At 60.7% G+C, this 113,022-nt stretch carries 103 protein-coding genes, 1 other RNA gene and 2 pseudogenes (2 of these 106 running past the window's edge); 67 read left to right on the top strand and 39 right to left on the bottom strand.

Annotated elements, in window-relative coordinates:
• Together AC0T4W_RS17290 and AC0T4W_RS17285 are read left to right on the top strand one after the other, a co-directional pair.
• Positions 1–81 carry the 3' portion of an SDR family oxidoreductase gene (locus AC0T4W_RS17290; protein ID WP_160013216.1) on the top strand. 765 nt of this gene lie to the left of the window's left edge, so the window shows 81 of its 846 coding nt (coding positions 766–846); its start codon lies off the left edge, out of view; the stop codon is at positions 79–81.
• Positions 81–824: a substrate-binding periplasmic protein gene (locus tag AC0T4W_RS17285; protein ID WP_476321059.1), complete on the top strand. Its 744-nt coding sequence runs from the start codon at positions 81–83 to the stop codon at positions 822–824. The genes AC0T4W_RS17290 and AC0T4W_RS17285 overlap by 1 nt, the downstream gene beginning before the upstream one ends.
• A 7-nt stretch (positions 825–831) precedes the next feature.
• Here the strand turns inward: AC0T4W_RS17285 and AC0T4W_RS17280 are convergent, their stop codons facing one another.
• The 3 genes from AC0T4W_RS17280 to AC0T4W_RS17270 form a co-directional block, all read right to left on the bottom strand.
• The gene (locus tag AC0T4W_RS17280) at positions 832–1,266 is read right to left on the bottom strand and encodes a VOC family protein (RefSeq protein WP_476321057.1); all 435 of its coding nucleotides are present in this window, start codon (positions 1,264–1,266) and stop codon (positions 832–834) included.
• Positions 1,267–1,296: 30 nt separating this feature from the next.
• On the bottom strand, positions 1,297–1,803 hold the full coding sequence (locus AC0T4W_RS17275) for a YciC family protein (RefSeq protein ID WP_476321056.1): 507 nt from the start codon (positions 1,801–1,803) through the stop codon (positions 1,297–1,299).
• Positions 1,804–1,894: 91 nt separating this feature from the next.
• A complete protein-coding gene (locus AC0T4W_RS17270) occupies positions 1,895–2,488 on the bottom strand; it encodes a cysteine hydrolase family protein (protein WP_476321054.1) in 594 nt (197 codons plus the stop codon).
• A gap of 90 nt (positions 2,489–2,578) precedes the next feature.
• On the opposite strand from AC0T4W_RS17270, the gene AC0T4W_RS17265 reads away from it, so the two are divergent.
• The 3 genes from AC0T4W_RS17265 (at position 2,579) to AC0T4W_RS17255 (ending at position 3,968) form a co-directional block, all read left to right on the top strand.
• Positions 2,579–3,058, top strand: coding sequence for an NYN domain-containing protein (locus AC0T4W_RS17265; RefSeq protein WP_476321052.1), 480 nt, complete (start codon positions 2,579–2,581; stop codon positions 3,056–3,058).
• 3 nt (positions 3,059–3,061) lie between these two features.
• On the top strand, positions 3,062–3,688 hold the full coding sequence (locus tag AC0T4W_RS17260) for a 3'-5' exonuclease (RefSeq protein WP_476321050.1): 627 nt from the start codon (positions 3,062–3,064) through the stop codon (positions 3,686–3,688).
• A 103-nt stretch (positions 3,689–3,791) separates the two neighbouring features.
• Positions 3,792–3,968, top strand: coding sequence for a DUF6435 family protein (locus AC0T4W_RS17255; protein WP_476321048.1), 177 nt, complete (start codon positions 3,792–3,794; stop codon positions 3,966–3,968).
• A 61-nt stretch (positions 3,969–4,029) separates the two neighbouring features.
• On the opposite strand, the gene AC0T4W_RS17250 is transcribed toward AC0T4W_RS17255, so the two are convergent.
• The gene (locus tag AC0T4W_RS17250) at positions 4,030–4,995 is read right to left on the bottom strand and encodes a hypothetical protein (RefSeq protein WP_476321046.1); all 966 of its coding nucleotides are present in this window, start codon (positions 4,993–4,995) and stop codon (positions 4,030–4,032) included.
• 119 nt (positions 4,996–5,114) lie between these two features.
• Entirely contained in the window at positions 5,115–6,020 is a 906-nt protein-coding gene (locus tag AC0T4W_RS17245; RefSeq protein WP_476323753.1) for a GlxA family transcriptional regulator, read from the bottom strand.
• Between the two features lie 240 nt (positions 6,021–6,260).
• Here AC0T4W_RS17245 and AC0T4W_RS17240 point away from each other — a divergent pair, with 240 nt between their 5' ends.
• Positions 6,261–7,397 carry an acyl-CoA dehydrogenase family protein gene (locus AC0T4W_RS17240; protein ID WP_476321044.1) on the top strand — a complete coding sequence of 379 codons (1,137 nt, stop codon included), beginning with the start codon at positions 6,261–6,263 and terminating at the stop codon, positions 7,395–7,397.
• A 126-nt stretch (positions 7,398–7,523) separates the two neighbouring features.
• Here AC0T4W_RS17240 and AC0T4W_RS17235 read toward each other — a convergent pair whose 3' ends face one another.
• A complete protein-coding gene (locus AC0T4W_RS17235) occupies positions 7,524–8,561 on the bottom strand; it encodes an NADP(H)-dependent aldo-keto reductase (protein ID WP_476321042.1) in 1,038 nt (345 codons plus the stop codon).
• A 250-nt stretch (positions 8,562–8,811) separates the two neighbouring features.
• Here AC0T4W_RS17235 and rplM point away from each other — a divergent pair, with 250 nt between their 5' ends.
• The 7 genes from rplM (at position 8,812) to AC0T4W_RS17200 (ending at position 13,621) form a co-directional block, all read left to right on the top strand.
• Positions 8,812–9,240, top strand: coding sequence for a 50S ribosomal protein L13 (rplM, locus tag AC0T4W_RS17230; protein ID WP_476321040.1), 429 nt, complete (start codon positions 8,812–8,814; stop codon positions 9,238–9,240).
• 14 nt (positions 9,241–9,254) lie between these two features.
• Positions 9,255–9,647, top strand: a complete 393-nt coding sequence (rpsI, locus tag AC0T4W_RS17225; protein WP_476321038.1) for a 30S ribosomal protein S9 — start codon at positions 9,255–9,257, stop codon at positions 9,645–9,647.
• A gap of 254 nt (positions 9,648–9,901) precedes the next feature.
• On the top strand, positions 9,902–10,495 hold the full coding sequence (petA, locus tag AC0T4W_RS17220) for a ubiquinol-cytochrome c reductase iron-sulfur subunit (protein WP_476321036.1): 594 nt from the start codon (positions 9,902–9,904) through the stop codon (positions 10,493–10,495).
• Positions 10,495–11,706, top strand: a complete 1,212-nt coding sequence (locus AC0T4W_RS17215; RefSeq protein WP_476321034.1) for a cytochrome b — start codon at positions 10,495–10,497, stop codon at positions 11,704–11,706. Before petA ends, AC0T4W_RS17215 begins: the two co-directional genes overlap by 1 nt.
• Positions 11,706–12,485, top strand: a complete 780-nt coding sequence (locus tag AC0T4W_RS17210) for a cytochrome c1 (RefSeq protein WP_476321032.1) — start codon at positions 11,706–11,708, stop codon at positions 12,483–12,485. The genes AC0T4W_RS17215 and AC0T4W_RS17210 overlap by 1 nt, the downstream gene beginning before the upstream one ends.
• Before the next feature lie 89 nt (positions 12,486–12,574).
• On the top strand, positions 12,575–13,192 hold the full coding sequence (locus AC0T4W_RS17205; RefSeq protein WP_476321030.1) for a glutathione S-transferase N-terminal domain-containing protein: 618 nt from the start codon (positions 12,575–12,577) through the stop codon (positions 13,190–13,192).
• Positions 13,193–13,207: 15 nt separating this feature from the next.
• A complete protein-coding gene (locus AC0T4W_RS17200) occupies positions 13,208–13,621 on the top strand; it encodes a ClpXP protease specificity-enhancing factor (protein WP_476321028.1) in 414 nt (137 codons plus the stop codon).
• A 66-nt stretch (positions 13,622–13,687) separates the two neighbouring features.
• Here the strand turns inward: AC0T4W_RS17200 and AC0T4W_RS17195 are convergent, their stop codons facing one another.
• The 4 genes from AC0T4W_RS17195 to AC0T4W_RS17180 are packed head-to-tail and all read right to left on the bottom strand — an operon-like array spanning position 13,688 to position 17,024.
• Complete coding sequence (locus AC0T4W_RS17195) at positions 13,688–14,221, bottom strand: BON domain-containing protein (protein ID WP_476321026.1); 534 nt, start codon at positions 14,219–14,221, stop codon at positions 13,688–13,690.
• A complete protein-coding gene (locus AC0T4W_RS17190) occupies positions 14,218–14,811 on the bottom strand; it encodes a phosphoheptose isomerase (protein WP_476321024.1) in 594 nt (197 codons plus the stop codon). Before AC0T4W_RS17190 ends, AC0T4W_RS17195 begins: the two co-directional genes overlap by 4 nt.
• A 30-nt stretch (positions 14,812–14,841) precedes the next feature.
• Positions 14,842–15,216 carry a YraN family protein gene (locus tag AC0T4W_RS17185; protein ID WP_422580793.1) on the bottom strand — a complete coding sequence of 125 codons (375 nt, stop codon included), beginning with the start codon at positions 15,214–15,216 and terminating at the stop codon, positions 14,842–14,844.
• Positions 15,213–17,024: a penicillin-binding protein activator gene (locus AC0T4W_RS17180; protein ID WP_476323750.1), complete on the bottom strand. Its 1,812-nt coding sequence runs from the start codon at positions 17,022–17,024 to the stop codon at positions 15,213–15,215. The genes AC0T4W_RS17185 and AC0T4W_RS17180 overlap by 4 nt, the downstream gene beginning before the upstream one ends.
• A gap of 168 nt (positions 17,025–17,192) precedes the next feature.
• Between AC0T4W_RS17180 and rsmI the strand changes: the two genes are divergently transcribed.
• The 18 genes and pseudogenes from rsmI (at position 17,193) to lpxC (ending at position 36,836) form a co-directional block, all read left to right on the top strand.
• Positions 17,193–18,035 carry a 16S rRNA (cytidine(1402)-2'-O)-methyltransferase gene (rsmI, locus tag AC0T4W_RS17175; RefSeq protein WP_476323747.1) on the top strand — a complete coding sequence of 281 codons (843 nt, stop codon included), beginning with the start codon at positions 17,193–17,195 and terminating at the stop codon, positions 18,033–18,035.
• Between the two features lie 41 nt (positions 18,036–18,076).
• Positions 18,077–18,435, top strand: an RNA gene (rnpB, locus tag AC0T4W_RS17170) — RNase P RNA component class A.
• A 317-nt stretch (positions 18,436–18,752) separates the two neighbouring features.
• Entirely contained in the window at positions 18,753–19,208 is a 456-nt protein-coding gene (gene mraZ, locus AC0T4W_RS17165) for a division/cell wall cluster transcriptional repressor MraZ (RefSeq protein ID WP_090249128.1), read from the top strand.
• Between the two features lie 2 nt (positions 19,209–19,210).
• The gene (gene rsmH / locus AC0T4W_RS17160) at positions 19,211–20,152 is read left to right on the top strand and encodes a 16S rRNA (cytosine(1402)-N(4))-methyltransferase RsmH (RefSeq protein ID WP_476321021.1); all 942 of its coding nucleotides are present in this window, start codon (positions 19,211–19,213) and stop codon (positions 20,150–20,152) included.
• On the top strand, positions 20,149–20,442 hold the full coding sequence (gene ftsL / locus AC0T4W_RS17155) for a cell division protein FtsL (protein ID WP_476321019.1): 294 nt from the start codon (positions 20,149–20,151) through the stop codon (positions 20,440–20,442). Before rsmH ends, ftsL begins: the two co-directional genes overlap by 4 nt.
• Complete coding sequence (locus AC0T4W_RS17150; RefSeq protein ID WP_476321017.1) at positions 20,439–22,178, top strand: peptidoglycan D,D-transpeptidase FtsI family protein; 1,740 nt, start codon at positions 20,439–20,441, stop codon at positions 22,176–22,178. The genes ftsL and AC0T4W_RS17150 overlap by 4 nt, the downstream gene beginning before the upstream one ends.
• Positions 22,178–23,656 carry a UDP-N-acetylmuramoyl-L-alanyl-D-glutamate--2,6-diaminopimelate ligase gene (locus AC0T4W_RS17145; protein WP_476321015.1) on the top strand — a complete coding sequence of 493 codons (1,479 nt, stop codon included), beginning with the start codon at positions 22,178–22,180 and terminating at the stop codon, positions 23,654–23,656. Before AC0T4W_RS17150 ends, AC0T4W_RS17145 begins: the two co-directional genes overlap by 1 nt.
• Positions 23,649–25,031 (top strand): UDP-N-acetylmuramoyl-tripeptide--D-alanyl-D-alanine ligase, encoded by a 1,383-nt coding sequence (locus tag AC0T4W_RS17140; RefSeq protein ID WP_476321013.1) that lies wholly within the window; start codon positions 23,649–23,651, stop codon positions 25,029–25,031. The genes AC0T4W_RS17145 and AC0T4W_RS17140 overlap by 8 nt, the downstream gene beginning before the upstream one ends.
• Positions 25,031–26,113, top strand: a complete 1,083-nt coding sequence (gene mraY / locus AC0T4W_RS17135) for a phospho-N-acetylmuramoyl-pentapeptide-transferase (protein WP_476321011.1) — start codon at positions 25,031–25,033, stop codon at positions 26,111–26,113. The genes AC0T4W_RS17140 and mraY overlap by 1 nt, the downstream gene beginning before the upstream one ends.
• A 21-nt stretch (positions 26,114–26,134) precedes the next feature.
• Positions 26,135–27,481, top strand: coding sequence for a UDP-N-acetylmuramoyl-L-alanine--D-glutamate ligase (gene murD, locus AC0T4W_RS17130; RefSeq protein ID WP_476321009.1), 1,347 nt, complete (start codon positions 26,135–26,137; stop codon positions 27,479–27,481).
• Complete coding sequence (gene ftsW / locus AC0T4W_RS17125) at positions 27,481–28,704, top strand: putative lipid II flippase FtsW (protein WP_476323744.1); 1,224 nt, start codon at positions 27,481–27,483, stop codon at positions 28,702–28,704. Before murD ends, ftsW begins: the two co-directional genes overlap by 1 nt.
• A 252-nt stretch (positions 28,705–28,956) precedes the next feature.
• Positions 28,957–30,030 (top strand): undecaprenyldiphospho-muramoylpentapeptide beta-N-acetylglucosaminyltransferase, encoded by a 1,074-nt coding sequence (murG, locus tag AC0T4W_RS17120; protein WP_476321007.1) that lies wholly within the window; start codon positions 28,957–28,959, stop codon positions 30,028–30,030.
• 34 nt (positions 30,031–30,064) lie between these two features.
• Positions 30,065–31,486: a UDP-N-acetylmuramate--L-alanine ligase gene (gene murC / locus AC0T4W_RS17115; RefSeq protein ID WP_476323741.1), complete on the top strand. Its 1,422-nt coding sequence runs from the start codon at positions 30,065–30,067 to the stop codon at positions 31,484–31,486.
• A complete protein-coding gene (locus AC0T4W_RS17110) occupies positions 31,483–32,433 on the top strand; it encodes a D-alanine--D-alanine ligase (RefSeq protein ID WP_476321005.1) in 951 nt (316 codons plus the stop codon). The genes murC and AC0T4W_RS17110 overlap by 4 nt, the downstream gene beginning before the upstream one ends.
• 3 nt (positions 32,434–32,436) lie before the next feature.
• The gene (locus AC0T4W_RS17105; RefSeq protein WP_476321003.1) at positions 32,437–33,312 is read left to right on the top strand and encodes a cell division protein FtsQ/DivIB; all 876 of its coding nucleotides are present in this window, start codon (positions 32,437–32,439) and stop codon (positions 33,310–33,312) included.
• Positions 33,313–33,332: 20 nt separating this feature from the next.
• On the top strand, positions 33,333–34,580 hold the full coding sequence (ftsA, locus tag AC0T4W_RS17100; RefSeq protein WP_476321001.1) for a cell division protein FtsA: 1,248 nt from the start codon (positions 33,333–33,335) through the stop codon (positions 34,578–34,580).
• Between the two features lie 43 nt (positions 34,581–34,623).
• Entirely contained in the window at positions 34,624–35,811 is a 1,188-nt protein-coding gene (gene ftsZ, locus AC0T4W_RS17095; RefSeq protein ID WP_476320999.1) for a cell division protein FtsZ, read from the top strand.
• A 112-nt stretch (positions 35,812–35,923) separates the two neighbouring features.
• Positions 35,924–36,836 (top strand): annotated as a pseudogene (gene lpxC / locus AC0T4W_RS17090) (UDP-3-O-acyl-N-acetylglucosamine deacetylase).
• 79 nt (positions 36,837–36,915) lie between these two features.
• On the opposite strand, the gene AC0T4W_RS17085 reads toward lpxC, so the two are convergent.
• Positions 36,916–37,371: a DUF721 domain-containing protein gene (locus tag AC0T4W_RS17085; protein WP_476320997.1), complete on the bottom strand. Its 456-nt coding sequence runs from the start codon at positions 37,369–37,371 to the stop codon at positions 36,916–36,918.
• Positions 37,372–37,452: 81 nt separating this feature from the next.
• Here AC0T4W_RS17085 and AC0T4W_RS17080 point away from each other — a divergent pair, with 81 nt between their 5' ends.
• The 6 genes from AC0T4W_RS17080 (at position 37,453) to AC0T4W_RS17055 (ending at position 45,358) form a co-directional block, all read left to right on the top strand.
• A complete protein-coding gene (locus AC0T4W_RS17080; RefSeq protein WP_476320995.1) occupies positions 37,453–38,379 on the top strand; it encodes a M23 family metallopeptidase in 927 nt (308 codons plus the stop codon).
• Positions 38,380–38,496: 117 nt separating this feature from the next.
• The gene (gene secA, locus AC0T4W_RS17075; protein ID WP_476320993.1) at positions 38,497–41,229 is read left to right on the top strand and encodes a preprotein translocase subunit SecA; all 2,733 of its coding nucleotides are present in this window, start codon (positions 38,497–38,499) and stop codon (positions 41,227–41,229) included.
• A 286-nt stretch (positions 41,230–41,515) separates the two neighbouring features.
• A complete protein-coding gene (argJ, locus tag AC0T4W_RS17070; RefSeq protein WP_476320991.1) occupies positions 41,516–42,733 on the top strand; it encodes a bifunctional glutamate N-acetyltransferase/amino-acid acetyltransferase ArgJ in 1,218 nt (405 codons plus the stop codon).
• A 126-nt stretch (positions 42,734–42,859) separates the two neighbouring features.
• Entirely contained in the window at positions 42,860–43,492 is a 633-nt protein-coding gene (locus tag AC0T4W_RS17065) for a glutathione S-transferase family protein (protein ID WP_476320989.1), read from the top strand.
• On the top strand, positions 43,489–44,430 hold the full coding sequence (locus tag AC0T4W_RS17060) for a Nudix family hydrolase (protein WP_476320987.1): 942 nt from the start codon (positions 43,489–43,491) through the stop codon (positions 44,428–44,430). The genes AC0T4W_RS17065 and AC0T4W_RS17060 overlap by 4 nt, the downstream gene beginning before the upstream one ends.
• 34 nt (positions 44,431–44,464) lie before the next feature.
• The gene (locus AC0T4W_RS17055) at positions 44,465–45,358 is read left to right on the top strand and encodes an RluA family pseudouridine synthase (protein WP_476320985.1); all 894 of its coding nucleotides are present in this window, start codon (positions 44,465–44,467) and stop codon (positions 45,356–45,358) included.
• Positions 45,359–45,421: 63 nt separating this feature from the next.
• Here AC0T4W_RS17055 and AC0T4W_RS17050 read toward each other — a convergent pair whose 3' ends face one another.
• The 4 genes and pseudogenes from AC0T4W_RS17050 to AC0T4W_RS17035 form a co-directional block, all read right to left on the bottom strand.
• Positions 45,422–46,006: a cob(I)yrinic acid a,c-diamide adenosyltransferase gene (locus tag AC0T4W_RS17050; protein WP_476320983.1), complete on the bottom strand. Its 585-nt coding sequence runs from the start codon at positions 46,004–46,006 to the stop codon at positions 45,422–45,424.
• A gap of 2 nt (positions 46,007–46,008) precedes the next feature.
• Positions 46,009–48,021 (bottom strand): sensor histidine kinase, encoded by a 2,013-nt coding sequence (locus AC0T4W_RS17045; protein WP_476320981.1) that lies wholly within the window; start codon positions 48,019–48,021, stop codon positions 46,009–46,011.
• Positions 48,022–48,067: 46 nt separating this feature from the next.
• Complete coding sequence (locus tag AC0T4W_RS17040) at positions 48,068–48,976, bottom strand: putative 2-dehydropantoate 2-reductase (RefSeq protein WP_476320979.1); 909 nt, start codon at positions 48,974–48,976, stop codon at positions 48,068–48,070.
• A 110-nt stretch (positions 48,977–49,086) separates the two neighbouring features.
• Positions 49,087–49,963, bottom strand: a pseudogene (locus AC0T4W_RS17035) (GGDEF domain-containing response regulator); the annotation flags it as partial.
• Positions 49,964–50,105: 142 nt separating this feature from the next.
• On the opposite strand from AC0T4W_RS17035, the gene AC0T4W_RS17030 reads away from it, so the two are divergent.
• Positions 50,106–50,585 carry a YajQ family cyclic di-GMP-binding protein gene (locus tag AC0T4W_RS17030; protein ID WP_422579639.1) on the top strand — a complete coding sequence of 160 codons (480 nt, stop codon included), beginning with the start codon at positions 50,106–50,108 and terminating at the stop codon, positions 50,583–50,585.
• Positions 50,586–50,697: 112 nt separating this feature from the next.
• Complete coding sequence (locus AC0T4W_RS17025; protein ID WP_476320977.1) at positions 50,698–51,531, top strand: mechanosensitive ion channel family protein; 834 nt, start codon at positions 50,698–50,700, stop codon at positions 51,529–51,531.
• A 12-nt stretch (positions 51,532–51,543) separates the two neighbouring features.
• Here the strand turns inward: AC0T4W_RS17025 and AC0T4W_RS17020 are convergent, their stop codons facing one another.
• From AC0T4W_RS17020 to AC0T4W_RS17010, 3 genes are read right to left on the bottom strand one after another with little or no spacing between them, the layout of a single operon-like run.
• Positions 51,544–52,269 carry a lipopolysaccharide kinase InaA family protein gene (locus AC0T4W_RS17020; RefSeq protein ID WP_476320975.1) on the bottom strand — a complete coding sequence of 242 codons (726 nt, stop codon included), beginning with the start codon at positions 52,267–52,269 and terminating at the stop codon, positions 51,544–51,546.
• Positions 52,270–52,325: 56 nt separating this feature from the next.
• Positions 52,326–53,870 carry an AmpG family muropeptide MFS transporter gene (locus AC0T4W_RS17015; RefSeq protein WP_476320973.1) on the bottom strand — a complete coding sequence of 515 codons (1,545 nt, stop codon included), beginning with the start codon at positions 53,868–53,870 and terminating at the stop codon, positions 52,326–52,328.
• A gap of 43 nt (positions 53,871–53,913) precedes the next feature.
• Entirely contained in the window at positions 53,914–54,303 is a 390-nt protein-coding gene (locus tag AC0T4W_RS17010) for an MGMT family protein (protein ID WP_476320971.1), read from the bottom strand.
• Position 54,304: 1 nt separating this feature from the next.
• Here AC0T4W_RS17010 and AC0T4W_RS17005 point away from each other — a divergent pair, with 1 nt between their 5' ends.
• A complete protein-coding gene (locus tag AC0T4W_RS17005; RefSeq protein ID WP_476320969.1) occupies positions 54,305–55,303 on the top strand; it encodes a DUF481 domain-containing protein in 999 nt (332 codons plus the stop codon).
• Between the two features lie 109 nt (positions 55,304–55,412).
• Entirely contained in the window at positions 55,413–56,417 is a 1,005-nt protein-coding gene (locus tag AC0T4W_RS17000) for a DUF481 domain-containing protein (RefSeq protein WP_476320967.1), read from the top strand.
• Positions 56,418–56,483: 66 nt separating this feature from the next.
• On the opposite strand, the gene AC0T4W_RS16995 is transcribed toward AC0T4W_RS17000, so the two are convergent.
• Positions 56,484–57,242: an SDR family oxidoreductase gene (locus AC0T4W_RS16995; RefSeq protein ID WP_476320965.1), complete on the bottom strand. Its 759-nt coding sequence runs from the start codon at positions 57,240–57,242 to the stop codon at positions 56,484–56,486.
• A gap of 92 nt (positions 57,243–57,334) precedes the next feature.
• Between AC0T4W_RS16995 and AC0T4W_RS16990 the strand changes: the two genes are divergently transcribed.
• The 5 genes from AC0T4W_RS16990 to AC0T4W_RS16970 all read left to right on the top strand — a co-directional run bounded on the left by AC0T4W_RS16990 (position 57,335) and on the right by AC0T4W_RS16970 (position 61,327).
• Positions 57,335–58,066: a HugZ family pyridoxamine 5'-phosphate oxidase gene (locus AC0T4W_RS16990; protein ID WP_476320963.1), complete on the top strand. Its 732-nt coding sequence runs from the start codon at positions 57,335–57,337 to the stop codon at positions 58,064–58,066.
• A gap of 63 nt (positions 58,067–58,129) precedes the next feature.
• A complete protein-coding gene (locus AC0T4W_RS16985) occupies positions 58,130–58,579 on the top strand; it encodes an FxsA family protein (RefSeq protein ID WP_476320961.1) in 450 nt (149 codons plus the stop codon).
• A 236-nt stretch (positions 58,580–58,815) separates the two neighbouring features.
• Positions 58,816–59,109 (top strand): co-chaperone GroES, encoded by a 294-nt coding sequence (locus AC0T4W_RS16980; RefSeq protein ID WP_325509595.1) that lies wholly within the window; start codon positions 58,816–58,818, stop codon positions 59,107–59,109.
• 59 nt (positions 59,110–59,168) lie between these two features.
• Entirely contained in the window at positions 59,169–60,812 is a 1,644-nt protein-coding gene (gene groL, locus AC0T4W_RS16975; RefSeq protein ID WP_476320958.1) for a chaperonin GroEL, read from the top strand.
• A 290-nt stretch (positions 60,813–61,102) separates the two neighbouring features.
• Positions 61,103–61,327 carry a hypothetical protein gene (locus AC0T4W_RS16970; protein WP_476320956.1) on the top strand — a complete coding sequence of 75 codons (225 nt, stop codon included), beginning with the start codon at positions 61,103–61,105 and terminating at the stop codon, positions 61,325–61,327.
• Between the two features lie 59 nt (positions 61,328–61,386).
• On the opposite strand, the gene AC0T4W_RS16965 is transcribed toward AC0T4W_RS16970, so the two are convergent.
• From AC0T4W_RS16965 to AC0T4W_RS16915, 11 genes are all read right to left on the bottom strand, one after another.
• Positions 61,387–64,434 (bottom strand): multidrug efflux RND transporter permease subunit, encoded by a 3,048-nt coding sequence (locus AC0T4W_RS16965; protein ID WP_476320954.1) that lies wholly within the window; start codon positions 64,432–64,434, stop codon positions 61,387–61,389.
• A 26-nt stretch (positions 64,435–64,460) separates the two neighbouring features.
• On the bottom strand, positions 64,461–65,591 hold the full coding sequence (locus AC0T4W_RS16960; RefSeq protein WP_476320952.1) for an efflux RND transporter periplasmic adaptor subunit: 1,131 nt from the start codon (positions 65,589–65,591) through the stop codon (positions 64,461–64,463).
• A 201-nt stretch (positions 65,592–65,792) separates the two neighbouring features.
• Positions 65,793–67,418, bottom strand: coding sequence for a methyl-accepting chemotaxis protein (locus tag AC0T4W_RS16955; protein ID WP_476320950.1), 1,626 nt, complete (start codon positions 67,416–67,418; stop codon positions 65,793–65,795).
• 350 nt (positions 67,419–67,768) lie between these two features.
• On the bottom strand, positions 67,769–68,878 hold the full coding sequence (locus AC0T4W_RS16950) for a DUF1513 domain-containing protein (RefSeq protein WP_476323738.1): 1,110 nt from the start codon (positions 68,876–68,878) through the stop codon (positions 67,769–67,771).
• Positions 68,879–68,887: 9 nt separating this feature from the next.
• Positions 68,888–69,949, bottom strand: coding sequence for an imelysin family protein (locus tag AC0T4W_RS16945; RefSeq protein WP_476320948.1), 1,062 nt, complete (start codon positions 69,947–69,949; stop codon positions 68,888–68,890).
• 10 nt (positions 69,950–69,959) lie between these two features.
• Positions 69,960–71,375 (bottom strand): di-heme oxidoreductase family protein, encoded by a 1,416-nt coding sequence (locus tag AC0T4W_RS16940; protein WP_476320946.1) that lies wholly within the window; start codon positions 71,373–71,375, stop codon positions 69,960–69,962.
• Between the two features lie 323 nt (positions 71,376–71,698).
• Entirely contained in the window at positions 71,699–73,033 is a 1,335-nt protein-coding gene (locus AC0T4W_RS16935) for an imelysin family protein (RefSeq protein WP_476320944.1), read from the bottom strand.
• Positions 73,034–73,367: 334 nt separating this feature from the next.
• The gene (locus AC0T4W_RS16930) at positions 73,368–75,431 is read right to left on the bottom strand and encodes a putative bifunctional diguanylate cyclase/phosphodiesterase (protein WP_476320942.1); all 2,064 of its coding nucleotides are present in this window, start codon (positions 75,429–75,431) and stop codon (positions 73,368–73,370) included.
• 338 nt (positions 75,432–75,769) lie between these two features.
• Entirely contained in the window at positions 75,770–76,351 is a 582-nt protein-coding gene (locus tag AC0T4W_RS16925) for a superoxide dismutase (protein ID WP_411183243.1), read from the bottom strand.
• Between the two features lie 175 nt (positions 76,352–76,526).
• On the bottom strand, positions 76,527–77,138 hold the full coding sequence (locus AC0T4W_RS16920) for a LysE/ArgO family amino acid transporter (RefSeq protein ID WP_476320939.1): 612 nt from the start codon (positions 77,136–77,138) through the stop codon (positions 76,527–76,529).
• 5 nt (positions 77,139–77,143) lie between these two features.
• On the bottom strand, positions 77,144–77,545 hold the full coding sequence (locus tag AC0T4W_RS16915; RefSeq protein WP_476320937.1) for an ACT domain-containing protein: 402 nt from the start codon (positions 77,543–77,545) through the stop codon (positions 77,144–77,146).
• A 99-nt stretch (positions 77,546–77,644) separates the two neighbouring features.
• Between AC0T4W_RS16915 and AC0T4W_RS16910 the strand changes: the two genes are divergently transcribed.
• On the top strand, positions 77,645–78,541 hold the full coding sequence (locus AC0T4W_RS16910) for a LysR family transcriptional regulator ArgP (RefSeq protein WP_476320935.1): 897 nt from the start codon (positions 77,645–77,647) through the stop codon (positions 78,539–78,541).
• On the opposite strand, the gene AC0T4W_RS16905 is transcribed toward AC0T4W_RS16910, so the two are convergent.
• Both AC0T4W_RS16905 and AC0T4W_RS16900 read right to left on the bottom strand, forming a co-directional pair.
• Entirely contained in the window at positions 78,531–79,586 is a 1,056-nt protein-coding gene (locus AC0T4W_RS16905) for a saccharopine dehydrogenase family protein (protein ID WP_476320933.1), read from the bottom strand. The two genes, AC0T4W_RS16910 and AC0T4W_RS16905, sit on opposite strands and share 11 nt — an antisense overlap.
• 334 nt (positions 79,587–79,920) lie before the next feature.
• Positions 79,921–80,235: a hypothetical protein gene (locus AC0T4W_RS16900; RefSeq protein WP_476320931.1), complete on the bottom strand. Its 315-nt coding sequence runs from the start codon at positions 80,233–80,235 to the stop codon at positions 79,921–79,923.
• 323 nt (positions 80,236–80,558) lie between these two features.
• Between AC0T4W_RS16900 and AC0T4W_RS16895 the strand changes: the two genes are divergently transcribed.
• Complete coding sequence (locus tag AC0T4W_RS16895; protein ID WP_476320929.1) at positions 80,559–81,410, top strand: ATPase; 852 nt, start codon at positions 80,559–80,561, stop codon at positions 81,408–81,410.
• A 55-nt stretch (positions 81,411–81,465) separates the two neighbouring features.
• Here the strand turns inward: AC0T4W_RS16895 and AC0T4W_RS16890 are convergent, their stop codons facing one another.
• Together AC0T4W_RS16890 and AC0T4W_RS16885 are read right to left on the bottom strand one after the other, a co-directional pair.
• Positions 81,466–82,515 carry an alkene reductase gene (locus tag AC0T4W_RS16890; RefSeq protein ID WP_476320927.1) on the bottom strand — a complete coding sequence of 350 codons (1,050 nt, stop codon included), beginning with the start codon at positions 82,513–82,515 and terminating at the stop codon, positions 81,466–81,468.
• A 38-nt stretch (positions 82,516–82,553) separates the two neighbouring features.
• A complete protein-coding gene (locus AC0T4W_RS16885) occupies positions 82,554–82,856 on the bottom strand; it encodes an ArsR/SmtB family transcription factor (protein ID WP_476320925.1) in 303 nt (100 codons plus the stop codon).
• A gap of 127 nt (positions 82,857–82,983) precedes the next feature.
• Between AC0T4W_RS16885 and AC0T4W_RS16880 the strand changes: the two genes are divergently transcribed.
• Both AC0T4W_RS16880 and AC0T4W_RS16875 read left to right on the top strand, forming a co-directional pair.
• Positions 82,984–83,568 (top strand): acyl carrier protein phosphodiesterase, encoded by a 585-nt coding sequence (locus AC0T4W_RS16880; RefSeq protein ID WP_476320923.1) that lies wholly within the window; start codon positions 82,984–82,986, stop codon positions 83,566–83,568.
• A 296-nt stretch (positions 83,569–83,864) separates the two neighbouring features.
• Positions 83,865–85,079, top strand: coding sequence for an IS110 family RNA-guided transposase (locus AC0T4W_RS16875; protein ID WP_476316702.1), 1,215 nt, complete (start codon positions 83,865–83,867; stop codon positions 85,077–85,079).
• 171 nt (positions 85,080–85,250) lie between these two features.
• Here the strand turns inward: AC0T4W_RS16875 and AC0T4W_RS16870 are convergent, their stop codons facing one another.
• Positions 85,251–86,045, bottom strand: coding sequence for a lysophospholipid acyltransferase family protein (locus tag AC0T4W_RS16870; protein WP_476320921.1), 795 nt, complete (start codon positions 86,043–86,045; stop codon positions 85,251–85,253).
• Between the two features lie 207 nt (positions 86,046–86,252).
• Positions 86,253–87,011: an L-ornithine N(alpha)-acyltransferase gene (olsB, locus tag AC0T4W_RS16865; RefSeq protein ID WP_476320919.1), complete on the bottom strand. Its 759-nt coding sequence runs from the start codon at positions 87,009–87,011 to the stop codon at positions 86,253–86,255.
• 291 nt (positions 87,012–87,302) lie between these two features.
• Here olsB and AC0T4W_RS16860 point away from each other — a divergent pair, with 291 nt between their 5' ends.
• The 6 genes from AC0T4W_RS16860 (at position 87,303) to AC0T4W_RS16835 (ending at position 92,800) form a co-directional block, all read left to right on the top strand.
• Positions 87,303–88,190, top strand: coding sequence for an acyl-CoA dehydrogenase middle domain-containing protein (locus AC0T4W_RS16860; RefSeq protein WP_476320917.1), 888 nt, complete (start codon positions 87,303–87,305; stop codon positions 88,188–88,190).
• Between the two features lie 162 nt (positions 88,191–88,352).
• The gene (locus AC0T4W_RS16855; protein ID WP_476320915.1) at positions 88,353–89,138 is read left to right on the top strand and encodes an oxygen-binding di-iron domain-containing protein; all 786 of its coding nucleotides are present in this window, start codon (positions 88,353–88,355) and stop codon (positions 89,136–89,138) included.
• 259 nt (positions 89,139–89,397) lie between these two features.
• Entirely contained in the window at positions 89,398–90,522 is a 1,125-nt protein-coding gene (locus AC0T4W_RS16850) for a serine hydrolase domain-containing protein (protein WP_476320913.1), read from the top strand.
• Positions 90,519–90,857 carry an amidase gene (locus tag AC0T4W_RS16845; RefSeq protein WP_476320911.1) on the top strand — a complete coding sequence of 113 codons (339 nt, stop codon included), beginning with the start codon at positions 90,519–90,521 and terminating at the stop codon, positions 90,855–90,857. The genes AC0T4W_RS16850 and AC0T4W_RS16845 overlap by 4 nt, the downstream gene beginning before the upstream one ends.
• 86 nt (positions 90,858–90,943) lie before the next feature.
• Positions 90,944–92,101 (top strand): phospholipase D-like domain-containing protein, encoded by a 1,158-nt coding sequence (locus AC0T4W_RS16840; RefSeq protein ID WP_476320909.1) that lies wholly within the window; start codon positions 90,944–90,946, stop codon positions 92,099–92,101.
• A gap of 90 nt (positions 92,102–92,191) precedes the next feature.
• Positions 92,192–92,800, top strand: a complete 609-nt coding sequence (locus tag AC0T4W_RS16835; protein WP_476320907.1) for a DUF2846 domain-containing protein — start codon at positions 92,192–92,194, stop codon at positions 92,798–92,800.
• Between the two features lie 189 nt (positions 92,801–92,989).
• On the opposite strand, the gene AC0T4W_RS16830 is transcribed toward AC0T4W_RS16835, so the two are convergent.
• Complete coding sequence (locus AC0T4W_RS16830; protein ID WP_476320905.1) at positions 92,990–94,165, bottom strand: thiolase family protein; 1,176 nt, start codon at positions 94,163–94,165, stop codon at positions 92,990–92,992.
• A 182-nt stretch (positions 94,166–94,347) separates the two neighbouring features.
• Here AC0T4W_RS16830 and AC0T4W_RS16825 point away from each other — a divergent pair, with 182 nt between their 5' ends.
• The 4 genes from AC0T4W_RS16825 (at position 94,348) to AC0T4W_RS16810 (ending at position 102,584) form a co-directional block, all read left to right on the top strand.
• Positions 94,348–96,030, top strand: coding sequence for a fatty acid--CoA ligase (locus AC0T4W_RS16825; protein ID WP_476320903.1), 1,683 nt, complete (start codon positions 94,348–94,350; stop codon positions 96,028–96,030).
• Between the two features lie 361 nt (positions 96,031–96,391).
• Complete coding sequence (locus AC0T4W_RS16820; protein ID WP_476320901.1) at positions 96,392–98,182, top strand: DUF1302 domain-containing protein; 1,791 nt, start codon at positions 96,392–96,394, stop codon at positions 98,180–98,182.
• Between the two features lie 31 nt (positions 98,183–98,213).
• Positions 98,214–99,581, top strand: a complete 1,368-nt coding sequence (locus AC0T4W_RS16815) for a DUF1329 domain-containing protein (RefSeq protein ID WP_476320899.1) — start codon at positions 98,214–98,216, stop codon at positions 99,579–99,581.
• A gap of 279 nt (positions 99,582–99,860) precedes the next feature.
• Complete coding sequence (locus tag AC0T4W_RS16810; protein ID WP_476320897.1) at positions 99,861–102,584, top strand: winged helix-turn-helix domain-containing protein; 2,724 nt, start codon at positions 99,861–99,863, stop codon at positions 102,582–102,584.
• Here the strand turns inward: AC0T4W_RS16810 and AC0T4W_RS16805 are convergent.
• A complete protein-coding gene (locus AC0T4W_RS16805; RefSeq protein ID WP_476323735.1) occupies positions 102,573–103,439 on the bottom strand; it encodes a hypothetical protein in 867 nt (288 codons plus the stop codon). The two genes, AC0T4W_RS16810 and AC0T4W_RS16805, sit on opposite strands and share 12 nt — an antisense overlap.
• 87 nt (positions 103,440–103,526) lie before the next feature.
• On the opposite strand from AC0T4W_RS16805, the gene AC0T4W_RS16800 reads away from it, so the two are divergent.
• On the top strand, positions 103,527–104,201 hold the full coding sequence (locus AC0T4W_RS16800; protein ID WP_476320895.1) for a TetR/AcrR family transcriptional regulator: 675 nt from the start codon (positions 103,527–103,529) through the stop codon (positions 104,199–104,201).
• Positions 104,202–104,285: 84 nt separating this feature from the next.
• A complete protein-coding gene (locus AC0T4W_RS16795; protein WP_476320893.1) occupies positions 104,286–105,227 on the top strand; it encodes an alpha/beta fold hydrolase in 942 nt (313 codons plus the stop codon).
• Positions 105,228–105,329: 102 nt separating this feature from the next.
• Here AC0T4W_RS16795 and AC0T4W_RS16790 read toward each other — a convergent pair whose 3' ends face one another.
• Positions 105,330–106,169: a metal-dependent hydrolase gene (locus tag AC0T4W_RS16790; RefSeq protein WP_476320891.1), complete on the bottom strand. Its 840-nt coding sequence runs from the start codon at positions 106,167–106,169 to the stop codon at positions 105,330–105,332.
• A 397-nt stretch (positions 106,170–106,566) separates the two neighbouring features.
• Here AC0T4W_RS16790 and AC0T4W_RS16785 point away from each other — a divergent pair, with 397 nt between their 5' ends.
• From AC0T4W_RS16785 to AC0T4W_RS16765, 5 genes are all read left to right on the top strand, one after another.
• Entirely contained in the window at positions 106,567–107,586 is a 1,020-nt protein-coding gene (locus AC0T4W_RS16785; RefSeq protein WP_476320889.1) for an AraC family transcriptional regulator, read from the top strand.
• Between the two features lie 2 nt (positions 107,587–107,588).
• Entirely contained in the window at positions 107,589–108,236 is a 648-nt protein-coding gene (locus AC0T4W_RS16780) for an MBL fold metallo-hydrolase (RefSeq protein WP_476320887.1), read from the top strand.
• 110 nt (positions 108,237–108,346) lie between these two features.
• Positions 108,347–109,003 carry a YiaD family glycine zipper/OmpA-like lipoprotein gene (locus AC0T4W_RS16775; protein ID WP_476320885.1) on the top strand — a complete coding sequence of 219 codons (657 nt, stop codon included), beginning with the start codon at positions 108,347–108,349 and terminating at the stop codon, positions 109,001–109,003.
• Positions 109,004–109,174: 171 nt separating this feature from the next.
• A complete protein-coding gene (locus AC0T4W_RS16770) occupies positions 109,175–112,945 on the top strand; it encodes a response regulator (RefSeq protein ID WP_476320883.1) in 3,771 nt (1,256 codons plus the stop codon).
• Between the two features lie 72 nt (positions 112,946–113,017).
• Positions 113,018–113,022, top strand: the start of a protein-coding gene (locus AC0T4W_RS16765) for an EAL domain-containing response regulator (protein ID WP_476320881.1). 2,146 nt of this gene lie beyond the right edge of the window; 5 of the gene's 2,151 nt are visible here — the first part of the coding sequence; it begins with the start codon at positions 113,018–113,020; its stop codon lies beyond the right edge, outside the window.

Here is a 113,022-nt window from a genome sequence, read left to right as displayed (position 1 = left end):
CGGTTCTTCCCTCGGCTGTTCGAGCGGGTGCTGTTGCCGCGCTTATCCGGCTTGAAGCCGCAGCGTGCAGGACGTTCCTGATGCGTCGCGCATGGCTCGCTCTTCTGCTACTACTCGGCGCGCCGCTGCAGGCCGAGGAATCGCCTACGTTGCTGGTGATGACGGATATCTGGCCGCCTTTTCGTATGCAGGAGGGCGATGGCGCCCTGAGCGGGCTGGATATCGATTTGCTTGATCAGCTTAGCCAGCGCACCGGGCTGCGCTTTGAGGTGCAGCGCGCACCCTGGGCGCGCGGTCTGGCAGCGCTGCAGCACGGCAAGGCCGACTTGATGACCGGGCTGGCGAAAACCTCCGAACGGGAAGGCTATATTCACTATTTGCAGCAGCCCTACTACGCCTGTGCGCCGCGCTTTTATGCCGCACCGGCCCAGGCTAAAGCGCTGCAGAGATATAGTCAGCTGGCCGGTTTGGCCATTGGCCATGTACTGGAGTCGGCGTATTTCGAGCCTTTTGATTCGGATCAGCAGCTGCGCAAAACCGCAGTCAACACGGAAAACCAGTTGCTGGAAATGCTGGTGCGCGGTCGCTTGCAAGTGGTGATCGGCACCGATTGCCAGGTCGATTATGAATTGCGCGGCGCACGCTGGAATGGCCGTATCGCCAAGGCGGCGTTTCAGCCCGAGGCGCGTACCGATTTGTATATCGGCTTCTCCCGTCAGCGTGGCTTGCAAGCGGAGTATCAGCAGGTGAGCGAAGCCTTGGCGCAGATGCAGGCCGAAGGCTGGATCGACAAGGCGGCGCGGCGCTATCAGTCCACGCCCTGAGCTTCAATCAGTGCTCGTGCGGCTCGATATACACTTCGTAGACCATTTCCAGATCCCAAAACGCCGCCTCGATCTTGTGTCCGTCGAGGTCGCGGACAAAGCAGCCGTAGTAGGGCTCGCCATATTCTGCACGCGGGCCGGGTGCACCTTCGTCGCTGGCGCCGGCTTCCAGGGCAGCCTGGTAGAAGTCATGCACTGCTGCTTTGTTCGGTGCGACAAAACCGAAGTGGCTGCCGTTGCCGATACTCGCCGGTTGGCCATTGATCGGCGTTTGCACCCAGAACTCCGGGTATTCGCGGCCATAAGCAACTGCGCCAGGGTGGGCGAGTATGCGTTTGCAGCCCAGGGGGGCGAGTACCTGATCATAGAAGGCCGTGGCCTTGTCGAACTGATTAGTGCCGATGGAAATATGCGAAAGGATGCTGGGGTTGGCGTCAGCCATGGGCCTGTCCTCCTTGGGTGTCGCTGGCGGTCACTCGACTTCGGGCTGGGCACTGCGCAGCATAAATAAACGAAACAACACGACGCTCGAGAATAGTTGTAAAAAGCGACTTGCGCAGTCCAGCAGCAGGCTGGCCAGGGCGTTGTCGGCCAGGGTCTCGTTGGCGTGACTCCAGCCGTCGAGCAACCACAGCGGCAGCATGACAATCAGGATGCAGCCGAGCATGGGCCAGAAGTAACCGTTGCTCAGCTGGAAGCTATCGTGCAGCGCCTGCATTGGGCTCAGGCCGCGCAACACCAGCAGGTATTCGGCAAATGCCAGTTTGACCATCAGCCAGATGCCCGGCAGCACAAACAACGATGCGCCGAGTAGAACCGCCAGCGTATTGATACCCGCCAATAAAGCAAAATTTGGCCACAGGCGCAGACTGGCGGCCAGCAAATCACGGGCGCGCGGCTGCATGCTCTGGCTGCGCGCATCAAGAAACAGAATCAGCGCGGCGCTGTACAGCGGGTAGAACAGCAAGCCGGCGAGCAAACGCCAGAGGGTGGCTGAAGAAATACCAGGCGTCGCGTAGCGCGGAAAACATATTCATGGGGTAGGTCGTACTCGAATTCAGGCTCGCACTCTAGCTGATCCTGGTTGCCGCTCCCAATAACGCACCAAGCAGATCCAAGCAGGTAAGCACCTCGGCATATTCATCGCGCAAGTTAGCCATGGCCATGGCGTGTACCTCATCGGCGCTGCGCAGGTGCCCGTAATAGTCAGTCTTGTCGAAGGTGTAGCAGGCATCCGCCACCACTTGGGTGACAAAGCCCAGGTTGCTGGCGCTGCGTGCCGTGGCTTCGACCGAGTTCTCACTGGCCACCCCGACGATGACCACGCGGCGAATAGCGCGGGCATGCAGCCAGCGTTCTAGGCCGCTGTGGGTAAAGGCGTCGGTTACGTTCTTCTCGAACACCTGCTCGTTAGCCCGTGGCGCCAATGCGGGTTGGAATAACGCGCCGCTTTGCCCTGGGGCAAACACCGACTCGGCCTGGCGTGAAATATGGCGGACATGCACCAGCGGCAGGCCCGCATTGCGCCAGTGTTCCAGCAGTTGAGCGATGCAGGCTTCGGCGCCAGGGTTGTTACGCGGCGTGCTGACGCGCTGGATGCCTTGCTGCATATCGATAATCAGCAGGGCTGGGGTCTCTGGCGTATTGGCGTGGCTTGGATGCATTTTGACCGTCCTTGGTTGTGGGCTGGCATACTGCGCGCTGACTTTAACCTGAGGGCTTTCTGCCCGTCAGCCGCTTGATGAGGATTACCGGTGAAGAAGATCGCCGTATTCGCCGATGTACAGAACCTCTATTACACCGTGCGTCAGGCCTATGGTTGTCATTTCAACTATGCCGCGCTGTGGGCCGATATCAGCCAGCATGGGCAGATTGTCGAAGCCTACGCCTATGCCATTGATCGTGGTGATCAGAAGCAGCAGCAGTTTCAGCAGATCCTGCGCAACCTCGGTTTTACCGTGAAGCTCAAGCCGTTTATCCAGCGCAGCGATGGTTCGGCCAAGGGCGATTGGGATGTTGGCATCACCATCGACATCATGGACGCCGCGCCACGGGTTGATGAGGTTGTACTGGCTTCTGGTGACGGCGATTTCGATCTGCTGTTGGACAAGATTCGCGGCAGCTATGGCGTTGAGGCCATCGCCTATGGCGTGCCGGGGTTGACCGCACAATCGCTGGTGCGTGCGGCCAGCCGCTATGTGCCGATTGATGGTGCACTGTTGCTGAGAAGCTGATTGATGCTTGCTGATTCCATCGCCGTACTCGACTTTGAAACCACCGGCATGTCGCCGGCTCAGCAGGCGCGTGCCACCGAAATCGGTGTGGTGATCGTCGAGGGTGGGCAGATTGTCGCGCGCTACCAGAGCCTGATGAACAGCGGCGCCTGGGTGCCGCCGTTTATCGAGCAGCTCACTGGCATCAGCAACGCCATGCTGCGCACTGCGCCGCCTGCCGCGCAGGTGATGCAGGAAGTGGCGGAGTTTGTCGGCGAGCGCCCGCTGCTGGCGCATAACGCCAGTTTCGATCAGAAGTTCTGGGATGCCGAGCTGGCGCTGATCCGCCGTCGCCGCATGCAGCCTTTCGCCTGCTCGCTGCTGTTGTCACGCCGCCTGCTGCCGATGGCGCCCAGCCATAAGCTGGGCAATCTCAACCAGTGGATCGGCCTGCCTGACACCGGTAAGGCGCACCGTGCACTCGCCGATGCGGAGATGGCAGCCAACCTGACCTGCTTTATGGCGGCGCTGCTGCGTGAACGGCACGGCATTGCCGATATTTCCCACGAGCTGCTGTGCAACCTGCAGCGGGTGCCGGCGGCGAAGATGTCGCTGACGTTGCAGAAGATTCGCGATCACGTGTTTGGTTGAAGGGTTTTTATCAGCTTGTTACATCTGCGCGCCGAGTCTTGCGCGTGGCTGAATTAAGCTGGTCGTGCACCTATCCGGGGCTTTGTCGACAGAGGCACACAGCATGTTCGGTTTGTTTAAAAATGATCCCGCCAAGAAACTACGCAAGCAATATAGCGCCAAGTTGGAGGAGGCCATGCAGGCGCAACGCAACGGCGATATCCGCAGCTACTCCATGCTGACGGAAGAAGCGCAGGCGTTGTGGGCGCAGCTGGAGCCCCTGGAACGGACCAAGCCTTAATTTGCCAATGCAAGAATGAAGAAGGCTGCCATTAGGCAGCCTTCTTGCGGTTCAGGTGTGCTCAGTTCTGCGCTAGCTTCTGCTGGTGCTGGGCGAGCATCTTCTGTGCGTGGGCCACTTCCAGAGCTTCCATGGCGTTGATCGGCTTGATCGCCACGGCGCGTTTCAGGTGTTGCAGGGCCTTGGCCTGTTCGTCGTCGCCGTACACGTAAGTCAGGGCGTTGGCGTATTCGTAGTGGCCGATGGGAAGGTTATCCTGGGCCTGGAAGCTACGGCTGAAATACTTCTCCATATTGTCGGCGCTGACGCCGTAAGTCATGCGCCCGACCATCTTGCCAACCTTGCGGATCACCCCCGCTTCATAGCCGCCATATAGAGCCAAGGCGAAGGGTTGCTGAGGGTGTTTGGCCAGCAGCGCCTTGAGTTCGTCGGGTATCTGCGAGGTGTAGCCGCGCTTGAGTACCACCGGCACTGACAGCTCTTCGCCGAGACGTGCTTTGGCGTACACGCGGCCGAACTGTGCCACGGTGTCGGCCTGTATCAGCTCGCCGGCTTGGTCGGTGTAGGTGATCACCTCCTCCAGGAGCTTGTGTTTTTCGGCCTGGTCGGGCACCAGGAACATGGCGTAGACCACTTGGGCGAACATGGCCGGGATTTGTCCGCCAACACCCAGGGCCAGGCCCTGTTGCTTCGCTTCGGCGAAGTCACCACGAAACATCAAGCGCCAGACGTCCTGCAGTTTTGCTGCGTAGAGTTCGGCTTCTTCCGGTTTACCGGTAAAACCGGTGTTGGCCAGTACGGTTTTTTCCAGCGCCTGGGGATGGCTGGTGGCCATGGTCACTACCCAGTCGGCGTCGGGGAAGGGGTAGTCGGCGCCAAAGCCGCGCGTCAGTTGTGGCCAGGCCTGGCGCAGTTTGTCGCCCGAATAATCGTAGGCGCTCTGGTCGTAGGGGAAGGGCTTCCAGTTGTCGGCGGCGACAGCACTGAAGCTGCAGGCGGCAAGTAAGGCAATAAGTGTGCGGCGCATGGCGATGACCTGATTGTTGTAGGTATGCATCGATCATAGAGCGCTGCCGTCCGCGTCCCACCTATCCAAGGATGAGTTGCGCTGTTTTTCAGTGCGCCGGGTGCGCGTCTGTGCCGATCTTAAGCATGGCTGTCTTTGTGCTGGAACTGCCGGCGGTACTGGTTGGGTGACAGTTCCGTGTGCTGACGGAACAGCCGGGCAAAGAAGCTGGCATCGTCGTAACCCACTTCATAGCTTATGGTCTTGATGCTTTTGCGGGTGGCGCTAAGCAGGCCTTTGGCGGTTTCGATGCGCAGGCGCTGCAGGTAGTGCAGCGGTTTGTCGCCGGTGGCGGTCTGGAAGCGGCGCATAAAGTTGCGGATGCTCATGCCGTGCTCGCGGGCGACATCCTCGAAGCGGAACTTGTCGGCGAAGTGGTCTTCCAGCCATTGCTGGATCTGTAGGATTGTCATGTCGTGGTGCAGCTTCTGCCCGCCAAAACCAATGCGGCCGGGGGCGTAGTTGCGTTGCACCTCATAGAGGATGTCGCGGGCCACACCCTGGGCTACGCTGGCGCCGCAGAAGCGCTCGATCAGGTAGATATACAGGTCGCAGGCCGAGGTCACGCCGCCGGCGCAGTACAGGTTGTCGGCATCCGACAGGTGCTTGTCCTGGTTGAGCAATACCTTGGGGAAGCGCTCGGCGAACTCGTTGAAAAAGCGCCAGTAGGTGGTCGCTTCTTTACCGTCAAGCAGGCCGGCCTGAGCCATCCAGAACACCCCGGTTGCTTCGCCGCAAATTGCGCTACCGGCGGCATGGCGCTGTTTCAGCCAGTTGAGCACCTGCGGGTGGCGCTGGCACAGGGCGTCGAAGTCATCCCAGAAGGCCGGCAGGATGATCACGTCGGCATCTTCCAGGGCGCCATCGACCGGGATCAGCACATCGCTGAAGCTGCGCACCGGTTGGCCGTCAGGGCTGACCAGGTGGATTTCGAAGGTCGGAGTCAATCCGCGGCCCTGCTGTTTGCCGTAGCGCAGGCTGGCCATGTGGAAGAAGTCCTTGGCTTGCATCAGGGTCGAGGCGAACACGCCTTCGGTGGCGAGAATGCTGACGCGGTGCAGCGGGGCTGGTGATTGAATAGGCATAGATATTGTTCTTATTAAGGCTAAGTGGTCATGAGCTGGCTGGATCGTCTTATTTTTTGGCGCTTGTGTCCAGTGTGACCAAGCGTTTGCTTGGCTAAAGTCGAGAGCACTTTAAAACAGCCCTATCAAGCAGGTGTTGCCATGATCCCCAGAACGATTTTCAGCTCCGAACACGAACAGTTTCGCGACAGCGTGCGCAAGTTCTTTGAGCAGGAAGCCGTGCCTTTTCATCACCAGTGGGAGAAGGATGGTCATATCGACCGCGCGCTGTGGAACAAGGCGGGGGAGGCGGGGATGCTCTGCTCGCATATCCCGGAAGAGTACGGCGGCATGGCGGCGGACTTCCTCTACAGCACTGTGGTAATCGAGGAAGTGGGGCGCTTGGGTCTGACTGGTATCGGCTTCTCGCTGCACTCGGATATCGTCGCGCCTTACATCCTGCATTACGGCAGCGAGGCGCAGAAACAGCATTACCTGCCCAAGCTTGTGTCTGGCGAGATGGTCACCGCCATCGCCATGACCGAGCCCGGTGCTGGTTCCGACCTGCAGGGTGTAAAAACCACCGCCGTGCTGGATGGCGATGAGTATGTGATCAACGGCTCGAAGACCTTTATCACCAACGGTTTTCTCGCTGACTTGGTGATCGTGGTGGCCAAGACCGATCCGAAAGCCGGGGCCAAGGGCACCAGCCTATTTTTGGTCGAGGCCAATACGCCGGGCTTCTCCAAGGGCAAGCGCCTGGAAAAAGTCGGCATGAAGGCTCAGGACACCTCCGAACTGTTCTTCCAGGATGTACGCGTACCCAAGGAAAACCTGCTGGGCCAGGCCGGCATGGGCTTCGCCTACCTGATGCAAGAGCTGCCTCAGGAGCGCCTGACCGTCGGTGTCGGCGCCTTGTCCTCTGCCGAGGCGGCGCTGCAATGGACGCTGGACTACACCCGCGAGCGCAAGGCGTTCGGCAAGGCGATTGCTGACTTCCAAAACACCCGCTTCAAACTGGCGGAAATGGCAACGGAAATTCAGATCGGTCGGGTGTTTGTCGACCGCTGCCTGGAGCTACACCTGCAGGGCAAGCTGGATGTGCCGACCGCCGCCATGCTCAAGTACTGGGGCACCGACCTGCAGTGCAAGGTGCTGGATGAGTGCGTACAGCTGCACGGCGGTTACGGCTATATGTGGGAATACCCGGTGGCGCGCGCCTGGGCCGATGCGCGGGTGCAGCGCATCTATGCCGGCACCAACGAGATCATGAAAGAGATCATCGCCCGCTCGTTGTGAGTTGAACGCATGACCGGATGATGTAGGAGCGGCCCATGGCCGCGATAGGGCATGCTGGCAAAAGGTATCGCGGGCATGGCCCGCTCCTACGGGCTCCCGGCATCTATTGGTGCCGGGGTTTTCCGTTCAGGGCGCCGGATTCGGCTGGGTTTTGTGAATCGCCTCGATGCCAGCCAGTACTTCATTGGACAGTTTTAATTCGCTGCTGGCCAGGTTGCTGTCCAGTTGCTCCAGGCTGGTCGCACCGATGATATTGCTGGTCACGAAGGGTTGCGCGGTGACGAATGCCAGGGCCATCTGCGCCGGGTCCAGGCCGTGCTCGCGTGCCAAGGCAACATAGCCTGCGCAGGCGGCTGCCGACTCTGGGTTGGTGTAGCGAGAAAAGCGGCTAAACAGGCTGATCCGCGCGCCCTCAGGGCGTGCGCCATTCGCGTATTTACCACTGAGCATGCCAAACGCCAGGGGCGAGTAGGCCAGCAGGCCGCATTGTTCGCGAATAGCGATTTCCGCCAGGCCCACTTCGAAGCTGCGGTTAAGCAGGTTGTAGGGGTTTTGGATCGACACGCTGCGTGGCCAGCCGCGTTGTTCGGCCAGCTGCAGGAACTTCATGGTGCCCCAGGGTGTTTCGTTGGACAAACCGATATGGCGAATCTTGCCGGCCTTGACCTGCTCGTCCAATGCTTCGAGGGTTTCCTCGATTGCGGTGAATTCGCTGTCCTGATGGCAATAGCCGAGCTGGCCGAAGAAGTTGGTCGGGCGCTCCGGCCAGTGCAGCTGGTACAGGTCGATCCAGTCGGTCTGCAGGCGTTTGAGGCTTGCATCCAACGCTGCAACGATATGCGCGCGGTTGTGTTTGAGCTGGCCGTCGCGGATGTAGTTGATGCCGTTGCCAGGGCCGGCGATCTTGCTGGCCAGCACCCAGTCAGCGCGATCACCGCGTTGCTTGAAGTAGTCACCGATGATCTGTTCGGTCTTGCTGTAGGTCTCGGCGCGTGGCGGTACCGGGTACATCTCGGCGGTATCGATGAAATTTACCCCGTAAGCCTTGGCTCGTTCGATCTGAGCGAAACCCTCGTCGGCGCTGTTCTGTTCGCCCCAGGTCATGGTGCCCAGGCACAGGCTGCTGACCTTGATGTCGGTGCGGCCGAGTTGACGGTAATCCATTGCTAGCTCCTTGAAAAAAAGCGGGTTGGCATAATCGTGTTGAAATTCTCCGCGCAATCTGCATAATTGCGCACCTCTTTCTGCAGTGGAAGTGATGCGCCGCCTGCCGAAGAATCTTGCCGTATTACGGACGCGCTGACCCGAGCCCCCGATAGCGCCTGTTTTCGGCTGCCTTTGACTTGTCAAAGTACGCACTATTCAGTAAGATCCGCCGTCTTATTTATCAGGGCGGCCCCTGAGGCTATAAAGAATGAAAACTTTTACTGCTAAACCGGAAACAGTTAAGCGCGACTGGTTTTTCGTCGACGCTGCAGGTCAGACCCTGGGTCGTCTGGCTACCGAAGTTGCAAGCCGTCTGCGTGGCAAGCACAAGCCTGAATACACTCCGCACGTTGATACCGGCGACTACATCGTCATCATCAACGCTGAGCAGATTCGCGTTACCGGTGCCAAGACCACTGACAAGATGTACTACTCCCACTCCGGTTTCCCGGGCGGCATCAAGTCGATCAATTTTGAAAAGCTGATCGCTAAAGCCCCTGAGCGCGTGATCGAGACCGCGGTTAAAGGCATGCTGCCGAAGAACCCGCTGGGTCGCGACATGTATCGTAAGCTGAAAGTGTATGCGGGCGCTGCTCACCCTCACACTGCTCAGCAGCCCCAAGAACTGAAGTTTTAACGGAATAGTTCATTATGTCGGCGACTCAAAATTACGGCACTGGCCGTCGCAAGACTTCAACCGCTCGCGTTTTCCTGCGTGCGGGTACTGGCAAAATCTCCATCAACAACCGCACTCTTGACGGTTTCTTCGGTCGCGAAACTGCCCGCATGGTAGTTCGTCAGCCGCTGGAGCTGGTTGAGATGACCGAGAAGTTCGATATCTTCGTTACCGTTGTCGGTGGCGGCGTAAGTGGCCAGGCTGGCGCAATCCGCCACGGCATCACCCGCGCCCTGATGGACTACGACGAAGCGCTGCGTCCTGCACTGCGTAAAGCTGGCTTCGTGACTCGCGACGCCCGTGAAGTTGAGCGTAAGAAGGTTGGTCTGCGTAAAGCGCGTAAGCGTCCGCAGTACTCCAAGCGTTAATTCGCTATCTGCGTTCCAAAAAACGCCCAGTTCCTTTCGGAGCTGGGCGTTTTTTATGGGTGATGATTTAGTCTGCGGCATCATGCCGCAGCGTTGAATGCCCTGATCCGCAAGGCGTTGCGTCCGTTAAGGCTGGGTAATTACCTTGTCAGTAAAGGGGCTTTTCTTTACCATTCGGCAACTTTTTGTGCGATCTGAAACTTACCGAGTATAGGCCTGCTTAAAAGGCCATAAAGCTGATGGGAGACGACTGAATGAGCAATGACGGCGTGAATGCAGGCCGGCGTCGCTTTCTGGTAGCGGCCACCTCTGTGGTGGGCGCTGCAGGAGCGGTGGGTGCCGCGGTCCCGTTCGTAGGGTCCTGGTTCCCAAGCGCCAAGGCTAAAGCTGCCGGAGCACCTGTAAAGGTGAACGTCAGTAAGATCGAGCCTGGCCAGCAGATGGTTGCCGAGTGGCGGGGGCAGCCGGTGTTTATCGTGCGCCGTACCGAGGAAATTCTCAGTAACCTGGTCAAGCTCGAGCCACAACTGGCCGACTTTGACTCCAAGGCGTCTGAGCAGCCGAGCTATGTCGATCCGAAAACCCGTTCGATCAAGCCGGAATTGCTCTTGCTGGTAGGTCTGTGCACCCACCTCGGTTGTGCACCTTCCTTCCGTCCGGAAGTGGCGCCTGCGGATCTCGGTGCTGAGTGGGTCGGGGGTTATTTCTGCCCATGCCACGGTTCGCGTTACGACCTCGCCGGTCGCGTGTACAAGGCTCAGCCTGCGCCCTTGAACCTGCCGGTGCCGCCGCACACGTATGAGACGGATGATGTGATCATCATCGGTGTGGATCAGGAGAAAGCATGATGAGCAAATTCATGGAATGGGTCGATGCGCGCTTTCCCGCGACCAAGATGTGGGAAGACCATCTCTCCAAGTATTACGCCCCCAAGAACTTCAACTTCTTCTACTTCTTCGGCTCCCTGGCGCTGCTGGTGCTGGTCAATCAGATCGTTACCGGTGTCTGGCTGACCATGAGCTACACGCCTTCGGCTGAGCAGGCGTTTGCCTCGGTCGAATACATCATGCGTGATGTGGAGTACGGCTGGATTCTGCGCTACCTGCACTCTACGGGTGCTTCGGCGTTCTTTGTGGTGGTCTACCTGCATATGTTCCGCGGTCTGCTCTACGGCTCCTACCAGAAGCCGCGTGAGCTGGTGTGGATCTTCGGCATGCTGATCTACCTGATGCTGATGGCAGAAGCCTTTATGGGTTACCTGCTGCCATGGGGCCAGATGTCCTACTGGGGTGCCCAGGTGATCATCTCGCTGTTCGGTGCCATTCCGGTGATCGGTGCGGATCTGACCCAGTGGATTCGTGGTGACTACCTGATTTCCGGGATTACCCTGAACCGCTTCTTCGCTCTGCACGTTGTGGCGCTGCCAATCGTGATTCTCGGTCTGGTGGTGCTACACATCCTGGCGCTGCACGAAGTGGGCTCGAACAACCCGGACGGCGTCGACATCAAGAAGCACAAAGACGAGAACGGTATTCCGCTGGACGGCATCGCCTTCCATCCGTACTACACCGTGAAAGATATCGTCGGTGTCGTGGTGTTCCTGTTTATCTTCTGCTTCGTGATCTTCTTCTTCCCGGAAATGGGTGGTTATTTCCTCGAAAAGCCGAACTTCGAAGCGGCTAACCCGTTCAAGACGCCTGAGCACATTGCTCCAGTTTGGTACTTCACCCCGTTCTACGCGATTCTGCGTGCGGTACCGGATAAGTTGCTGGGTGTAATTGCCATGGGCGCGGCCATCGCGGTGCTATTCGTGCTGCCTTGGTTGGATCGCAGTCCGGTTAAGTCGATGCGCTACAAGGGCTGGATGAGTAAGGTCTGGCTGCTGATCTTCTGCGTGTCCTTCGTGATTCTCGGCGTGTTGGGTGTGTTGTCGCCAACTCCAGGCCGTACGCTGCTGTCGCAGGTCTGTACCTTCCTGTACTTCGCGTATTTCATCCTGATGCCGTTCTATACCAAACTCGAGAAGACCAAACCGGTTCCGGAAAGGGTGACTGGCTGATGAAGAAGCTATTTGCTGCACTCGTTATTGCTGCAATGCCGGCGCTGGCCTTGGGCGCAGGCAGTGGCTATCCACTGGATAAAGTGGATATCGATCTGACCGATAAAGCGGCTCTGCAGGATGGTGCGCGTACGTTCGCCAACTACTGCATGGGTTGCCACTCGGCGCAATACCAGCGCTATGAGCGTGTTGCGGATGATCTGGGCGTTCCCCATGAGGTCATGCTGGAGAACCTGGTGTTCACCGGCGCGAAGATTGGCGAACACATGAATATCGGTATGAAGCCGGATGACGCCAAGGCCTGGTTCGGTGCAGCGCCACCCGACCTGACCCTGGTTGCCCGTGTGCGCGGTAATGACTGGCTGTATACCTACCTGCGTACCTTCTATGACGACCCAACTCGTCCGCTGGGTGCTAACAACAAGGTCTTCCCGAACGTCGGTATGCCGAACGTGCTGGTGGGCCTGCAGGGTAAGCAGGTGATTGGTTGCAAGCAGGTGCAAGTGATTGAAGAGGGCAAGAAGCTGTTTGATCCGCTGACCGGCACGCCCATCACTCACGAGGCTTGTGATCAGTTGACCGTTGAGCCGAAGACCGGCCAGCTGAATACTGAAGAGTTCGATGAGAAGATCCAGAACTTGGTGACCTTCCTCGCTTACTCGGCTAATCCGGTCAAGTTGAAAAGTCAGCGCATCGGTACCTATGTTCTGCTGTATCTTGCCTTCTTCTTCGTATTCGCCTATCTGCTTAAGCGCGAGTACTGGAAGGACGTGCATTAATCCGCTGTAACTCCGCTGTTGACCTGCGCGCCCCTTTGGGCGCGCACGTCTTTGTGCTTCATATAACTTTATAAGCGAGGAGGACCGCCATGGGCGTGACCAATCGGTTGGCCTGTTACTCCGACCCCGCCGACCACTATTCCCACCGCGTACGCATTGTGCTCGCCGAGAAGGGTGTGCTCGCCGAGATCATCAGTGTCGAAAAGGGCCGTTATCCGGCCAAGCTGCTGGAGGTTAACCCCTACGCCAGCCTGCCGACCCTGGTGGATCGCGATTTGGCTCTGTATGAGTCGACTGTGGTGATGGAATACCTGGATGAGCGTTACCCGCATCCGCCGCTGTTGCCGGTCTATCCGGTAGCCCGTGCCAATAGCCGTTTGCTGATTCATCGCATCCAGCGTGACTGGTGCGCGCAGGTGGATCTGATTCTTGATCCGCGCAGCAAAGAACCGGCCCGTGCCCTGGCACGCAAGGAGCTGCGCGAGAGCCTGACGGGCGTGTCGCCACTGTTTGCCGACAAGGCGTATTTTCTCAGTGACGAGTTGAGCCTGGTGGACTGCTGTCTGCTGCCGATTCTTTGGCGTTTGCCGATTCTGGGGATAGAGTTGCCAAAGCCGGCCAAGCCGCTACTGGACTACATGGACCGTCAGTTTGCGCGTGAAGCGTTCCAGGCCAGTCTGTCGCCTGTCGAACGTGACATGCGTTAACCCGAGGAGGTAATGATGAAGTCGAGTCGTCCTTATCTGGTTCGTGCCCTCTATGAGTGGATCGTGGACAACGACTGTACCCCGCACCTGCTGGTCAATGCCGAGTTTGCCGGTGTGCAGGTGCCTGCCGGTTTTGCCAGTGATGGACAGATCGTGCTGAATGTCTCGCCCACTGCCGTGCGTCATCTGCATATGGATAACGAGGCGGTGAGCTTCGAAGGGCGTTTTGCTGGGGTGCCACAAAGTCTGTATATCCCCGCCGCTGCCGTGCTGGCGATCTATGCGCGGGAGAATGGCCAGGGCATGGTGTTTGATGCCGAGTCGTCGATGCTTGACGGTGAAGAGATTGAAGATCCGGATGAGCAAAGCCCGCCGGACGACGAGCCGCCACGCCCCAGTGGTCGGCCCAGTTTGAAAGTGGTTAAGTAAATAAAAAAGGCGATCCGAGGATCGCCTTTTTTATTGCTGTCATTCAGGTGGGTCTGGGTGGCGCTCTCAGTTGGTGTACTGAAACAGCTTCACCACTTTCTGTACGCCAGACACGCTTTGCACCAGGTTGGTGGCATGAGTGGCTTCAGCTTGCGAGACCACGCCGAGCATATAGACGATGCCGTTCTCGGTAATCACTTTGATGCGGGTGCCAGGTACGGCACTGTCGGCGAGCATCTGGGTCTTGATGCGGCTGGTCAGCAGCGAGTCATTGCTGCGCACCAACAGCGAGGTGGGCTTCAACACCTGCAGTTCGTTGTGCACCTTCTTCACGTTGTTGACCTTGCGCGCGGCCTGCTCGGCCATCGCTTTGAGGTCGCTGCGTGGGGTTTGGCCGGCCAGTAGTACTACGCCGTTGTAGCTGGTCACTTCGATGCGCGAGGTCGGGCTGGTCAGGTCAATATGCGCACGGGCCACGCTCGCGCTGACCTCGGACGGGATGAACTGGTCGTCGATCTTGTTGCCGACGCTGCGGTTGCCGCAGCCGGCTAGGGCTAGAGTCAGTGTCAGGGCCGCGAGGATCAGTGGTGAGCGGGTCATTCTTCACTCCCAAACAGTTGGCTGTCGATCAGGTCGCACAGGCAGTGGATGGCCAGCAGATGGACTTCCTGAATCCGTGCAGTGACTTTCGAGGGCACGCGGATTTCCACGTCTTCCGGCAGCAGCAGCGAGGCCATGCCGCCGCCGTCGCGGCCGGTGAGGGCAACCACGGTCATCTCGCGGTCGTGAGCGGCCTGGATAGCCTGGATCACATTGGCCGAGTTGCCGCTGGTAGAAATCGCCAGCAGCACGTCGCCAGGTTGGCCGAGCGCGCGAATTTGCTTGGAAAACACCTCGTTGTAGCTGTAGTCGTTGGCAATCGAGGTGATGGTCGAACTATCAGTGGTCAGGGCGATGGCCGGCAGGCTTGGGCGCTCGCGCTCGAAGCGGTTAAGCATCTCGGAGGAGAAGTGTTGAGCATCGCCGGCTGAGCCGCCGTTGCCGCAGGAAAGAATTTTGCCTTCGCTGAGCAGTGCCTGAACCATGGCCAGGCTGCCTTGCTCGATAAAGGGAATGAGCACTTCCATGGCCTGCTGCTTGGTGTCAATGCTGGCTTGGAACAGGTGGCGAATACGGGCTTGCATGTCCATTAGGGGTCTAACCTTCAGTAGGGCTTCTGTTCAGGTATCAAAGGCGTTTTGAATCCAGTCCAGTTGCGCGGGGGCTTGGCTGTCGGCGGTTATGGCAATCACATCAAAACGGCATGGGTACTTGGCCCAGCGTGATTCTTGTTGCAGGAAGTGCTGAGCGGCGCGGCTGAGTTTCTCACGTTTGCGTGCATCCACGCTCTCTGCTGCGCCGCCCCAGGCGCTATGGCGCCGATAGCGAACCTCCACAAATACTACTGTATCGGCGTCAAGCATGACCAGATCGAGCTCACCGAGGCGGCAGCGCCAGTTCTGTGCCAGCAGGCGTAGGCCGTGTTGTTCGAGATGCTGCCGCGCCAGGGCTTCGGCAGCGTCTCCGCGTTGTTGCGTGCTGATGCGCTCGCTCAATTGATGCGGTCGGGCAGCGGCTGAACCTGGCCATCACGGAACTCGGCCCAGGGCAGTTGCCGCTCAATGCGCTGGCTCGGGTTCAGGCTCAGGTTGCCCGACAGGCCTTGCAGGCGAGTCTCGGGCAGCGCTTTGAGCTGGTTCAGGCGTGGCGCCAGCTGGAAGGCATCGGCGCCCATGGCATACAGGCGACCGAGGCTGCCGCCGGCCTGCGGCCACTGCGTGCTAGCTTGCTGGCGCAGTGGGTCGTTGACGTTTAGCAGCCAGGGGGTTTCGCAGAACATGATGCCGTTGAGGTCGATGTACTGCGCCTGGTTGTGGGTGCCGGTAAACAGGTGTGAGGTGGCATACACCGGCACATCACCGGCGTACTGGAAGGCCAGGGTCGGTTTGATCTGCTGGGCCTGCTGCGGCGTGGCGGCGAGGAAGATAAAGTCGACATCACGGCGGCGCGACGGGGCGGCGGCAATCGAGCTGCCCAGGGTGCTTTTCAGGCGCTTGCTGCGGGCTTCGCTTTCGCGCAGCTGAAACAGGTCGGCAATCTGCCGAGCCAGTTCAACCGGCTGGTCAACGTGTTCGGCGCCAATCAATGTGCCGCCTTGGGCTTGCCAGCTCTGGCGGAACGCGGCGAGTACGCGGTCGCCCCATTCGCCACTGGGCACCAGAGCTACGGCGCGGCGCATGCCGTCTGCCCAGGCACGGCGGGCGACTTCGCGGGCTTCATCCTCGGCGGCGAGGCCGAACTGGAACAGTTGTGCCGGGCCTTCCTGACTGCCTTCGCTGTAGTTCAGGGCGAGGGTAGTGATGGGCAGCTGTTCGCGGCTGTTCAACTGGCTGACCAGGTTCTTTTCCAGTGGGCCGATCACCAGCTGCACGCCGGCGGCTTGGGCCTGGGCGTAGAAGGCGTCCATGGAGCCGATGCGCAAGCTGTCGAAAATCTGAATATTGGGCGGGTTCTGCCCGGCTTGCTGTGCTTGGTAGTGAGCCGCCAGGAAGCCGTCGCGCAGGGCGCGGGCGACGTTGGCTAATTGGCCGTCCTGAGGCAGCAGCAGAGCAATTTCAGTCAGTGGTTGGCTAGAAAGCTTTTTCAGCTCGACCAGCGCCTGCGGCAGTTGTTGCGCGGCAGGGTGCTGTGGGTTGGCTGCGACCCAGGCATCAATCGCGGTCTGCTGCTGCGCCAGGGTGCCGGCGCTCTTGGCGGCGCGCACCAGCTCCAGCCAGCCATCGAGGTCGGCATCGCCGCTGGCTTGCAGTTCACTCGTGGACAGGCTGGAAACCAGGGTCCAGATAGCTTCATGATTATGCGCGGCGCTGGCCCCACTGAGCAGTGGGGCGATATAAGCGCGTTCGCGGGCGGCGGCCAAGGTTTGACCGGTGGCTTGCAGCGCGTTGGCACGCACCAGCTGGCTGCGGACCTGTTGTTCAACGGGCAGCTCGCCGAGGCGTTCCATGCTCGGGTGGCTCAGGGCACGCAGGGCTGCTTTGGGGTTGTTGCGGCTCATGTCCAGCTCGGCGCGCAGGGTGCTGGCGTAGATCTGCTGGGCAGGTTTTAGGCTGCCTAGCTGCACCTGTTCAAGAATGCTGCTGGCGCGGGTCAAGTCCTTCTGTTTATAAGCCAGGTCGGCCGCAGACAGGCGCAATACTGCAGCTTGCTCGGTCGGGCTTTCGGCAGCTTGCTGCAGCAGTTGCTCGATGCTGGCTTGCGGGGTGCGTGGCAGCTCGCCCAGGGTCGAGGAGGGTTGGCTGGCGCAAGCGGCGAGCAGGCCGGCAAGGCAGAGGATAGAAAGGGCGCGCAGTCGGGTGATCAGGCGGGTGGGCATGTAGGGCGTTCCTGATACTTGATCAAATTGAGCGTCGAATTGTACCCAAGCCCGCCGGGCGACGCGATGTCGAAGGTGGGAAACGGGCTACAATGCGCGCTTTGCTGATTTTGAGAGGCCTGTGTTGTGACCACTTCCGCTGCTGCGAATTCGCCTTTGGGCAGTCTTTATGTGGTTGCTACGCCGATTGGCAACCTGGATGACATCAGTGCGCGGGCGCTGAGTATCCTGCGTAGCGTGGCCCTGATTGCCGCCGAAGACACCCGTCATTCCGCCCGACTGATGCAGCACTTTGGCATCGACACGCCGCTGGCGGCCTGTCATGAGCACAATGAGCGCGATCAGGGTGGGCGCTTCCTGGCGCGGTTGCTGGCGGGTGACGATGTGGCGCTGATTTCCGATGCTGGCACGCCGCTGATCTCCGATCCGGGTTATCACCTGGTGCGCCAGGCGCGTGCCGCTGGTATTGCGGTGGTGCCTGTGCCGGGTGCCTGTGCGCTGATCGCCGCGCTGTCGGCTGCGGGTTTGCCGTCGGATCGCTTTATCTTTGAAGGGTTTCTTCCGGCCAAGGCTGCTGGGCGGCGCGCTCGCCTGGAACAGGTAAAGGAAGAGCCGCGTACGCTGATTTTCTATGAGGCGCCGCACCGCATTCTTGAGTGCCTGCAGGATATGCAGGCGGTGTTCGGCGACGAGCGCCCGGCATTGCTGGCGCGTGAGCTGACCAAAACCTTTGAGACGCTCAAAGGTATGCCGCTGGCCGAGTTGGCGGCCTGGGTGGCGGCCGATAGCAATCAGCAGCGTGGCGAGTGCGTGGTGCTGGTCGCCGGTTGGCAGGCGCCGGAGGGCGAGGAGGCGGTGAGTGCCGAAGCCATGCGCGTGTTGAATCTGCTGCTTGCGGAAATGCCACTTAAGCGCGCGGCGGCGCTGGCGGCGGAGATCACTGGGGTGCGCAAGAACTTGCTCTATCAGGTGGCGCTGGAGCAGCAGAAAGACGTTTAAACCTTGTCCTATAGGGCGTAGGTCGTTAACCTTGCCTGCGGAGAGTCGATCGGACAGTCGCTGCCGTGTTTCGTTCTGCGAAATGCGGGGGAGGAAAGTCCGGGCTCCATAGGGCAGAGTGCCAGGTAACGCCTGGGAGGCGTGAGCCTACGGAAAGTGCCACAGAAAATAACCGCCTAAGCGCTTCGGTGCCGGTAAGGGTGAAAAGGTGCGGTAAGAGCGCACCGCGCGACTGGTAACAGTTCGTGGCTAGGCAAACCCCACTCGGAGCAAGACCAAATAGGGTTCCATTGGCGTGGCCCGCGCTGGAACCGGGTAGGTTGCTAAAGGCGTGCAGTGATGTACGTCGTAGAGGAATGACTGTCCTCGACAGAACCCGGCTTACAGATCGACTCTCCACCTTCCTCCACGTATCCGCTTACCCGCTTCACTGTTTCGCCTCCTTTCTAAGACCGAAAAAATCTTACTCTTAACAAACTACTTTAACTTTGTGGCTCAACGCGCTGCATAAGCTCATTTTTATACCCATTTCTTCGCGTCATTTCTCCGTCTTGCCCCTCTCAACGTTCGCTAAATCGCCGTTCTATAAGGGTTTTTCCCGCCAGGCGTGCCTTGACGGTGGGGGCTGCGCGTTCCTATAGTGTGCGCGAGTGGTAGGAAGTGGCACAAAGTGGGTTTCTCAGGCATGGATAGCTAATAAAAAGGGGTAGCGCGATCGTGTTTCGCGGAGCAAACGCCATCAGTCTCGACGCCAAAGGGCGACTCGCGATGCCAAGTCGGTATCGGGACGAGCTTGTGTCGCGTTGCGCCGGCCAGCTTATCGTCACGATTGATGCCATTGACCCCTGCCTCTGTGTCTATCCCTTGTCCGAGTGGGAGCTGATTGAAGCCAAGCTCCGCGAACTCGCCTCTTTCCGTGAAGAAAACCGCCGTTTGCAGCGTTTGCTGATCGGTAACGCTGTTGACCTTGAGCTGGATGCCAGTGGTCGTTTCCTGGTGCCGCCGCGTTTGCGCGAGTACGCCAAGCTGGACAAGCGCGCGATGCTGGTGGGTCAACTCAATAAATTCCAACTGTGGGATGAAGATGCCTGGAATGCTGTGGCCGATGCCGATCTGGCCGCGATCAAGCAGCCGGGTGCTCTGTCCGACGACCTACGTGACCTGATCCTGTGACCATGACCAGCAATTTCCGCCATATCACCGTGCTGCTCGACGAGGCTGTCGAAGGGCTGGCTGTGCGCGCCGATGGTTGCTATCTGGATGGCACCTTCGGGCGCGGCGGGCACAGCCGGCTGATCCTTGAGAAGCTTGGGCCAGACGGTCGCTTGCTAGGGTTTGACAAAGATCCCCTGGCAATTGCGACGGGAAATGCGCTGGCGGCCGAAGACGGCCGCTTTGTCGTTGTGCAGCGCAGCTTTGCCGAGCTGGGCGATGAGCTGGCGCAGCGCGCACTGGGCGGCCAGGTCAGCGGCATTCTGTTGGATCTCGGTGTGTCCTCGCCGCAGCTTGACGACGCCGAGCGCGGCTTCAGCTTTATGAATGATGGCCCGCTGGATATGCGCATGAATCCGGATGCGGGCGTCAGCGCCGCCGACTTTATTGCCAGCGCCGGCGAAGAAGAAATTGCCCGGGTCTTCAAGGAATACGGCGAAGAGCGCTTCGCCAAACGTATGGCCCGTGCCGTGGTGTTGCGCCGCGCCGAGCAGCCGTTTACCCGCACCGCCGATCTGGCTCAGGTGCTGACCGTGGCCAATCCTGCCTGGGAAAAAGGCAAGAATCCGGCAACGCGCGCCTTCCAGGGCCTGCGCATCTATATCAACAACGAACTGGGTGATCTGGAGAGCGGCCTCGACGCGGCCCTGGAAAGCCTCGAAGTGGGCGGTCGCCTGGTGGTGATCAGCTTCCACTCGTTGGAAGACCGCATCGTCAAACTCTTTATGCGCAAGCATGCCAAGGGTGAGATGGACAAGCTGCCGCGCGATCTGCCGATCATCCCGAAAGCCTTCGAGCCGCGCTTGAAGCTGATCGGTAAACCGGTATTCGCCTCCGAGGCCGAGCTTGCGGCTAATCCGCGTTCACGCAGTGCGGTCATGCGCATTGCCGAGAAAGTGCGATGAGCGCGCCGTTCGCCAAGCCATTGCCCGGCGGCAGCCTGCTGATGCTGCTGTTGTTTGTGGCTGTGCTGGTATCTGCGGTGGGGGTTTCCTACAGCGCACACTGGAACCGCCAGCTGCTTAACGACCTGTACGCCGAACTCAGTGTGCGCGACAAGTCGCAGGCTGAGTGGGGCAGACTGATTCTCGAACAAAGCACTTGGACTGCGCATAACCGCATCGAAACCCTGGCCACTGAGCGCCTGGGTATGCGCATTCCGGATGCCGCAGAAGTGCGCATGGTGGCGCCATGATGGGTCTTGAGGGCGCTCTCTATCCTTGGCGCTTCCGTCTGGTGCTGCTGCTGCTGGCACTGATGGTAGGCGCGATTGCTTGGCGCATTGTCGACCTGCAGGTGTTTGACCAAAGCTTCCTGCAGGCCCATGGCGATGCGCGCAGCGTGCGGCATATCCCCATTCCAGCGCATCGCGGGCTGATCACCGACCGCAATGGCGAGCCGCTGGCCGTCAGCACCCCGGTGACTACTCTGTGGGCCAATGGCAAAGAACTGCAAAGCGCTAAGGCCAAGTGGAATGAGCTGGCTGCTGCCCTGGGGCAGGACGCCAAGACATTCTCCGCGCGCCTGGCTGCCGCGCATGAGCGCGAATTTATGTACCTGGTGCGCGGGCTGACGCCTGAGCAGGGCCAGCGCATTCTCGACCTGAAAGTGCCGGGCGTGTATGGCATCGAAGAGTTCCGCCGCTTCTATCCGGCAGGCGAAGTCACCGCCCATGTGGTGGGTTTTACCGATATTGATGACCGTGGCCGTGAGGGCATGGAGCTGGCCTTTGATGATTGGTTGGCCGGGGTGCCTGGCCAGCGGCAAGTGCTCAAAGACAGGCGCGGCCGGTTAATCAAAGATGTTCAGGTTGCACAAAATGCCAAGGCTGGAAAGACCTTGGCATTGTCGATTGACCTGCGCCTGCAATACCTCGCTCATCGTGAGCTGCGCAATGCACTGCTCGAGTTTGGTGCCAAGGCAGGTAGCCTGGTCATGGTCGATGTGCGAACCGGTGAAGTGTTGGCCATGGTCAACCAGCCGACCTACAACCCAAACAATCGCCGTAATCTGCAGCCTGCGGCGATGCGTAACAGAGCAATGATTGATGTGTTTGAGCCAGGCTCGACGATGAAGCCGTTCTCCATGAGCGCTGCATTGGAAAGTGGTCGCTGGAAGTCATCGGACACTGTTGATGTCTACCCAGGCACTCTACAAATTGGCAAATACACCATTCGTGACGTGTCACGTAGTAGTGGCCCGCTCAGTCTTACCGATATTTTGATCAAGTCGAGCAACGTCGGCATGAGCAAAATCGCATTTGATATCGGTGGGCAGTCGATTTACGAAGTCATGCAGCAGGTTGGTTTGGGTCAGGATACTGGGCTCGGATTTCCAGGTGAGCGTGTTGGTAATCTGCCGAACTACCGCGAATGGCGCAAGGCCGAAACGGCCACATTGTCTTATGGCTATGGCTTGTCGGTCACCGCTGTACAGCTTGCCCATGCCTACTCGGTGCTCGCCAACAACGGTCGCAGCACAAATCTTTCACTGGCGCGTGTTGACCGTAAGCCGGACTCCGTTCAAGTGATTCCTGAAAACATTGCGGTGGTCATTCAGGGCATGTTGCAGCAGGTCATTGAAGCACCGGGTGGCGTATATCGCGCCAAGGTTCCGGGCTACCACGTAGCCGGAAAGAGCGGCACTGCGCGCAAGGTTTCAGTGGGTAGCCGTGGCTACCGGGATAATGCGTATCGCTCGCTCTTTGCGGGTTTCGGTCCAGTCAGTGACCCGCGTATTGCGGTAGCCATTGTGATCGATGAGCCGAGCCAGGGGGGGTATTACGGTGGCCTGGTATCTGCCCCGGTGTTCGGCAAGGTCATGGCCGGTGCGCTGCGGCTGATGAACGTCGTCCCGGATAACCTGCCAGAACCCGAGCCAGCCAAGGTTGAAACCGCAGTCGTTGATCCCCTTAAAGGAGGGCGTATCTGATGCCTATGCCCCTTAATCAGTTGCTGCCGCAAGCCGCCAGCTCCACCCTGATTCGTGAATTGACCCTGGACAGCCGCAAGGTGCGTCCGGGCGATCTGTTTCTGGCCGTGCCGGGCACCCAACAGGACGGCCGCGTGCATATCGCTGATGCGGTTGCCCGTGGCGCTGCTGCCGTGGCCTATGAGGCCGAAGGCGCGGCAGCCATGACCGCAAACAGTGCCGAGCTGGTCGCGCTCAAAGGCCTGGCCAACCAGCTGTCGGCAATTGCCGGGCGTTTCTATGGTGAGCCGAGCCGTGGTCTGCACCTGATCGGCATCACGGGCACCAACGGCAAAACCAGCGTCAGCCAGTTGCTGGCCCAGGCGCTGGATCTGCTTGGCGAGCGCTGCGGCATTATCGGCACCCTGGGCAATGGCTTCTACGGCGCGTTGGAGCTGGGCCGCCACACTACGCCTGACCCAATTGGCGTGCAGGCGACTCTGGCGGATATGAAAAACGCCGGTGCCCGTGCGGTGGCCATGGAAGTTTCCTCCCACGGTTTGCATCAGGGCCGCGTGGCGGCGCTGGCGTTTGATGTGGCGGTGCTGACCAACCTGTCCCGCGACCATCTGGATTATCACGGTTCGATGCAGGCCTATGCCGAGGCGAAAGCCGCGCTGTTTGCCTGGCCGGGCCTGCGTTGCCGAGTGCTTAATCTGGACGACGCCTTCGGTCGTGAACTGGCAGCTGCCGAGCACGAGTCGCGCCTGATCAGCTATAGCTTGATCGACGCCGACGCCTACCTGTACTGCCGCGACGCACAGTTCGACGAGCAGGGCGTGCGCGCCAAGCTGGTGACGCCGCGTGGTGAAGGCAGCCTGCGCAGCTCGCTGCTCGGTCGCTTCAACTTGAGCAACCTGCTGGCGGTGGTCGGTACGCTGCTCGGCCTGGATTATCCGCTGGATGAAATTCTCAAGGTGCTGCCACAGCTGCAAGGCCCGATCGGCCGCATGCAGCGCCTGGGCGGCGACACGCCGGGGCGAGCCAAACAGCCGCTGGTAGTGGTGGATTACGCGCACACCCCAGATGCCTTGGAAAAAGTCCTCGAAGCCCTGCGCCCGCACGTCAAAGGCCGCCTGCTATGCCTGTTCGGTTGTGGCGGTGATCGCGACAGCGGCAAGCGTCCGCTGATGGCGGCAGTCGTTGAGCGCCTGGCCGATGCGGTGTTGGTGACCGATGACAATCCGCGCACCGAACCCCCCGCGCAGATTTTCAGCGACATCCGCGCCGGCTTTGTCAGCCCGGAGTCGGTGCAGTTCGTTCATGGCCGTGGCCAGGCGATTGCCCAGCTGATTGCCGCTGCCAGTGCCGATGACGTGCTGGTTCTGGCCGGCAAAGGCCATGAGAATTATCAGGAAATCAACGGCGTACGCCAGCCGTTCTCCGATCTGGTCGAAGCAGCTAACGCTTTGGCCGCATGGGCGGTGGCGCATGCTTAAGGCGCTGCGGTTGAGCGAAGTGGCTGTGCCATTGGCTGCCCGGATGATCGGTACGGACGTAGCGTTCAGTGCCGTTAGCAGCGACAGCCGGGCGATCCAGCCGGGCCAGCTGTTCGTCGCCCTGACCGGCCCGCGCTTTGATGGTCATGACTATCTGGCTGAAGTCGCCGGCAAGGGTGCGGTTGCTGCCCTGGTTGAGCGTGAAGTGCCGAACGCGCCGCTGCCGCAACTGCTGGTTGCCGATACCCGCTTGGCCCTCGGCCAACTGGGCGCGCTGAATCGTCAGGCGTTCAATGCGCCTGTGGTGGCAATTACCGGTTCCAGCGGCAAGACCACCGTTAAGGAAATGCTTGCCAGTATCCTGCGTGAAGGCCTGCAAGGCCCGGTGCTGGCGACTCGCGGCAACCTGAATAACGATCTCGGTGCGCCGCTGACTCTGCTGGAGCTGGCCCCTGAGCATGTCGCTGCCGTGATCGAACTGGGCGCCAACCATGTCGGCGAAATCGCTTACACCGTTGGCCTGACCCAGCCGCAGGTGGCCGTGCTGAATAACGCCGGCACCGCGCATGTCGGTGAGTTCGGCGGCCCGGAAAAGATTGTCGAAGCCAAGGGCGAGATTCTTGAAGGGCTGAGCGACAGCGGCGTGGCCGTGCTCAACCTCGACGACAGCGCCTTTGCCATCTGGCAAAAGCGCGCCAAGGGCCGCACGGTCAGCAGTTTCGCCCTGCGTAATCCGGCGGCTGATGTCTATGCCAGTGGGCTGGCCCGCGACGTCCGTGGCTGCTCAGCCTTTACCCTGCATTGCGCCAGCGGTCAGGCACGTATTCAGCTCAACCTGCTCGGCGAGCATAACGTCGCCAATGCCCTGGCTGCTGCGGCTGCTGCCCTAGCGCTGGGGCTTGCCCCTGCGGCGATCAAAGCCGGGCTGGAAAGCCTGCAAGCGGTCAAAGGCCGCGCCGTGGCGCAGATCGCGCCGAGCGGCTTGCGCGTGATTGACGACAGCTACAACGCCAACCCGACATCCGTTTGCGCCGCCATCGATATCCTGACCGGTTTCCCTGGCCGTCGCGTGCTGGTGCTGGGCGATATCGGCGAGCTGGGCGCCTGGGCCGAGCAGGGCCATCGCCAGGTCGGCAGCTACGCCGTCGGTAAAGTCGATGCGGTGTACGCCGTCGGCCCACTGATGGCTTACGCCATTGAAGAATTCGGCGCAAAAGGCCGGCATTTTGCCGACCAAGCCAGCCTGATTGCGGCCCTGCTCGTAGAAAAGAGCGCCGAGCAGGGCGACACCACCCTTCTAATTAAAGGTTCACGCAGCGCGGCGATGGAAAACGTCGTCGCGGCGCTGTGTGGCACGTCTGGGGAGATTCACTAATGCTGCTGCTGCTGGCGGAATATCTGCAACAGTTCCACAAGGGTTTCGCAGTGTTTCAGTACCTGACCCTGCGCGGCATCTTGGGCGTGCTCACCGCCCTGGCGCTGTCGTTGTGGCTCGGTCCGTGGATGATCCGCACCCTGCAAATCCGCCAGATTGGCCAGTCGGTGCGCAACGACGGCCCGCAATCGCACCTGTCGAAGAAGGGCACGCCGACCATGGGCGGCGCGCTGATTCTCTCGGCGATTACTATCAGTACGTTGCTCTGGGCTGACCTGTCCAACCGCTACGTCTGGGTCGTGCTGGCCGTAACCCTGCTGTTCGGCGCTATCGGCTGGGTTGATGACTACCGCAAGGTGATCGAGAAGAACTCCAAGGGCCTGCCGAGCCGCTGGAAATACTTCTGGCAGTCGGTGTTCGGCCTTGGCGCAGCACTCTTCCTTTATATGACTGCGCAAAGCCCTGTGGAAACCACCCTGATTCTGCCGCTGCTCAAGGATTTCAGTCTGGAGCTGGGCCTGGGCTTCGTGGTGCTGACCTACTTTGTGATTGTTGGTTCGAGCAACGCTGTAAACCTCACCGACGGCCTCGACGGCCTGGCCATTCTGCCTACCGTGATGGTCGGCGGCGCGCTGGGGATCTTCTGCTACCTGTCGGGCAACGTGAAGTTCGCCGAATACCTGTTTATTCCCTACGTGCCGGGGGCGGGCGAGCTGATCATCTTCTGCGCCGCACTGGTCGGCGCGGGCTTGGGTTTTCTCTGGTTTAACACCTACCCGGCGCAAGTGTTTATGGGTGACGTCGGCGCGCTGGCGCTGGGCGCGGCCCTGGGCACCATTGCGGTGATTGTTCGTCAGGAAGTGGTGCTGTTCATCATGGGCGGCATTTTTGTGGTGGAAACCCTCTCGGTGATTATCCAGGTCGCCAGCTTCAAGCTGACCGGCAAGCGCGTGTTCCGCATGGCGCCGATCCATCACCACTTTGAACTCAAAGGCTGGCCCGAGCCGCGGGTGATTGTGCGCTTCTGGATCATCACCGTGATTCTGGTGCTGATCGGCCTTGCCACTCTGAAATTGCGTTGAGGACTGAGGATTGATAACTGCATGAACCTGATTGCTTCTGACCACTTCCGCATCGTTGTCGGCCTCGGCAAGAGCGGCATGTCTCTGGTGCGCTTCCTCGCGCGCCAGGGCCTGCCGTTTGCCGTGGTCGACACCCGTGCCAACCCGCCGGAACTCGCTACCCTGCGTGAACAGTTCCCGCAGGTGGAAGTGCGTTGTGGCGAACTGGATGTGGAGTTTCTTTGCCGCGCCAGCGAACTGCTGGTCAGCCCGGGCCTGGCTGTCGCCACCCCGGCGCTACAGGCCGCCGCTGCGCGTGGGGTCAAATTGTCGGGTGATATCGACCTGTTCGCCCGTTATGCCAAGGCGCCGATCGTGGCGATCACTGGCTCCAACGCCAAAAGCACCGTGACCACCCTGGTTGGCGAGATGGCCGCAGCGGCCGGTAAGAAGGTCGCCGTCGGTGGCAACCTCGGTACGCCGGCGTTGGACCTGCTTGATGATGCCGTTGAGCTGTATGTCATGGAGCTGTCGAGCTTCCAGCTGGAAACCACTGATCAGCTCAACGCTGAAGTGGCGACCTGCCTGAACATCAGCGAAGACCACATGGATCGCTACGCCGACCTGCCGGCTTATCACCTGGCCAAGCACCGCATCTTCCGTGGCGCGCGGCAGGTGGTGGTGAACCGCGACGACGCGCTGTCGCGTCCACTGGTGGCTGATCAACTGCCGTGCTGGTACTTCGGCCTCGGTAAGCCCGACTTCAAGCGCTTCGGTTTGCTCATCGAGCATGGCGAAAAGTTCCTGGCTTATCAGTTCGCTGCGCTGCTGCCAGTGCGTGAGCTGAAGATTCGTGGCGCGCATAACCAGTCCAACGCCCTGGCGGCGCTGGCGCTGGGTCATGCTGTGGGCCTGCCGTTCGAGCCGATGCTTGAAACGCTGAAGCGCTTTGCTGGTTTGCCGCATCGCTGCCAGTGGGTGGGCGAGCATAATGCGGTGAGCTACTACGACGACTCCAAGGCCACCAACGTCGGCGCTGCACTGGCGGCCATCGAAGGCCTGGGTGCGGATATCAGCGGCAAGCTGGTGCTGATTGCCGGCGGTGATGGCAAGGGCGCGGACTTCTCGGCGCTGAAAGCGCCGGTCGGCAGGTTCTGCCGCGCCGTGATTTTGCTCGGTCGCGATGCTGAATTACTGGCTGAGGCCTTGGGCGACGCCGCCCCTTTGATCCGGGTGAAAACCTTGGAAGAGGCTGTACAGCGCGCCACCGAGTTGGCCCAGGCGGGCGATGCCGTGCTGCTGTCGCCAGCCTGCGCCAGCTTGGACATGTTCAAGAATTTCGAAGAGCGCGGGCGTCTGTTCGCCCAGGCAGTGGAGGCTTTGCAATGATGCTTGCCCGCCTGCTCGCCTTGCCTTCGCCGCTGCATACCCGTCGTGGTATCGACCTGGACTTCCCGCTGCTGGCCGGTTGCCTGGCGCTGCTCGGCCTGGGCCTGGTGATGATCGCTTCGGCCTCCTCGGAAGTGGCCGCAGTGCAGTCGGGCAACCCGCTGTATCACATGATTCGTCACCTGATTTACATGACCATCGGCCTCGGCGCTGCGCTGGCGACCCTGCTGGTGCCCATGGCGCTGTGGCAGCGCTACAGCGGCGCGCTGCTGTTGGCGGCGGTAGTGCTGCTGATTCTGGTACTGCTGCCGGGCATTGGCCGTGAGGTCAACGGTGCCAAGCGCTGGATTGGCCTGGGCATCTTCAATCTGCAGCCGTCCGAGCTGGCCAAGCTGTTTAGCGTGATGTTTATCGCCGCCTACCTGGTGCGTCGCCAGACCGAGGTGCGCGAGAAGCTCACCGGCTTTATCAAGCCAATGCTGGTGTTGGGGCCGATTGCCGCGCTGCTGCTGGCCGAGCCGGACTTCGGTGCCACTGTGGTTTTGGTTGGCGCCTCCATCGCCATGCTGTTCCTCGGTGGGGTCAACCTGCTGCGCTTTATTCCGCTGGCGGCCTGCGTGCTGGGCCTTGGCGTGCTGGTGATGACCAGCCAGGCCTATCGCCTGGAGCGTCTGACCAACTTTGTCGACCCCTGGGCTGACCAGTACGGCGCCGGTTACCAGCTGAGCCAGGCGCTGATCGCCTTCGGTCGTGGTGAGTGGTTCGGCGTCGGTTTGGGCAACAGCGTGCAGAAGCAGTTCTACCTGCCGGAAGCCCATACCGACTTCGTATTTGCCGTGCTGGCCGAAGAGCTGGGCATGATCGGTGCACTGATTACCGTTGGCCTGTTCGTCTTCGTCAGCGTGCGCGCCCTGTACATAGGCCTGTGGGCGGAAAAGGCCAAGCAATTCTTCTCGGCGTATGTGGCTTACGGTTTGGCGTTTCTGTGGATCGGCCAGGTGCTGATCAATATCGGCGTGAATGTCGGCCTGCTGCCAACCAAGGGCCTGACCCTGCCGTTCCTCAGCTACGGCGGCAGCTCGCTGGTGATCTGCTGTGTCAGCCTGGCGCTGCTGCTGCGTATCGAGTGGGAGCGTCGCACCCAGCTGGGCAGCGAGGATGTCGACTTCAAGGAATCGGATTTCTTCGAAGGTCAGCCCGCCGAGGAGGTTCAGCATGTGTAGGGCGGGGCATCAGTTATTTCCCGAGCTGCGCCGGAGCCTGGTTTTGCGCGGGGCAAGGCGCGAGGAGCGTGATTTGGTCGTCCAAATGAGTGACGAGCAACGCTGCAGCGCGCAAAACCAGGCCCGGCCCTTCGGGTTGCGCCAGAAATGCGGCCATGCGTTGTTGCTGGTCTTGCCAAGGGAGCGCCATTACCTGCGACCAGCGCCTAGCCTGGCCGCATTTCTGGCGGCAACGCAGCGGGGAAATAACCGATGACCCGCCCAAATGTGCTGATCATGGCCGGCGGCACCGGCGGGCATGTGTTCCCGGCGCTGGCCTGCGCCCAAGAGTTCAAGGCGCGCGGTTACAGCGTGCATTGGTTGGGTACACCGCGCGGCATCGAGAATGAACTGGTGCCGGCGGCTGGGCTGCCGCTGCACCTGATCGACGTCACTGGCCTGCGTGGCAAGGGCAAGCTGTCGCTGCTGAAAGCGCCGTTCCAGCTGCTGAAAGCGCTGTTCCAGGCGCGCAAGGTGATGCGCGAGCTGCAGCCGGTGTGTGTGCTGGGCATGGGTGGCTATGTCACCGGTCCCGGCGGCCTGGCCGCGCGCATGAGTGGCGCGCCGTTGATCATCCACGAGCAGAACGCCGTGGCCGGCACTGCTAACCGCAGCCTGGTGCCGTTTGCCAGCCGGGTCTGCGAGGCCTTCCCGAATACCTTTGGTAACAGCGCCAAACGCCGCACCACCGGCAACCCGGTGCGTGAAGAGCTGTTCCTGGAAACCCCGCGTGATTCGCTGCGCAATCGCCAGCCGCGTCTGCTGGTGCTGGGCGGCAGCCTGGGCGCCGAACCGCTGAACAAATTGCTGCCCGAAGCCCTGGCGCTGGTGGCTGCCGAGCTGCGCCCGGAAGTCTTCCATCAGGCCGGCAAGCAACATGATGCAATTACTGCTGAACGCTATCGCGCAGTTGGCGTCGAAGCACAGGTCGCGCCGTTTATCAAGGACATGGCGCGTGCTTATGCCTGGGCTGATCTGGTGGTGTGCCGGTCTGGCGCTCTGACCGTCAGCGAGCTGGCCGCCGCCGGTCTGCCAGCCTTCCTGCTGCCGCTGCCGCACGCAATCGACGACCACCAGACCCGTAATGCCGATTATCTGGCCAGTGCCGGCGCTGCCGTACTGCTGCCACAACGTTCCACTGACGCCGCCAAGCTGGCCGCGCAGCTGACCGAGGTTTTGATGCACCCCGAACAACTGACTCATATGGCGCAGACGGCTCGTCGTCTGGCTAAACCCGATGCAACCTGCACCGTTGTCGACATCTGCCTGGAGGTGGCTCGTGGCTAAGTCTCCCGCCGCTGCACGCTCGGAAATCCGCCGTATGCGCCGCATTCGTCGCATCCACTTTGTCGGCATCGGTGGTGCCGGTATGTGCGGTATCGCCGAAGTGCTGCTCAACCTCGGTTATGAAGTTTCCGGCTCCGACCTCAAGGCTTCGGCCGTGACTGAGCGCCTGGAAAGCTTCGGCGCGCAGATATTTATCGGCCACCGCGCCGAGAACGCCGAGCAGGCCGACGTGCTGGTGGTATCCAGTGCGGTGAATACCAGCAACCCGGAAGTTGCCACAGCCCTGGAGCGTCGCATCCCCGTGGTGCCGCGCGCCGAAATGCTCGCCGAGCTGATGCGCTACCGCCACGGCATTGCCGTCGCTGGCACCCATGGCAAAACCACCACCACCAGCCTGCTGGCCTCGGTGTTCGCCGCTGGCGGCCTGGACCCGACGTTCGTCATCGGTGGCCGCCTGAATGCCGCCGGCACCAATGCGCAGCTCGGCACCAGCCGTTATCTGATCGCCGAAGCCGATGAGAGTGACGCCAGCTTCCTGCACCTGCAGCCGATGGTCTCGGTGGTCACCAATATCGACATGGACCACATGAGCACCTATGGCGGTGACTTCAACAAGTTGAAGAAAACCTTCATCGAGTTCCTGCACAACTTGCCGTTCTACGGTTTGGCCGTGCTGTGCGTGGATGACCCGATCGTGCGCGAGATTCTGCCGCAGGTGGCCCGTCCAACCGTAACTTACGGCTTTGACGAAGGTGCCGACGTGCGTGCGATCAACGTGCGTCAGCAGGGCATGCAAACCTTCTTTACCGTGCTGCGCCGTGACCGTGAGCCGCTGGACGTGTCGGTGAACATGCCGGGCAACCACAACGTATTGAACTCTCTGGCCACCATCGCCATCGCCAGCGACGAAGGCATCAGCGATGAAGCCATCGTCCAGGGCCTGTCGGGCTTCCAGGGCGTGGGCCGGCGCTTTCAGGTCTACGGCGAGCTGCCGGTGGACGGCGGCAGCGTGATGCTGGTTGACGACTACGGCCACCACCCGCGTGAAGTGGCGGCAGTGATCAAGGCCGTGCGCGGTGGTTGGCCGGAGCGTCGCCTGGTGATGGTTTATCAGCCGCACCGCTTCAGCCGTACCCGTGACCTATATGACGACTTTGTTCAGGTGCTCGGCGATGCCCAGGTGCTGTTGCTGATGGAAGTTTATCCGGCCGGTGAGGCGCCGGTTCCAGGGGCTGACAGCCGCAACCTGTGCCACAGCATCCGTCAGCGCGGCCAGCTCGATCCGATCTATATCGAGCGCGGCGTGGACCTTGCGCCCATCGTCAAACCGCTGCTGCGCGCCGGCGACATTCTTCTCTGCCAAGGTGCCGGCGACATCGGCGGCCTGGCCCCGCAACTGCTGCAAAGCCCGCTGTTTGCTGCGGCGGGCGGCGAGTGGAACGAGGAAGCGCAATGAGTGCCGCACACTTGCAATCACAGTTTCCGGTCAGCGCCTTCGGTCGCGTGGCCGTGCTGTTCGGCGGCAAGAGCGCCGAGCGTGAAGTTTCGCTGAAGTCCGGCAATGCCGTGCTGCAGGCGTTGCTGGCTGCCGGCGTGGATGCGTTCGGCATTGATGCCGGCGATGACCTGCTGCAGCGCCTGACCGCCGAGAAAATCGACCGCGCCTTTATCGTGCTACACGGCCGTGGCGGCGAAGACGGCTCGATGCAGGGCCTGCTCGAATGCGCCGGGATTCCCTACACCGGCAGCGGCATCCTGGCTTCGGCCCTGGCCATGGACAAACTGCGCACCAAGCGCGTGTGGCTGAGCCTCGGCCTGCCAACGCCGGCCCACGCCGCGCTGAGCTGCGAAGACGACTGCCGTGCGGCCGCTGCCGAGCTGGGCTTCCCGTTGTTCGTCAAACCGGCCCATGAGGGGTCGAGCATCGGCATGGCCAAGGTCAACGATGTCGATGCGCTGATCGCCGCCTGGAAGGACGCCAGCCGTTACGACGCGCAGGTGCTGGTCGAGCAGATGATTGCCGGTCCCGAGTTCACCATCGCCATGTTGCGTGGCCAGGTGCTGCCGCCGATTGCCCTGGGCACGCCGCACAGCTTCTACGACTACGACGCCAAGTACCTGGCCAGTGACACCCAGTACCGCATCCCATGCGGCCTTTCGGCGGAGAAGGAGGCCGAGCTCAAAGACCTCACCGCGCGCGCCTGCGAAGCGGTCGGCACCCAGGGCTGGGCCCGTGCCGATGTAATGCAGGACGCCGATGGCGCGTTCTGGCTGCTGGAAGTCAACACCGTGCCGGGCATGACCGATCACAGCCTGGTGCCGATGGCGGCCCGCGCTGCCGGTCTGGATTTTCAACAACTGGTGTTGGCGATTCTTGCCGACAGCCTTGAGGCGCGGGGTTAACTCATGACGGCCACCTTGCGTCACCAGCCAGGCTCGAACCGCACCCCCGTGCGCGGTAAGCCTGTGCCGCGTGGCGCCAGCCGTTTGGTGGCCAAAGAGCCGATCAGCCTGCGCATGAGCCTGCCGAAAGCTCGCCTCACAGGCATGGGCGGCTGGCTCAAGCACCTGACCTGGCCGCTGCTGCTGCTCGCATTGGGTTACGGCACCTATGAATTGTCGTTGCGTGCGTTGCCTTATGCCGACCAGCCGATTGCACGGATCAGCGTTGAGGGCGACCTCAGCTACGTCAACCAGCAGGCCGTGCAAGAGCGCATTGCGCCTTATGCCAGTGCAAGCTTTTTCAGTGTCGACCTGCTCAGCCTGCGCCGTGAACTGGAAATGATGCCGTGGATCGCCAGCGCCCAGGTGCGCCGAGTATGGCCGGACCAACTGGTGGTGCGTCTGGAAGAACAATTGCCGATTGCCCGCTGGGGTGATGAGGCGCTGCTGAACAACCAGGGCGAGGCGTTCGCACCGCTGGAACTGGAGAATTACCCACACCTGCCGCAGCTGTATGGCCCCAAGCGTGCCCAGCAGCAGGTGATGCAGCAATACCAGGTACTCAGCCAGATGCTGCGGCCCATGGGGTTTTCCGTGGCGCGGCTGGAGTTGCGTGAGCGCGGCAGCTGGTTCCTCTCTACCGGGCAGGGCATCGAACTGCTGCTGGGGCGTGACCACCTGGTGGAAAAAATGCGGCGTTTCACGGCCATTTACGACAAGGCCTTGAAAGAGCAACAAACGAATATTGCGCGGATCGATCTGCGTTATGCCAACGGCCTGGCCGTGGCATGGCGTGAGCCGGTCGCGCCCACGGCGGCACCAACCGCTGTCGTGCAGTGAATCAGGAGAAGGCAAGAGCCATGGCAAACGTGCAGAGCGGCAAGATGATCGTCGGCCTCGACATCGGTACCTCCAAGGTGGTGGCGCTGGTCGGGGAAGTGAATGCGGACGGCCAACTGGAAATCGTCGGCATCGGCACCCATCCGTCGCGCGGCCTGAAAAAGGGCGTGGTGGTGAATATCGAGTCCACGGTGCAGTCGATCCAGCGCGCCGTTGAAGAAGCGCAGCTGATGGCCGGCTGCCGTATCCATTCGGCTTTCGTCGGCGTGGCGGGCAACCATATCCGCAGCCTCAACAGCCATGGCATCGTCGCCATTCGTGATCGCGAAGTCAGCCCAGCGGATCTGGAGCGTGTGCTTGATGCCGCCCAGGCCGTGGCCATTCCGGCAGACCAGCGGGTGCTGCACACCCTGCCGCAGGATTACGTGATCGATAACCAGGAAGGCGTGCGTGAGCCACTGGGCATGTCTGGCGTGCGTCTGGAGGCCAAGGTGCACGTGGTCACCTGCGCGGTGAATGCCGCGCAGAACATCGAGAAATGCGTGCGCCGCTGCGGCCTGGAAGTCGACGACATCATCCTTGAGCAGTTGGCCTCGGCTTATGCGGTGCTGACCGACGACGAGAAAGAGCTGGGTGTGTGCCTGGTGGACATCGGCGGAGGCACCACCGACATCTGCATCTTCACTGAAGGCGCGATTCGCCACACAGCGGTGATCCCAATTGCTGGCGATCAGGTGACTAACGACATCGCCATGGCCCTGCGTACGCCGACCCAGTACGCCGAAGAAATCAAGATCCGCTACGCCTGCGCCCTGGCCAAACTGGCCGGTGCTGGCGAAACCATCAAGGTGCCGAGCGTCGGCGATCGTCCGCCGCGCGACCTGTCGCGCCAATCCCTGGCCGAAGTGGTCGAGCCGCGTTATGACGAGTTGTTCACCCTGATCCAGGCTGAACTGCGCCGCAGTGGCTACGAAGACCTGATCCCGGCCGGCATCGTCCTCACCGGCGGTACCGCGAAGATGGAAGGCGCGGTGGAGTTGGCCGAAGAGATTTTCCACATGCCGGTTCGCCTGGGCCTGCCCCAGGGCGTCAAGGGCTTGGCTGATGTGGTACGCAACCCGATTTATTCCACTGGTGTGGGCCTGCTTATGTACGGCCTGCAGAAGCAAACCGATGGCATTTCCATGTCGGCCATCGGCGGTTACAGCGACGAACCCAAACAGCCTGTGCTGGAACGGCTGAAACGCTGGGTCCAGGGCAATTTCTGATTTTGCAGTAGGCGTTACAACTAGAAAGTAAAGGAGAGGGAAAATGTTCGAACTCGTAGACAGCGCTCCAGCTAGTGCGGTTATCAAAGTTATCGGCGTGGGCGGCGGCGGCGGTAATGCTGTCAATCACATGGCGAAAAACAACATTGAAGGCGTTGAGTTCATCTGCGCTAACACCGATGCTCAGGCACTGAAAAACATCGGCGCACGTACCGTGCTGCAACTGGGCACTGCGGTGACCAAGGGCCTCGGTGCAGGTGCCAATCCAGAAGTCGGCCGTCAGGCGGCCATGGAAGATCGCGAGCGTATCGCTGAAGTGCTTGCTGGCACCGATATGGTCTTTATCACCACCGGCATGGGTGGCGGTACCGGTACTGGTGCGGCTCCTGTTATTGCTCAGGTGGCCAAGGAAATGGGCATTCTCACCGTTGCGGTGGTGACCCGTCCGTTCCCGTTTGAAGGCAAGAAGCGCATGCTGATCGCCGAAGAAGGCATCCGCGCGCTGTCGGAAAGTGTCGACTCACTGATCACCATCCCGAACGAAAAACTGCTGACCATCCTCGGTAAAGACGCAAGCCTCTTGTCGGCTTTCGCCAAGGCAGACGATGTACTGGCCGGTGCCGTGCGCGGTATCTCCGACATCATCAAGCGTCCGGGCATGATCAACGTCGACTTCGCTGACGTGAAAACCGTGATGAGCGAAATGGGCATGGCGATGATGGGCACTGGCTGCGCCAGCGGTCCTAACCGTGCACGTGAAGCCACCGAAGCGGCGATCCGTAACCCGCTGCTCGAAGACGTCAACCTGCAAGGCGCGCGCGGCATTCTGGTGAACATCACCGCCGGTCCTGACCTGTCCCTGGGTGAGTACTCCGACGTGGGTAACATCATCGAGCAGTTTGCCTCCGAGCACGCCACCGTCAAGGTCGGCACCGTGATCGATCCGGACATGCGCGACGAGCTGCACGTCACTGTAGTTGCCACCGGTTTGGGTGCCCGTATCGAGAAGCCGGTCAAGGTTATCGACAATACCGTGCAAGTTTCTGCCAGCACTGGCAGCAACGGCGCAGCCCCGGCGCGTGGCGAGCAGAGCGTCAACTACAAGGACTACGAGCGTCCTACCGTTCAGCGTCAAAGCCACGGCGGTGCGGCCACAGCGGCCAAGCTGAACCCGCAGGATGACCTGGACTACCTGGACATCCCGGCGTTCCTGCGTCGTCAGGCCGATTGATGAAATGTATCAGGAGTATTGGGGTGATTGGTGTTCAGCAAAGGCCGGTTCTGCTATCATCGCCGGCCATTGTTGAAAACAATTCGCAACTAGTGCTATAGCGGCCAAAGCCATGATCAGACAACGCACCCTGAAGAACATTATCCGCGCCACTGGCGTCGGCCTGCATTCCGGGGAAAAGGTATACCTGACCCTGAAGCCGGCACCCGTGGACACCGGTATCGTGTTCCGTCGTACCGACTTAGACCCTGTCGTGGAAATTCCCGCGCGTGCAGGCAATGTTGGTGAAACCACCATGTCGACCACCTTGGTCAATGGTGATGTCAAGGTGGATACGGTAGAGCACCTGCTTTCGGCCATGGCTGGCCTGGGCATCGATAACGCCTACGTCGAGCTCTCCGCGTCCGAAGTGCCGATCATGGATGGCAGTGCGGGCCCCTTTGTATTCCTGATTCGAATCTGCTGGTTTGCAAGAGCAGGAAGCCCATAAGAAGTTCATCCGTATTCTTCGCGAAGTCACAGTTGAAGAGGACGACAAGCGCGCCACCTTCGTGCCTTTTGAAGGGTTCAAGGTGAGCTTTGAGATCGATTTTGATCACCCGGTTTTCCGCAATCGCACCCAGTCCGCCAGCGTGGATTTCTCCAGCACCTCGTTTGTGAAGGAAGTCAGCCGCGCTCGCACCTTCGGTTTTATGCGTGACATCGAGTTCCTGCGTTCACAGAACCTGGCGCTCGGCGGCAGCGTAGATAACGCCATCGTGGTAGATGAGTTCAGTGTGTTGAACGAAGACGGCCTGCGTTACGAGGACGAATTTGTTAAGCACAAGATTCTCGATGCGATCGGTGACCTTTACCTGCTGGGTAATAGCCTGATTGGCGAGTTCAAGGGTTTCAAATCGGGGCATGCGCTGAACAATCGCCTGTTGCGCGCCCTGATCGAGCAAACCGATGCGTGGGAAGTTGTCACCTTTGATGACCCCAACACCGCGCCAATCTCTTACATGCGCCCAGTTGCGGCCGTGTAACGCAATACCCTCCTTACTTTGCTTTTCGAGGCCACCTTCGGGGGGCCTCTTTTTATCTGCGAGTAACCGGGTGATGCACTTATTCGCTGGGTTTGCCGTGCTTGGCCAGGCGCTCAAGGGCGGCGCGTAGCTTGGGGTCGCTGATACCATCGGCAGTGGCTTGGATGTTTTCTGCGGCGCTGCTGGACAGGCTGATTGTGCGACCCGGAGCACGCCTTTCGGCAGTCGGAGGTTGCACCTTGAACAGGATCTTCGTTAAGGTCGCGAATTCTTCGAGTGCCTGCAGTTGTTTCAACAAGCGTTTTTGTTGATAGCGCAGGCGCGTGGCCCAGTGGCCATCGGTGATGATCAATAGCAGGCAGCCCTCGCGCCATGACGCCACATGGCAGTGTTCGCGAGCAGCAGGCTGCAGCTGGCTTTCCAGCAGGTGTTGCAGGCGATCAATGCGTTGCGCTTGATTGAACAGCGCCTTCAGGGATTTCGCTTCGCGCAACAGCGCGGCGGGAGCCCGGGCCGGCAAAGGACGAAAAGTCATGGCAGGACGCCTGAAAAAGTGGAGCCGCCATGGTAGCAGAATCGCTGCTGCCGACTGACGCTTCACCACTAGGGGAAGGCCGTGCACATCATTCTACTTAGTCGGCACCACGGTGCCGCCCGTTCGCTCAGTCTGGATCTGCGCTGGTTGTTGCTGGCGTTGCTGCTGGCCCTCGGCGCGGCGCTGGCCAGCGGTGTGGCCGTTGGCGCCTGGTGGGCACCTGCGACGGTTAAGGTGCATGACGACACCCAGCTTAATCAGGTAATTGATCAACAGCGCGCCCAGGTTGGCGAAGTGCGCCGTGACGCGCAGCGTCAGCTGGATGCCTTCGCCGTGCATGTGGCCGAGCTGCAGGCGCGGCTGACTCGTCTGGATGCCTTGGGTGCGCGTCTCACCGAGTTGGCGGATCTGGATGCCAGCGAATTCGATTTCTCCCTTAATGTTGGCCAAGGTGGTGCTGAAGATGCCGTGGGCGATGCCGCCTATGCGCCACCGCCGTTTATGGACGAGCTTGATCGCCTAAGCGTGCGCCTGGACAGTCGTGAGCAGTTGCTGGAAGTGTTGGAGCAGATGATCGGTGACCGTCAGCTGAGTGAGGCCGAGTACCTGTCCGGCATGCCGGTGCGCCATGGCTATATGTCCTCACCCTTCGGCCGCCGCGTGCACCCGCTGACCGGGCGTAACACCCTGCATAAAGGTGTCGATTTTGCCGCCAAGCCGGGCAGCGATGTGGTTGCCGTCGCGGCTGGAGTGGTGAGTTTTGCCGGGGTCAAGTCGGGTTATGGCTATACCGTGGAGATCAGCCATGCTGACGGTTACACCACCCTTTATGCGCACAACCAGAGCAATCAGGTGCAGATCGGTGATCTGGTGCAGCGCGGCCAGACCATTGCCAAGGTCGGTCGTAGCGGCCGCGCCAGTGGTTACCATGTGCACTTCGAAGTTACCAAAGATGGCCGGGTGGTCAACCCAGCCAGCTATATAGCTCGGGTTAACGACGTGGAATAACGCCGCTTTCCTCGTTTGCGTTTCCGGGTAGAATGCCCCCTTCGCACGCAGCCATAAAGGCTGCATGGGTCGCTGTTCAGCCGCCCTCAATCCATACGCCTGGAAGATCCTGTCGATATGTTTGCGCCTTTGTTGAAAAAACTCTTTGGAAGCAAGAACGAGCGTGAAGTCAAACGCATGCTCAAGGCGGTGCAAGCCGTCAATGCCTTCGAGGAGCAGATGCTTGCCCTTTCTGATGAGCAACTGCGTGCCAAAACGGAGGAGTTCAAAGCCCGTCTGGCCAAAGGCGAAACCCTCGACCAGCTGCTTGCCGAAGCCTTTGCGGTAGCCCGCGAAGCCGGCAAGCGGGTGATGGGCATGCGCCACTTCGACGTGCAGTTGATCGGTGGTATGACCCTGCACGAAGGCAAGATCGCCGAGATGCGCACCGGTGAGGGTAAGACCCTGGTGGCGACCTTGGCGGTGTACCTCAATGCGCTGTCCGGCAAGGGCGTGCATGTGGTCACGGTCAACGACTACCTGGCCCGCCGCGACGCCAACTGGATGCGTCCGCTGTATGAATTCCTCGGCATGAGCGTGGGTATCGTTACCCCCTTTATGCCGCCGGAAGAGAAGCGCGAAGCCTACGCCGCCGATATCACCTACGGCACCAACAACGAATTCGGTTTCGATTACCTGCGCGACAACATGGCCTTCAGCCTGGAAGACAAATTCCAGCGCGAGCTGAATTTCGCCGTAATCGACGAAGTCGACTCCATTCTGATCGACGAAGCCCGTACCCCGCTGATCATCTCCGGCCAGGCCGAAGACAGCTCGCGCCTCTACACTGAAATCAACAAGCTGATCCCGCGCCTCAAGCTGCATGTTGAGGAAGAAGAGGGCGTTGTCACCCAGGAAGGCCACTACAAGGTCGACGAGAAGGCTCGCCAGGTTGAGTTGAACGAAGCGGGCCACCAGTTCGTTGAAGAAATGCTCACCGAAGTCGGCCTGCTGGCCGAGGGCGAAAGCCTGTATTCGGCGCATAACCTGGGCCTGCTGACCCACGTTTACTCAGGCCTGCGTGCGCACAAGCTGTTCAACCGCAACGTTGAATACATCGTGCAGAACAATCAGGTGCTGCTGATCGACGAACACACCGGCCGCACCATGCCCGGTCGTCGTCTGTCTGAAGGTCTGCACCAAGCGATTGAGGCCAAAGAAGGCCTGCCGATTCAGGCCGAGAGCCAAACCCTGGCCTCGACCACCTTCCAGAACTACTTCCGCCTGTACAGCAAGCTGTCCGGCATGACCGGTACGGCTGATACCGAAGCGTTCGAGTTCCACCAGATCTACGGTTTGGCGGTGATCGTGATCCCGACCAACCGTGCTCTGGCGCGTAAGGACTTCAACGACCTGGTCTACCTGACTGCGGAAGAGAAGTACGCGGCCATCGTCACGGACATCAAGGAAAGCATGGTCCTGGGGCGTCCGGTATTGGTCGGTACGGCCACCATCGAAACCTCTGAACGCATGTCGGCACTGCTCAACCAGGAAGGCATTGAGCACAAGGTGCTCAACGCCAAGTTCCACGAGAAAGAGGCCGAGATCATTGCCCAGGCCGGTCGTCCGGGTGCGCTGACCATTGCCACCAACATGGCCGGTCGCGGTACCGACATCCTGTTGGGCGGTAACTGGGAAGTTGAAGTTGCCAACCTGGAAAACGCGACACCTGAACAAATTGCGCAGATCAAGGCTGACTGGCAGAAGCGTCATCAGCAGGTGATCGAGTCGGGCGGTCTACATGTGATCGCCTCTGAACGTCACGAATCACGCCGTATCGACAACCAGCTGCGTGGTCGTGCGGGTCGCCAGGGTGACCCAGGTTCCAGCCGTTTCTACCTGTCGCTGGAAGATAGCCTGATGCGTATCTTCGCTTCGGACCGAGTGAAGAACTTTATGAAGGCCCTGGGCATGCAGCCCGGTGAAGCCATCGAGCATCGTATGGTCAGCAACGCCATCGAAAAAGCCCAGCGCAAGGTTGAAGGGCGCAACTTCGACATGCGTAAGCAACTGCTGGAATTCGACGACGTGGCCAACGAGCAGCGCAAAGTGATCTATCACATGCGCAACACGCTGCTGGCCGCCGACAATATCGGCGAAACCATCGCCGAGTTCCGTCAGGAAGTGCTGGATCACACCATCAACCAGCATATCGCGCCGCAGTCGCTGCCTGAGCAGTGGGATATCGCCGGCCTGGAAGAGGCGCTGTACAGCAGCTTCAACCTGCGCCTGCCGATCCAACAGTGGCTCGACGATGACCACAAGCTGTACGAAGAGACCCTGCGTGCGCGCATTCTTGAAGCGCTAATCAGCGCCTACAACGAGAAGGAAAACGAAGCCAGCGCCGAAGCCTTGCGCACTTTCGAGAAGCAGATTCTGCTGCGTGTACTCGACGACCTGTGGAAAGACCACCTGTCGACCATGGATCACCTGCGTCACGGCATTCACCTGCGCGGTTATGCGCAGAAGAACCCCAAGCAGGAATACAAGCGCGAGTCCTTTACCCTGTTCCAGGAGTTGCTGGATTCGATCAAGCGCGACACCATCCGCGTGCTCTCGCATGTGCAGGTGCGCCGTGAAGATCCGGCCGAAGAAGAAGCCCGCCTGCGTCGCGAGGCCGAAGCACTGGCCGAGCGCATGCAGTTCCAGCATGCAGAAGCTTCGGCTCTGCTGCCGCAAGCTACTGAAGAAGAGGGCGATCAGGCGGTTGCCGTGGCGCCAGTGCGCACCGAGCCGAAGATTGGCCGCAATGAGCCGTGCCCGTGTGGCTCCGGCAAGAAGTATAAGCATTGCCACGGTCAGGTTAACTAAGAACCTGTCTTGGACCTGCTGCGCGTCGGCGATACTGCGTTAAAAATGGCCTCGGAATGCTCATTTACAGCTCGTAAACTCCGCTTCCTCGGCCATTTTTGCCTTGTCTCGCTCTAGCTTGCGAGTCCCAAAACAGATTCTAAGCTGACCAGTGACGGCTTAAAGCGGGTTGAGCCGACAGTGAAGTTGGCTATGCTTGGCCCAGCTTGATAACGCCGCGAACGGTCTGACCGCTCGCGGCGTTTTACCATCGCAATCAGTCCTACCACCTCAAGGAGTGTTCTCTATGGCTGTTGGTCTTGGCCCGTTGTCTACCCTGCGCCCGGTTCCAGGTTTCGAGCTGGGCATCGCTTCGGCGGGCATCAAACGCCCAGGACGCAAGGATGTGGTGGTGATGCGCTGTGCCGAAGGCTCCAACGTAGCGGGTGTGTTCACCCTCAATGCGTTCTGCGCCGCACCGGTGATTCTGGCCAAGAAGCGCGTGCAGGGCAGCGTGCGTTACCTGCTGACCAACACCGGTAACGCCAACGCCGGCACCGGCGAGCCGGGCCTGCAGAATGCCATGCGCACCTGCGCCGCCCTGGCTCAGCTGACCAGTGTGGATGAAGGCGCTGTGCTGCCGTTCTCCACCGGGGTGATTGGCGAGCCGCTGCCGGTCGAGAAGATCGAAGGTGCGCTGCAGGCCGCCCTCGACGACTTGTCTGAGAACCATTGGGCTGAAGCGGCCACCGGCATCATGACCACCGACACCCTGCCCAAGGGCGCCAGCCGCCAGTTTGTGCACGATGGCGTTACCGTCACCGTAACCGGCATCAGCAAAGGCGCCGGTATGATTCGCCCGAATATGGCGACCATGCTCGGTTATATCGCCACTGACGCCAAGGTCGCGCGCAGCGTGCTGCAGGACCTGGTTCGTGATGCGGCGAACAAGTCGTTCAACCGCATCACCATCGACGGCGATACCTCGACCAACGACTGCTGCATGCTGATTGCCACGGGCAAGGCCGCCTTGCCGGAAATCACCCAGGCCAGTGGTGATCTGTTCGCCAAGCTCAAGGAAGCGGTGTTCAGCGTCTTCATGGAAGTGGCCCAGGCCATCGTGCGCGATGGTGAAGGCGCGACCAAGTTCGTCACCGTGCAGGTCAACGGCGGCGCGACCCACCAGGAGTGCCTGGATGTCGGTTATGCGGTGGCTCATTCGCCGCTGATCAAGACCGCGCTGTTTGCCTCCGACCCTAACTGGGGGCGCATTCTCGCGGCCGTCGGTTATGCCGGTGTGGCGCAACTGGATGTCAGCCTGATCGACGTGTTCCTCGGTGATGTGTGTATCGCCAGCCGTGGCTGCCGCGCCGCCAGTTACACCGAAGAGCAGGGCGCCGCCGTGATGGCCAAGGAAGAGATCACCATCCGCATCGAGCTGGGCCGTGGTGGCTGCAGCGAGACCATCTGGACCACCGACCTGTCCCATGAGTACGTGAAGATCAACGCCGAGTACCGCACCTGATCTGCCACGCATCTGCTGTTTGACGGCCCGCATTCCCGTTGTTCATGCCCCCATGAACAACGGGAATTTGCTATTGCCCAGGTCGCCTTTTAAGGTCATTCGACCTTCTCGTATTGAGCGCAGCCCATGTCACTTACTCTGGTTATCGGCGACAAAACCTATTCGTCCTGGTCGCTGCGTGCGGCGCTGGCCCTTGAGCTGACCGGCGCGCCTTATGCCGAACAGCTGATTACCCTGAACCGGCCTGATACCCGCGCGCAGATTTTGCAGCACTCGCCGACCGGTAAGGTGCCGCTGCTGATCAGTGATGACGGCGCTATTTGGGACTCCCTGGCGATTGGCGAATACCTGGCCGAATGCTTCCCTGCGGCTCAGCTATGGCCGCAGGCGCGGGACGCCCGCGCACTGGCGCGCAGTGCCTGCGCCGAGATGCACAGCGGTTTTGTCGCGCTGCGCACGCATATGCCCATGGACCTCAAGCGTGACAAGGCGCTGGCTGAAATACCGACTGATGTCGTGGCTGATATTCAGCGCATCTGCGCTTTGTGGGCCGAGTGCCGACAGCGCTTTGGCCTGGGTGGTGGCTTTCTGTTTGGTAAGCCCAGCCTGGCCGATGCTTTCTTTGCCCCGGTGGCGGCGCGCCTGCGCAGTTATCAGGTGGCGCTACCTGCAGAGGCTGCCGCCTATGTCGAGAGTATCTATCAGTGGCCGGCGTTTCAGCGCTGGTATCAAACCGCCCAGGAGGAGCATCTGGCGTGAAACGTATCCATGTAGCCGCTGCAGTTATTCGTGGCGTGGACGGGCAGATCCTCCTCGCCAAACGGCCCGAGGATAAGCACCAGGGCGGCCTTTGGGAGTTTCCCGGTGGCAAGGTCGAGGTCGGCGAAGCGGTCCAGGCAGCACTGGCCCGTGAGCTGGAAGAGGAGCTGGGCATTCGCCCCAGCGCCGCGCGGCCGCTGATTCAGGTGCGTCACGATTACCCGGATAAGCAGGTGCTGCTGGACGTCTGGGAGGTCTCGGCCTTTACCGGCGAGCCACACGGCGCCGAAGGCCAGCCGCTGGCCTGGGTCAGCCCTCGGCAGTTGAGCGATTATGAGTTTCCCGCCGCCAATCGGCCGATTGTCGCGGCGGCGCGTTTACCCGAGCGTTATCTGATCACTCCGGAAGGTTTGAGTGGGCCAGAGCTTTTGCGCGGTATCCAGGCCGCGCTGAAAAACGGTATTCGTTTGCTGCAACTGCGTGCCCCGGCGATGTTTGATGCGCAGTACCGCGACATTGCCGTGGATGCCCTCGGCCTCTGTGCGGGCAAAGCGCAGCTGATGCTCAAAGGCCCGCTGGAATGGCTGGGCGACTTTCCCGCCGCCGGCTGGCACCTGACGGCGCAGCAGTTGCGCGAGTTGAGCGCTGGCGGTCGACCGTTTCCAACGCAGCGCTGGCTGGCGGCCTCCTGTCACAGTTCGCAGGAGCTGGAGCTGGCCACGCAGATGGGCGTGGATTTCATCACCCTGTCCCCCGTGCAAGCCACCCAGACCCATCCCGATGCGCAGCCGCTGGGCTGGGCGCAGGTTGCCGAGCTGCTACAGGGCTTTAATCAGCCGGCCTATCTGCTGGGCGGGGTTACCCCTGCCGATGTCGAGCGCGCCTGGCAGGTTGGCGCTCAGGGCGTGGCGGGGATTCGCGCGTTCTGGCCCGAGTGAATCCATTTATGTGCCTGTCAGACCGAGTTCGTTGATGCCTGTTGAAGCCCGCTCCCCCTCGAATATGCGCCCCAGCACCCTGCACTTGCCCCGTGGTAACTGGGTGACGGTGTTCGAGTGCCTATGCGCGCATTTTCCGGCGATTGCACCGGCGGTGTGGCAAGAGCGGATCGCCCGTGGTCGGGTGCTGGACGCCCAGGGCCAGCCGCTCGGCATGCAGGCTGCGTATCGCGAAGGGCTCAAAGTGCACTATTTTCGCGAAGTACCGGCGGAGAAGCCGATTCCCTTTGTAGAAACCCTGCTGCATATCGATGAGCACTTGCTGGTGGCTGACAAACCACATTTTCTGCCGGTGATGCCCGCCGGTGAATACGTGGAGCAGACCCTGCAGGCACGTCTGGCCAAGCGTTTAGGCAATGCCGACCTGGTGCCGCTGCACCGGATTGATCGGCACACCGCCGGCCTGGTGCTGTTTTCCACCAATCGGCAGAGCCGTGGTCAGTACCAGGCGCTGTTTCGTCTGCGGCAGATGAACAAGTGCTACGAGGCGTTGGCAGCCGCCTTGCCGCAGCTGGAGTTTCCGCTGCTGCGGGCGACGCGGCTGGAGGGGGCTGAGCCGTTCTTTCGTATGCAGGAGGTGGCCGGTGAGGCCAATACCGAAACCCGCATCGAAGTCGCCCAGCGCCTGGGTGAGCACTGGTTGTATCGGCTGTATCCGGTCACCGGCAAGAAGCACCAGCTGCGCGTGCACCTGGCCGCGCTGGGTGCACCGATCCTCAATGATCCGTTCTATCCCGAGGTCACCGATGCTCCCGGTACGCCGGATGACTACAGCAAACCGCTAAAGCTGCTGGCCCGTGGCCTGGCGTTCGATGACCCGATCACGGGTGAGCGGCGCTGTTTCGAAAGTGGCCTGAGTCTGCTGTAGGGCGGACATGGCGAAGCTTTGTCCGCCGATACCTTTCAGGTGGACAAGCTGCGCATGTCCACCCTACGCGGTTGGTGGTTTGGCGGCTGCCTGCCAGAGCACTTCATCAATCCCCTGGCGCTTGGCGATCAGCCGTGCGGCGACGAACAACAGGTCGGACAGGCGGTTGACGTAGGCCAGGCCAACGCCGCGAATCGGCTCTACGGCGTTCAGGTGCTGACAGCGGCGCTCGGCGCTGCGGGCCAGGCTGCGGCACACGTGGGCCTGGGCAATCAGGCGCGAGCCGCCGGGCAGGATGAAATTCTCCAGTGGGCCGACTTCGTCGTTCCAGCGGTCGATAGCCGCCTCCAGCCGCTCGATTTCCGTGGCCTGCAGGGCCTGGTAATCCGGCATCGCCAGTTCGCCACCGAGGTCGAACAGGCGGTGCTGGCAGGGCGCGAGTACCTCGATGATTTCGGCCAAGCCTGGGCATTGGGCTTGCTGTTCGGCAAGCTCGGCTAGCAGCAAACCGAGTTGGCTGTTCAATGTGTCCACCTCGCCCATGGCGTCGACCCGAGGGTGATCCTTGGTCACGCGGCGGCCATCGGCCAGGCCTGTTTCGCCGGCGTCGCCGGTGCGGGTGTAGATTTTCGAGAGTCGGTAACCCATGTTCAGAGACCTGTGTCGGGCGTGGCGGTGGTCATTGGCAGACGCAGGGTGAAGCAGGTGCCCTGGCCGGCTTTGGATTGCACTTCCATCTGCCCTTTGTGGTTGTTGGTGATGATGAAGTAGGACACCGATAGCCCGAGCCCGGTGCCCTGGCCGACTTCCTTGGTGGTAAAGAACGGCTCGAAGATGCGCTTGCGCACTGACTCTGGCATGCCGACGCCATTGTCTTCCACCTGGATTTCCGCCCAAGGCGGCGCCAGGCGCACGCGTAGAGTGATCTGCCCTGGCGTTAAAGTGTCATCGCGCTGGTGGATGGCCTGGGCGGCGTTTTTCAGCAGGTTGAGCAGCACCTGCTCCAGTTCGTTGGCGGTGGCCGGCACAGAAGGCAGGTCGGCGGCAAACTCACGCTGGATGTTCAGGCTTTTGAAATCGAAACTCTCGGTCAGGTCGAAGTCATTGCCGGCGATTTCCAGTGCCTGATCGACCAGCGCCGGCAATTGGCAGGGGGCCAGCTGGCGGTCGCTGCGGCGGCTGAAGTTGAGCATATGGCTGACGATCTTCGCCGCACGGCTGCCGGCCTGCTGGATGCCGTCGAGCAGGCGCGGAATCTCCCTGGCTTGCAGGTAGCGGTCGATGGCTTCTAGGCAGATGCCGGCCTGTTCGGCCTGTTCGTGGTTCTTTGCCAGCTCTGGCGACAGGCGCCGGCGAATGTTCTGCACGTTATGCAGGATGGCCCCCAGCGGGTTGTTGATCTCGTGCGCCATGCCGGCGGCAAGGCCTCCGACCGAGAGCATCTTCTCCGATTGCACCATCATTTCTTCCAGATTCAGGCGCTGGGTGATGTCATCAATACGAATCACCACGCCGCTGCCGCCCATTAGTGGGTAGAAGGTCAGGGCGAAGTGATGCGGCTGCTCGTTACTGCCCCAGGTGACCCGTTCGATCTTTTCCACCTGATGCTGCTCGACGGTGCGTTTGAGCTGCGGCAGGAAGGGCTTGAGCAGTGGAAAGGCGAGGAACACCGGTTGGTTCAGTGCCTCGTCCAGGCGGGTGCCGGAGAGGCTGCTGGCTTCCTTGTTCCACTGGGTGACGTAGAGCTGTTCGTCGAGGGCGATCAGCGCTGAGGGCATGGAGTCGATGATGCTGTTGAGGTACTTCTGAAAGCCGGTGAGCTTTTTCTCGATCTTGCCGCGCACCTGCACTTCCAGCTCCAGCTTGCGGTTGGAGCGGCGGGTTTCCTCCGCAAGGTGCTGCGCTTGGTCGAAGGCTTGCTGGGCGTCGTCGCGGGCGCGTTTTAGCTGCTGCTCGCGGGCTTCGATGCGCATCAGCATGGTATTGAAGGCTTCGGCCAGGCTGCCGATTTCGTCGCGGTTGCCGCGTCGCGCGCGCAGGGCGTAGTTCTCTTCGCGGGTGACCTGGCGTGAGAGCTCTTCCAGGCGGCGGATCGGCCGGGTGATCAGGCGGCGTACCTGGCGCGAGACGATCAGCCAAAACAGTACGCTCAACGCCAGAATCACGAGGCTGGCGGTCAAGGTGCCGGTGTAGAACACCCCTGGCAGCTCGCTGGAGGCTACCAGCAGCAGATGGCCGGAGTTGCCCTTGGCTTGTGGCAATTCGACCAGCTGGTTGATACGAAACTCGTTGTGGCGCCAGGATTCGACCTCTTCGACGCGCTGCGGCAGCTGCAGTTTGCGGCCGCGCTGCAGTTGCGCCAGATTCAGGCCCTCGGCGTCATAGATCACCGCCGCGCGCAGCGGTGTGTAGTCATCCAGGCGTCTGAGCAGGGCTTTTGCCGCTTCGGGGGAACGGAGTGCTTCTGCACTCAACGGTGGGCTGGCAATCAGTCGGCCGAGGGTGTGTAGGGCCTGGGGCGCCACGCTTTCCTGAGAGATCCAGTAGGCCGCGCTGATAAAGGCCAGGTTGGCCACCAGCAGCACGGTGGCGAGCAAAGCCAGCAGGGCGACCAGCAGCTTGCGGCCGACCGGTAGATTTTCGAGGCTTTGGCGCAGGGGCATGGCGGGCTGTCGCGATGGTGGAAGTGCTGGCAGGTTAACGCGGGCCTCAGTGGCTGGGCAATCTGCGTGCGTCGAGGTGGGCCAGCAGCTGGCTGTGCAGCGCCTGTAGATGCGGCAGCAGCAATTGATGGCGTTGTGCGGCGTTGCAGGCATAGCCCAGCAGGTAGGCGATTTCCGTGCGCCGGCCCTGGCTGACATCCTGGTGCATGGAAGAGTAGTTGGCAGCGGTGGCCTGGATCACCCGTTGTACGTCGTCATGCAGGTCCGTGGCGGCTGCGCTGTGGCCACAGCGGTGCAGCAGCTCACTCAGTTCGCTGCACAGGCAGGCGATGTGCGCCGGGTGTTCGCGCAGCCCGCCATTGCGACAGTCGTGCAGTACGGTCAGCGGGTTAATCGCGCAGTTCAGTGCCAGTTTGCGCCACAGCCGGCTGAGGATATCCAGGCTCCAGTCGTGAACAATGCCGGCTTGGTGCAAGTCGTCTAGCCAGGTGGGCGGCTGCAGATCAAGCGGGTCGCCGAACCAGGTGTGGCCGTGGCCGGCAAATACCACCTGAAAATCCGCCTGACGAAACGCGCCTTCGGTGCTGGAGGCAAAGATGCAGCGTGCTTGGGGGGCGGCGCGGGCGACTTCGTCCTGACTGCCGAGGCCATTTTGCAGCAAGAGGATTTCGGCGCCAGGAGCCAGGCGTGGCGCCAGTTGGCTTACCGCTGCAGCGGCGTCATAGGCTTTGCAGGCGAGCAGCAGGCGTTGGATCGGCTGGGGCTGATCGACCGTTTGTGCGGGGATGGCGTACTGCTGCGCCTGGCCCTGTTCAACCAGCGTCAACCCGCCGGCTTGTTGATAGCTGTGCAGGCGCGCCGAGTCGCGCAGGAGTAGTTGCACCGGCAGGCCAGCGCGCGCTAAACGCGTCGCCCACAGGGTGCCGAGGCTGCCGGCGCCGAGGATATGCCACATGCTGGGCGCGGCTTATTGCGGCAAAGACAGGCGCAAGGCGGTCACCAGCCCGGTACTGTGTGATTCGGGCAGTATCCTGGCCGCGTGGTCGGTGATTTGCTCCGGAGTGATGGGCAGGCCTTTGGCGTCCAGGCCGACCAGGCTGATACCGGCCTTGAGGCTGATAAAGCCTTCGCTGGTCTTGAACGCCTTGAGGTTGATGCCTTCATGCAGGCGCTTGAAGCTGCTGGGCGAGCACTCATGCAGGTCGATCAGCAGGGTGATCAGGCCGAAGTGGCTTTCATCCAGGCGCACCAGCACATCCAGCGGCCGCACCAGCTGTTGCAAGCGACGGGCTACGCCGGTGAGCAGTTCGTTGTAGAAAGCATCGCCATACTGCTGGTGCAGTTCTTGCACGTCCTGCAGGCCAATCAGCAGGTAGCACAGGGCGCCACCTCGGGATTCGACCTGGCGCAGGCTGTCGAGCATTTTCTGGTGCAGGTAACGGCTGTTGCCGAGGCCCGTGAGTGGGTCGATCAGATTACGTTGTTCCAGGCTGGCGATGTTTTCGGTGAGCAGGCGATTTTCCTGCAATAGACGCTGCAGGGTGTTGCACAGGCGGTCTGCGGCGTATACGCGGGGCACCAGTTGCTCGTTCATTGCCGCCTTGTTGATGAAGTCATCGACGCCGCTGTCGAAGGCTTCGCCCAGTACGTTTTCGCCTTCCTTGCCGGTGAGCAGAATGACGTAGGTGTAGTGGTGGACCATTTCATCGAACTGGCGCACCTGCACGGTCAGCTCCAGGCCGTTCATTTCCGGCATCAGCCAGTCGGCGAGCAAAACACTGGCGGGGCGCTGTTCGAGCAGGCTGATGGCTTCGGCTGCGCTGCTGGCGAAACGGAGGTCCTGATAGCCCGCCTGGGTCAGGGCACGCCCGATCATGGCGCTGGAGAACTTGGCGTCATCGACGACCAAAATACTCAGATGGGGGGTAGGCATGGGCAGGCTCGCTAGGAGGAAATCACATGGGCCCGATACTTCGCCGGGCAGTGTATGTTGCTACCGCTATATAATGGTCGGGTTTTTTTACCGTCAAGCCAGGCGTGTCCTGTTCGTGATGCAGGGCGCGCCGTCTATCTGGAGTAAGCCCATGCCCTCGTTCGACGTGGTGTCCGAGTTGGACAAACATGAAGTGACCAACGCCATCGACAGCGCTATCAAAGAGCTGGACCGTCGTTATGACCTGCGCGGTAAAGGTAGCTTTGAGCTGAAAGAGCTGACTGTCAACCTGACAGCCGATGCGGATTTTCAGTTGGAACAGATGGTTGAGATTCTCAAGCTCTGTCTGGTCAAACGCAAGATCGATGTGCAGTGCCTGGAGTTCAAAGATGCTTACCCTTCGGGCAAGAGCGTCAAGCAGGAAGTGATCTTGCGCGAAGGCATCGAAAAAGACCTGGCGAAGAAGATTGTTGCGCACGTTAAAGATAGCAAGCTCAAAGTGCAGGCCGCGATTCAGGGTGAGCAAGTGCGCATCACTGGCAAGAAGCGCGATGACTTGCAGGAAGCGATTGCCGCCCTGCGTGCCAAGGACTTTGGCATGCCATTGCAGTTCAACAACTTCCGCGATTGATTGGTGAGTGTTGAACCTTGCCGCTGTACGGGCGTCGCAACGGTGTGGGTACAGTAAAACCGCCACGGCTTGCCGTGGCGGTTTGTTTTCAAAGGCTTACAAGGATTAACAAATGGATATGAGCGTCGAACAACTGGTGAAAATGTCCGAGGCCTGGTTGCCTGTGGTGCTGGAGTACAGCGGCAAGCTGACGCTGGCCTTGATCACGATGCTGATCGGTTGGTGGCTGGTCAGCAAACTCACCAGCAGCATTGGCCGTTTGCTCAATATGCGTCAGGTCGACCGCGCGCTGAGCAGTTTTATCTGCAGTCTGGTTGGCATCGTACTGAAGGTGTTGCTGCTGGTCAGCGTGGCCTCGATGATTGGTGTGGAAACCACTTCCTTTATCGCGGTGATCGGTGCTGCTGGCCTGGCGATTGGCTTGGCCTTGCAGGGCAGCCTGGCTAACTTCGCTGGCGGCGTATTGATTATGTTGTTTCGTCCGTTTCGCGCCGGTGACTGGATTGAGGCGCAGGGCGTGTCGGGCAGCGTCGACAGCATTCAGATCTTCCATACCACGCTGAAAACTGCTGATAACAAAGTGGTGATCGTGCCCAACGGAAGCCTGTCGAATGGCCATATCACCAACTACTCGCGTGAATCCACGCGGCGTGTCGATATCAATTTGGGTATCGATTACTCAAGTGACATCAAGCAGGCCCGCGAGGTGTTGTTGAACATCGCCAAGGACCCTCGCGTGCGTCAAGACCCCGCGCCGGCAGTGTTTGTGACTGGGCTGGGTGATAGCGCGATCAACCTTTCATTGCGTATTTGGGTGGCAACACCGGATTTTTGGCCGGTCACCTTCGCTTTTACCGAACAGGCCAAGGAGCGCCTGAGCGAGGCGGGTATCGGCATTCCATTCCCGCAGCGGGTGGTGCATCTGGTGCAGCAGCCCTCTGCGTGATGGCTCGCCGGGTTAGCGGCGAGTGGCGTTGTAGAGCGTTTTGAAGTTGCGGCCCATCGCCAGCTGGTAGTGGCTGATCAGGCTTTGCCAGTCGGCCTGATCCCACGGCGAATGGCGTCGCAGCTGCAGCATGTCGTGCAATGCGGCTTGCTTGATGGTCAGGCGCTGGCGGCACTTTTCCAGGTCGAGCAAGGCCACCTCGGGAGTCAGCGTTTGTCCTTCGCCGGTGATGCGCACAAAAATATGCTTGATATAGATGCAGCCGTGTTGCCAGCGCGCGCTATGCAGGCTGGCGAGGCTTTGAGCTACTTTCTGCAGCAGTTGCTGGTGCAGGGAGTCGCCATACTGCTCGCGGCCATTGCCTGCATACCAGTCATCGAGGGGCTGAAAGTCTTCCAGTGCCTTGGTGACTAACAAGGCGCGCCAGCCCAGTGTGTTGCGCTCGGCGGCGCAGTAGATAATTTCTGGGACGATTACCCCGGCTTTGCGGGCGCCCAGCAGCGCATCGCGCTCGCGTAGCACGGTGGGGCGGCCAAAGGGGTGGAGCAGGCTGCGATGGATATGCCCTGTCTGCCTCTTGGCATAGAGCAAGGTGTCATCTTTCCAAATGCGTTGGACGCCGCTTTGACCGCCGCGACGGTCGTTGGGCTCTTCGACCCACTCGCCCTGGATCTGCCACCAGCTGTCAAGGCTGGCTGGGCCAAATGAACTGCTGACGTTACTGAGTGTTACGGTCATGGTCTGCCCTTCTGCGAATAATAGGGCAGAGCAAGACTCTTGCCAGTTTGCCCCAATCAGGGCTGTTCAACGGCGCTAGTCGCGATGGCGTCACTGGCCTGTGGCCGCTCGCGGCGCCATTGCAGAAGAATCAGCAGCAGTGTCGGAATACCCAACAAGGCGGTTACCAGGAAGAATTGTGCATAGCCGAATTTTTCCACCATCACCCCGGAGTAACCGCCAATCAGGCGTGGCAGCAGCAGCATGATTGAGCTGAGCAAGGCGTACTGGGTGGCGGAAAACTTCAGGTTGGTCAGGCTCGACAGGTAGGCGACAAATGCCGCAGTGGCCAGGCCAGCGCTGAAATTATCAGCGGAAATGGTCACGATCAGCATCTGCAGGTCCGCACCCATGCCGGTGAGCATAAGGAACAGCAGGTTGGTCGCGGCCGAGGCTGCGCCACCGATAAACAGGATTGGCATAATGCCGAAGCGCACGATCAGCAAGCCGCCGAAACCTGCACCAATCAGGGTCATTACCAGGCCGAAAAGCTTGCTGACGCTGGCGATCTGATCCTTGGTAAAGCCCTGGTCGATGTAGAACACGTTGGCCATAACACCCATTACGGTGTCCGACATGCGGTAGGTGGCGATCAGCCCCAGCAGCAGGAAGGCCTGCCAGCGGTAGCGAAGAATAAAGTCGTTGACCGGGGTCAGCACCGGCGCAAGGCCGCGACGGCCCATGGACGACAGACACAGGGCGCTGAGAATGGTGTAGAGCAGAGCACGCAGGAAGGCGCGGTCTTCCAGCAGCAAGTCGAGCATGCTCGCTTGGCCGTTGATCACGCTGGCGAAATCGGTGTGATAGAACTGAGTAAACATCGCCGGCACAGATACCAGCAACACAATCAGCACCAGCACCGAGGCAATTTGATGGCTAAAGCCATAACGCGCAGCGTCCAGCTGGGTACGCAGCGGCACATCCGGCTCGCGCATCCATAGGCTGGTCAGTAGGCCGGGCAACATCAGCAGGGCGAACATCAGGTAAGTACCAGCCCAGGCGCCGTGCTGATAGAGCAGGGCGGTGGAGCCAAAGCCTTCGGCAAAATACAGCGCACCTGCGGTAGCTAATAAGGCGGCGACACGATAGCCGGCCATATAGCTTGCGGCCAGTGCGGCCTGGCGGCTGTCATCGACGATTTCCAGGCGGTAGGCATCGACGGCGATGTCCTGAGTGGCCGAGGCGAAGGCCACCAGCACGGCCAAAGAAATCAGCCAGGTCAGATGGGTTTGCGGGTCACAGAGGGCCATGCCGGCCAGGCCGATGGCGATCAGAATCTGCGACAACACCAACCAGGAACGTCGGCGGCCCAGCTTGCCCAACAGCGGTAGGCGCCACTGGTCAAGCAGCGGCGACCATACCCATTTGAAGGCGTACGCCAGGCCGATCAGGCTGGCAAAACCAATGGTGTCGCGGGCCACACCGGCTTCGCGCAACCATACAGAAAGGGTGGAGAACACCAACATGTAGGGCAGGCCAGCGGCGAACCCTAGAAGCAGCAGCACCAATGTCGAGGGGCTTGAATAAGCGGCTATGGCTTCGCGCCAACTTTTACGGGGCATTGAGCGGACTTCTGCCTGAGGATGACCTAATAAAGCGCGCACTCTACTCGCTGTGCTCCACTGGGCGCCAGCCGTAGCGCGACATATCCACCCGATCGTTATGGATTTGCACGCCTTCCTCACGTAGACGGCTGCGTTGCTCCGCGCCAGAGAGGCTGCCGACCGGCAAGCCGAGGCGCCCGCTGGCGGCAATAACCCGGTGCCAGGGCAGCATGCTGCCGTCTGGCAGTTGGCTGAGGGTGCGCCCGACCCAGCGCGCGGCACGCCCCAAGCCTGCGCATGCAGCCAGTTGGCCATAACTCACCACGTAGCCGGCCGGTATCTGGGCCAGCACCACATAAAGTGCTGTGCGGCGTTCGGCCTGGCTTGCTGCCGACTGGCCTGGCGCGGCATGCTTCGTCCTCTGTCCTGGCTCGCTATCCGGCTTTCCCATCATGCTGCTACGTACTCTGTTGTGCTTTCTGATTATTGCTTTGGCCGCACCTGTGCGGGCGGACACGGTGTGGCTGAACAATGGTGACCGCCTGAGCGGTGAAATAGTTCTGCTCGATGGTGGCAAATTGGCCTTGAAGACCAAGTACGCCGGTCAGGTGCTTATTGCCTGGAAGGATATCGACACCCTGCGCTCGGAGAAACCCTTGCTGATGCGCCGTCAGGGCCTCGACAGCGAGCACAGTAACCAGTTGGAAGCCGCCGGCAAGGGCATGGTGCGGGTGGTCAGTGAGAACACGCAGACCGTACCGCTCTCCAGTATCAAACGGCTTATTCCACCGCGTCCGGTGCTGCAGGACCGCTTCTGGGAGGGCAATCTGGACGCCAAGCTGGATATGAAGCGCGATGACAACGACACCGATGAGTGGAAGCTCAAGGGTAATACGCGGGTGGAGCACGGCCGCTGGCGTCATCTGCTGAGTGGTGAGCTGGAGCGCAAGGTCAAGAATGAGGCGAAGACCGCCGACAACTGGCAGCTGGAATACGACCTCGACCGCTTTATTACGGACCATTGGTTCTGGCGGGTCGGTGCCGAGCAGGATGAGGATGAATACGCCTTTTTTACCCGCCAGCGCTCCCTGGGGACCGGACCAGGTTATCGCTTCTGGGATAACGAGCTGGGCCGGTTAGATGTGATCGGTCAGTTCAATCGCCTGCAATTGGAGTCCAGTAATATTGAGCGGGCGCTCAATACCTACTCGGTTTCCTGGGATTACAAACGCCTGCTTTGGGGCACACGGCTGGAGTTTTACAGCACGGCCGAGCTGCAATTGCCGGATATAGACGAAGTCGACTACGTGCTCGACAGTGAAGCGGGCCTGCGTTATCGGCTCACGGATTGGGCGCGGCTGTCACTGCTGTACGAGCTGGACCAGGCGCGTGGGCTCGGGCAAACCAGCAGTGAGCGGCGTTATCTGCTAGGTGTGGGCGTCGGTTGGTAGCTTGTGTGCGCTGAACTCGTGGTGATTCTGTCGGTCAGTGCTTGCTCTGGCGTCGTGCTTACGGATAATGCCCGACCTTCCGCGAACCCGAAGTAGATAAACCATCCCTATGTTTTCCAGAACCCTGCTGTGCCTGGCCCTTTCTGTGGCAGCTACCTCCGCGCTGGCGGATACCGTCTGGCTGAAGAACGGCGACCGCCTGACCGGCAAGATCAAATTCTACGATGGCGGCAAGTTGCTGCTGGCGACCGACTACGGCGGTGCGATTGCTCTCGACTGGAGCAAGATTGCCACCCTGGAGAGCGATCAGGAGTTGCTGATCAAGGAAAACGCCATCGCCGGCGAGCGCGCCAAATCCCTGCAGCCGGCTGAGCCGGGCAAGGTGACCCTGGCCAACGGCGATGCGCCCAAGACCATTGAGCTGGCCAGCATTAAACAGATTCTCAAGCCCAAGCCGCTGGTCGAGGATTTGGTCTGGAAAGGTAATATCGATGCATCGCTGGACTACAAACGAGCCGAGCGTGACACCGACGACTATGACGTCAGCCTCAAGACCCAGGCTCGCCATGGTCTGTGGCGGCATAACGCGCAAGCTGACTACAACCGCGAATTCCAGAACGAGCTGGTCACCACGGATAACTGGGGTGCCGAATACGCCCTCGACCGCTTCCTGACCGAGCACTGGTTCTGGCAAGGCCGTTTGGAATACAAGCGTGATCGTATCGAAGACCTGCGCCGTCAGCGTACTGTCGGTACCGGTCCGGGTTACCAGTTCTGGGACAACGAGCTGGGCGCCTTCTCTGTGGCCGGCCTGCTGAACCGCACTGACTACGAATATGCCAATGGCGAGACCGACAACTTCTACTCCGCGAGCCTCAAGTGGGATTACAACCGCTACCTGATCGGCAAGAGTGTCGAGCTGTTCAGCGATGGTGAAGTGGGTAAGCCGCTGAACAACGTTGCTGACTACACCCTGGATGCCGCTTTAGGGCTGCGTTACAAGCTAACCGACTGGGCGTCGCTGAATATGAAGGCCGAGAAGGATCTGGTTAGCGGCTCGGAAGGCGAGCTGGATGAGACCCGTTACAGTCTGGGCTTTGGCGTGGGTTGGTAACGCTTAGCTTCGATTCAAACGAAAAAGCCCCGAAATCGGGGCTTTTTCTTGGCTGCAATCCTGCTATTACAACCGCAGGCCGCCGTCCAGCTCCAGAACGCGACCGGTGTAGTAGTCGTTTTCCAGAATGTAAGCCACGGAGTGAGCGATCTCGGCCGGTTTGCCCATGCGGCGCAGTGGGATGACCGAAGTCATGCGCTCCAGTGCTTCGGGCTTCATGCTGGCGACCATTTCGGTTTCGATAAAGCCTGGTGCCACGCCCGCAACACGGATGCCGTAACGCGCCAGTTCCTTGGCCCAGACTACGGTGTCAGCCGCTACGCCGGCCTTGGCGGCGGAGTAGTTGGCCTGACCGATATTGCCGGCGCGGGAGATGGAGGAGATGTTGATGATCGCGCCTTCGTTTTTCAGCTCGATCATCTTCGCCGCCACTTCGCGGGTGCAGAGGAACACGCCGGTCAGGTTAACGTCGATTACCGACTGCCACTGGGCCAGGCTCAGCTTGGTGATTTCGCCGTCCTTGACCTTGATGGTCAGGCCGTCACGCAGGATGCCGGCGTTATTGACCAGACCATTGATTGCGCCGAAGTCTTCGGCAATCTGCGTCACGGTCTGGGTCACTTGCTCTTCATTGGCAACGTTGCACAGGTAAGCGCGGGCTTCTACGCCCATGGCCTTACAGGCAGTCACGGCTTCGTCGAGTTTTTCCTGGTTCAGGTCGACCAGTGCCAGCTTGACGCCTTTCTCTGCCAGGTATTCAGCCATGGCACGGCCCAGGCCCTGACAGCCGCCGGTGATGATGATGACCTTGTCTTTAAGTTGCATCGCGAGTCCCCTCAAATGGTGTCGTGTGGCCTTGCCGGCGGTTAATCTAGGCGCCTGCCGTTCTGTGACGGATTTATGCAAGGAGTCATAAGGTGAGCGTGAAAGCCGGCAAGCATGCCCGAGAATTGCTGCTCAAGGAATACCGTGGCGTGCTCAGCACCCACTCCAAGGCCATGCCGGGTTTCCCTTTCGGATCAGTGGTGCCCTATTGCCTGGATGCTGACGGCTGTCCGCTGATCCTGATCAGCCGCATCGCCCAGCACACCCATAACCTCAAGCAGGACGGCAAGTGCTCACTGCTGGTGGGCGAGCGTGGTGCGGAAGATGTGCAGGCGGTTGGTCGTCTTACTTTGCTCGCCCAAGCGCGACAATTGGATGACGAAGGTCAGATTGCCGCCGCAGCGCAGCGTTATTACCGCTATTTCCCGGACTCGCGCGGTTACCATCAGGCTCATGACTTCGATTTCTGGCGCCTGGAACCGGTGCGCTGGCGCTACATCGGCGGTTTTGGCGCGATTCACTGGCTGGATCAAGTGGCGCTGAGCAATCCCTTCGCTGGCGACAGTGAAATCAGCATGCTCGAGCATATGAACAGTGACCATGCCAACGCCATCGCACATTATGTCGAGCTGACCGGCTTGCCCAGCCATGCGCCGGCCGAGCTGGTTGGCCTCGACAGCGAAGGTTTTCACCTGCGTATCGGTCAGGGGCTGTATTGGCTGGCCTTTCCAACATCCTGCAACAGTCCACTTGAGGTGCGCCAGGCCCTGGTAATGCTGGCTCGCGCCGAGGTCTGGCCGACCGATGGTCAGGCTTCAGCTTGAATTCAGCTCAACACCCCATACTTCTGTTTCATAGGAAGCTGATCTTCCGTTAAGGAACCTTTAATGCGCGCTTTTCTGTTTCTGTTTTTGCTGTTTCCGATCATTGAGCTGACCCTGTTGATTCAGGTGGGCGGCGCCATCGGCGTGTTGCCGACCCTGTTGCTGGTCATCGGTACCGCCATCCTCGGCAGCCTCTTGCTGCGTGTGGCCGGCGTTGCCACCGCCTGGCGTGCGCGGGAGAAACTGGCGCGCGGTGAGTTGCCCGAGCAGGAAATGCTCGAAGGCCTGTTGATCGCCGTCGGTGGTGGTCTGTTGCTGCTCCCTGGCTTTATCAGCGATATCTTCGGCGTGTTCTGCCTGATTCCCTTTACCCGCCGTTTTCTGGTCAACAAGCTGCGCCTGCGTGCCGCCGAGCAGGCCATGCGCCAACGCGCCTTTTTCGATGAGCAGGCCGCTCATTCCGGCCACGCCAGGCCCCGGGTGCTGGAAGGCGAGTACGAGCGCCGGGATTAAGCCTGCACGCAACCTATAGGCCTCGTGAGTCGTTCTGAATCGTAAAAAATTTCACCCTCAGCCCTTGAAATCACCTTACGCGCCCTTATGTAGGGGTCACCGCAAGGTTTTCTGTCGTCAGGCAGATCCAGACTTCAGCGCTGCGCCCAGCGTAGTGCTACCGGCCTCGCCGGATTTTGCTAACCCGCCGGTGACTACACCGGCCGCTGTAAACCATCTATTGGGAGAGATCGACAATGAAGCTTCGTCCTCTGCATGACCGCGTCGTAATCCGTCGCAGCGAAGAAGAAAAGAAAACCGCCGGTGGCATCGTGCTGCCAGGTTCCGCTGCCGAGAAAGCCAACAGCGGTGAAATCCTCGCTGTCGGTACTGGCCGCGTGCTGGACAACGGTGAAGTGCGTGCCCTGGCCGTTAAAGTCGGCGACAAAGTGGTGTTTGGCCCTTACTCCGGCAGCAACACCGTCAAAGTTGATGGCGAAGACCTGCTGGTAATGAGCGAGAACGAAATTCTCGCTGTAGTTGAAGGTTGATTTCAGCGCCCCGTCGCTACGAATTCCGCTCTATTTGAACGAATTAAGGAATAACCATCATGGCTGCTAAAGAAGTTAAATTCGGCGATTCCGCCCGTAAGAAAATGCTCACCGGTGTCAACGTTCTGGCTGACGCAGTAAAAGCCACCCTCGGCCCGAAAGGCCGTAACGTGATCATCGAGAAGAGCTACGGCGCTCCGACCATCACCAAGGACGGCGTTTCCGTTGCCAAAGAAATCGAGCTGAAAGACCGCTTCGAGAACATGGGCGCGCAGCTGGTTAAAGACGTTGCCTCCCGTGCCAACGATGACGCTGGCGACGGTACCACCACCGCCACCGTTCTGGCTCAAGCCATCGTCAACGAAGGCCTGAAAGCCGTCGCTGCCGGCATGAACCCGATGGATCTGAAGCGCGGCATCGACAAGGCGACCATCGCCATCGTTGCTGAGCTGAAAAACCTGTCCAAGCCATGCGCTGACACCAAGGCCATCGCTCAGGTGGGTTCGATCTCCGCTAACTCCGACAGCTCCATCGGCGAAATCATTGCCGAAGCCATGGAAAAAGTCGGTAAAGAAGGCGTGATCACCGTTGAAGAAGGCTCGGGCCTGGAAAACGAACTGTCGGTTGTTGAAGGCATGCAGTTCGACCGTGGCTACCTGTCCCCGTACTTCATCAACAAGCCGGACACCATGGTTGCCGAGCTCGACGGCCCGCTGATCCTGCTGGTCGACAAGAAGATCTCCAACATCCGTGAACTGCTGCCCGTTCTGGAAGCTGTTGCTAAATCCGGCCGTCCGCTGCTGATCGTGGCCGAAGACGTTGAAGGCGAAGCCCTGGCGACTCTGGTGGTGAACAACATGCGTGGCATCGTTAAAGTCGCTGCTGTTAAAGCACCAGGCTTCGGTGATCGTCGCAAGGCCATGCTGCAGGACATCGCTGTGCTGACTGGCGGTACCGTAATCTCCGAAGAGATCGGCCTGAGCCTGGAAAGCGCCACCCTGGAGCACCTGGGTAACGCCAAGCGCGTAATCCTGAGCAAAGAAAACACCACCATCATCGACGGTGCAGGTCAGCAGACTGATATCGAATCGCGCGTTGCGCAGATCCGTAAGCAGGTTGAAGACACCTCGTCCGACTACGACAAAGAGAAGCTGCAAGAGCGTCTGGCCAAACTGGCTGGCGGTGTTGCGGTAATCAAAGTCGGTGCCGGCACCGAAGTTGAAATGAAAGAGAAGAAAGCCCGCGTTGACGACGCCCTGCACGCCACCCGTGCAGCCGTTGAAGAAGGCGTGGTACCTGGCGGTGGCGTGGCTCTGGTTCGCGCGCTGCAGGCCATCAGCGAACTGAAAGGCGACAACGCCGATCAGGACGTGGGTATTGCGCTGCTGCGTCGTGCTGTTGAAGCACCGCTGCGTCAGATCGTGTCCAACGCCGGCGGCGAGCCAAGCGTTGTGGTCGACAAGGTCAAGCAGGGTTCGGGCAACTACGGCTTCAACGCCGCAACCGACACCTACGGCGACATGATCGAGATGGGTATTCTCGATCCGGCCAAAGTCACCCGTTCGGCGCTGCAAGCTGCCGCTTCCATCGGCAGCCTGATGATCACCACCGAAGCGATGATCGCCGAAGTGGCTGAAGACAAGCCGGCCGGTGGCGGTATGCCAGACATGGGCGGCATGGGTGGTATGGGCGGCATGATGTAAGCCAGCCCGGCTCCCGCAGGCCATCGCCTGATGGCCTGCATGCAGTAAAGAAAACCCCGTGCCTGTCACGGGGTTTTCGTTTTTGCTTTGCCGAAGCATTGAACCATTGGCGCGAATGCGGCTCGAAACCTGGCCTACTAAATGGCTTGCGTGTGGATCAGGATGATCGGGGTGAAGATGCTGGCAGATTCCGGCACTAACGACCGCTGGTCGTAAAGCGTGACGCTGCGGTTATCAATGGTCTAGGGTCTACGGACAACGTTTTTCAGCGCTATCAAGAGGTTGCAGTGATGAAGCTAGAAATCGCACGAGGTTTGTTCCTGGTGACCGCGCTCAGCGTGGCCTCGCTCGCGGCGGCGGCCTGGCAGGAAGCCAGTCCCCAAGTCATCACCCTCAATGAGCGGGGCTACTGCCCATTGCCTCCGCAGGCGCGAATGGCCGAGGCGCTTAAGCCGGACCACGACTTGCTGCTGTTTATGTTTAGCTTGTCCCAGGGCGTCCGCTTGCAAGGTTGAGCCTGCTTAGCGGGTGATTCGACGAATATAAAAAAGCCCTGCACTGCAGGGCTTTTTTGTTAATGGGCTTTGGCCGTTGTTGGTGGTGCATCGGGTTGCGCCAGCAGGCTGTACACACAAGGCAGCACGAACAGGGTGAAGGCGGTGCCGACGGTCATGCCGGTGGCGATTACCAGGCCGATGTCGAAGCGACTGACCGCGCCTGCGCCTGTGGCGAGGATCAGCGGCACCATGGCAAACACCATGGCTGCGGTGGTCATCAGCACTGGGCGCAAGCGAATGGCTGCGGCCTCTTCGACCGCCTCACGGCGCGACAAGCCTTTCTCGCGGCGCAGCTGGTTGGCGAACTCGACGATCAGGATGCCGTGCTTGGTGATCAGGCCGATCAGCGTTACCAGGCCCACCTGGGTGTAGATGTTCATGCTGGAGAAGCCGAGGAACAGCGGAATCAGCGCGCCGCAGATCGACAGCGGCACCGTGACCATGATCACCAGCGGGTCGCGGAAGCTCTCGAACTGCGCCGCCAGCACCAGGAAGATCAGCGCCAGGGCCAGGCCGAAGGTCACATACAGCGCGCTGCCTTCCTGCACCAGTTGGCGCGATGCGCCGGCGAAGTCGTAGGCGTAACCGGCCGGAGCTTCCTCAAGCATGATCTGCGTTACCGTGTCGATGGCCTCACCCATGCTGACGATGGGTACGCCCTGGATGATCGCCGAGTTGAGCTGCTGGAACTGGTTGAGCTGGGTCGGCCGCGCGCGGTCGCTGACCTTGACCAGGGTCGACAGGGCCAGCATTGCGCCGCTTTCGCTCTTCACGTAGTAGCTGCCGAGCCAGCCTGGGTTGTCGCGGTAGGCGCGCTCGACCTGGGCAATCACCTTGTAGCTGCGCCCATCGATGGTGAAACGGTTGATCTCGCCTTCACCGAGCAGGCTGGCCAGGGTCAGGCCGAGGTCTTCCATAGATACGCCCATCTGCGCGGCTTTCTCGCGGTCGATTTCCACCACCACTTCCGGCTTGTCGAAGGCCAGGTCGACGTCGAGGAAGGCGAACTTGCCCGACTCCACCGCGCGTTGCTTGACCCGCTCGGTCACCTGCAGCAGCGACTGGTAGTCGTTGGGTGTATTGATCACGAACTGGAACGGCAGGCCCTCGCCGGTGCCCGGCAGGGAGGGCAGGTTGAAGCCGAAGATCTGCAGGCCGGCGATCTGTGACAGGCGCGCCTGCACCTCCGGCAGAATCTCCATCTGGGTGCGTTCGCGCTCGTTCCACGGTGTCATCAGAAAGCCGCCGATACCCGACTGCACACCGCTGATGCCGTTGATCTGGAACGAGGAGTAGTACTCGGGGAACTCCTTGAAAATGGTCACGAACTCGTCGGTGTACGTGTTCAGGTACTCCAGGTTGGTTGGCTGCGGCGCATTGGCCATCATAAAAATGATGCCCTGATCTTCTTCCGGGGCCAGTTCGCTCTTGGTGAACATCAGCAGCACCGGGATCAGGCACATAACGATCACGGCGAACACCAGCACCACCGGGCGGGTCTCCAGGGTGCCGTGCAGGGCGCGCTGATAGCGCTGCTTGAGGCCATCGAAGATCTGGTCAAGCTTGTGTGCCAGGCCCGACGGGTTCTCTTCATGGCGCAGCAGCTTGGCGCACATCATCGGCGACAGGGTCAGAGCGACGATGCCGGAGATGATCACCGCGCCGGCCAGGGTCAGGGCAAACTCTTTAAATAACGCACCTGTAAGGCCTTCGAGGAAGCCGATAGGCGCGTACACCGCCGCCAGGGTGATGGTCATCGAGACAACCGGTACGGCGATCTCCCGCGCGCCTTCGATGGCCGCATCGAACGGGGTTTTGCCTTCTTCGATATGCCGGTGGATGTTCTCCACCACCACAATGGCGTCGTCTACCACCAGGCCGATGGCCAGCACCATGGCCAGCAGGGTCAGTAGGTTGATCGAGTAACCCATCAATTGCATAAAGAACATCACGCCGATCATCGACAGCGGAATGGTGATCACCGGGATCAGCACCGAGCGAAACGCGCCGAGGAACAGGAACACCACCACGATAACGATCAACACGGCTTCGAACAGGGTCTTCACCACCTCATCAATCGAGGCCTGGATAAACAGCGTGGCGTCGTAGGCGATGGAGACGTTCAGGTTAGGCGGCAGCTGCGCTTCCAGCTCGGGCAAGACCTTGCGCACTTCCTTGATCACGTCCAGGGGGTTGGCCCCAGGTGTGCCCTTGATGGCGATGTACACCGAGGGGGTACCGTCGAAGGAGCTGATCGAGTCGTAGCTTTGCGCGCCCATTTCCACCCGCGCCACATCGCGGATCAGCACGCGGCTGTCGCCCACGGTCTTCAGTGGAATCGCAGCAAAGGCCTCGGCGGATTTGAGGTCAGTTTCGGCGTTGATGCTGGTGACCACGTACTCGCCTTTCATTTCGCCCGCTGCGGCGAGGAAGTTGTACTTGCGCACCGCGTCATTCACATCGCTGGCGGTCACGCCGTAGGCGGCCATCTTCACCGGGTCCAGCCACAGGCGCATGGCGAACACCTGGTTGCCGAGAATCTCGGCCTCGGCCATGCCTGGCAAGGTGGCCAGCTTGGGCTGGATGACCCGCGACAGGTAGTCGGTGATCTGCGGGTTGGACAGCTCGTCGCTGTGGAAGCTGACGTACATCAGCGCCGTGGAATCGGCGGCTTCCTTGCTCAGTACCGGGTCTTCGGCGTTTTGTGGCAGCTGGTTCTTCACCTCGTTGGCCTTGGCCAGCAGCTCGGTGAACATACGGTCGCTATTGGCGCCGATGCGCGCATAGATCGAGATAACCGACACATTCTGCCGGCTCACCGAGGTCATGTAATCGATGCCGTCGGCGCTGGCCAGGCTCTGCTGCAGCGGCTGGGTGATATAGCCCTGGATGGTCTCGGCGTTAGCCCCGGGGTACGCCGTGGTCACCGTGATCAGGGCGTTTTCCATTTGTGGGTATTGGCGGATGGTCAGTTTGCTGAATGCCTGGAAGCCAAGCAGGATGATCAACAGACTGACCACGGTCGCCAGTACCGGGCGACGGATAAACGGATCAGTAAAAGCCATAAATAAGTTCCTTTACGCCTGCGCGCTTACTCGGCGCTCGGCTTGGCCTGTGCGTTGGCGATGCTCACACGGGCGCCGTTGTCCAGCTTCAGCTGGCCGGCGGTTACCACCTGCTCACCGGCTTGCAGACCTTTGCTAATCACCACCTGACCCTCACGACGCTCGCCGGTTTCGACGAAGCGGCGCTCGACCACCCGCTCGGCCTGGCCTTTGTCGTCTTTGACCACCTGGCCGTCTTCACCTTTCTTCTCGCCGATCACGTACACCGAATTGCCATAGAGGGTGTAGGTGATGGCGGTTTCTGGCACAACGACCAGTGTTTGTTCGCCCGGCAGCAGCACTTCCAGATTGGCGAACATGCCGGGCAGCAATTTACTGTCCGGGTTGATCAGCAGGGCGCGCACTTGCACGTTACGGGTGGCGTCTTCGACCTTGGGGTTGATTGCGGCGATTTCGCCTTCGAACACCTCGTCCGGGTAAGCCGCCACGCTGAAGCGCACGCGCTCGCCGACAGCCAGTTTGGGCACGGCCTGTTCCGGCAGGAAGAAGTCGACGTAGAGCTTGCTCAGGTCCTGCAGGGTGGCGATGGTGGTGCCGGAGGCGAGGTAGTCACCGACGTCGACCTGGCGGATGCCGATGGTGCCGGCAAACGGCGCGAGGATGCGCTTCTTCGCCAGCATGGCTTGCAGCTGGGCAACGCTGGCGTTGGCCTTCTGCAGGCTGGCGGAAAGGCGGTCGAACTCGCTTTTCGAGATGCTCTGGCGGTTGATAAGGCTACGCCCGCGCTCGAATTCGACCCGGGCCAGGCCCAGCTCGGCCTGGGCGGTGGCCAGGCTGGCCTGCTCGACATCACTGTTCATCTGGATCAGCGGCTGTTGCAGGCTGACCTGTTCACCGGAGCGGAACAACACCTGCTGTACGGTGCCGCCGACTTCCACGGTCAGGTCAACGCCCTGGAAGGCCTTAAGTGTGCCGATGGCCGGTAGGCGACCCTGCCACGGACGTTCTTCTGCCGTCGCGGCATCGACGCTGATGGCCGGTTGCGGCGCCGAGAACATCTGCACTTCTTGGTAAATGGAGAAGCCTTTGTAGGCGGCGAGGGCGAGTACCACGACGAGTACTGCGCCGAGCATGATCAGCATGCGGCGGAGCAACATATTCCGGTTCCTTGGCAAGGCGGTTGAAGAGCCTGGGAATAGGCAAGAGGGGCACATTAGACCTCGCGCAAAGGCCTGTCAAAGATTCGCATTTACAGAGAAATGTTGTGCAAAAGTTGCCGGATTGATCAAGTGTTTTTTAAACAGAAATGCCAGCATAGGCTGGCATTTTGCTTGTTGCGCTGTAGCTAGCTCGGGGGATCAGGCACTCAGGCGCTGGGTCACCTCATTGAGCTGCCCGGAGAGGACTTGCAGGTTTTGCCCGGCGCTTTCGGTGCGCTGTACGTTCTCCTGGTTGGCCGTGGCGATGGCGGTGATTTCGGTAAGGTTGCGCGAGATATCCTCGGCTACTGAGGTTTGCTCCTCGGCGGCGGTGGCGATCTGCCGGTTCATATCGCGGATCGCTTCCACCGCGCTGGTGATCAGCTGCAGCGTGGCGCCGGCTTCGGTGACCTGGGTTACGCCTTCCTCGCTGCGCTGTTGGCCGCTCTCGATGGCGCGCGCCGCATTCACCGCACCGGTTTGCACGGTGTCGATAATCTGGTGGATTTCTGCGGTGGACTCGGCGGTGCGCTGCGCCAGGGTGCGCACTTCATCTGCAACCACGGCAAAGCCACGGCCTTGTTCGCCCGCGCGGGCAGCCTCGATGGCGGCGTTAAGCGCCAGCAGGTTGGTTTGCTCGGCGATGCCGCGAATCACTTCTAGAACCTTGCCGATGCGCCCGCTGTCGGCTTCCAGGCGGCGAATCACCTCGGAGGTGTTGGTGATCTCGCTGCGGATATCGGTGATGGTCTTGATGGTTGCCTGCATCACCGTCTCGCCCTGGCGTGCGGCACTGTCGGCGGCATCGGCGGCGCCGGCGGCTTCGGCTGCATGTCGGGCGACTTCCTGGGCGGTGGCGGACATTTCATGCATGGCCGTGGCGGCCTGGTCGGTACGCGAGAACTGCTCGCGGGTACCCTCAGCCATCATTGTTGCGATGGAGTTGAGTTCGCCGCTGGCGGTGTCCAGATCAGCCGTGCTGCGTTTCAGGCGGGTGAAGGTGTCGGCGAGGAAGTCGCGCAGAATATTTGCGGCAACAGCGAGGTTGCCCAGCTCGTCCTGGCGGGTCGAGTCAATACGCTTGCCGAAGTTGCCCTGGCTGAGCTGGGAGATGTGCTCGATCAGCTCGCGAATCGGGTTGATCAGGTTGCGGTTGATCAGCCATAGGCTGAACAGCGCGATCACCACGGTAGCACCCAACATCAGCAGGGTGCCGAAGGTGATGATTCGATCAGATGAGGCGTTGATTAGGCTGGCCTGGTCTAGGCTTTGCTTGCGCAACTGCTCGACAAGTTCGTTCATTTGCTGGCTGGCGGCGCGGTCCATACCTGCTACGCCTTTATCACCCGCCTTAGGATCGCCACCGGAGGCGATAAAAACGTCCAGGCCCTTGCGGTAGTTGTTACCTAGCGTTTTGTGTTCCAGGCGCAGCCCTTCGACTTTTGACTTGAGGCTATTATCGCTGCCTGCCGAGGCGAGCAATTTGCCGAGTACATCCTGGACTTTACGTTCCTGGGCTTCGAACTGTGTCCAATATTTGTCCAGCTGGGCTTTGTCGCTACCACGCAGCAGCACGTTCTTCCATTCCTGCACTTGGATCTTGAATTCTAAGTTGGCCTGATCAACCAGACGTGAGCTTTCCAGTGGGCCTTCAAGCAGGCCGCGATAGGCCTGCATGCCGCTGGAGAGGAAGCTGAAGCAGGCCAGTGCGGTGACCAGAATCAGCGCCAGGCTGCCGCCGAGCAGGGCAAGAATTTGCGCGCGCAAGGATTTTTGCAGAAACATCGGTAATACCCCTGTGTTTGGGAGGCGGAATACCAGTGACGCAGAGCGCGTCCTAGCTGCGAATATCCCTATTGACTGGTATCGGCTGGGCCGGATTGCCTGAAGCAGCGGCTGCTAGGAGTATAGATCGGCTCTGCGGCAGCGTTCTTTAGCGTGCCGCAGGCTTTTACAGGCTTAAGAAAGGCTCTGTACCTATTGCGATTGCATGCAATCGGTAGGTTGGCGCTGAGCGCAGCGAAGCCCAACAGGCGTTGGCATAGATCGTTGGGCTTCGTCGCTGCGCTCCTCAACCCAACCTACGGTTTATCGCCTCGCAACACGCAATGGGGAGAGCGCCTCAAGAACGGCGTTTAGACCAGGCGCAGGTGGTTGTCCCACAGCCCTGCGGGGAGTTGCAGGGGCTGGCTGCTGATCCGGGCGCTGCGGCAGTTGTACAGGCGGCACCGGCCAACGCCACTGCTGACTACAAAGCCGTCGGCTACCGCGCCAACGCCGGCGCAATCGGCTAGGGGCGCATCCATGCGCAGCTCGGCGCTGTCCAGGTCCCAGATAAACACCCGGTTACCGCGCGGTGCGGTTAACGCCAGCAGGCGCAGCTCGCTGTGGATCGCCACGCTGGCGGTGTATTGGTTCATCAGCTGGCGCTGCGCGTCGGCCACCGGGAAATGCTGGAAGGGTTGGCCAGGGCGCTTGATCGCCAGCAGCGGCACCGCATCGCTGATCTCGCCCATATATTGCTGGCCACTGACCAGGGTGCCGTCGCTGGCCACGGCCATGTGGCGTACGCTGTTCATGCGTTCCGGCAGCTGTTCTTTGCTGATTAGGCTGCCATCGCGACGCAGCAGCGCCAGGCTGGACTCCATGGCGTCGAGATTCATTTCCACCCGGCTGTCGGCCTCGGTGCGGATGCCGCCGTTGGCCACCGCCAGGGTTTCACCGTCGGGTAGCCAGAGCAGCTGGTGTGGGCCGATGCCGTGGGTCGACAGTTCGCTGACACGTTGCAACTGCCCACCTTGCAGGCGGTAGACGCCCAGCACACCGCGACCGGGATCTGCGGTGTCGTTCTCGGTGGCGTACAGCCATTCGCCGTCCTTGTGGAACACCGCGTGGCCATAGAAGTGGCGCTGCTTGGGCGAGTTCAGGGTCTGCAGCAGCTTGCCGTCGCGGGTGTCGATCAGGTAGCTCTGGGTGCTTGGGCGACGGCCGACAAACAACGCCATCGGCAGAAACGGATGGCTGATCACATCGTGACAACGCTCGCGGACCTGGGTGGCAAACACTTGGCTGCCATCGAGGCGGTAGCCCGCCGCGAAGTGCTTGCCGGCGCTATCGTTGCGTGCCGACAGCAATAACGGTTGTGGGCCGCTGTGCATCAGCGTCCAGCCGCCAAAAGCGCTAGCGGCAACTGCTGTGGTCGCCACGGCGGCGGCACTTAGCCCTAGAAAAGCGCGGCGATTGATCTGCATGAATCAGTCACCATCGTGAGCGTTAAAACCCAGTTGGATGCCCAGGGTCTTCGCTAGCTCGGATTCATGCAGGCGATGCAACACATTCAGGCTGTCATACAGGGCGTTGACCTCGGTGCGCCCAGCTTCGTCGCTAAGCAACTCACCGAGCGGGCGTTGGGCTGCGGCCAGGCGCTGGCGAGTGTCGCTGTAGGCGGCGTTGATGCGTTGTTTCAGTTTATCTTGATCACTGCTAAGCAGAGCCTGGATGCCATCTTGTTCGGCACCCAGCCAGATGCGTTCGGCGCTGGCCAGGCTGGCCGCGAGGTTGGCCAGGCTGGCTTTGCTGCGCCAGGCCTCGGCCTGATAGGGCTGCGGCAAGCCTTTGCTCTGGCGGCCGAGTGGCGTGCCGAGCTTTTTCTTCAGCCCGTCGATGGCGCTGACCTGGGTGCGCAGCAGTTCTGCCACCGCTTCCGGGGCTTCGGCGTAGCGTGTGTTGGGGAAGTTTTTGAGCTGCGCAGCCATGCCGTCCTTGGCCTGCCACTGGCTCAGCACATCGGCGGCAAGCACTTGCTGGTGCTGGCCGATGGCGACGATCAGCGGGCAGTAACGGGTTTTCTGTTCGGCGATATTCAGGTCGATGGCGGGGTCGAACAGCAGGTATTCATAGGCGGTCAGGCCCTGCACCACCACGCTGGATTTATCCAGATCGGCCGGGGTCAGCTCAGGCTTGCTGTTGACCAGCGCTTCGACCTGGCGTGCCACCAGGTTCTTTTTGTCTGGCCAGAACTGCACCTGCCAGGCGCGGTTGCCTTCCGCCAGCGGGCCAAAGGCCACCGGTTGCACGGCGGCCCAGGCGCTCTGCGCGCTGGCAAAGGCCTGGCGGGCTTCGGCGAGGTTCTGTTGGTCTGTGCAGAAGGCCTGGCCGCTGATGGCCAGTTGGCGGTCAGCTTCGCTCCAGGCGCTGTAGATCGGCAGCAACACGCCATCGGTGAGCGCGCGGCTGACCTGCTGCTGCGGGTCGCTAGGGCTGCAGGCGGTGAGCGTGAGGCTAAGCAGGGCGAGCGTGAGGGGTGAGCGAATCATCTGCGGCTCCTTACAAGGAATTCAGAAAAGCCAACAGCGCGGCGCGCTCGTCGGCGTTAAAAGTCAGCACCTGTTGCTTGGCCGCTTCTGCCTCGCCGCCGTGCCAGAGAATGGCTTCCAGCAGGTTACGCGCGCGGCCGTCATGCAGAAACTGGGTGTGGCCGTTGACCGTTTTCGTCAGGCCGATGCCCCAGAGTGGCGGGGTGCGCCACTCGTTGCCGCTGGCGAGAAATTCCGGACGATGGTCGGCCAGGCCGTCGCCCATGTCATGCAGCAGCAGGTCGCTGTAGGGGCGAATCAGTTGGTTGGCCAGTTCCGGTTCGGCGGCATCGCTGGCGGTGGTGAACTGCGGGGTATGGCAGCCTTGGCAGCCGGCCTGGTGGAACAGGTTCTTGCCGGCGAGCACCTGCGGCGTATCCGCGCCGCGCCGTGCCGGCACGCCAAGGTTGCGGGTGTAGAACAGCACGCTGGCGAGGATGTTGTCGCTGACCTCGTGTTCGCCGCCATTTGGCGCGTTACGGCAATCGGTCTGCGCCGCAGTGCAGTTGTCATGGGGAATCAGCGTGCTGGTCAGGCCCATGTCGCCCGCAAAGGCATCGGCATTCTGCTGATTGAGCGTCGGCTGGCCGGCCTTCCAACCGAAACGGCCGAGCACCGTGCGTTGTTGCTCGCGGTCCCATACCTGGTTAGCGCGCCCGGAAATACCATCGCCATCGAGGTCGTCCGGGTCGGCATTGGCCAGGATGGCCGCTTCGGGAATAGCCTCCAGCAGACCTAGGCCGATCATCGGCGGGGCAATGCGCGCGGAAAACAGCGTGTCGGGATGCAGGTCGCCATAGCCGAGTTGGCTGATTTCCAGGGTGGGCTTGCGCAGCTCGATCTGTGTGCCATCGGCAAAGCTGACCTGTTGTGTGCTGTAACTGACGCGCACCTTGCCCTCGGGCGCGACGCCTGGGTTGGCCATGTCCTGCAGCTGGCTGCCGTAGGTGGGTTCGGCCAGCACGCCGAGGCGCTGGATAATCTCGGCATGCTCGCTGCCCGCCGGAATCGACAGGCGCACCAACATCGACACCGAGCTGATCGCATCAGGCGCCGGCGGATGACCGCGACCGTCCTTGATATGGCAGTTTTGGCAGGCGTTGGTATTGAACAGCGGGCCGAGGCCGTCACGCGCAGTGGTGGTGGCGGGAGCGCTGACCCAGGGATTGCGAAAGAAGCTGTTGCCGACGCTGAAGTCCAGGCGACGTGACGGCGACAGATTGGCCGATGGCAGGGAGAAGGCGTTCTGATCGGCTTTGCGCACGGTGGCGCTGCCAGCGGACAGGGCTTCGCCGGGTTCGGCTTGGCTGAACTGGGGAGTCTTATCGCAGGCGACCAGGTTCAGGCCCAAGGCCAACAGCAGCGCAATGCGATGCGGGGCAAACATGAAAGGACATCCGCAGCAGAAAACAGGCGGCCGATCTTAACAGTCTGGCCAGCTTTAAATAAGACGGATTTGCATTATCGGCGGTGGTCAAAGGTCGCAGGGTATAAAGGGCTCTGTACCCATCGCATGTTGTGAGGTGATAAGTCGTAGGTTGGTGTTGAGCGCAGCGAAGCCCAACGCAGCATGCCGCGTTGGGCTTCGTCGCGTTGCTCCTCAACCCAACCTACCCATTGCCTGCATAGCCATAAAATAAAAAGCCGCGACTCGGCTAAGGAGTCGCGGCTTTCTCTAGGACTTCGCGAGTCGCAGCAAGTCCTGCGCGCTTAGAAGCTGTGGTCAGCGGTATCCGGGTTGAGATCACTGATACCCAGCTTGCCGGCTGCCTGCTCAATGGCGCCGGTCTGCTTGACCAGTGCAGCGATAGCGTCACGAACGATCTGCTGGCCTTCGGCGTTGTCGGCGGCGATCAGTTGATCGAAGTGCTTGCCGTTGTTTGCGCTGTCGACCAGAGCCTGCAGCTTGCCTTCGGTGGCTTCGAGATCGGCTTTCAGGGTGCTGTCAGCGGCGGCGTCAACCTTGGCCACCAGCGCGGACAGGCTTGGGCCGTTCAGGGTGGTGCCGTCGACTTTCTTGTACTCGCCCAGGTAGACGTTGCGGATACCTTTGCCGTTGTAGAAGTGCGAGTTGTGGGTGTTGTCGCTGAAGCAGTCGTGCTCGTCTTCGGTGGAGTTGGCTTCCAGCGCGACTTTCATGCGCTCGCCGGCCAGTTCGCCGAGGGACAGGCTGCCCATGCCGAAGAGCATCTTGCGCAGGCCGTTTTCGCCTGACTCGGCTTCCAACGTGGCGCGGTAGTTGTCGGCATTGCCGGCTTGCCACTGCACAACCATGGCATCGAGGTCGCTGACCAGCAGGTCGGCGGCAGCTTTGAGGAAGGCGCGGCGGCGCTCGTTGTTGCCGCCAGTGGCGCCTTCACCCACGACGAAATCGCTGGCTGGGCGCTCGCCTGCACCTGGGTTGGTGCCGTTCAGGTCCTGGCCCCACAGCAGGAATTCGATGGCGTGGTAGCCGGTGGCGACGTTGGCTTCGGAGCCGCCCAGCTCATTCAGGCTGGCCAGCAGTTCCGGGGTGATGGTGGTGACGTCCAGCTTGTCTTCGCCGACCTGCAGTTCGGTATTTGCGATGATATTGGCCTGTGCGCCTGGATTGCCGAGGGCGTGCTGGTAGTCCTTGGCGACATAGTCGATCAGGCCTTCGTCCAGCGGCCAGGCGTTCAGCTGGCCTTCCCAATCGTCGACCACGGCGTTGCCGAAGCGGAATACCTCGGTCTGCATATAAGGCACGCGGGCAGCCAACCAGGCTTCGCGGGCGGCTTTCAGAGTGTCGTCATTCGGGTTGGCGAGCAGGGCATCGATTGCGCCTTGCAGGGTTTTACCGGTGCTGGCGGCGTCGCTGAATACGGCCAAGGCCAGGTCTGCGTAGTGGCTGACCACGGCTTTGCTGGCGGCTGCATCGACTTGGCTGGTGGCCACTGCCGGGGCGCTGGCGCTGCTGGCAGCAGGTGCGGCGGCTTGGGTGGCTGGCGCTTTGTCTTCACCGCAACCGGCGAGTGAAATGGCGATGGCAAGCAGGCTGGCAGAGGCCAGGGGCATACGGAGCATGGCGGAATCCTTTGCTGGTGAGAGTAGGTACCCACGCAAGCGGGCACAAAAACCAAAGCATAATGCGAAAGATTTTCATTTTGCGCAAAGGATCAGTGCAGATTTTTCACCGCGAGCTGTGGGCAAAGTCTGCGATCGGGCACTTTGATAGGGTAGAAATGCCAGTGCAGCTGCCTTCAAGAACCACTCAGGAGTTCTGCATAGGCCTTACTAGCGTTGTCATTATTGTGCTGTTGGACCTGCTCGCGGCTTATGTGGCGGTGCTCTATAGCGGCTTGGTTATTGGGTATCAAAAACCCGCCAAATTTGGCGGGCTTTTTGTAGGCGTATGGCGTTACAACGTGGCGGGGTTGGCCGCGCTGTTCAGCCGTCGGGCCTGTTTCAGGTAGGCCGTTAGCTCGCGTGCCGGCAATGGCTTGCTGTACAGGTAACCCTGCCCCTCGTTGCAGCCCTGGGCGATGATGTAGGCCTCCTGCTCGACGGTTTCCACGCCCTCAGCGATGACCTGCATGCCCAGGCTTTTACCCAGTTGGATGATGGCGCGCACGATGGTCGCATCGTCTTCGTCTTCCAGCAGGTCCTGAACGAAGCTCTTGTCGATCTTGATCTTGTCCAGCGGCAGGCTCTTCAGGTAGCTCAGCGAGGAGTAGCCGGTACCGAAGTCGTCAATCGCGATCAGCGCGCCAGAGCGGCGCAGGCTGAGCAGGTGCTGGGCGGCGGTATTGATGTCTTCCATGAGGCCGGTTTCGGTGACTTCCAGTTCCAGGCTGCGCAGCGGCAGGCGGTAGACCTGCATCAGATTGTTGACCACCCGAGGTAGCTCGGCGTGGTGCAGCTGCACGGTGGACAGGTTGACCGCCATGCGCAGCTCGGTGAAACCCTGATCATGCCATTCGCGCAGCTGGCGGCAGGTCTGGTCGAGAATCCATTCGCCAATTGGGATGATGGTGCCGTTTTGTTCTGCCAGCGGGATAAACAGGTCCGGTGGCACCAGCCCGTGTTGTGGGTGTTGCCAGCGCAGCAGTGCTTCGACGCCAACCACGCTGTGGTCGCGGTAGTCGACTTGTGGCTGGTAGACCAGGTGCAGTTGATTCAGCGCCAGGGCATCGCGCAGGTCTTTCTCCAGCTCGCGGCGGCGGCGCATTTCACTGTCGACGCTGGCGATATAGAACTGGTAGCGGTTGCGCGAGCGGCTCTTGGCCAGGGTCATGGTCTGTTCAGCTTTCTGCAGCAGTTTTTCGGTGCTGTCGCCATCTTCCGGGAACAAGGTGATGCCGATGGTGGCGCGTAGGCGCACTTGCTGCTGGTCGAGCATAAACGGGTTGTCGAGATCGTCGAGCACGCTCTGCGCCAGTTCGGCGGCCTCATAGGGCTGCTCGATGTCGGCCTGCACCAGAGCGAACTGGTCACCGCCCAGGCGGGCTAGGGCGCCGAGGCGGCCACTGTGGCTGCGCAGGCGATCAGACAGGGCCAGCAGCAGCTGGTCGCCGGTCTGGTAGCTAAACTGTTCGTTGATTCCTTTGAAGTCATCCAGCCCCACGCAGAGTACAGCCACCCGGCGATTGAGGCGGCCGGCATCTTCGAGAATCTGATCAAGCTGCTGTTGCAGCTGCTGACGGTTTGGCAGGCCGGTAAGGAAGTCGTACTGGGCCATGCGCAGCAGGCTGTTTTCCGCTTCGCGGCGCAGTTGGGTGTTGCGTTCGATGGAGGAGAGCAGCTGGTTGGCGGTGTTGATCCACAGGCCCAGTTCGTTCTTCTCGTTGCCCCTGAGCATCGGCAACTTGTGCTCGCTGGGGCGGTCCGGGTTGATATTGGTCAGGTGCTCGATGATCTTCGACAGCGGCTTGGTCAGCAGCCAGTGATAGACCAGATACAGCACCAGGCTCATGGCCAGGGCGCGCAGCACACCGGAGATAAAGATGATCACCGAGTTGGTGACAAAGTTCTCGCCGTAGGGGGCTGTGTCGAGGGTGATGCTGAGGTCGCCATAGTATTCGCTGTAGGGGCCGCGGCCGACGAGCTGGGTGGTGAAATTCTGTTCTTTGCCAAGGATCGGATCGGTCAGCCAGCGCGTGGGTATATCGACTTGCTCTCGGGCTTTCTCCGCCAGCATCGGCTCGTTGGGGTGGCCAATGGCGGCCATGCGCACCGACTCATGCTGGAACAGGCCTTCAATCACCTGCATACCCATTTCCCGGTCTAGGCTGTAGACCGCCTGGGTGGAGGGGTCGCGGAACATGCCCAGAATTCGGTGCGCATCATTGGCGACTGCCTGACGTGTTTTGTAAACGTCGAAAACGATCTGCGCAAGACTCAGGACCACGCCAACGATCAGCGCTGATAGCAGCACCACGCGGAGCAATTTGAGTGACAAGCTGTTTTTGAGTTCCAGCTTCAAATGACGGTTCCTTGTTCGAGGCCTTCGGCGTCAGACGCTAGTGAGTATTGGCAAAGTCGCGCTTGCAGTCAAAGGGCCATTAGTAAAGTTTGTCGAACAAATTATCTGCGTGGCGATGGCGTGGATGCAGGTCGCTATTTTGGCTGCCCGCATTGTATCGGTGCGAGTTGGTTGCGGCTTGAGCACCGTTGGGCGGTTTTTTGGCTTGCCATCCCTGGCGGCCGCGTTTGAGCCAGGCGGTGCACCTGGCGTTCGCGCCGCGCAAGCGGCTGTAAACCCGTGCCCCAATAGCAAGAAACCCGGCACATGGCCGGGTTCCTTGGGTGGTGCGCTGGTACTTAGGCGGCGTAGTTTTTCGCTACGAAGTCCCAGTTGACCAGGTTCCAGAACGCCTCAACATACTTCGGCCGCACATTGCGGTAGTCGATGTAGTAAGCATGTTCCCAAACGTCGCAGGTCAGCAGCGGAGTGTCACCGCTGGTCAACGGGCAACCGGCGCCGATGGTGCTGGCCAGAGCCAGGGAGCCGTCAGCCTTCTTCACCAGCCAGCCCCAGCCAGAGCCGAAGGTGCCGATGGAAACTTTGCTGAATTCTTCTTTGAACTTGTCGAAGGAGCCGAAGGCCGCGTTGATCGCGTCAGCCAGGGCGCCAGTCGGCTGGCCACCGGCGTTAGGCGCCAGGCAGTTCCAGTAGAAGGTGTGGTTCCAGACCTGTGCGGCGTTGTTGAAGATGCCGCCCGAAGAGGTCTTGACGATCTCTTCCAGGGTTTTGCCTTCGAACTCGGTGCCTGGGACCAGGTTGTTCAGGTTCACGACGTAGGTGTTGTGGTGCTTGTCGTGGTGGAATTCCAAGGTTTCCTTGGAAATGTGCGGCTGCAGGGCGTCATGTGCGTAAGGCAGCGGCGGCAATTCGAAAGCCATTGTCTATCTCCTAATCAGGTCAGGTGCGGTGTGCGCGAGGCCGATCACGGGCGGCCATCTAGCGGCGTGAGTTATCTCTTTTCGCCGCAAGCCCTGGATCATAGCACCGGCACTGCGCCTTAAACACGCGACAACTGTGTGGGAAACCACCTCGGCATGTTGCATCAGGGCCGTTTTAGAGCATCCCAGGGTTGCTTAGCAGCTGCCAGGCAATGCTGAACATCATCAAGGCTACACCCAGATCGATAACGCGCCAGGTGCTTGGCCGCGCCAGCCAGGGTGCGAGCCATGCCGCGCCGAGGGCCAGGCAGAGGAACCACATGAGTGAAGCGCTGGCCGCGCCCAGGGCATAGGCGCCGGGCACTGGCTGCTGCGCGCCGAGTGAGCCAATCAACAGCACCGTATCCAGGTACACATGCGGGTTGAGCAGGGTCACTGCCAGAGCCGCCAATAGCACCGCCCGGCGTGAGCGCGGGCCGCTGTTACTGGCCTGATTCAGTGCCTGCGCACGGCTGGCGCGAACCAGCGCCTGGGCGCCATACCAGAGCAGAAAGGCTGCACCACCCCAGCGTGCCACACCCAGGAGAATTGGGTGTTGCGCCAACACAGCGGCTAGACCAAACACTCCAGCAGTGACCAGCAAGGCATCGCAGACCACGCAGAGCAGCGCCACTGGCAGGTGATGTTCACGGCGCAGGCTTTGCGCCAAGACGAAGGCATTTTGCGCGCCGAGGGCGATGATCAGCCCGGCGGCGATCAGTAATCCGTTGCTATAGCTTTGCCACATATCGGCTACTCCGCCTGTTCACTGAGCTGTTGCAGCACGGCCAACGCGCATGGGCCATCGGCGTGGGCGACGAATAGGTGGTCGTGGTAGTAGCCGGCGATCACGTTGCAGCTGATCCCGGCTTGCGCCAGGGCGCTGGCGACAGCGGCCGTCAAACCGACGGCTTCCAGAGCCGAATGCACATGCAGCGTCAGCCAGGCGGCTACGTAGCTGTATGGCAGGCGCAGTCGCTCAGCCTGCTGGCGCGGCAGGATCACGGTGAGGCCTTCGGCTTCCTGAAAGCTGCCCAGCGGCTGCACACCGTTCAGCTGCGCGGCATCGCTCAGGCTGCAGAACACGTAAGCGCCATCGTTCAGCTGTGGGCTCATGCTGTGGAGCAAGGTTGTCAGTGAGGTTTCGCCGGCCATACGGAATGCCTTGTTCAGGGTGGTGATGCTGGTCAGTCTGCTGCGGCTGGGTATATAAGAGAAACCAATAATCCTGATCGCTCATTAGGAAATCTTATTTTGCTGGATTACAAACTACTCGCCGCCCTGGCTGCCGTGGTGGAGCAGGCCGGCTTCGAGCGTGCCGCCCAGGTACTGGGCTTGTCGCAGTCGGCAGTGTCGCAGCGGATCAAGCTGCTGGAAGCGCGGGTCGGCCAGCCGGTGCTGGTGCGTGCGGTACCGCCGGCGCCGACGGAAATCGGCCGCCGTCTGCTTAACCATGTGCAGCAGGTACGTCTGCTGGAACGCGATATTCAGGCGCAGGTGCCGGGGCTGGATGAGGGCGGTTTGCCCGAGCGGCTGCGCATTGCCCTGAATGCCGACAGCCTGGCCACTTGGTGGGCTGGCGCCGTGGGCGCGTTCTGTACCGAACAGCGTTTGCTGCTGGATCTGGTGGTGGAGGACCAGGAGGTTGGCCTCAAGCGTATGCGCGCCGGTGAAGTCGCCGCCTGCGTGTGCGCCAGCGAACGCCCGGTTGCCGGCGCGCGTGCCGTGCTGCTGGGCGCGATGCGTTACCGCGCCATGGCCAGCCCGGCGTTTATTGCCCGGCACTTCCCCGGTGGAGTGACGGCGCAGGCGCTGGCCCATTCGCCGGCCATCGTGTTTGGCCCGGATGATCTATTGCAGCACCGCTACCTGTCCGGCCTGGGCGTGGAGGGCGGTTTTGCTCACCACTTGTGCCCGTCATCCGAGGGGTTTATCCGCCTGGCCTTGGCCGGGTTTGGCTGGGGGCTGATCCCGGAACTGCAGGTGCAGAGGGAGTCAGCCCGTGGCGAGCTGGTCGAGTTGATTCGCGACCGGCCGATTGATGTGCCGCTGTACTGGCACCACTGGCGCAATGGCGGCGAGCTGCTTAACCAACTGACGCGCCACCTTACCCAGGCTGCAGGCCATAGCCTGGTGGCCCTCAGCCAATAATCACCTTGCCCGAGCCCGGCAGCTGTTCCACGCAGCGCTCGCCGAGCAACTTGCTGGGAGTGAAGTAGCCGCCTGGGCCGGTGTAATCGAGCAAGTGCCGCACGGCCAGCAAGGCGCCGTGTACGGTGACGTCATAGCCGTTGGCGGTTTCCAGGCGCGCGGTTTTCACCACCCCTGCGGCATTGCGTGCCTCGCCCCATAGCCAGGTGCGCTGGCGGGTGCGGCTGGCTTCATCGGGGCCGCTGACGCGTTTTTCGATCAACCGCTTGAGCCAGTTCTGCACTGCATCCAGGCCCAGCAGCACGCGCAGCGGGTCGATCAGGCGCATGACAATAGCGGCTGCTGTCGGTGTGGGCAGGTACACCTCGATATTGTCGATGCCGGTGGAATGGTAGGCCGTGGAGACATCGCCCCAGGGAATGGTAACGGCAGGTTTTTCACCACGGCCAAAGTTGATGGTGCGGCGTTTATAGCCCAATGGGACATCGGTGATGATTCCTGCGCGGCGTACCTTGCCGCCAAACTTCAGGCCTTCCACCGAGGTTTTTGCAGTGCCGGGTGACAAGCCGCTGCCACTGTCAAAGCCCAGCGCCAGATGCGTGGCGTCGGGCAGCGCCTGGTGCAGGCAGGCGGCCAGGCAATCGCTGGGGATCACATCGAAGCCCACACCGGGGCAGACCACCACGGCCAGCTCGCGCGCTTGTTGATCACGTTGATGCGCCGCCTCGAATACGCTGATCTCGCCGGTGATATCGACGTAATGAGTAGCGCTGGCCAGGCAGGCATCGAGCATCGGCGCGCTGGTGGCAGAGAACGGCCCAGCGCAGTGGGCGACCACGGCAATATCGGCCAGGACTTCCTTGGCCCGATCCAGTTGGTGGATATCGAATATCCGGCATTCCAGGCCCAGTAGGCTGCCCAGGGCGTGTACGGCGGCCGGGTTGCGCCCCGCCAAAATGGGCGTGAGGCCCTGGCGCTTGGCCTCAGTGGCCAGCAGGTGGCCGGTGTAACCGTTGGCGCCGTAGATCATCCAGTGCGTGGCCATCCAGTGCTCCTTTGTTATGGGGTGTGGGAGAGCAGCTTAGCTGCTGTGTTCGCGGCTGTTGGTCTATTGAGGATGCGCACAGTTGTTGTTCTGGCTTGCAATGCCACCGCAGCGCTAGGAGCCAGTGGCTTTATCGGAGGGCGAGGGGGCTAATCGGCGTAAACCTGACACTCGTGCAACGGTTAACGAGTACATAGCCAGATTTCCCCTGGGTATCAGCCGCGCGCAGCAGTTTCTGGAGTCCGAACCCACGGCCAGCTTATGGCGCGCGCCGGGTGAGTTCTGCGTTTGGTGGCAGGCGCATCCGCCGAGTTTATTGCTGGCAAACGGATTCTCAGGCGTAGACGCGCTGCCCGCGATACATCCGTACCGAGCCACTCGTAGCCGGGCGCTGCGCGAGGTCTTCGACCAGCAGCGGATGACCGGCCTGCATGCGCGGCGTGGCGATGGGCTCGCCGAAGGGGCGTTCGCTGTACTGGGCCAGCAGTTGCCCCAGTCGGCGGGTTTTCTCGTTGCTTGAGGTGAGGCAGGCGCTGAGCATGCTGTTGATTGCATCCGGCTGGCTCATGCGGATGTCCACTGTCAGCTCTTCGCGCAGCCTGCGGCGCAGGCTCATCATGCAATCCAGTACTTCTCTGTTCAGCTCCATGGACCTTTCCCTCGTTATTACTAGTGGACTGGGTAGCATTCATCCGGAATGCCGCCGACCTGGTCTCGCCGCGTTATCCTCGTGCGGACCGCACCTGCAGCACCTGTGCCCCCTGGTCCTGCGAAACGTCGCAAATAGACAATTGCAAAGCGCATACCAGTTCACATTTTGTGGAGCTGCGCGGGCTGCAGCGAGTTGATGGCCTTTGCCATGCCCTTCGTCGGTGCGTCTCGCACTGGTATTGCGCGGCACTGAAGCGCTGCGCGCGAACCGTTATACTGCGCGGCGATTTGCTCTCCCCGCGCTTTCTTGAAGGTTGACTCATGCGTAACGATGCCCACGACGAACTCGATCACGTGCCCAGCCTACGGGCTGATCAGCGCGATCACGACCATGATGACTACGCGACCGATCATCCGCAGCCGGCACGCGGCAACAGCTATGGCCGCGCGGCGGTCGCTGCACCCGTAAAGTCGGCCAGCACCGGCCCGCTTTGGGCGCTGGTTGGCGCGTTGATGATTGCCCTGGGCGGGCTCGGCTGGTGGAGCTTTCAGCAGATCAGCCTGATGGAGCAGCAACTGGTTGCGACCCAAGAGAGCTTCGCGCGCATCAGCGAGGAAGCGGCCGGGCGGATTCAGGATATTTCCGGCAAGGTGGTGGCCACCGAGTCTTCGGTCACCAGCGGCAGCGAAGCGCTGAAGCTGCAGGTCAAGCAGCTGGAAAACAAACTGGCGGAGCTGAGCAAGCAACAGCAGGGCGCCAGCAGCCAGCAGAGCGAGCAGGGCAAACGCCTTGAGCAACTGGCCGTGCAACTGAAGAGCCAGGAAGGCAGCGGTGAAAAGCTCGACGCCACGCTGAAGAAAATTGGCACCGAACAGGCTGCGCTGAAAAGCGAGCAAGCCACTCTTAAAAGCGCACTGGCCGGGCAGAGTAAGCTCGATGAGAAGCTGGCCGGCTTGAGCGGCGAGATTGCTGCGCTGAAAAAACAGGGCAACCCCAACCAAGCCATCGCCCGCGTCGAGCAGGACCTGCTGGTGCTTAAGAGCGATCTGGAAACCCGCTCCGCCGGCAGCAGCACGGCTGAGTTTGACGCCTTCCGCGCGCAGATGACCCGCAATATCAGCACCCTGCAGGCGCAGGTACAAAACCTGCAACAGCAGATCGACGCACGCTGATACGCCCTAAACGCAAAAAGCCCGCCTGAATCGGCGGGTTTTTTATTCAGGGCAATTACAGCGTTGGATAGTCGAGGTAGCCGACCGGGCCTGTGCCGTAGAAGGTTTCTGGGTGCGGAGTGTTGAGCTCGGCATCCTGTGCCAGGCGCGCGGGCAGGTCCGGGTTGGCGATAAACGGAATGCCGAAGGCCACTGCATCGGCCTTGCCTTCTGCCAGCCAGGCATTGGCCTGGTCCTTGGTGAAACGCTCGTTGGCGATAAACACGCCGCCAAAAGCTTGCTTCAGGCTTGGTGACAGGCTGTCGTCGGCTTCTTTTTCGCGGGCGCAGATAAAGGCGATGCCACGTTTGCCCAGCTCGCGAGCGACGTAGGTGAAGGTCTCGGCGCGGTTGGCGTCGCCCATGTCGTGGGCGTCGGCGCGCGGTGCCAGGTGCACGCCAACGCGGCCAGCGCCCCAGACTTCAATGGCTGCATCGGTGACGTCCAGCAGCAGGCGCGCGCGGTTTTCCAGGTTGCCGCCGTAGCGGTCGGTGCGCTGGTTGGTGCTGCTCTGCAGGAACTGGTCGAGCAGGTAACCGTTGGCGCCGTGGATTTCCACGCCGTCAAAACCGGCGGCTTTGGCGTTTTCCGCGCCTTGGCGATAGGCCTCGACGATGTCGGCGATTTCCTCGGTTTCCAGCGCACGCGGGGTGACATAGTCCTTGAGCGGGCGCACCAGGCTGACATGGCCTTTGGCGGCGATGGCGCTTGGTGCTACTGGCAGTTGGCCGTTCAGGTAGGTCGGGTCGGAGATACGCCCGACGTGCCACAGTTGCAGAACGATCTTGCTGCCAGCCGCGTGCACGGCTTTGGTGATGTTGCTCCAGCCGCGTACCTGATCGTCTGACCAGATACCGGGGGTGTCCGGGTAGCCGACGCCCATCGGGGTCACTGCGGTGGCTTCGCTGATGATCAGCCCGGCGCTGGCGCGTTGTACGTAGTACTCGGCCATCAGCGCGTTGGGCACACGGCCTTCATCGGCGCGGCAGCGGGTCAGCGGAGCCATGATGATGCGGTTGTTGAGTTGCAGGTCGCCGATCTGGATCGGGTCGAAAAGCGTAGTCATGGTTAAGTTTCCTTCGAGTGAGGCAAAAACGGAAAGGTTTAAAGCGCTTGGCTGATGTGGTGGAGGAACGCCTGGATGGTCTCTTCATTGCGCTTGAAGAAGTTCCACTGGCCAACCTTCTTGCTGCTCACCAGGCCGGCGCGCTGCAGGGTTGCCAAGTGTGCGGAGACGGTCGATTGTGACAGGCCGGTGCGCTGGTCGATCTTGCCGGCGCACACGCCGATTTCCAGCGGGTGGTCCTGGTCGGCGAAATAGGCCTGCGGCTCCTTCAGCCAGTGCAGGATGTCGCGTCGCACCGGGTGGGCCAGAGCCTTGATCACTTCATCGATGTCGAGTTGCATACGGGTTGTCCCCAGTGCGTTGTCACGCCATATCGCGATGGGGGGAACCTTATATCGGCTGCTGGCGATATACAGATCGTTCGTGGCGATAGTCACCATCACGCCTGCTGATGTGTAAGCTGTGGCCATGAACTACCTCGCGCATTTACACCTCGGCGGCGACGCGCCAGCACAGTTGCTGGGCAGCCTGTATGGCGATTTCGTCAAAGGGCCGCTTGCCGGGCAGTGGCCGGCGGATATCGAGGCGGCGATCCGCCTGCATCGGCGTATCGATGTATTCACCGACAGCCACCCGCTGCAAGTGCAGGCGCGGGCGCGTTTCCCCGACGCGCGGCGGCGTTACAGCGGCATTCTGCTGGATGTGTTTTTCGACCACTGCCTGGCGCTGCACTGGGCCGACTATGCCGTCGAGCCGCTGCCGCGCTTTACCCGGCGCGTGTATCAGCTGCTGGCCGCCGAGCCGCAGTTGCCCGAGCGCCTGGCACTGATCGCGCCGCGCATGGCGGCGCAGGATTGGTTGGGCAGTTACCGCGAGTTTGCCGTGCTGGAACAGGTGGTCGCCGGGATCGACCGGCGTCTGTCACGCCCGGGCTTGCTAGCGGGTGGTGCGGCCGAGCTGGAGCGCCTGTATCAGCCGCTGCTGGAGGATTTTCGCCAGTTCTATCCCGAGTTACAGGCTTATGTCGCCCGCGAACGTGGGCTCGCCGGTTAGCAGGCCGTTGAAAAACTACCTGCGTTGGCAATACTGCGTTAACAGTCATGGCAGCCCCGCCACCCCTGATGATGAAAGAGAGCTATAGATAGGGAAGGTGGCGGTGAGAGGTCGCTAGTTTTTTTGGCGGAGACACCCCGTCGTTAACATGATCCAGCGAACTGACTCGTACCCCGGATTGCCTCTTTCGAGAGCGAACGCTAAATAGGCCGTTGGGGACTTGTTCCCTTCAGGCTCATTCAGTTCGATCACCGCCACCTTCCCGATCTTGAGTGTAGACAGCAGAGGGGTGGGGTATGGAATTGATTGCCCTTTATAAACGTGTGGTTGGACTGGATGTGCATCAGGCCCAGATCACTGCCTGCGCGGTGATTGAAGAGACGGATGGTCGCATCACAGTCGAGCACCGTCAGTTTGGCGCGTTCAAGCGTGATCGTCGGGCGCTGGCCGAGTGGGTAGCGGCTCTGCAGCCGGACGATGTGGTGATGGAGAGCACCGGCGTTTACTGGAAGAGCCCCTATGCGGCCCTGGAAGCGGTGGGTATCAGGGCCAAGGTGGTCAATGCTCGGCATGTCAAAAATGTACCTGGGCGCAAAACGGACATAGCCGATGCTCACTGGCTGGCGATCCTGGCGCGCGCTGGGCTCTTGCGTGGCTCGTTTGTGCCGCCGGCCAAGCTGCGCGAGTTGCGCCTGATTGCCAGGCAGCGGCAGAAGCTGGTCAGCCAGTTGGCCTCGGAGAAGAACCGCTTGCACAAGGTGTTGAGCGACAGCGGGGTGCGTCTCGGCGTCGTGGTGAGCGACCTGCATGGGCGTTCTGCGCGGGCCATGGTCAAGGCGATCATTGCGGGTCAGCCCGTACACGAAGTGCTCAAGTTCGCCACGCGCCGCCTGAAGGCCAGCCGTGAAGAGCTGTTCGAGGCGCTGCAAGGAGAACCGACGGCCAGCCACTGTTTTGTGCTCGACGAGTTGATGCAGCACATTGAAGAGCTTGAAGCGCGGATTTCCCGTTTCGAAGCCCGCCTGCTCAGCGAACTCGATAGCGAGCGCAATGCCCTGTCTCTTTTGCAGACCCTGCCCGGCGTTGACTTGATCGGCGCGGCGCTACTCATCGTTGAGATCGGCAGTGACATGGACGCCTTTGGTAGCGCTGATCGATTAGCCTCCTGGGTGGGCATCTGTCCAGGCAACAACGAGTCTGCAGGTAAACACAAACCTGGAAAGATACGTAAGGGCAATGCTCATGTGCGGCGGTTGTTATGCGAATTCTCGCACTCGGCCAGCCGCACTGCATCGGTATTCAAAACCAAGTTCCAGGCACTGGTGATTCGACGTGGCTACAAGCGCGCGATCATCGCCTTGGCTCACAAACTGCTACGTACCGTCTACTACATGCTCAAGCGGCGCGAACACTACCGGGACAGCGCCCTGGACTATGAAGCCTTGTCGGTCAAACGCAATTCAGCTCGCTGGCTCAGGGCACTGGAGAAGTTCGGCTACCTGCCGAGCTAAACCACCCCCGAGTGTTTTTTTGCTGGTGTCCGGCAGGTTCGCGCTCGTCTGTCAGATGGATTCTTTCACGCTAAAAACAGGCTCGGAATGCTCATGTACAAAAGTACACTCCGCTTCCTCGCCTGTTTTTGCCTTGTCTTGCCTGCCTCGCCTACGTTTTTCAACGGCCTGCTAGGCGGCCTGGCTTTCTGTCTCAGTCTTTTCTGTTTCAGCTGCGTCTGTTGTGCCAAATAGCGCCTGACTGATCGCCTGTTGCGCCGCGCGGGCCAGGGCGTTGCGATTTAGCTCGCTGCTGGCAATCGGCGTAAGCAGTTGGATCTGCACGTCACACATCTCGCTGCCAAGCAGGCGCAGCAGGTGCGAGAGCATGTCGTCATCCCCGATAAACGGCGCCACGCTGCACGGCTGACCATTGCGTAGGTAACGGATGGCCACCGGTTGTACAGATACACCGCTGTCGATGGCGCTGCTGAGCAGGCGGCCGTGAAAGGTACGCAGGCCGAGGCCGTCGGTGGTGGTGCCTTCGGGGAAGATCAGCAGGTTGCGCCCGTGCTGTAAGTGCCGGCCGAGTTGCTGATTAAGCAGGCTGCTGTCGCCCGCGCCACGGCGGATAAATAGGGTGCCGGCCTTGTGTGCCAGCCAGCCGGCCACTGGCCAGGTACGCACCTCGGCCTTGGACAGGAAGGACAGCGGCGTGAGCATGCCGAGCAGCGGAATATCGGTCCAGGACACATGATTGCTGACCCACAGCATCGGCTGAGGCGGCAGCTCGCCCTGTACCTGCAAGCGGAACGGCAAGGCCGCAGCCAGGCGCGCGAGAAACCAGCGGGTCAGGCGCTGGCGGGTTGGCATCAGGTCATGCCGGACGAGCCGTTCCAGCGGAGTAATACCCGCCGCCAGCAGGGTGCCGAGGCTGATCACCGCCAGCAGACGCACCAGACGCAGGTATAAACGCAGTTTTTTCACGGGTCGCTCCGCCGGGCAAACAATAGGTTATATGTCGAATAAAGTCCGATCGTGTAGGAGCGGGCCATGCCCGCGAAGCCGTTATCGCGGCCATGGCCCGCTCCTACAGGTAGAACTGCCCTGCAATCCGAGGCCTGGCAGTGCTGATCGAGCGAAACAAAAGCGCCGCCACTGTCTACAGGCTGGCGGCGGTTTGGGCAAGGGCGCTCAGACGGCAGCCTTGAAGTGCCGTGCATAGCGCGGGCACAGCTCGTCGCGCTTGAGCAGGATAAACACATCGGCGACCTGGAAGTCCTGGTCCCAGCACGGCTCGCCGCAGATCTTCGCACCCAGGCGCATATAGGCCTTGAGCAGCGGCGGCATTTCGGCGATTACGTTGCTTGGCACATCCAGCGCCGGCAGCGGGGTTTTCGGTTCGGCGCGCAGGTGCTCGTTGCACAGGTAGCGCTCGCGTAGACGCTGCATGATCGCCTGGGCCTGGATGCCGCCGTCCTGCATGGAGATGCTGGCGCAGCCCATCAGGTAACGGTAACCGCCTTCGTTAAGCACTTCGGCCAACTCGCCCCAGAGCACCGCGATGGTTGCGCCATTGCGGTAGGCGGCGTCGACACAGGTGCGGCCGATTTCCAGCACCGGGCCTTCGAGGTGCGGCAGGCCGTGAAGGCTAAATTCTTCTTCGCTGTAGAAACACCCCAGGCTGGCGGCCGCGCGGTGATCAAGCAGGCGGGTGGTGGCCACCAACTCACCGCTGTTGAGGTCACGCACGCCGATGTGCTGGCAGTGAATGTCGTAGTCGTCCATGTCCAGGCCCAGTTCGGCACCCTTGAGCTTGGCATCGAATTCAGCGCTGAATACGCGAAAGCGCAGCGCCTGCGCTTCGCGCAGGGCGGCAGCGCCGTGTAAGCGCTCGGCCTGCAGGCGACGAGCTGGGGTGGTGCGGTCGCGGGTGATTGCCATTTGGGTCATGCCGTCATCTCCTTTTCGGCTGTGTGAAAACTACTGCACTCGGTTATGCCGCGTTGAAAGCAACCTCGGAATGCTCATGTACAACTCGTACACTCCGCTTCCTCGCTTGCTTTCGCCTTGCCTAACCTTCGCTCGCGACGTTTTCACTTGGCCTAGTTAGCCGGCTTTTTGCCTTGCAGCCGGTCGATCTTGTTGGGCAAGCTCAGGCTAGGTAGCGGCGGTGTCACCTCCGTGAATCTTTGGTGATGCTTGTGTGACAGTGATTTCAATCATCCTGACAAGGAGCAATGCATGCCCTGGCAACAGCTGTTGAGCCCGCACGTGCGTCTGCCGGTCGCGGGTCTGGAGGCGTGGTACGCCAGCCTGCTGGAACGCATCGGCAACCCAACCCCGTTGCAGCTGGCCCTGCTCGGTGGCCGACTGGCAGCGACCCCGGGGCTGGCGTTTATCGCCGGTTACCAGGGCGCATTGCGTGCGCTCTGGCCAGCCGCGCCCTGGACTCTGGGCGCGTTGTGCGTAACCGAAAATCGCAGCACCCGGCCGGCGGACATGAGCACCCGAGTCAACGCGCTAACCCTGGACGGCCGCAAGGATTTCGTCACCGCCGCCGAAGCTGCCGACTGGCTGCTGGTGGCTGCTCGCGATGAGGCCGACGGTGCGCCAGTGCAGCTAGCTCTGGGCGTGGTGCGCAATGGCGCGCCAGGCGTGCGTATCGAGACATTGCCGGCGTTGCCGCTGATGCCGGATGTCAGCCATGGCCGCCTGCATCTGCACGGCGCGCAGTGCGAACGGCTGGCCGGCGATGGTTGGGATGACTACGTAAAACCCTTTCGCACCCTGGAAGACACCCACGTGCTAGCGGCGCTCAGCGCCTGGCTGTTCGGTGTTGGGCAGGAGTCAGCTTGGCCGCAGACCCTGCAGTTGCGCCTGCTTGGCCTGCTGGCCGGCTGTGCGGAAGTGGCGCGGCAATGCCCGAGTGCAGCGGGTAGTCACCTGATGCTGGCTGGATTATTCGCTCAGTTCGACAGCCTGCGCATTGAGCTGGACAACGCCTTTACCGCCGGTGATGCGCACTGGGCGCAGCTCTGGCAACGTGACAAGGGCCTGCTGGCGATTGCCGGCAGCGCACGCAGCAAGCGTTTGCAGAAGGCGCAGGCAATGCTCGGCATAGTTCTCTAAGTAGCCCGGATGTAATCCGAGAGCGGTTGTATCTGCGAAGGATTGCCCCGGATTGCATCCGGGCTACGGATTTAGCCAGCGCATGCCGATCAGTTTGATCCAGATCAGTAAGGCCAGCGCGCCGCGCTATTAACCTCGCGGGCTTTCGGGAGAGAGCCTGCCATGCGACGCGAGCCCATAGTGCTGTTCGATAACGGCGAGCATCAATGCATGATGTTCGATGACCTGGTCAGCGGGGAGGGCGTGCAGTCCAACCAGTTTCTGATCACCGACAACGAGCAATACCTGCTGCTCGATCCGGGCGGCGACCTGACCTACACGCCGCTGTCGCTGGAACTGTCCAAGCATATTCCGGTGCAGGACCTGACCTATATCTTCGCCTCGCACCAGGACCCGGACATCATCGCCTCGCTGGACAAATGGCTGCTGCACACCCGTGCGCGGGTTATCTGCTCCAAACTGTGGGCGCGCTTTCTGCCGCACCTGACGGCCAACTACCTGGCCCTGAGCCGTGGCATCAACACCTTTGACCGGATCATCGCGCTGCCGGATCGCGGCCAATCGTTTGCCCTCGGTAAATGCATGCTCAAGGCGGTGCCGGCGCATTTTCTCCACTCGGTGGGCAACTTCCAGCTGTATGACCCGGTGAGCAAGATCCTGTTTTCCGGCGATATGGGCGCCTCGATGGTCGACGATGCGCACCCAGTGAGCGACTTCGCCAACCATGTGCCGAATATGCTCGGCTTTCACCGCCGCTATATGGCCAGTAACAAGGTCTGCCGGCTGTGGGCCGCGATGGTCCGTGAAATGGATGTGGCGATGATCGTGCCGCAGCACGGCCGGCCCTTTGTCGGCGCGGAAATGATCAATGCCTTCCTCTACTGGATTGAAAACCTGGAGTGCGGCATGGATCTGATGGGGCCTGAGGATTACCGGCTGCCCAAATAGAAGGCTATGTGCTTGGTAACTGTTGCATGCGATAGGTAGGTTGGCGTTGAGCGCAGCGAAGCCCAACAGGTGTTGCTGTAGCTCGTTGGGCTTCGTCGCTGCGCTCCTCAACCCAACCTACCGATGAATGTCTGCACCAATAAAATCAGCGCACTGACTTTTCCCGCCGAATCACCGGCTAAACCGGCGCGTTCGGCGCTTTTTGTCGGCGTCAAACGCATGCTAGGGTGCCGCCTTCGATCCCCGTAGAGGCAGCGCAATGTCCTTCTCTCTCTTTCCCGCACGGCGGCTGATCCTGGCGTGCGTCTTTGGCTTGGGTTGCGCGGCGGTGCAGGCCGAGAACTGGCCAGGTGACGACTGGGACAGCCAGTTGGCCGCGCCCAGCGCCGCGCTCAGCGAGCTGGAAAGCTACGCCTTTGCGCCCCGCGATGACGCCACCCGCAAGGGCGTGCGCACCGACGCTCTGCTGGTGGCCCGCGATGGCCAGGTGGTCTACGAGCGCTACGCCGCGCCGACCACTGCCGCTACGCCGCACCTGACCTGGTCGATGGCCAAGAGCCTGCTCGCCACCACGCTGGGCGTAGCCTACGGCCAGGGACGTTTCCGTTTGGATGCGCCGGTGGCCGATTACTACCCACCATTTGCCGCACACCCGCAGGTCAAGGTCGGCCATCTGCTCAACTGGGCGTCGGGCCTGGACTGGCAGGAAGACTATGAATACGCGCCGCTGAAATCCTCGGTGGTGGCGATGCTCTATACCCGTGGTCGCAGTGATATGGCGGCGTTCACCGCCGCGCACAGCGCCGATGCCGAACCGGGTGAGCGCTTTCGTTACTCCAGTGGCGACAGCAACGTGCTATCCGCCGCCATGAAGGCCATGGTCGGTGCCGATGCCTACGCTGATTATCCCTGGACCGCGCTGTTTGATCCGCTGGGCATCAAGACCGCCGTCTGGGAGCGCGATGCCGCCGGCACCTTTGTCGGTTCCTCCTACGTGTATATGAGCGCCCGTGACCTGGCCCGTGTTGGCCTTTTGATGCAGCGCGATGGCCGTTGGGGTGAGCAGCAGCTGCTGCCCAAGGCCTGGGTTGAATTCAACCGCACGCCCTTTGCCAACTACCAGCCGCAGGCCGAACAGTCCGGTGAAGCGGTGCCCGGCGGGCACTGGTGGCTTAACGCAGCGGTGGCAGGGGCAAGTAGGCCCTGGCCGGATGCGCCAGAGGACACCCTGGTAGCGTCCGGGCATTGGGGGCAGGGGCTGTATGTGATCGCCAGCGAGAATCTGTTGATCGTGCGCTATGCCGATGACCGCGATGGCAGCTTTGATCGCAACCACTTCCTCAAGCTGGTTCTCGCCGCATTGGCCCAGGAGGTGCAACCATGATTCGTCGTCGTCCGTTCAGTAGCCTGTTGTTGCTTATTCTGCTGTTGCTCGCCGTGCTTGCCTGGCAGAACCGCACGCATCTGCAGGCCTTCCCAGGCATCATCGGGGCTTACTCTGCCAAGGAATATTGCTCGTGCCGCTATGTGGCGAACAACCCGGCTGACTACTGCGAGGCTTATGTGGCGCAGTATGTTTCGCTCTCTGGTTTCTTTGATGACCAAGCCAATAAACGCGTGACCGCGCGCGGCCTGGGCAGCACCCAAAGTGCGCAGTGGCTAGGGGCGCGGCAGGGTTGTCAATTGCAGCCAGCAGCGGCTGTGTTGCCCGAGACCTGAGGGCAGGGTTTGCAAGGCCCTGCCGGGCGGCTATGGTGGCGCTCCTATTCCCTATGCGTGAGCCGCAATGCCCAAAGTGAACGGTTATGCCGCATAACGTCTTTCCCTGGCGGCGCGGTAACACGCTGACGCTGTTGATCGACGGGCCGCAGTTCTTTGTGCAGATGCTGGCGCGCATCGACACCGCGCAGCGGCAGGTCGAACTGGAACTCTATCTGGTGGAAAGCGGAGCCTGCGGCAGCGCCTTGCTGGCATCGTTGTGCGCGGCGGCCCAGCGTGGTGTGGCGGTGCGCTGTCTGCTGGATGCCTATGGCGCGCAAGGCCTGCATGCGGCGGACCGGCACCTGCTGCTGGCGGCCGGCGTGCAGGTCGAGTGGTACAACCCGCTGCGCTGGAAGCACGGCGTACGCAACTTTCACCGCGATCACCGCAAGCTGCTATTGGTCGATGGGCAATTTGCTTTTGTCGGCGGCACGGGTGCGACCGACGAATTCTGGCAGCCGGAGCAGGCCAGCAGCCGTTGGCATGAGGTGATGGTGGAAATCAGTGGGCCGCTGGTGGCTGACTGGCAGCAGTTATTCGAGCGCCAGTGGCAGGCGTCTCAGGCCTGGATCGCCTGGAGGCCGCGTATACCGCTACGCCTGAAAAAACTGCCGGCATTACCTGCCCTAGGCCAGGGGCTGGGTCGTGTGGCCTTTGCCGACGCTTCGCAGCACCGTGACATTCTGCTATCGCTGGTACGTGCCCTGCGCGGCGCCAAGCAACATATCTGGCTGGCCACTCCGTATTTTCTGCCGACCTGGCGCGTGCGCCGCACGCTGCGTCAGGCGGCTAGGCGTGGTATCGAGGTACGCCTGCTGCTGGCCGGGCAACACACTGATCATCCGCCGGTGCGCTTTGCCGGCCAGCGTTACTACGCGAGCCTGCTCAAGGCCGGAGTGCGAATATTCGAGTACCAGCCGCGCTTTCTGCATTTGAAAATGGTGCTGGTGGATGACTGGGTCAGCGTTGGCTCATGCAACTTTGACCATTGGAACCTGCGCTTCAATCTGGACGCCAACCTGGAGGCGCTTGATCCAACATTTACCGCCAGCGTGGCGGCGAGCTTTCAGGCGGACTTTGCCGACAGTCAGGAAATTACCCTGGGCGACTGGCGTGCACGGCCCTGGTGGCGGCGGCTGCAGCAGTCCATTTGGGGGGCGCTGGACCAATTGCTGGTCAACCTGCTCGATCGCCGCCGTTGATCCTCACACGTTCGGCCCGCACTTTTGTCGGGTGTCGGTTCAGCAGGGCACCGCTATGCTCGGCCTATAACTCGAATAAGGATGCTGTCGATGCGTGGTCTGCCCTGGCTTGCGGTGTTGTTGGTTGTCTTGAGTGGTTGCTCGACCCCCGGGGCGTTTTTTGGCGCCACCGAGGGCGCAGCGTTCCGCGAGCATGCGCTCAGCGATGAAAACCATGCCCTGGTCTACCTGTACCGGCCGCAAAGCGACTGGGCCGATCAGGAGTTGGAAGCCCCCGCGCTGTTTCTGAATAACGCGCGCATCGGCAGCCTGCCGAGCAATACCTATATGGTGCTGGAGTTCGATATCGCCAGTTACCAACTGGAGATGCGCCGGCCGCTGTTTGGCACGCACTGGACCTTCTTTGCCGACGGGCCGTTGGATTTCACCCTGATCAGCAGCTTCACCTTGGATGCCGAAGCCGGCGGCATCTACTACCTGCGCTATGACGAGCTCAACCCGCCGCCAATCAACGAGCAGGCGCCCAGCCAAGGCGATGGCCCGCTGCAACTGGTGTCCCAAGAAGTGGCCGCAGCGGAAATCGCCGCCACCCATGAAATCCAACCCTTCGAACAGGTTGCCGCCAGCGGTGAAACCGAGCGCATGCAGCGCAGCTTCTGGCGCAAGGTCGGCAAGTCGCTGGATAAGATCGGCATCTAAAACGCGACGGGCCAGCGCAAGGCTGGCCCGTTAATATTCTCGTCCTCGTAGAAGCTGTTTACGATTTCGCGAGCTAGAGCCCTGCAAGGCAAAAACAGGCGAGGAAGCGGAGTGTACTGTTGTACATGAGCATTCCGAGCCTGTTTTTAACGCCGCAGGGCCGACGCGCAGCAGATCGTAAGCAGGTTCTTAAATCAGCTCGACCGCTACAGCTGTAGCTTCACCGCCACCGATGCACAGTGAGGCGATGCCTCGCTTGCCGCCGGTGTTTTTCAGCGCGTTGATCAGGGTCAGGATAATCCGCGAGCCGGTGGAGCCGACCGGGTGGCCCTGGGCGCAGGCGCCGCCGTAGATGTTGACCTTGGCGTGATCCAGGCCGTGTTCACGGATGGCCAGCATGGTGACCATGGCGAAGGCTTCGTTGATCTCGTACAGGTCAACGTCGGCTTTGTCCCAGCCGGTTTTCTTCAGCAGGTTAGTGATCGAGCCAATCGGCGCGATGGTGAACTCGCTTGGGTCCTGGCTCTGGGTGGCGTGGGCAACGATCTTCGCCAGCGGCTTGAGGCCACGCTTGGCGGCTTCTTCTGCCGTCATCAGCAAGAGGGCCGAGGCGCCGTCGGAGATCGAGCTGGCGTTGGCTGCGGTGATGCTGCCGTCCTTGCGGAAGGCCGGTTTCAGGCCTGGGATTTTTTCCAGGTTGGCGTTCAGCGGCTGCTCGTCATCCTTGACCACCACATCGCCCTTGCGACCGCTGACAGTGATCGGGACGATTTCCGCGTCCAGCGCACCGCTGGCGATGGCGGTCTGGGCGCGTTTCAGTGATTCGATGGCGTAGTCGTCCATCTGCTCACGGGTGATGCCGTACTGGTCGGCGGTTTCCTGGGCGAAGGCGCCCATTAGGCGGCCGGTACGGGCGTCTTCCAGGCCATCGAGGAACATGTGATCCTTGATCTCGCCGTGGCCCATGCGCAGGCCCGCGCGGGCTTTGCTCATGATGTAGGGCGCGTTGGACATGCTTTCCATGCCGCCGGCGATCATCACGTTATTGCTACCAGCCTTGAGTGAATCAAACGCCATCATCACCGCTTTCATGCCCGAGCCACAGAGCTTGTTGATGGTGGTGCAACCGGTAGCAGCTGGCAGGCCGGCATTCAGCGACGCCTGGCGCGCCGGGCCCTGCTTTAGGCCGGCTGGCAGCACACAGCCCATGATTACTTCCTGCACATCGGCAGGTGCAACCCCGGCGCGCTCGACTGCCGCACGAATAGCGGCTGCACCCAGGTCAACAGCAGCAATGCTCGACAGGCTGCCTTGAAAACCACCCATCGGCGTACGTGCGCCGCTGACGATGACGATATCGGACATCGGGAAACTCCTCGTTTTTGTAGTAGATCGCAGGCCAAACACAGCGAAGGCGAGCTGCTGATTCTACTGTGTGACTAAAAATGCCCAAAGAGTCATGCAGAAAATCATTCTTTGGGCTGATTTGAGCCGGCGGCGTGAGCTCTAGATTGGCCGCACTGAAAAAACCAACAATAGGTACCGCCATGCTGCAGACCCGTCTGATTGCCCCCGCCGACAATGCACACCAAGCGCCGCTGTTGATCAAGCGCCTGCTACTGTCCGGTATCCGCTACGAGAAAACCCGCGAAATCGTTTACCGTGACCAGCTACGTTACAGCTACGCCACGCTTAATGAGCGCGTGGCGCGCCTGGCCAACGTGCTGACCGAAGCAGGGGTCAAGGCTGGTGACACTGTGGCCGTGATGGACTGGGACAGCCACCGCTATCTGGAATGTATGTTTGCCATCCCGATGATCGGCGCGGTGCTGCATACCATCAACATCCGCCTATCGGCTGATCAGATTCTTTACACCATGAACCATGCCGACGATAAGTTCGTGCTGGTCAACAGCGAGTTCGTGCCGCTGTACAAGGGCATCGAAAGCCAGCTTACAATGGTTGAGAAGACCATTCTGCTGACCGATGCAGCCGAGAAAACCGCCGACCTGGGCGGTTTGGTCGGTGAATACGAAAACCTGCTGGCCGCCGCCAGCCCGCGCTATGACTTCCCGGATTTCGACGAGAACTCGGTCGCCACCACCTTCTACACCACCGGCACCACCGGCAACCCCAAGGGTGTGTACTTCAGCCATCGCCAGCTGGTGCTGCACACCATGGCCGAAGCGAGCGTGCTGGGCAGTCTGGACAGCATCCGCCTTCTGGGCACCAACGATGTGTATATGCCGATCACCCCGATGTTCCATGTGCATGCCTGGGGCATCCCGTATGTGGCCACTATGCTGGGGATCAAGCAGGTCTACCCCGGCCGTTATGAGCCGGATCTGCTCTGTCGCCTGATCAAAGAGGAGAAGGTGACCTTCTCCCACTGCGTGCCGACCATTCTGCAGATGGTATTGGCCGCCCCAAGCGCTCAGGGCCACGACTTTGGCGGCCTGAAGATGATCATCGGTGGCAGCGCACTCAATCGCTCCTTGTATGAGACTGCCAAGGCCCGTGGTATCCAACTGACCGCCGCTTATGGCATGTCGGAAACCTGCCCGCTGATTTCCTGCGCGCACATTAACGATGAGCTGATGGCCTGCAGCGAAGATGAACGCACCACTTACCGGATCAAGGCTGGCGTGCCGGTGCCGCTGGTGGAGGCGGCAATTATGTCCGCCGATGGCACCCTATTACCGGCCGATGGCGAAAGCCAGGGCGAGCTGGTACTGCGTGCGCCGTGGCTGACCCAGGGCTACTTCCGCGAGCCGGAGAAGGGTGCTGAGCTGTGGGAACACGGCTGGCTGCACACCGGTGACGTGGCGACCATCGACGACTTCGGCTTTATCGATATCCGCGACCGCATCAAGGACGTGATCAAAACCGGCGGCGAGTGGATCTCCTCCCTAGAGCTGGAAGACCTGATCAGCCGTCACCCTGCGGTACGTGAAGTGGCAGTGGTCGGGGTGGTCGATCCGCAGTGGGGCGAGCGACCGTTTGCCCTGCTGGTATTGCGCGAAGGCCAGAGCCTGGATGCCAAGGGATTGAAGGAGCACCTCAAGCCTTTTGTCGATCAGGGCAGCATCAACAAATGGGCGATACCGTCGCAAATCGCGCTTGTTACCGAAGTTCCCAAGACCAGCGTCGGCAAGCTGGATAAGAAACGCATTCGCCTTGATATCGTCCAGTGGCAAGCCGCCGGCAGCCCGTTCTTGTCCACTGTTTAAGGCTTGGTTTTACGTGCGGGGTGCAAGCCCCGCACCTAAGGCGCAACACTGCTAAAGCCAGTTGGATAAAGGCTTTCAGGCGATCCGGCAGGAATTAGCTGAGGTGGCTTGCATCGCGTGGCGTGTTGTTCAAATCGCGTCAAAAAAGGTCGTTTTTGGTGACTGGTCAGTCAAACAAGCGTTTGGCTTGCTAATTGCTCATTCCAAGCCATTCTTGGCTTTACCGGACGTGCCAAACACGCCGAAACCTGCGAGCCAGAGTGCCTGGGGGCTGCAAATCACACTTTAGAGGGATCAAGCAGAAGTACCCGCTGGCTATAGTCCGCACCATCCATAACAAAAAACACATGGAGTAGCGTCGATGACAAAAACAAAACAAACCTGGCGCCTGGCAAAACTGCCGCTGGCCGTCAGCCTCGCATCCACCCTCGCCGCTCCCGCGTTCGGCGTTACTTTTAATATTGGTGAAATCGAAGGTCAGCTTGACTCGTCTATGTCTGTCGGTGCCAGTTGGTCGGTGCGCAGCGCTGATCCGGACCTGGTCGGTAGCCGTAACGGTGGTCAGGCCTCCTCACAAACCGGCGACGATGGTCGTCAGAATTTCAAGCGCGGCGAGACCTTCTCGAAGATCTTCAAGGGTATTCATGACCTCGAGCTGAAGTACGGCGATACCGGTGTCTTCGTCCGTGGCAAGTACTGGTACGACTTTGAGCTGAAGGACGAAAGCCGTCAGCTGTACGACATCAGCGACAGCAACCGCAAGGAAGGCGCACAGTCGTCCGGCGCGCAGATCCTTGATGCCTTTATTTATCACAACTACTCGATTGGCGATCTGCCAGGCTCGGTCCGCGCCGGCCGCCAGGTTGTGAGCTGGGGTGAAAGCACCTTTATTCTGAATTCGATCAACTCGATCAACCCTGTCGACGTGGCGTCTTTCCGCCGTCCGGGTGCCGAGATCAAGGAAGGCCTGATCCCGGTCAATATGTTCTACGTGGCCCAGAGCTTGACCGATAACCTTTCCGCCGAGGTGTTCTATCAGCTCGAGTGGGATCAGACTATCGTCGACAACTGCGGTACCTTCTTCGCTCTTGATGTGCTGGCCGATGGCTGTACCGATCGCCTGGCCGTTGCTGGTAGCGACGCAGGTGGCCCTGGCAGCCCGGGCTATCGTTATGTAGGTCGTTCCGGCGACCGCGATGCGCGCGATAGCGGCCAGTACGGTATTGCCTTGCGCTGGTTCTCGCAGGAGCTGGACACCGAGTTCGGCTTCTACACCATGAACTACCACAGCCGTACGCCGAGCCTGTCCTACACCGCCGGTCAAAGCGTGTTTCTGTTGCCGGACTCTGTGGAAAATCCGAGTACTGGCGAAATGTTTGCCAAGTACTACCTGGAGTACCCGGAAGATATTCGCCTGCACGGCGTCAGCTTCTCCACCACCGTGGGCGCCGCCTCGGTTGCCGGTGAGCTGAGTTATCGGCCGAATATGCCGATGCAGATCAATACCACTGACCTGACTCTCGGAGCTGTTGCTCAGGGCGGCTTGGCGCAGGCTCTGGGAGTGCCCGCCAACCTGCCGATCTACACCAGCGGCCACGCGGCCTTTGGTTCGGGTGAAGAGCTGAAAGGTTATGTGCGCAAGCCGCTGACCCAGGCGCAGGTTACCGTTACTCAGTTCGTCGATCAGGTTATGGGGGCTTCGCGCCTGACCTTGGTGGGCGAGGTTGGCTATTCGCATGTCAGCAACCTGGGTAAGAACGAGCTGCGCTTCGGTCGTGCGCCTGAGTTCGGTGCCGGTGAGTTCCCGACCAATACCCTGTGTACCGGCATTGCTAACCCGGTCAACCCGGACGAATGCAATAACAAGGGCTTCTACACCAATACGTCCTGGGGTTACCGCGCTCGCGCCATCTGGGATTACCCGGATGTGTTTGCCGGTGTCAATCTGCGCCCTAGTATTGCTTGGTCCCATGACGTCGATGGTTACGGTCCAACCTTCAACGAAGGTAACAAGGCCATCAGCCTGGGCTTGGATACCGAGTACCAGAACACCTATACCGCCAGCCTTTCCTACACCGATTTCTTCGGTGGGGAATACAACACCAACGTTGACCGCGACTTCGTTGCGCTCAGCTTTGGCGTGAACTTCTAAGCGGACGAGATTTTTGAGGACGACTATGACTATGAAAACAACAAAAAGTCTGCTGAAAACTGGCGCCCTGACACTCTCGCTGCTTGCGAGCGGTGTGATGGCGGCGGTATCGCCGGATGAGGCTGCCAAGTTGGGTACTACGCTGACGCCAGTCGGTGCGCAAATGGCGGGTAATGCGGATGGTTCGATCCCTGCCTGGACTGGCGGTCTGCCAGCCAACGCCGGTACTGCGGATGCTGCAGGCTTCCTTTCGGACCCGTTCCCGAGCGAGCAGCCGCTGTTCACCATCACCGCGCAAAACGTTGATCAGTACAAAGACAAGCTGACCCCTGGTCAACTGGCGCTGTTCAAACGTTATCCAGAAAGCTACAAAATGCCGGTGTTCGCTACTCATCGTACGGCCAGCATGCCGGACTTTATTCTGGCTGCTGCAAAGAACAACGCCGTCAACACCAAGATGGTCGAGGGTGGTAATGGTCTAGAGAACTTCGAACAGGCCATTCCGTTCCCGATTCCCAAGGACGGCCTGGAAGCGATCTGGAACCACATCACCCGTTATCGCGGTGGCAGTGTGAAGCGTCTGGTCACCCAGGCGACTCCGCAGCCGAACGGCTCCTACAGCATGGTTTACTTCCAGGACGAGTTCACCTTCCGTGGTGCGCTGAAGGATGCCGATACCAGCAAGCCAAGCAACGTACTGTTCTACTTCAAGCAACGGGTAACTGCTCCGTCGCGTCTGGCGGGTAACGTGCTGCTGGTACACGAAACCCTCAACCAGGTGAAAGAGCCGCGTCTGGCGTGGCTGTATAACGCAGGTCAGCGTCGCGTGCGTCGTGCACCGCAGGTGTCCTATGACGGTCCAGGTACGGCCGCTGATGGTCTGCGTACGTCCGATAACTTTGACATGTACAACGGTGCACCTGATCGTTACGAGTGGAAGCTCAACGGTAAGAAGGAAATCTACATTCCTTACAACAGCTACCGTCTGGACTCGCCGAAGTTGAAGTATGACCAGATCATCAAGGCTGGCCATATCAACCAGGACCTGACCCGTTACGAGCTGCACCGCGTATGGCATGTGACTGCAACCCTGAAGTCGGGCGAGCGTCATATCTATGCCAAGCGTGACTTCTTCATCGACGAAGATACCTGGCAAGCTGCGCAGATCGACCACTACGACGGTCGCGGTACCCTGTGGCGCGTAGCCGAAGCCCATGCGCAGTACTACTACGACAAGCAAGTGCCGTGGTACAGCGTAGAGACCCTGTATGACCTGCTGTCCGGTCGTTATCTGGCTCTGGGTATGAAGAACGAAGAGAAGAGTGCTTACGAGTTCGACTACCCTGCGAAGGAAAGCGATTACACCCCAGCGGCCCTGCGCCAGGCAGGCGTGCGCTAAACCTGAGTAATGCTGCATAAAGAGCCGGCCCACAAGGGCCGGTTTTTTTATGGCCAGCCATCCATGGCGGCCACTCTTCGGGCCATCGCTGCGTGACGTTAAAAATGGCTCTCGACCATTTTTTATGGGGGCGCAAGGTCAGTGAACATGCAGCAGGCCGATAAACAATCATTGCAGTGTGCTACCTGATGGACACGAGGGCTTCAAATGCGCGCATCAAGAGGCTAGTCTGCGGGTCACTGGTAGTGCCTCTGCCTGACGACTACAAGAAACTGGCTGATGACTGATCTGTCCCGCATTTCTGGCTTGGTTGCCGCGCCCAACGTACTGGGCGGGCATTTCTATCGACCACCGTTACCGGCCAGTTACGTACCGCGACCGGTGTTGTGTGAGCGCCTGCTGGGTGGCTTGGCAGGGCGCTTGCTGCTGGTCAGTGCACCGGCAGGTTTTGGTAAAAGTTCATTGGCCATCGAGTTCTGCGAGCATCTGCCTGAGCAGTGGCAAAGCCTGTGGCTGGGCTTGAGTTCGCGCGACAGCGACCCCGGCCGCTTTCTTGAGCGATTGCTTAGCGGCTTGCAGCAGTTTTTCCCAGGCGTTGGGCAGGAGGCGCTGGGGGTGCTGCGTTTGCGTCAACGGCATCAGCCGTTTGCCTTTGAAGAGTGGCTCGATGGTCTGCTCGATGAGCTGGCGTTGCGTCTCGATCCTCAGCAGCCGCTGCTGCTGGTGCTGGATGACTACCACCTGGCCCAGGGGGCGGTGCTCGACCGCTGCCTGCAGTTCTTTTTAAGCCACTTGCCGCTCGGCCTGGTGATGTTGGTGACCAGTCGCCAGCGCCCGGACTGGCACCTGGCGCGTCTGCGTTTGTCCCGTCAGCTGCTGGAGTTGCATGAGCAAGACTTGCGTCTGACTGATACGGAAAGCACCGAGTTGCTTGCGTTGCAGGGCGCTGTGTTGTCGGCCGAGGCGCTGGCTGCTTTGCTGCAGCGCAGCGAAGGCTGGGTGGCGGGCTTGCGGCTGTGGTCGCTGGCCGCCAGTGAGGTGCAGGAATCCACGGCGCTACCGACGCCGGTCCATGGTGCTGATGGGTTGATTCATGACTACCTGCTGGAAGAGGTAATCGAGCGCCAGCCCGCCGAGGTGCAGGCTTTTCTCTACGAGACAGCCAGCCAGGAACGCTTTTGCGCCGAGCTGTGCGATGCTCTGCGCGATGCCTATGACAGCGCCGCGATTCTCCGTCATCTGCAGGCGCATCAGGTGTTTCTGGTGCCGCTGGACGAGCAGGGCAAATGGTTTCGTTATCACCATCTGTTTTCCGACTTGCTGCGCAGTCGTCCGCAGCCAACCTCAGGTCTGCATTTGCGCGCATGTCGTTGGTTCAGCGCTGAAGGGCTGCTGGATGAGGCCATCGAGCAGGCGTTGCGCGCCGGTCAGCCGGATGTGGCGGCCAACCTGGTGCAAAACCTTTCCGAGGAGCAACTGCTGGCCGAACAGAACGTCGCCACTTTGCTGCGCTGGAAGATGGACTTGCCGGACAGCTTGCTTACCAGTACGCCGCGCCTGATTCTGCTGTATGGCTGGGCGCTGGCGCTGGCCTGTCAGCTGGATGCTGCCGAGGAGCTTCTTGCCCAGCTCGGACGCTTTCTACCGGCGCGTGAGCGCAGCGAGCAGGAAGCTCTGCTGGCCCAATGGCTGGCCCTGAGTGGGGTGATTGCCCGTGGCCGCGGCGACAGCCCCAAGGCGCAGGCTTATTGCAGCGAGGCGCTGAGCTGCCTGCCACTGAATCGTTATGGTCAGCGCCTGATGTGCCTCTCCAGCCTGGCCAACCTAGCTATCGTCCACGGTGATCTGTGGCGTGCTCGCGGGTTGAACCGTGAGGCACTGGAGTTGGCGCAACGAGTCGGCAATCCGCTGTTTGAGGCCCTGGCCCATTATGATCGGGCGCGGGTGCTGCAGGCCCGTGGTGAAGTGCTGCGCGCATTGGATGAGGTGCGTCAGGGTCAGCAGCGTTTGGCCAGTCTGCCGGCACAACGGCAGTACGCCGCACGCGGGCGGCTGACCCTGTATGAAGGCTATTTGCTGAGTTTGCGTTTGCAGCCGCAGCAGGCGCGGCAACGTCTGTTGGCCGGGATTGCCGAGGCGCGCAGCTGCCGCGATATCAGCGTGCTGATCGGTTATTGCGTGCTGGCCAGCCTGGAGGGGCGCAGCGGCAACCTGCCCGAGGCTTTTGCCCAGTTGGCCGAAGCCGAGCGCCTGATGCATATCTGGGATATTCCGCCGATCTACTACCTGGCGATGATTACCCTGACCAAATGTGAGCTGTGGCTGCGTCAGGGGCAGACCGAACTGGCGGGTGTCTGGCTGAGTCGTCTGCTCGATGCCTATGGTGGTGAGCAGGCCGCAGCGGCCCCGGAGTTCCACCCGCAATTGCCGTTGCATATCCAATTGCACCTGGCCACTTACGAACGTCTGCTGGGCGAGAATGATCAAGCCGAGCGGCGTTTGCGCGGGCTAACTCAGCTGGCACAGACCGCCGGTGGCCAATTGCTGGGGGTGATAGCGCAGATGCAGCTGACGGCCTTGCTGCGCGACGCCGGGCGTGAGCGTGAGGCGCAGCAGCAGTTGCGCAGTGCCTTGCAGGCTGCCGCTGGTGGTGGGTTGCTGCCATTTCATGGGTTGCTAAGCCAGCAGCCGGAGTGGCTGCGCGAGCAGTTGTTGGGGCAGGAGGCGAGTCCTTTGATTGAAGCCTTGCGCCAGCACCTGCCGCAGGCCGCACCAGCTGTTAGTCAGGACGACTATACCGGTGTAGTCGATGCACTCAGCTCGCGCGAGTTGTCGGTGCTGCAGCTAATCGCCCAGGGCTGCTCCAACCAGGAGATCAGCGACAACCTGTTTATCTCCCTGCACACCGTGAAGACCCACGCCCGGCATATCAACAGCAAACTGGGTGTCGGGCGGCGCACCCAGGCCGTAGCGCGGGCCAAGAGTCTCGGCCTATTGTGCTGACTCCGCCGGCACCGACAGGTCGAGGCTGCGCGTAGGCGCTTTGCTCGGTTGCGCTGCAGCTGCCGCGAGTTTGGCTTGCACATCCTGCTGGATGCTCAGCAACACCGGTTGCAACTCGCGCATAGTGGCCTGCACTGCTGCATAGGCATGCTGCTGGGCAAGCTGCTCGACGCGCTGCAGCAAGGTTTCGCGCACATCCCCGCTTAAATGGATAAACAGCTCGGGCAGTTGCTTGCTCAGTTCGGCGCTGTAGAGCACCAGTTCTTCACGGCCAAACTGTTTGGTCAGGCCCAGGTAGTCGAGTGCGCTGGAGGTGAGCATGGCTGCCGCTGCCTTGGTTTCATGCAGGCCCTGTAAGCGCACCGGGTTACTTTGCTCGGTTTGCGAGAGGGTCATCCAGAATTCAGTGGTCAGGGTGAACAGCACTGCCTGCTGGCGCAGCGAGTAACTCATCAGCCCCAGCGCCTCGGCGGCATAGGGCTGCTGCACGGCGCGAAAATCGAAATACAGGCGCATCAGCTCCTTGAGACGAAACAGTGCTTCGCGGGCCTCGTTCTGTCGCAGCTCCAGCGGTGCGTAGATATTCAGCTGGGGGCGGAAATTTTCCTCGCTGACCATGCGCTGGTAAATCGGCCCGGTGAACTCGCCGCTGCGCCGGGGCAGGGCGTTGAGCTGGGCGCTGTCGACCTTGTTCAACGCCTCCAGCAGTTGCTGGTAGTCGGCACTGTTCCAAGGTTTGTGGATGTCCGGAATCTTCTGCCCGAGATAGAACAGCTCGGCGGCCTGCACGGGTGACAGCAGAACCAGCAAAAGGATGGCCAGCGGCAGGCAAAGGCGGCGTGTTAGCGTGTTCAGCACAACAATAATCCTGCGGCGATGGCGTGGCTCAGCGTAACCAGCTTGGCGGCTCGCGTCACCCGCGCCTTGGTTGGGAAAAGTGCAATGCAGCAAACCTTGGCAGAACTCGGTGCTGTGCGTGCGGTGTTTGAAGATCTCGGCGGTTACGGCGCGGTGGCCCAGCAACAGGAGCTGGACGGTGACGGGCCGCTGATTGGCCATCTGCAGCGTACCAATATTCAGCTGGCGGCGATTCCGGTATTTGCCCGCAAGGGCCTGGCGGACACCACGGTGAATGACCTGCTGGCGGCGGCCAATGTGTCGCGGCGTACCTTCTATAAATACTTCGAGAATAAGATGCAGGTGCTCGAAGGCATCTATCAGACGGCGGTGTCCCTACTGCTGTCGCGCTTCAGTGAGATGCAGAGTCTGGCCGGCAGCCCGCAGGCCTGGTTGCAGGGCATGGTCGGGCGGTATTTCGACTATCACCTGGCGGTCGGGCCGATTATTCGTCTGATGCAGGAAGAAGCCCTGCGTGCTGATTCACCCCTGGCCGCGCACCGTCAACGTGCCCATACCGAGATGGCGCGGCTGCTGGCCGAGCGTCTGCATGGCGCTACCCAGGCGGCCGACCCGCTAACCTACCGCGCGCTGATCTGGGCCATGGAAGCCGCATCGCTGGAACTGCTCGGCCGCGCCGCCAGCCGCGCCGAGATCGAGCAAGCCAAGCGTGTGCTCAGCGAGCTGCTGATCGCCTCGCTGTGTCCTGCGCCAACCTAACCTAGGTTAGGCGTCAGCTCTGGGTGGACGTGCTTTGATAGGGCAGATGCGTCTACCCCATAACAACACTCTAGAGGTGCCTGCATGTCTGCTTCCAGTCTTCCGCTGATGCCCCCGCTGGCGGCCGGTTTTGCCCGCCTTGGCTTTGGTGCCTTGCCGCTGGAGCGCCTCAAAGCGCGCTATGGCAATGCCGCCAATGGCTCGCGCTACGTCGAGCTCGACGGCTTTAACCTGCACTACCGTGATGAAGGCAGTCGGGACAAACCGGTGCTGGTGCTGATCCACGGCGTGGTGGCCTCGCTGCACACCTGGGACGACTGGCTCCCGGCCTTTGCTGCCGATTACCGGGTTATCCGTTTCGATGTACCGGGTTTTGGCCTCACCGGCCCGGCCCGCGATGGCGTGTATTCCGCCGAGCGAATGATCAAGGTGTTTGGCCTGTTGCTCGACTACCTGGGTGTGAACAAAGCGTCGATTGTTGGTAACTCCCTGGGCGGTTATATCGCCTGGAACTTCGCCCTGGCGCAGCCGCAGCGGGTGGAGAAACTGGTGCTGATCGACCCGGCCGGCTACCACATGCACAAGGTGCCGTGGATGATTGCCGCCGCTGCCTTGCCCGGTGCCACCGTGGCCATGCCGCTGTGGATGCCGCGTGCACTGATCGCCCAGGGCATCAAGGAGGTTTACGGCGAGCCGGCGCGGATCAAACCGGGTGTGGTGGACCGCTACAACGACCTGACGCGGCGGCCGGGCAATCGCCGGGCGATGATGGATATCTTCCGTGTGCTGCTCAAGGTCAATAAAGAAGAACTGTATGGCACGTCAGCGCGGGTCGTGCAGATTCAGGCGCCCACCCTGTTGCTGTGGGGCGAGCGCGATCGCTGGATTTCGCCCAAACACGTGCCGCTGTGGCAGCGTGATCTGCCGGGCATCCAGGTAAAAACCTATTCGGGTGTTGGGCATATCCCCATGGAGGAAATCCCGCAGCAGAGCGCGGCGGATGCTCTGCGTTTTCTGCAGGGCTGAAAGCGTCCGAGAGCGGCGCTGGCAGTCGTCGCTATCGGTTAAGTCGATGTGCATAAAAAGGGAGCCCGCAGGCTCCCTTGTCGTTTTGGCTCAGCGCCAGGTTTAAGCAGCTTGGTTTTGCGCTGGCAGGTCGAACTCGCAGCGGGTCTGGTAGAGCAGCTCTAGGTTGTTGTGCTGCCAAGGGTGGAAGTTGGGTTTAAAAAAATCGCGGTAGGTGCTGATCAGCGGGCGGAACACGCCTTCCTTACCCCACATCCATTGAATGCCATCGCGCCATACGCGCCAGTTCCACAGCAGGCCGTCCTGCTTGAGCATATGCGTTAGGCCGCGCGTGGTATCGAGCACAAAGAAGAAGGTGCCCATAATCATCGCTCGGCGCAGCAGTTTGCGGCTGCCGCAGACCTGGTTGTAGACGTCGAAGGCCACCGCTTTGTGCTCGGTTTCCTCCAGTGCATGCCAGCGCCACAGGCGCACCATAGTCGGGTGCGCGCCTTTCAGGTATTTCGGGTCCTTGAGCAGACCGTCAGCCATGATCGCGGTGATATGTTCCAGCGCTGCGGTGGCGGCCAGTTGCCGTTGTGGTGAGAACTTCTTCTGGGTGTAGCGAATCCGCGCCTGAGCGCGTTTCTCGATGCGGGTAATGTTGTAACCCAGGTCGCGCAGGCGGTTGCTGTATTCCAAGTGTTCGCGGCTGTGGTGGCCCTCCTGGCCGATAAAGCCACGTATCTGCTCCTTCAGCACCGGGTCATCTATCTGGTCGCGGAAGTGCCGCACCGAATCGATAAAGAAGCGTTCGCCATCGGGGAACAGCACCGACATGGCATCAAACAGATGGCTTTTGAAGGCATCGCCGCTGTGCCAGTGACGCGGCAAAGGATTGGGGAAATCGAAATCCATATGCCGTGGACGAATCTGCAAACCTTCCGGGGTAGTGCTGACCATGCGGACTCCCTGAGTCTGTGACTGAAGCGTGGTTTCACTATGGATTCGCCAAGCGCTTCGGCAAAGGTTCACAACAGCCAATATCGAGGTCATTTATGGCCAATAGTGCTCGGCTGGGCCAAATATTGTGGCTTGTCAGTGCGGCGGGTGTACTAACAGTGCGCATGTTAGAGCGCTTGGTGGGGTGTAACAGACACCCGCTGCGGCAGGGCACGCATGCGCCCAACCTTCGGTTGTGGTGATCGGTTGATCAAGTTCTGAGTATGGCTAAAGTCTTCGCCCCAACTGCGCAGGCCGACTGATCAGGCGCGGTAGTACCGGATGCCCTTGTCGAGTTTTGTCGAACAAGGTTATCGTCGCTGTCGGTGGTCATATCAGGCCAGATAATAAGAAGCCCATGAGGCCATCATTGAATTTCTCTGCCGAACTGGTTCCCGTTGCCTACGCCGCCGCCTTGCTCGACCTGGTCGAGGAGCTGGGCGTGCCGCGCGCGCAGTTGTTTGCTGAGGCGCGGGTGCGGCCCGAAGTGCTGGGCAACCCTCAAGGGCGTTTGTCCTTTATTGATTTCACTCAACTCACCAGCAGCGCCTTGCGTCTGTGTGATGAGCCGGCGCTGGGCCTGCTGCTCGGCCAGCGGCTGAATGTTTCGACCCACGGCATCCTCGGCTATGCGGTGCTATCCAGCGCCAACCTCGGTAAGGCTATCCAGTTCGCCCTCAAGTACTACCGGGTGCTCGGCTTGACCTACGAGCTGGAAATAGTCGAACTGGGCGCTCGGATTGAGCTGCGCGCCAGTGAAACCATGCCACTGGGTCCGCTCAGCCGTTTCGCCGCTGAAGGTTTGCTGACCAGTTGCCACACCATTGTGCGATTTCTGGTGGGGGAGCGCTTAGAGGAAGTAGACGTGGGCTTTGCTCATGCCGCGCCACACTACGCCGAGCGCTACGAGCGGCTGTTTGGCGCGCCAGTGGCATTTGATCAGCCCTATCACCGCCTGAGCATGCCAACCACCTACCTGGACCGGCCAATGGCCCTGGCCAACCCGGCTACGGTGCAGATGTGCGAGCAGCAATGTGAGGCCCTGCTGGTGAGCCTGGATGTGCAGGACGGCCTGTTGACCCGTGTACGCCGTTTACTGCTGACCCGCCCTGGCGACTTCCCCAACCTGGCCAGCGCGGCCGAGGCGCTGCACACCAGTGGTCGCAGCCTGCGCCGGCACCTGTCGCACATGGGCACCAGCTATCAGCAAGTGCTCGATGAAGTGCGCAAGAGCCTGGCCCTGCAATACCTCACCACCACCCACCTTCCGCTGTATGAAATCGCCTACCTGCTGGGCTTCAGCGACCCATCGAATTTTCGCCGTGCGTTCAAGAAATGGACAGGTAAACTGCCCAGCGATTACCGCGCCGAGGAATAACCATGAGTTCTGCCGCAACCCCGACCCTGATCCGCGAAACCTTCCCTGTCGGGCCTTTGCAGTGCAACTGCACGATTATTGGTGACCCGCTGACCAAGAAGGCCATCGTTGTCGATCCGGGAGGCAATCCCGATTTGATCATGGCGCGTCTGGAGGCTCATGACCTCAAAGTGGTGAGCATCATTCATACGCACGCTCATCTGGATCACTTCCTGGCCTCCGGGCAGATGAAGGAGAAAACCGGCGCGACCCTGCACCTGCATAAGGAGGATCAGTTCCTCTGGGACAACCTGGAAATGCAGTGCCGCATGTTCGGCGTGCCCTACACCCCGGTGCCGGCCCCGGACCAGTGGCTGGCCGACGATGAAGAGCTGGCTTGCGGCTGCGGAGTGGCCCTGCATACGCCGGGGCATACCCCCGGCTCAATGAGCTTCTGGTTCCCCCAGGACAAGCTGCTGATTGCCGGCGACACCCTGTTTAAGCGCGGTATAGGCCGTACCGACCTGTGGGGTGGCGATTACCCGACCATTGAGCGCTCGATCAAGCAGCGTCTCTACTGCCTGGATGAGGACGCTGTGGTCGTTACCGGCCATGGCGCCGATACGCGGCTTGGCGATGAGATGCGCGATAACCCGTTTGTTCGGGCATAGTTCGGGCGAGCCTCCCACTCAATCACCCCTGAAAATGAACTTTAACCAGGTATCGGGCTCGAAAACTCAGGTGTGAACCTGTCCCGATCCAATATTCAAAGGAAGTACGCATGAAGCTGTGGCGAAATCTGGCTGTTGTTACCCTCGGTCTTGGCGTACTCGCCGGCTGTACCACCAACCCCTATACCGGTGAACGTGAGGCGGGCAAAGCGGGTATCTACGGCGGTGTCGGCGCAGTAACCGGTGCGGTGATTGGTGCGGCCACGTCCAGCAAGAAGGATCGCGCCAAAGGTGCCTTGATCGGTGCGGCAGTGGGGGGTGCGGCTGGTGGTGGTTACGGCTATTACGTCGACACCCAAGAAGCCAAGCTGCGCCAGACCCTACAAGGTACTGGCGTACAGGTGCAGCGCAATGGTGATGAACTGAAGTTGATCATGCCGGGCAATATCACCTTCGCCAGCAATTCGGCGGATATCTCCAGCAGCTTTTATCCAACCCTTAATTCCCTGGTCACGGTGTTCAAGGAGTTCGACAAGAACGGTGTGGATATCGTCGGCCATACCGACAGCACGGGCTCGCTGGAGTTGAACCAAAACCTGTCCAATCGCCGCGCCCAGAGCGTCGCCTCTTACCTAAGCGCCAATGGCATTGCGGCTTCGCGCGTTTCGTCTTACGGCGAGGGCCCAAACCAACCGATTGCCAGCAATGCCAATGAATCAGGCCGCGCACAGAACCGCCGGGTGGAAATTAACCTGCGTCCGCTGTAACCGCCGCACTCTATAAAAGCCGTGCATTCGTCCGGATGCGCGGCTTTTTTATGTCTGCTATTTAGACTCGGCCACCCATTCAATCGTGACTAGACTGCTGGCAGTGGTTCCAACAACCCTGCCGCCTCGGCGCGCCGCCCGCGCCAGACATGGACGAAAACTGGAGAGATCATGGACGACAGGCATGTTTCTACTTCGCGTAAATCCTGGCTACCGTTGTGGGTGACCTTGGCGTTGTCGATCGGCCTGGGATCACTGATCGTCTGGCAGTGGCAGGGCTTTGAGCAGCGTGAACGCGAGCAGAGTCAGCAGCGCTTCAAGCTGGAGGCGCAGGACATAGGCCAGCGGGTGATGAGCCGCATGCAGGCCTATGAAATGGTTCTGCGTGGTGTCTCAGGGTTGATGACCGGCAGTGATTATGTGTCCCAGGCTGAGTGGGATCGCGCCCTTGATCAGTTGCAGTTGCAGGACCGCTATCCGGGCATCATGGCTCTGGCGTGGTCGCGTTATCTGCAAGCAGAACAGCTTGGTGCATACCTGGCTGGCCAACAGAGCGAGGGGCGAAGTGGCTATCGGCCGTTCCCAGCAGGGCCGCGTGAACATTACCTGTTGATTGACTACATCACGCCGTTAGATTGGCGCAATCGCCGGGTGCTGGGTTACGACATGCTTAGCGAGGCCGTACGGCGCACGGCGGTTGAGCAGGCGATAGGCAGTGGCCAGGCGATCCTCAGTGCGCCGGTTACCTTGCGCCAGGAAACCGAGTCCAATGTGCAGGGCGGTGTGCTGTTGTTCTTGCCGGTATATCAACCGGGTATGCCGCAGAGTACGGTCGAAGAGCGCCGCGCCGCCTTGCTTGGCGTGGTACATGGTGCGTTCCGCAGCCATGAGTTGATGGAAGGTATTCTCGGCGCGCAGAGTCAGCGCTTTGATGTGGTGATCAACGATCAGCAGGTATTGCAGGCTCCCTTGTTAATCGCCGAGGAGCAGGACGCTGCCCGGCAACCACGCTTTCAACATGTGCTGGCGTTGCCGTTGTATGGCCGCAACTGGGTGCTGCAAGTGACCAGCACGGCGGCCTATGAGTCGGCCTTATCCAGCGGTGGCGGTCTCAGCCTGTGGATCGCCTTGGTAGCAGCGGCGTTGCTGGCTTTGCTGGTTGGCGGTTACCTGTATTTGCGCGAGCGCGAGCTGCACGCCAACCACCTGGCCACCGATAAATTGCGTGAACGTGAGGAGCGTTTCCGTCTGTTGGTCGAGCGGCTGCCGGTGGCGACCTTGCTGTGCAACGCTCAAGGTCGTATCGAAATGGCTAACCGCAGTGCCGCCGACCTGCTTGATTCGGCGCCCGATGTCTTGGTTGGCGAGCGGGTTAAGCGTTTTTTGCCGACTGTTGAGCAGTTAAGCGCGCTGGCCATCGATCACGACAGTGCTGAGTTGGTCAATGAATACCAGGCGCGTCGCGATCTCGGTGAAGAGGTGCCAGTAGCGCTGAGTCTGAGCGTGCTGGGCGACTCCGGCGGGGTCAACTACCTGATCAACCTGATTGATCTGCGCGCCCGTAAGGGGGCTGAAGAGCGTTTTCGTCTGGTGGTTGAAGCGTCACCCAATGCCATTGTGCTGGTCGACAACCAAGGTTGTATCGCCATGGTCAACCGCCAGACCGAGCAGCTGTTTGGTTATGGCCGTGAAGCGTTGCTCTCACAACCCGTGGAAATTTTGCTACCTAACGCTCTGCGTGCCAGCCATGTGCCGATGCGCGCGGGCTACCAGGCCGACCCCGAGCCGCGACGCATGGGCAGTGATCGCGAGCTGTTTGGTCAGCACCGCGACGGCAGGTTGATTCCGCTGGAGGTAAATCTGTCGCCGATCCGTGGCGGTGAAGATGCCCTGGTGCAGGCGGTGATCATTGATATCAGCGAGCGTAAGGCCGCCGAGCAGCGTCTGCGTGATCAGGCTGAGCAGCTGATTCTGGCCAATCGCTACAAGTCGGAATTTCTCGCCAACATGTCCCATGAGCTGCGCACGCCGCTCAACAGCATCCTGATTCTCAGTGACCAACTGCGCCTGAATAGCGCCGGCAACCTGACCGAGAAGCAGGCCAAACATGCCGATATCGTGCACCGCGCCGGCAGTGATTTGTTGCAGTTGATCAACGATGTGCTGGATCTGGCCAAGGTCGAGTCCGGGCGTATGCAGCTCAAGCTCGAACCCTTAAACATGCAGGATGTTCTGGTCGAGCTGGATGCCAGCTTGCGGCCAATGGCCGAGATCAAGAGCCTGCGCCTACATACCCAGCTGGAGGCCGGGGTGCCGCGAGTGATTCACAGTGACCGCATCCGCCTGCAGCAGATCCTGCGCAACCTGCTCTCCAATGCTCTGAAATTTACCGAGCAGGGCGAGGTCAGCCTGACCGTATCCTGCGCCAGTGGCGAGCCGGAGGAGGGCCATGAGCTGCTCAACTTCAGTGTGCGCGACAGCGGTATTGGCATCCCTGCCGAGCAGCATGAGCAGATTTTCCAAGCCTTCCAGCAGATCGATGGTTCCACCAGCCGGCGCTTTGGTGGCACCGGGTTGGGGCTGGCCATTACCCGTCAGTTGGTACTGGCGATGGACGGTGAGATCAGCCTGGAAAGTGTGCCGGGTGAAGGCTCCTGCTTTACCGTGCGCCTGCCGGTGCGAGTGGTGGCGCAAGAGGCGCAAGAAACGCAGGAGTTGCCGGCAACAGATGCGCCGACGCGCAGCGGTGAAGGCCCAGCGGTGCTGATTGTCGAAGATGATGTGAATTTTGCCGCAGTATTGGTCGACGAAGCGCATGCCCGCGGCTTTGCCAGCGTGCATTGCCGCTCTGGGGTACAGGCGCTCAACCTGCTGCAACGTGAGCGGTTCAGTGCGGTGATCCTGGATATTCTGCTGCCGGATATCAGCGGTTGGCAGCTGTTTCGTCACCTGCGCGGCCAGGCCAGCCACCGCAGCACACCAGTGCATATCATTTCCTGCGTACCGCAACCGGCGGACTGGAATGATGACGGCATGCGCTACCTGGTCAAACCGATCCAGCGCACGGACCTGGAACAGGTGTTTATCGACCTGCAACAGCTTGATCAGTCGCCGGCGCAGCGCCTGCTGTTGGTCGAGGATGTTGAGGTTGAGCGCGAACATTACCGTGAGCATCTGCAGCAACTGGGCTTTGATGTACAGGCCTGCTCATGCGCCGAAGAAGCGCAGCAGGCCTACGCAAACGGAATGTTCAACGCATTGGTGATTGATCTGGATCTACCCGATCAGGACGGCTTTGAACTGTTGGACGCACTCAACCGACAGCGTCCACTCAATGGCATGCGGGTGGTCGTTAATACCGGTGTCGATATCACCCGCCATGCCTTGCAACGCTTGCGCCGTTTCAGCGCGGTGGTGGTGCACAAGCACGGTGAGGACATGCAGGGGCTGAGTGAAGCGGTGCAGGGCTTTCTCGGCAGTGTGTGCGCCCCCTCACGGGTGGGAAGCCTCAGGGCGGGAAATCCGCTGGAAGGACGGCGCGTGCTGCTGGTGGATGATGACGTGCGCAATGTTTATGCCCTGACCGCCTTGCTCGACGAGGTGGGGCTGATCGTCAGTTCGGCCAAGGACGGTCAGGAAGCCATCAACTGTTATGAGCGCGAGCCGTTTGACCTGATTCTGATGGACATGGCCATGCCGACTATGGACGGCTACACCGCTACGCGACTGCTCAAAACCGAACACAGCTGCAGCATTCCGATCATCGCCCTGACCGCTCATGCGATGAAAGGCGACCGGGAGAAATGCATCACTGCTGGCGCCGATGACTACCTGGCCAAACCGGTCAGCCGCGAGGCCTTGCTGGAGCTGCTGGTGCGCTGGCTGGCCACTGTCGATCCGCTTGTAGGCTCATTTGAGGTATCCGCCGCACCGCCGCAATAGTTTTGCTGCGGCCTGCTAACCTGAACCGCAGCAGGAGTCGCAAGACGCTCGCCAGGGATACAGGGAGGACATATGGC

Source organism: Pseudomonas sp. C7.1 (assembly GCF_056312395.1).
Note: the sequence above shows the minus strand (reverse complement) of the source record. Positions and strands in the feature narration are given on the sequence as shown.

Excerpts from the sequence above, each read along its gene's own strand:
- AC0T4W_RS17285 (WP_476321059.1), top strand. The coding sequence starts at position 81 with ATGCGTCGCGCATGGCTCGCTCTTCTGCTACTACTCGGCGCGCCGCTG.
- AC0T4W_RS17280 (WP_476321057.1), bottom strand. The coding sequence starts at position 1,266 with ATGGCTGACGCCAACCCCAGCATCCTTTCGCATATTTCCATCGGCACT.
- AC0T4W_RS17270 (WP_476321054.1), bottom strand. The coding sequence starts at position 2,488 with ATGCATCCAAGCCACGCCAATACGCCAGAGACCCCAGCCCTGCTGATT.
- AC0T4W_RS17260 (WP_476321050.1), top strand. The coding sequence starts at position 3,062 with ATGCTTGCTGATTCCATCGCCGTACTCGACTTTGAAACCACCGGCATG.
- AC0T4W_RS17255 (WP_476321048.1), top strand. The coding sequence starts at position 3,792 with ATGTTCGGTTTGTTTAAAAATGATCCCGCCAAGAAACTACGCAAGCAA.
- AC0T4W_RS17250 (WP_476321046.1), bottom strand. The coding sequence starts at position 4,995 with ATGCGCCGCACACTTATTGCCTTACTTGCCGCCTGCAGCTTCAGTGCT.
- AC0T4W_RS17245 (WP_476323753.1), bottom strand. The coding sequence starts at position 6,020 with ATGGCCAGCCTGCGCTACGGCAAACAGCAGGGCCGCGGATTGACTCCG.
- AC0T4W_RS17240 (WP_476321044.1), top strand. The coding sequence starts at position 6,261 with ATGATCCCCAGAACGATTTTCAGCTCCGAACACGAACAGTTTCGCGAC.
- AC0T4W_RS17235 (WP_476321042.1), bottom strand. The coding sequence starts at position 8,561 with ATGGATTACCGTCAACTCGGCCGCACCGACATCAAGGTCAGCAGCCTG.
- rplM (WP_476321040.1), top strand. The coding sequence starts at position 8,812 with ATGAAAACTTTTACTGCTAAACCGGAAACAGTTAAGCGCGACTGGTTT.
- rpsI (WP_476321038.1), top strand. The coding sequence starts at position 9,255 with ATGTCGGCGACTCAAAATTACGGCACTGGCCGTCGCAAGACTTCAACC.
- petA (WP_476321036.1), top strand. The coding sequence starts at position 9,902 with ATGAGCAATGACGGCGTGAATGCAGGCCGGCGTCGCTTTCTGGTAGCG.
- AC0T4W_RS17215 (WP_476321034.1), top strand. The coding sequence starts at position 10,495 with ATGAGCAAATTCATGGAATGGGTCGATGCGCGCTTTCCCGCGACCAAG.
- AC0T4W_RS17210 (WP_476321032.1), top strand. The coding sequence starts at position 11,706 with ATGAAGAAGCTATTTGCTGCACTCGTTATTGCTGCAATGCCGGCGCTG.
- AC0T4W_RS17205 (WP_476321030.1), top strand. The coding sequence starts at position 12,575 with ATGGGCGTGACCAATCGGTTGGCCTGTTACTCCGACCCCGCCGACCAC.
- AC0T4W_RS17200 (WP_476321028.1), top strand. The coding sequence starts at position 13,208 with ATGAAGTCGAGTCGTCCTTATCTGGTTCGTGCCCTCTATGAGTGGATC.
- AC0T4W_RS17195 (WP_476321026.1), bottom strand. The coding sequence starts at position 14,221 with ATGACCCGCTCACCACTGATCCTCGCGGCCCTGACACTGACTCTAGCC.
- AC0T4W_RS17190 (WP_476321024.1), bottom strand. The coding sequence starts at position 14,811 with ATGGACATGCAAGCCCGTATTCGCCACCTGTTCCAAGCCAGCATTGAC.
- rsmH (WP_476321021.1), top strand. The coding sequence starts at position 19,211 with ATGACCAGCAATTTCCGCCATATCACCGTGCTGCTCGACGAGGCTGTC.
- ftsL (WP_476321019.1), top strand. The coding sequence starts at position 20,149 with ATGAGCGCGCCGTTCGCCAAGCCATTGCCCGGCGGCAGCCTGCTGATG.
- AC0T4W_RS17150 (WP_476321017.1), top strand. The coding sequence starts at position 20,439 with ATGATGGGTCTTGAGGGCGCTCTCTATCCTTGGCGCTTCCGTCTGGTG.
- AC0T4W_RS17145 (WP_476321015.1), top strand. The coding sequence starts at position 22,178 with ATGCCTATGCCCCTTAATCAGTTGCTGCCGCAAGCCGCCAGCTCCACC.
- AC0T4W_RS17140 (WP_476321013.1), top strand. The coding sequence starts at position 23,649 with ATGCTTAAGGCGCTGCGGTTGAGCGAAGTGGCTGTGCCATTGGCTGCC.
- mraY (WP_476321011.1), top strand. The coding sequence starts at position 25,031 with ATGCTGCTGCTGCTGGCGGAATATCTGCAACAGTTCCACAAGGGTTTC.
- murD (WP_476321009.1), top strand. The coding sequence starts at position 26,135 with ATGAACCTGATTGCTTCTGACCACTTCCGCATCGTTGTCGGCCTCGGC.
- ftsW (WP_476323744.1), top strand. The coding sequence starts at position 27,481 with ATGCTTGCCCGCCTGCTCGCCTTGCCTTCGCCGCTGCATACCCGTCGT.
- murG (WP_476321007.1), top strand. The coding sequence starts at position 28,957 with ATGACCCGCCCAAATGTGCTGATCATGGCCGGCGGCACCGGCGGGCAT.
- murC (WP_476323741.1), top strand. The coding sequence starts at position 30,065 with ATGCGCCGCATTCGTCGCATCCACTTTGTCGGCATCGGTGGTGCCGGT.
- AC0T4W_RS17110 (WP_476321005.1), top strand. The coding sequence starts at position 31,483 with ATGAGTGCCGCACACTTGCAATCACAGTTTCCGGTCAGCGCCTTCGGT.
- AC0T4W_RS17105 (WP_476321003.1), top strand. The coding sequence starts at position 32,437 with ATGACGGCCACCTTGCGTCACCAGCCAGGCTCGAACCGCACCCCCGTG.
- ftsA (WP_476321001.1), top strand. The coding sequence starts at position 33,333 with ATGGCAAACGTGCAGAGCGGCAAGATGATCGTCGGCCTCGACATCGGT.
- ftsZ (WP_476320999.1), top strand. The coding sequence starts at position 34,624 with ATGTTCGAACTCGTAGACAGCGCTCCAGCTAGTGCGGTTATCAAAGTT.
- AC0T4W_RS17085 (WP_476320997.1), bottom strand. The coding sequence starts at position 37,371 with ATGACTTTTCGTCCTTTGCCGGCCCGGGCTCCCGCCGCGCTGTTGCGC.
- secA (WP_476320993.1), top strand. The coding sequence starts at position 38,497 with ATGTTTGCGCCTTTGTTGAAAAAACTCTTTGGAAGCAAGAACGAGCGT.
- argJ (WP_476320991.1), top strand. The coding sequence starts at position 41,516 with ATGGCTGTTGGTCTTGGCCCGTTGTCTACCCTGCGCCCGGTTCCAGGT.
- AC0T4W_RS17065 (WP_476320989.1), top strand. The coding sequence starts at position 42,860 with ATGTCACTTACTCTGGTTATCGGCGACAAAACCTATTCGTCCTGGTCG.
- AC0T4W_RS17055 (WP_476320985.1), top strand. The coding sequence starts at position 44,465 with ATGCCTGTTGAAGCCCGCTCCCCCTCGAATATGCGCCCCAGCACCCTG.
- AC0T4W_RS17050 (WP_476320983.1), bottom strand. The coding sequence starts at position 46,006 with ATGGGTTACCGACTCTCGAAAATCTACACCCGCACCGGCGACGCCGGC.
- AC0T4W_RS17045 (WP_476320981.1), bottom strand. The coding sequence starts at position 48,021 with ATGCCCCTGCGCCAAAGCCTCGAAAATCTACCGGTCGGCCGCAAGCTG.
- AC0T4W_RS17040 (WP_476320979.1), bottom strand. The coding sequence starts at position 48,976 with ATGTGGCATATCCTCGGCGCCGGCAGCCTCGGCACCCTGTGGGCGACG.
- AC0T4W_RS17030 (WP_422579639.1), top strand. The coding sequence starts at position 50,106 with ATGCCCTCGTTCGACGTGGTGTCCGAGTTGGACAAACATGAAGTGACC.
- AC0T4W_RS17025 (WP_476320977.1), top strand. The coding sequence starts at position 50,698 with ATGGATATGAGCGTCGAACAACTGGTGAAAATGTCCGAGGCCTGGTTG.
- AC0T4W_RS17020 (WP_476320975.1), bottom strand. The coding sequence starts at position 52,269 with ATGACCGTAACACTCAGTAACGTCAGCAGTTCATTTGGCCCAGCCAGC.
- AC0T4W_RS17015 (WP_476320973.1), bottom strand. The coding sequence starts at position 53,870 with ATGCCCCGTAAAAGTTGGCGCGAAGCCATAGCCGCTTATTCAAGCCCC.
- AC0T4W_RS17010 (WP_476320971.1), bottom strand. The coding sequence starts at position 54,303 with ATGGGAAAGCCGGATAGCGAGCCAGGACAGAGGACGAAGCATGCCGCG.
- AC0T4W_RS17005 (WP_476320969.1), top strand. The coding sequence starts at position 54,305 with ATGCTGCTACGTACTCTGTTGTGCTTTCTGATTATTGCTTTGGCCGCA.
- AC0T4W_RS17000 (WP_476320967.1), top strand. The coding sequence starts at position 55,413 with ATGTTTTCCAGAACCCTGCTGTGCCTGGCCCTTTCTGTGGCAGCTACC.
- AC0T4W_RS16995 (WP_476320965.1), bottom strand. The coding sequence starts at position 57,242 with ATGCAACTTAAAGACAAGGTCATCATCATCACCGGCGGCTGTCAGGGC.
- AC0T4W_RS16985 (WP_476320961.1), top strand. The coding sequence starts at position 58,130 with ATGCGCGCTTTTCTGTTTCTGTTTTTGCTGTTTCCGATCATTGAGCTG.
- AC0T4W_RS16980 (WP_325509595.1), top strand. The coding sequence starts at position 58,816 with ATGAAGCTTCGTCCTCTGCATGACCGCGTCGTAATCCGTCGCAGCGAA.
- groL (WP_476320958.1), top strand. The coding sequence starts at position 59,169 with ATGGCTGCTAAAGAAGTTAAATTCGGCGATTCCGCCCGTAAGAAAATG.
- AC0T4W_RS16970 (WP_476320956.1), top strand. The coding sequence starts at position 61,103 with ATGAAGCTAGAAATCGCACGAGGTTTGTTCCTGGTGACCGCGCTCAGC.
- AC0T4W_RS16965 (WP_476320954.1), bottom strand. The coding sequence starts at position 64,434 with ATGGCTTTTACTGATCCGTTTATCCGTCGCCCGGTACTGGCGACCGTG.
- AC0T4W_RS16960 (WP_476320952.1), bottom strand. The coding sequence starts at position 65,591 with ATGTTGCTCCGCCGCATGCTGATCATGCTCGGCGCAGTACTCGTCGTG.
- AC0T4W_RS16955 (WP_476320950.1), bottom strand. The coding sequence starts at position 67,418 with ATGTTTCTGCAAAAATCCTTGCGCGCGCAAATTCTTGCCCTGCTCGGC.
- AC0T4W_RS16945 (WP_476320948.1), bottom strand. The coding sequence starts at position 69,949 with ATGATTCGCTCACCCCTCACGCTCGCCCTGCTTAGCCTCACGCTCACC.
- AC0T4W_RS16940 (WP_476320946.1), bottom strand. The coding sequence starts at position 71,375 with ATGTTTGCCCCGCATCGCATTGCGCTGCTGTTGGCCTTGGGCCTGAAC.
- AC0T4W_RS16935 (WP_476320944.1), bottom strand. The coding sequence starts at position 73,033 with ATGCTCCGTATGCCCCTGGCCTCTGCCAGCCTGCTTGCCATCGCCATT.
- AC0T4W_RS16925 (WP_411183243.1), bottom strand. The coding sequence starts at position 76,351 with ATGGCTTTCGAATTGCCGCCGCTGCCTTACGCACATGACGCCCTGCAG.
- AC0T4W_RS16920 (WP_476320939.1), bottom strand. The coding sequence starts at position 77,138 with ATGTGGCAAAGCTATAGCAACGGATTACTGATCGCCGCCGGGCTGATC.
- AC0T4W_RS16915 (WP_476320937.1), bottom strand. The coding sequence starts at position 77,545 with ATGGCCGGCGAAACCTCACTGACAACCTTGCTCCACAGCATGAGCCCA.
- AC0T4W_RS16905 (WP_476320933.1), bottom strand. The coding sequence starts at position 79,586 with ATGGCCACGCACTGGATGATCTACGGCGCCAACGGTTACACCGGCCAC.
- AC0T4W_RS16900 (WP_476320931.1), bottom strand. The coding sequence starts at position 80,235 with ATGGAGCTGAACAGAGAAGTACTGGATTGCATGATGAGCCTGCGCCGC.
- AC0T4W_RS16895 (WP_476320929.1), top strand. The coding sequence starts at position 80,559 with ATGCGTAACGATGCCCACGACGAACTCGATCACGTGCCCAGCCTACGG.
- AC0T4W_RS16890 (WP_476320927.1), bottom strand. The coding sequence starts at position 82,515 with ATGACTACGCTTTTCGACCCGATCCAGATCGGCGACCTGCAACTCAAC.
- AC0T4W_RS16885 (WP_476320925.1), bottom strand. The coding sequence starts at position 82,856 with ATGCAACTCGACATCGATGAAGTGATCAAGGCTCTGGCCCACCCGGTG.
- AC0T4W_RS16880 (WP_476320923.1), top strand. The coding sequence starts at position 82,984 with ATGAACTACCTCGCGCATTTACACCTCGGCGGCGACGCGCCAGCACAG.
- AC0T4W_RS16875 (WP_476316702.1), top strand. The coding sequence starts at position 83,865 with ATGGAATTGATTGCCCTTTATAAACGTGTGGTTGGACTGGATGTGCAT.
- olsB (WP_476320919.1), bottom strand. The coding sequence starts at position 87,011 with ATGACCCAAATGGCAATCACCCGCGACCGCACCACCCCAGCTCGTCGC.
- AC0T4W_RS16860 (WP_476320917.1), top strand. The coding sequence starts at position 87,303 with ATGCCCTGGCAACAGCTGTTGAGCCCGCACGTGCGTCTGCCGGTCGCG.
- AC0T4W_RS16855 (WP_476320915.1), top strand. The coding sequence starts at position 88,353 with ATGCGACGCGAGCCCATAGTGCTGTTCGATAACGGCGAGCATCAATGC.
- AC0T4W_RS16850 (WP_476320913.1), top strand. The coding sequence starts at position 89,398 with ATGTCCTTCTCTCTCTTTCCCGCACGGCGGCTGATCCTGGCGTGCGTC.
- AC0T4W_RS16845 (WP_476320911.1), top strand. The coding sequence starts at position 90,519 with ATGATTCGTCGTCGTCCGTTCAGTAGCCTGTTGTTGCTTATTCTGCTG.
- AC0T4W_RS16840 (WP_476320909.1), top strand. The coding sequence starts at position 90,944 with ATGCCGCATAACGTCTTTCCCTGGCGGCGCGGTAACACGCTGACGCTG.
- AC0T4W_RS16835 (WP_476320907.1), top strand. The coding sequence starts at position 92,192 with ATGCGTGGTCTGCCCTGGCTTGCGGTGTTGTTGGTTGTCTTGAGTGGT.
- AC0T4W_RS16830 (WP_476320905.1), bottom strand. The coding sequence starts at position 94,165 with ATGTCCGATATCGTCATCGTCAGCGGCGCACGTACGCCGATGGGTGGT.
- AC0T4W_RS16825 (WP_476320903.1), top strand. The coding sequence starts at position 94,348 with ATGCTGCAGACCCGTCTGATTGCCCCCGCCGACAATGCACACCAAGCG.
- AC0T4W_RS16820 (WP_476320901.1), top strand. The coding sequence starts at position 96,392 with ATGACAAAAACAAAACAAACCTGGCGCCTGGCAAAACTGCCGCTGGCC.
- AC0T4W_RS16815 (WP_476320899.1), top strand. The coding sequence starts at position 98,214 with ATGAAAACAACAAAAAGTCTGCTGAAAACTGGCGCCCTGACACTCTCG.
- AC0T4W_RS16810 (WP_476320897.1), top strand. The coding sequence starts at position 99,861 with ATGACTGATCTGTCCCGCATTTCTGGCTTGGTTGCCGCGCCCAACGTA.
- AC0T4W_RS16800 (WP_476320895.1), top strand. The coding sequence starts at position 103,527 with ATGCAGCAAACCTTGGCAGAACTCGGTGCTGTGCGTGCGGTGTTTGAA.
- AC0T4W_RS16795 (WP_476320893.1), top strand. The coding sequence starts at position 104,286 with ATGTCTGCTTCCAGTCTTCCGCTGATGCCCCCGCTGGCGGCCGGTTTT.
- AC0T4W_RS16790 (WP_476320891.1), bottom strand. The coding sequence starts at position 106,169 with ATGGTCAGCACTACCCCGGAAGGTTTGCAGATTCGTCCACGGCATATG.
- AC0T4W_RS16785 (WP_476320889.1), top strand. The coding sequence starts at position 106,567 with ATGAGGCCATCATTGAATTTCTCTGCCGAACTGGTTCCCGTTGCCTAC.
- AC0T4W_RS16780 (WP_476320887.1), top strand. The coding sequence starts at position 107,589 with ATGAGTTCTGCCGCAACCCCGACCCTGATCCGCGAAACCTTCCCTGTC.
- AC0T4W_RS16775 (WP_476320885.1), top strand. The coding sequence starts at position 108,347 with ATGAAGCTGTGGCGAAATCTGGCTGTTGTTACCCTCGGTCTTGGCGTA.
- AC0T4W_RS16770 (WP_476320883.1), top strand. The coding sequence starts at position 109,175 with ATGGACGACAGGCATGTTTCTACTTCGCGTAAATCCTGGCTACCGTTG.